The organism is Amycolatopsis sp. NPDC051128 (assembly GCF_040682715.1).
Taxonomy (GTDB): Bacteria; Actinomycetota; Actinomycetes; order Mycobacteriales; family Pseudonocardiaceae; genus Amycolatopsis.
Window position 1 is genome coordinate 57,409 of sequence record NZ_JBFBBN010000018.1, and the last position, 90,410, is coordinate 147,818.

Sequence of the window (90,410 nt, forward strand, 5' to 3'; positions counted from 1 at the left end):
CACTTCGCCGTTGACTCGGCGCACATAGCGAAGCTGGTCTCCAGGCCGCATGGTGCCGGCACTCAACAGCGGCATTAGCCAGTGGCGGGTGACCAGACGCCGGCGAGGCTGCCGCAGCTGATCTTCTGTCCGGTGAGTGCGGCGCGGATGCGGGGTTCGACGTCGGAGTGTCCGGCGGTGCTGATTTCCGGTGGTACGTAGGTGGGCAGCGGCTGGCCTTTCGCGAGGCCTTCGGCGGTGACCGCCTGGAACAGGACGAGGTAGTCGCCTTGGCGGTCGAGCCGGCGGGCGGTGTCGATCATGCGTTGCTTGCCGTCGTCGACCATCTCCATCGGCAGCGGCCAGTCCATCGGAAACGGGTTGTGCAGCTTGAACACCGGATACACGAACGGGCTATCCGGCAGCACCGCCACATTCGACGCCGGGTACCGGGCGAGGCAATCGCGGATTTGCGTCAGATAGAGCCCGACGCTGGGGTTGCTGCGCACCCCTCGCATCGCCGGTGCGGCGGCGCCGAGGTGTGCGGTGAGCTCCCAGTGCGGAAGATCCGCATACGGCGCCCGGTCGTGCGCCCGCTCCAGCTGCAACCCCGCGGCCACCAGCGCGACGACACCGGCCAGCGCACCGAGGACTTGCGGCACGGGAACACGTGGTGCCCGGAGATCGGCGACGGCGCGGACCAGCAGATCGAGTGTGCCCAGGACCATCGTTCCTGCCAGCAGCGACGGGATCGGATATCCCCACGACAAGGTGGACATCCACGCCAGCGTCACGACCAGCAGCTGCTGCCACGGGAACTGGCGACGCACGATCGCGTCGAGGACCGCGGTGACCAGGAAGATCCACAGCACCGCGAACGACCAGTAACTCGCATGCTCGAACCGGCCCGCGACCACCACGCCGATGGTGACTCCGGCCGTGGCCAGCGCGGCGAGGACGCGCAGCCGGCCGCTCGCCCGGCCGAGCCGCTGCCTGAACACCCACGCCCCGGCGAGCAGCATGCCGCCGAGGGCGGCGGCGATGATGTAACCCCGGGGATCCACGCTCCCGTCCGCGAACGTGCTTGTCCAGAGCTGGTAGATGTTCTCGCCCCAGGTGTGCGTGCCGCCGGTCAGCTGGGTGAGCGCCTCGGGCAGCCCACCGCCGATGGTGACCATTCCGAAGTAGAGCAGCGGCGCCGCGCCGAGCCACAGCAGATCCACGACGAACCGGCCCCACCGGAACCCCGCGGCGCGCGCGGCGGGGTGCAGCGTCAGGATGAGGATGCCCAGGGGTACGGTGACGGCGAAACTCTGTTTGACGATGACGGCGAAACCCAAGCAGAACAGGCCAAGCCAGCGTGCCCACCGCGGGTGGTCGCGCAGTCCGTGATCCAGTGCCCACCAGCCGACCGCGGCCAGGAACACCCCGTCGACGGTGTGCCATGCCATCACCGGGTACGTGTTCAGGTTGACCAGCACCGCGGCGGCGACCAGCGCCATCCGCAGCGGGCCCCACCGCAATGGCGACGCTCCCGTGAGCAGCGCCGCCAGCGCGATCGTCGCCACCGACAACTGCGCCATCATCACGAAACTCGACGCCACCATCAATGGCGCCGGTACCACGAAATCGAGAACGTGCAGGTACGCCGACCCGAGTGGGCGCGGCGAGACGACGTCCACGTGCGGGATTTCCCCGTGCAGGATCCGCCAGCTCGCGGCCAGCACGAAACCCTGGTCGCTGGGGTTGAAGCCGAACCGTCCGATCCTGGCCACCACCGCGACCGACAGCACTGTCGCGCCCGCGACCAGCACCAGTAGGCGTTTCCATGAGCGCGCAGGTTGCGGGCGGATCGTATTCGACGTGAGAGGGGCGGTCGGCGTGGCACTCATGAATTGACGAACCTCACGTACAAGAACGGTCCATACCCCATTGCAGCTGGGTGGAGTAACGAGGGAATCGGCTGCGGCAGGCCGAAGGTGGGAGCGGCACGCTGGAGAAAACCAGAGGCTGTGCGACGGTCTGGTACCGACACGCGGGGAGTCACACCATCGTGTGCCACAGCGGGGCCGTAGTGAACGTCGGGCCGGCGGTCGCGTCGGTGGGCGGATCCGCATGGCGGGACGGAACCTGCCTCAGCGCGAGGCGTACACGTAGAAGGGAATCCACGGACGCCGGTCATCGGGACGGTTCAGCACCGTGTAACCGGCGTCGACGAGCAGCGCACGGACACCGCCGTACGTGCGTTGCCAATCGGCTCCGCCGCGATCGGCCTTGAAGTCGTGGCAGGAGACCACGAGGTTGTCCACCCGGGGAAGCAACTCACGCGCACTCTCGAGAACGGCGAGTTCCGCGCCTTCGATGTTCATCTTCAGCAGGTCGATCCGGTCGATGCCGAGCCGGTCGACGAGATCACCGAGCGGTTCGCCGACGACGGAGAGGCTGTTGTCCGTGCTGGTGGTGATGCCGTTGCCGCCGTAGGCCGGTTCGTCCTCGATGAACGCCATGCCTCGCACTCCCGTGATCGCGCGGTGTACCGCGGTCACGTTGTCCAGCTGGTTCAGCTCGATCGTCCGGCGCAAGCAGTCGAACATGCGTGGATGCGCCTCGACGCTGATGACCCTTCCGGACCGGCCGACCAAAGAGGACAGCAACCGCGCCTCGCTGCCCACGCCGGCGCCGAGATCGATGATGGTGTCGCCCGGTTCGGGCCGGTAGGCGTGGAGGAACGCGTCCCTGGTGTCCCGGTCCTGGAGGCTAGCGGAGGCGCCGCCGACGTGTGGCTGGACGACGGTGCCCGTGCGGTACCGATGGACCCACTCCCCGGCGGAATACCGGACTGTGCAACGCTCGCGACGTTTCACGGTCACCACCACCGAGCAGATAGGGGCGAGCCATCGCGGGTCGAGCCGGGACTGCAGTTTCCCGAGGATCCGCCGGCTGAGCTTCATCTTCTCTCCGTTCAGGGCGCGGCACCGGGAAGCCCGGGTTGTTCCCGTCGAGGCCGACGACACCGCGCCGGCCTACGAGTGCGACCACGGTCATGGCCGCGATCCGGACGTCGAGCAGCCAGGTCCGGTGCTCGATGTACCAGAGGTCGAGCTCGATCCGTTCCGGCCAGCTCAACAGGTTGCGTCCGTGGACCTGGGCCCACCCGGTGAGGCCGGGGCGCACCGCGAGCCGGCCCCGCTGGCGCCGGTCGTACGCACGGACCTGCTCGGGCAGCGTCGGGCGCGGGCCGATCAAGGACATGTCGCCGCGCAGGATGTTCAGCAGCTGCGGTAGCTCGTCGAGACTCGTTCGACGCAGCGCCGCGCCCAGCCTCGCCTCGCGCTCGCGGTCGGCCTGGCCGGGGTAGCGCGGCTGGTGCATGGTGCGGAACTTGAGGATCGTGAACTCCCGGCCGTCGCGCCCGGACCGGTGTTGCCGGAACAGCACCGGGGAGCCCAGCCGAAGCCGGACCAGCACGGCCAGCGTCAGCAGCACGGGCGAGAGCAGCACCACGGCGGATCCCGCGACGAGGAGGTCGCACGCCCGCCTCGCGACACTGTCCCATCGTGCACGCCGCGCGCTCATCGGGTTGCCGCTCGCAGCACTTTCACCACGGCATCGGACACATCGATGACGTCCTGAGCGTCGAGATTCGGATGGACCGGCAAGGTCAGTGAGGTCCGGCCATGCTCGGCGGCGGCGGGCAGCCGGGTGGGCACGCCGGGGATGGCGGCGAAGGCGCGCTCGCGGTAGATCTCGGCGCACCCGCCGTGTGCGCACGGGACGCCTTCCGCGCCGATCGCCTCGACCACCCGGTCACGGTTCCAGCCGGCACGCAGTGACTCGGGCCGCACATGGGCATAGAACCGGTAGTAGGCGTGCTCGACGTGCGCCGGTGGGCCTTCGACCCTGATCGCCGGGAGTTCGGCAAGGGCGTCGTACAGCACACCCGCGTTGGCCTGTCGCTGCTTGACCCAGCCGGACAGCCTGCCGAGCTGGACCCGGCCGACCGCGGCCTGAAGTTCCGTCATCCTGGCGTTGGTGCCGAAACTGTCGTGGAGCCACCTGAAGCCCGGCTCGACCCGGTGCCGCGAGGCCCGCATGTTCTTGCCGTGGTCCTTGAACTCCCAGCAACGGCGCCACAAGGAGGGGTTCGATGTGGTGATCGCGCCACCTTCGCCCGCGGTGGTGAGGATCTTGTCCTGGCAGAACGACCACGCGGCGATGTCGCCGAAGCTCCCGACGGGCTGATCGAAATACCTCGCGCCGTGCGCCTGCGCGCAGTCCTCCACCACCCTGATGTCGTGCTGCCCGGCCAGCCGCAGCAGCGGCGCGAGCTCCGCGGGATGCCCGCCGAGGTGGACGACGATGATCGCGCGAGTACGGGGGGAGATCAAGGGCTCGACGGTCTGCCTGGTGAGGCACAGGGTGCGGCGATCGACGTCGGCGATCACCGGTTTCGCGCCGCACCGGACGACCGCGGCGGCCGTCGCGATGAACGTGGTGGCCGGCACGATCACCTCGCCGCCGGGACCGATGCCGAGACTGTGCAAGGCGATTTCCAGCGCCGCGGTCCCGTTCGACACCACGACGGCGTGGCGCGTGCCGACGGCGGCCGCGAACTCGCGTTCGAACGCGTGCCCGTGCCCGCCCGTCCAGTAGTTCACCTGCCCGGAGGTCAGCACCCCCTCGGCCGCGGTGAGCTCCTCCTGGCCGAACACCGGCCACGGGGGAAAGCAGGCGGTCCGGACCGGCGAGCCGCCGTCGACGGCCAGCGTGGTCATGATCCGCCTCCCGATGTCCTGGCACGGTGAACGTCCGTGGCCGGGACCCCCGTCACGGTGCTGCCGGGGGCGACGTCGCGGGTCACCACCGCCCCGGCCCCGACGGTCGCCCCGGAGCCGATCGTGACCCCGCGCAGCACCGTCGCGTGCGCGCCCAGCCAGACGCCGGATCCGATGTGGACGGGCGACGTGACGTGCAGGCCGGTCTGCAGCCCGGCGGTGGTGTCGTGGTCCGCGTCGCGGACCACGGTCATCTCCGCCAGCAGCGCACCCTCGCCGATCTCGATGCGCTCGCGGGCCACGATCACCGAATGCGGGCCGATGGACCCGGCCTCGATGCTCAGGTGCGCGCCCGGGCCGGCGATGATCACGCAGCCTCGGCCGACGACCACGCCGCGCAGGACGATCCGCGCGCCCTGGCCGGCGTAGACCTCGCAGCCGGGGCCGAGCACCGAACCGGTGATCGTGACGCCGGGAAAGGCGAACCGGGCATAGCCGACTCGCACGGAGGACGCCCCGAGCGCTCCGGCTCGTCGCACGCCTCGCAACAGCCTTCGCATGTCAGATCCTCTCTCGCACGGCCGGTCGGACACGGGTCCGCAGCAGCACGCAGGCTGCCGCCGACAAGCCGGTGTAGACGAGCGCCGAACCGATCGCTACCCCAGCCGGTCCCGCCAGCACGGCCATCAGCGCGTAGACGGCGATCGCGACGACGCTGCCGACGATCCCGACGGCCCCCGCCGCACCGGTCCAACCACCGCCGACCAGGCCCCGGCTCGCCACCGAGAAGGGCGCGAAGCAGACCTCGGCGAGTGCCAGCAGCGCCAGCAGGCCACCCGCGGCCGCGAACTCGGGACCGAACACGGGCACGATCAGCGGCCACCCGACGGCGACGACCACGATCCCTCCGGCGGCCGCGGCGCCCACGGACACCCTGATCGCCGGGCCGAGCCGGCGGGCACCGAGTCCGGTCGCGGTGTCCCGGAGAAAGAACTGACCGACGGCCGCGGGCACGAGCCGGGACACCTCCGCGAGCGTCACGGCCAGCGAGTAGACCCCGACCGCGGCGGCGCCGCCCGCGACCCCGAGGCAGTACCGGTCCGCCCGCAGCGCCAACGCCGCGCCGAGCGTCAGGCCCACCACCGGGGTGCCCAGCCGCAGCAGCGACCGGATCGCGTGCGGTACCGGCCGGGCGAGCCCCGCCAGGCCGGCGCGGCGCAGCGCGAGGACCTCGGCCACGCCGACCAGGACCATGCCCAGGCCTTGCGCCGCCAGGACGACCGTGGCGGACCGCGACACGGTCAACGACACGAGCACGCCGGCGAGGCCACCCAAGCACAGCGCCGCCGCGGCCAGACCGCCCCGGCGGAACCGGCCGTCGGCGAACCAACCGTCCGGCACCTGGGTCAGCAGGGCCTGGCCGACCGTGAAGCCCGCCGTCGCCACGAGGAAACCGGGCGTCCGCAGCGCCGGATCGATCCACCAGGCCGACGCCGCGGTGGTCGCCACCGCCGCGGTCACGGCGAGCCCGGCACCGCCGAGCGAGCACCACGAGTAGGTGGACACGAGGCACCGGCGCCCGGCCGAAGACGTGACAGCCGGAAGGCGGGCGCGGAACGCCGTCCCGGAGCCCAGCCCGCCGACCAGCCCGAACACGCTGCCGATGGCCAGGCCGAGCACCATCAGCCCACGCTCTCGCGGGCCGAGCGCCTGCGTGGCGAGCAGGCCCGCGGCCGCGTTGGCCGCCGCCTGCAACGCGCTGGTACCGGAAAGCACGGCCAGCCCCCGCATTCTCACGGCAGTCCCACCTTCGCGGGAACGAGCCCAAGGATCGACATCTCGCGCGATCGCCCGCGCATCCTCGTCATCGGACCGTCCACAGTCGCCTCCAGGTGTCCGCGGACCGGTCGAGGGAGAACGGGGACCGGCCGATGGCGGCGCTGATCTCGCCCCGTTCGGCGGGAGGTGCCGAAGCCAGGTCCAGTGCGGTGGTGGCCCACGCACGCGCCCCCGCGGCGAGCGGGAGCACGGTGAGCCCGCGAACCTGCCCGGCCAGTTCGCGGAGCCCGGGCAGGTCGGTGGCCAGCACCGGGACGCCGACGGCGAGCGCCTCGAGCACAGCGCCGGGCAGTCCCTCCCGGTGCGAGGGCAGCACCAGCACGCTGGCCCCGGCGAGCACCTCGGCAACCCGTTCGGTCTCGCCGAGCAGGCTCACCGACGGATCCGATCCGGCGGCCGGCCCGAGGTCGGCGACACCCCCGGGGCCCGCCAGGACCAGGCGGGTCCCGGGTCGTGAGCGCCGAGCCTCGGCGTGCACACCGAGGAGGAAACCGCGGTTCTTCTCCGGGGCCGCCCGTCCTATGTGGACGAACACCGGCGCGTCGCCGCTCCGGTGCGCGAGCGGGAAGCGACGAGTGTCGACCCCGTTGGGCACGACCCGGTAGCGGCGGTCACCCGGCGGCGGCCCGGCGAACCCCAGCGCGGCCGAGGTGACGCCGAGCACCGCCGTCGCGGCGCGGCGCAGGACCGCACGCAGCAATGCTCGCCGCACCCGCCGCGCGACGGTGTCCGGCCGGCCGTCCCCCTCACTGTGCAGCCGCGCGATCCGCACCCTGACGCCCGCCGCGGCCGCCACCGCCAGGACCACGCCACTGACCAGGCTGACGTGGGAGGTCACGACGTCCGGCCGGCTGGTGCGCAGCCACCACCACAGCCGCGGGACGAACGTCACCGCGGGGTGGATCGGGCACCGGTCCACCGTGGCTCCGGCGGCGCGGAACCGGGGTGCGAGCAGACCTTCGCGGTCCCCGAGGGTGAGGAACCGCTGCCGGACGTCCGTGGCCGGAATGGCGCGGCACAGGTCCAAGGCGACGGTCTCCGCGCCACCGCGGTCGAGGACCCCGAGGACGTGCACGACGGTCACCGCCATCTCGGCCCCCTGGCCGGGGGGACCTGGCCCAACCAGGCGGCCAGGCGCCCATCCCGCACCGACTCCTCGTAGCCGCCGGCCACGTCGAGGTTGCGCCGGGAGTGCCACTCCCACGGCGAGGGTTCGCACAGGAGGCGCCGCATCGCGGCCGCCAGCGCCTCCGGGTCGTCCGGCGGCACCACGCACGACGCGTCGAGCAGCTCGGGGATCCCGCCGACGGCGGAGCCGACCGCGGGCAACGCCCTCGCCATCGCCTCGACGAGTGCCCTCGGCAGGCCTTCGGTGCGCGAGGGCATCACGAACAGCGCCGCCGAGTCGAGCAGGTCCAGCACCTCGGCCCGGCTGATCGAGCCGCGGAACGAGACGGAGTCGGTGAGGCCCGCCGACCGGCACAGCGCCACCAGCTCGTCGTGTCGCCTGCCGTCCCCGGCCACCGTGACGGTCACCGGCAGTCCCGCGTCGAGCAGGTGACGAACCGCGCGCAGCAGTACGTCGTGTCCCTTGTAGCGGGTCTCGTGGCTGCCGACCGCGACGATGCGGAACGGTGGCCCCGGCCACGTCCGGCTCCGCGGCAGCAGCTCGCCAGGACCGAGCCGGACGTCGGAGACCGTCGTGGTCGGGGTGCCCGGCCTCGGTGGGTAGCGGCGCTGCAGCGCGTGCTTGGTGACGAAACGCGACGCGTCGGCCCCGCGCACCACCCAGCGCTGCGCCCGTCCCGCGGGGCGGGCGAGCAGCCGGCCGACGCGTCCGAGCGCGCCGGAGCGCAGCACCTCCTCGGCGTCGCCGACCACCTCGACCGCGTAGTGCCTGCGCAGCGTGCGGCAGGCCAGTGCGGCCAGCGAACTGATGGTGCCCGGCACGCGGAGCAGGACGACATCGGCGCCGCGCACCGCGCGGGCCACCGAACCGCTCAGGTCGGGCAGCACGCGCAGCAGACCACCGGCGCCGACGTAGTAGGGCATCGGGACCAGGCGGCTCCCCGCGTCGAGAGTGGTCCCGTTCTGTTCATGCGATGCTTCGGCCCTGGCCACCACCTGTACCCGGCTGCCCGCGCGGAGGTACATCTCGCGAGCGGCCGGGCCATTGGCCGGATCCGCCGCCGTCCACCGGCCCTCGCGGAGGACGAACCTGGCATCGCTGAAGAGGCTGAGCACCCTGACCGGCTGGGCCGACCGGTCGGCCGCCTGTTCGACCGCGTCGCCGACGGCCCTCGCCGCCCGCAGCTCCGAGAACCGTCGCAGCACCAATTGGCGGGCTGCACGTCCGCGAGCGGCGAGCCTGCCGTTGCCCCGGTCGGCGTGGGCGTACTCCAGCGCGGCGGCGAGTGCGCCGCTGTCGCCACGGGGGACCACCCAGCCCGAGTCCGGCGACACGGTCTCGGGCAGGGCGCCCGCGTCACTGACGATGCTGGGCACACCCATCGCTCCCGCCTCGACCGCCGCGCCGTGGTTCTCCGAAAGGGACGGGGACACCGACAGATCGGCCGCGGCGTAGAACGGACGCACGTCGGCGGCGGACCCGACCCAGGTGACGCCGTCGGCGGTACGCGGGTCGTCGAGCCGGAACCGCCGGATCAGCTCCCGGCGATGGCGTTCGCCCGCGTCGTCGAAGCCGCCACCGACCAGCAACAGCCTCGCGTCGGGGTGCTCGCTGTGGAATCTCGTCCAGGCCGCCAGCAGGACGTCGTGGCCCTTGATCCCCCGGCCCGCGCGCAACGTGCGTTTCGGCGCGTAGACGAACGCCACCATGACGACGAGGAAGGCGCCGGGCTCGAGATCGAGCGCGGCACGGGCCAGCTCGCGCTGCCGCCCGGTGGGCGGCCGGAAATGCCCGGTGTCCACGCCGTAGGGGATGACGGGGGTCCGCGCCGCCGGCCGGCCCAGCTCGCGGTAGCGCCGGGCGGTGAACTCGCTGCCGCCGATCGTCACCGTGTCCAGCCGGGCCAGCAGCCGCTCGGCCATCCGGGTGGGCGCCCACTCCAGGTGCAGCGGCCCGGCCACCATGTACACCCGGGGGATGCGCATCCCGAGGCTGGCCAGACGGACGGCCAGCGCGGAGGCGTGGAGGTGGTAGTGCAGCACGTCCGGCGCCTGCGTGCCGATCAGCCGGCGCAGCCGGACAAGCCCGGCGAAGGTGCCGACCGTCGGCCGGAACCGGAAGTCGAACGGGCTGTCGACGATCGGCACATCGTGCGCGGTCAGTGCGATACGGAGCCGTCCCGGTCGCTTCGGCAGCACGACCGCCACGGTGTGCCCGCGCCTGCGCAGCTCCTCGATGTGCGGCAGCACCCACAGCGCACCCTCGCTGGTCTTCAGCACCACCAGGACGCGCAGCCGGGTGGTCACAGGTGCTCCACCCGCGGTCCGGACAGGCGGTGCCGGGTGTCCAGCACCAGCCGGGCCTCCCGTTCGACCAGCGCGTAGTCGACCTCCGCGTGATCGGTGAGCAGCAGGACCACGTCCGCCGCGCGCAGCTCGTCCGCCGTCAGCTCGACCAGCTTCGCCGACAGGGGACACCGGTGCTCCTCCACGTGGGAGTCCACCACCCGGATCACCGCGCCCCGGGCGCTGAGCAGGTCGATCACGCGCAGCACCGGCGACTCGCGGGTGTCCCCGGTGCCCGCCTTGTAGGCGAGCCCGAGCAGCAGGACGACGCTGTGCTGCACGGACTTGCTCTGCCGGTTCAAGGCGCTGGTCAACCGCTCCACGACGTAGTCGGGCATGTGGTCGTTGATGTCGTTGGCCAGCGCGACGAACCGGAACTCGCGGCGAAGGTCGTGGCGGACCCGCCAGGACAGGAAGCTCGGGTCGATCGGCAGGCAATGCCCACCCACGCCGGGACCGGGCAGGAACCGGGAGAAGCCGAACGGCTTGGTCGACGCGGCTTCGATCGCCTTCCAGACGTCCACCCCGAGCTCGTGCGCGAACACCGCGATCTCGTTGATCAGGGCGATGTTGACGTGCCGGAAGGTGTTCTCCAGCAGTTTCGTGAGTTCGGCCTCCCTGGTGGTGCCGACCGGCACGGTCGTGTCGACCAGCCGGTCGTAGAGGTGCCGCACCGCCGCCAGCGACCGGGCGTCCACGCCGGACACGACCTTCGGGGTGTTGACGAAGTTCCACCGCGGGTTGCCCGGATCGATGCGTTCGGGGCTGTACCCGACCGAGAAGTCCTGGCCGGCGACCAGGCCGCTGCCCGCTTCGAGCAGCGGGACGACCAGCTCCTCGGTGGTGCCGGGATACGTCGTCGACTCCAGCACGACGGTCGCACCCGGACGAAGATGCGGCGCAAGCCCCTTGACCGCGGCCACCACGAAACTGAGATCGGGGACGGATTCGGTCAGCGGTGTCGGCACCGTGATGATCGCCGCGTCGAACCCCTCGGCGTCCTCGTAACTTTCGGTCGGCCGGTATCGCCCGCCGGCCATCGCGCGACACAGCCGCGCCTTGGACACGTCGCCCACATAGGACTGACCGTCCTTCAGCGACCAGATCCGGAGGGTGTCGGTGTCCAGCCCGACCACGGAGAACCCGGCCTCCACCGCCCGGATCGCGACCGGCAGGCCGACGTAGCCCTGGCCGACGACCACCAGGCGCGTCGGCGAAACATCCGGGGCGGTCATGCGGGCACCTCCGTGCCGATGGCGAGAGCGGCGGACCGGTGCCGCATCCAGGTCAACGTCCGGAGCAGGCCCGTTCGCAGTGGCACCGGGGACACGTCCGGGAACAGGGCGCGCAGGGTGGTGGGGCAAGCCTGGGAGTGCCTGATGTCGCCGGCCCGGGCCGGCTGGTGCCGGACCGGCAACGGTCGTCCGATCAGCTCGGAGAGCATCAGCACCACCTCGTTGAGCGTGGTACGGGTGCCGAACGCGAGGTTCGCCGGCACGGTCGTGGTCAGCCGGCGGGTGACCGCCTCGGTCAGCACCCGAACGACCGAGTCGACGAAGGTGAAGTCGCGGGACTGGTCGCCATCCCCGTGGATGGTGAGGGGCACATCGTGCAGCGCGGCGAAGAGGAAAGCGGGAATCACCGCGGCGTAGGCGTGGTCGGGCGCTTGGAGGGGCCCGAAGACGTTGAAGAACCGGAACGTGACGGTGTCCAGCCCGAAGGAGGTCCGGTAGGCCGCCGCGTAGGACTCGGCGGCCAGTTTGGTGACGCCGTACGGGCTCGTCGGCCGGCAGACCATGTCCTCCGACTTGGGCATGGTCTCGTTGGACCCGTACACCGAACTCGACGAGGCCACCACCACGTGCGCACCCGTCTGCCGCGCGGCCTCGAGCACGGTCAGCGTCCCGGTGACGTTCGTGTCGTGACTGCGGCGCGGGTTCACGAGCGACCGCGGGACGGACGGCACGGCCGCGAGGTGCACGATCGCCGACGCGCCACGGCAGGCGGCGTGGACCGCGTCGGCGTCGAGCACCGAACCCACGCGGAGCTCGACGCCGACGTCGGCCAGGTTGGCCGCCGTGCCGGTGCTCAGGTCGTCGAGCACGACCACGTCATGGTGCCGGACGAGCGACCGGCAGAGGTTGGCGCCGATGAATCCGGCGCCTCCGGTGACGACGATCTTCATGCGATGCCGCCCTCTTCCACAGCCTGTGCCACACCGATCCGGATCCGGTTGTCGTTCGCGGCCATGGGCCGGCGGGGCGACGGCGGGGGACAATCGTCGACCAGGACCGCCATCGCGGCGCCGGAGCCCAGCTCCGCGCCGCACAGGCGCACCGCCTCCGGGGCGAGCGGCGGCACCGGCACGTGCGAGATGGCGGGGTGAATGGGGCGGTAGTCCTCCTCATCGTCGCCGAACAGCTCCTCGTGCAGCTTCTCGCCCTGGCCCAGTCCGGTGTAGACGATCCGCGAGCGCCGGCCGGAGATGGTCATCAGCATTTCGGCGAGGTCGGCGATCCGGGCGGGCTGCCCCATGTCGAGGACGAGCACCTCGCCGGCGGACCCGATGGTGGCCGCCTGGATCACCAGCTGCACCGCCTCCGAGATGGTCATGAAGAACCGCGTCACGTCGGGGTGGGTGACGGTCACCGGCTGGCCGGCCGCGAGTTGTTCGGTGAAGGTGCTCAGCACCGAGCCGCGGCTGCCGAGGACATTGCCGAACCGGACCGACAGATAGGCTCCGTCACCGCCCGGCGAGGCGGCGGCGACCAGCCGCTCGCCGATGCGCTTGGACCGGCCGAGCACGCTCGTCGGGTTCGCCGCCTTGTCAGTCGAGATGTTGACGAACCGGCGCACCCCGGCCAGCTGGGCCGCCTCGACGATGTCCAGCGTGCCGAGCACGTTGGTCTTCCACGCCTCGTCCGGGTACCGCTCCAGCACGGGGAGGTGTTTCAGCGCGGCGGCGTGGAACACCACGTCCGGGCGCCGTGCCAGCAGCACCGCGCGCATCATCTCGGTGTCCCGGATGTCGCCGAGGATCACTTCGGGCGCGTCCAGCCGCGCCTCCGCGTGGATCGACAGCTGCACGGCGTGCAACGCCGACTCGTCCCGGTCCAGCATGAGCACCCGGCAGGAACCCAGCCGGTGGAGCTGCCGGCACAGCTCCGATCCGATCGACCCACCCGCTCCGGTCACCAGCACCGTCTTGCCGGCCAGGTAGTCGGCGGCCGGGCCCAGGTCGGTGTCGACGGCGCGCCGGCCGAGCAGGTCGGCGACGTCGAGATCGCGCAGGTCACGGACGCGGACCCGGGCTCGGAGCAACTCGTGCAGCGCGGGCATGATCTTCACGTCCAGCCCGAGGTCGCGCCCGCACGCCAAAGCGGAGCGCGCGTTGGCCTGACCCGGGCCGGCGATGATCAGCAAGTTGGCGCCGGTGGCCTTGGCGACGGCGGCGAGGTGTTGTCCGGTGCCGCGGACCGGCACCCCGCCGATCCGGCTGTGCCGGAGTGCCGGGTCGTCGTCGAGCACGGCCACGGGGAGCGTGTTGCCCGCCGACCCGGACAGCATGGCGCGGACGAGTTGCTCACCGCGGCGGCCCGCCCCGTAGACGATGGCGCGCTGGGCGAGGAGCCGGTTCGGCCGTGCCACCCGGTCCCGGTGGCTTCGCACGGCCAGACGCGCGGCCAGCAAGATGGCCAGCGCCAGTGGCCACGCGATCAGGGGAACCGAGCGCGGCACCGGTGGGGTGGTCGCGAGGGACGCGGCGACGAGGACGGTGAGGGCGACCAGCACGGTCGCCCTGGCGACGTGCAGCACCTCGTCGAGGCTCCCGGTCGGGTACCGGCCGGAGTACAGGTGTGTCGCGGCGCCCGTGCTCCAGAGCACCGCGACCGCCACGCCGACCATCCACAGGAGACCGACGAGATCCACCTGGGCGTAGTCGAACTCGAAGCGGAGCCAGTTCGCGGCGGTCAGGGCGCAAGCCCAAGCGCCGGCGTCGAAGAGCGCGAGCGTGGTACGCCGAAGCCGACGGCGACCGCTTCGTGGCCGGTTCTCGGGGATGGCCGAAATCGCTGCCATGGTGAATGTTCTCTCTGTGAACGCGCACTCGGGAGTTGCCTGCAAGGGGTTGCGTCAAAGCTGGCCGGCGGAATAGTTCGAGGTTCGGGGAACGCCCGGCCGGGACAGCAGTTCCACGAGCCGGAAGGAAGTGGCGTGGATCATGTCCGCCGACGAGTCGTGCGTACCAGGCGCGAGAGCGAACGGATCCGGCACGGCATCGGCGTCCGCGGACACGTAGCCGTCCCATCCGCGCCGTTGCCTGGCCAGGTCCACGGTGGCCCGGGCACGCTCCACCGGGTCGGCGGGAAGAGCGTCGGGGTTGGCTCCGTCGAGCAGCCTGACGATCTCTCGAAAGGCGAAGGTCGTGGCCAGTGCGGAAGGTTCCAGCAGCACGACGCATCGGCGGTGGAACCGCTCCGCGGTCAGCACGAGATCGGCGTCGGCGATCATGGCGTGGTCGAGCCTGCGCGCGCGGAACGCGGCGGCGTCGTGATCGAGGCCGCGGACCGTCAGCGCGGCGCGGCTGTGCGGATCCATCCGAGCGCCGTCGATCGCCGCGGTTCCCGCGCTGGCCACGGAGAACCGGGTGACGCCCGCGCCGAGTCCCTTGTGGAGCAGGTGGCGGGTCAGCACCTCGGCGATCGGCGACCGGCAGATGTTTCCGGTGCAGACGAAGAGGATCGTGAAGGTCGCCCTGGTCATCGCGTCGACTCGCCCAGTGCGGCGCCGGGATACTCTCGCAGGTATGCCGCGATGTCACCGTTGGTGAGGTCGTGCCAGAGCCGGGCGCCGCGGGTGGAATCGAGGTAGACCACCGACTGGTCGCGCTCCCGGCCGAGGCCGGAGACCGGGACGGTCAGGAACGTGATTCCTCCGGTGCGCAGGTTCTGCACCAGCTCCGCGCAGAGCGTGCGTAGATCGTCGTTGGTCAAGCTGTCGTCAACGGTGATCCAGCGGGTCAGTTCGTTCAGGAAGCCCAGTGCCGCCGAAGGGCTGGTCAGCACCCCGCGGGTGGTGATCTTCACGAGCAGCGCCCGCAGGGCGTTCTGGTGCCGTTGGACACGGTCGAGGTCGCCCTTGGGGAGGCCGGTTCGCTGCCGGACGTAGCCAAGGGCTTGGGTACCGTTCAGGTGATTCGTGCCGGCATGCAGGACGAGCGAGCCGAAGGTGCTGGGTGCGGCGAGGCCGACGTCGATACCGCCGACCGAGTCGGTCAACGCCTGGAACCCGGCGAAGTCGATGACCCCGAAGTGGTCGACCCTGACACCGGTGAGTCCTTCGATCGTGCGTACCGCCAGCGACGGCCCACCCCAGGAATAGCCCGCGTTGACTTTCGCCATGCCGTGGCCGGGTACCGGCACCCAGGCGTCCCGGGGGATGGACACGACCGTGGCACGGGTGAAGCCGGGGTCGATGTGCACCAGCATGATCGTGTCGCTGCGTCCGGCCCCGGGGATGACACCGGACGCGACAGCGTCACCGCCGGTGGTCGGTTCATCGGCCAGGGAATCGCTTCCCAGCAGGAGAAAGTTCAGCGCGTCCGTCGGAGGAGGACGCTCGGACTCTGCCATTCCCGCGAATACTCCGGGGTAGCGCCGTACCTGGTCGGCCTGGCGTTCCGTGAGCACGTAGGCCGAGAAGGTCGTGAGGCCGATGGCCGCGACGAGCATGCCGATGAAGATCTTGAAGGCGAGCCTGGTCCGGCCGCGTCGGCGTGGCACCTCCGGGGATGCGCCCGTGTCCGGTTCTGACAAGACAACCTCCATTCCACGATCAGACATGTCCGCCGGTTGCCGCGGCCGGGTCAGCTCGTCGTGCCGTTGCCGTTGCTCCTGCGCGCGCGCTCCGGAGGCGGGAAGCGGCCGAACACCGCCGGGACCCGGCCGGCCGGGGCACTGTGGTCTTCGTCGGTTCCCTTCTCCCCGTAATAGCGGGAGTAGTACGGCTCGTAACGGTTCACCGCGCCTTCCGGCACCATCGTGAAGGCGGTGCCGAGCAGTCGTACGGACGCTGTCTCCAGCGCGGCCATGGCGGTCTTGACCTGGTGTGTGGTGGTCTTCCCGTATCGCACCACGAGAAGGACGCCGTCGGCCGCGGCGCCGAGAACCGCCGCGTCGGTGACCGGCAGCAGTGGTGGGGTGTCGAGCAGCACCGTGTCGTACCGTTCGCGTAGCTCGGCCATCAGATTCAGCATCTGCCGGGAGCCGAGCAGCTCGCTCGGGTTGGGCGGGGTCGGTCCGCTGGCCAGCACGGCGAACAACGACCCGCCCCACGGCTGGAGCGCCTGGTCGAGCGAGACCTGCCCGGCCAGCACGCTGGTCACCCCCACCCCACCCTCGAGCCCCAGGTAGTCCACCGCCCGCGGCCGGCGCAGATCGGTCTCGACGAGCACGACCCGCCGGTCGGCCTGGCTGAGCACGATCGCCAGGTTGCACAGGACCGTCGTCTTGCCTTCCTCGGCAAGGGCGCTGGTGACGACGATCGTCTTGTTCGGACGGTCGACATCGATGAACTGGAGACTGGTCCGGATCTTCCGGAACGCCTCGGCGCGCGGCGCGTGCGGACTTTCGTGCGCGGTCAGCGGATGACCCGGCATGTCCGGATCACGAGTGATCGTGCCGAGATTCGGCGCCCCGGTCAGCTGGGCCAGCTGGTCGGTGGACTTGATCGTGGTGTCCAGCGCGTCCCACAGCAGCGCGAAGGCCGCGCCGGCCACCAAGCCGAGCAGCAGGCCGAGGCTGAGGTTCGTCACGGTCCTCGGCGTGACCGGATCGGTCGGCACCGTGGCCTGTTCGACGACCCGCGCGGTCACCGTCGCGGGGAGATTTTCGGCCGGCTGTTCCAGTTCCGTGACGAGGCCGGTGAAGACCTCGCCTGCCGCGTCGGCGATGTTCCTGGCCTGCACCGGGGAACCATCCGTCACGGTCACGGTGAGCAGAACCGTCTCCGGCTGCGCGGAAGCCTGGACCTTGCTCGCGACCTCCGCGGCCGGGATGTCCAGCCGCAACCGGTCGACGACTCGCTGCGCGACGAGAGTCCCCGCCAGCAGCCGGGTGTACGACTTCACCTTCTGCTCGGAGAGCAGACTGCCCTGGTATGCGTCGGCTGCGCCATTGTCACCCGATTGGGCGGAGACGTAGATGGTGACCTGAGCCGAGTACTCCCGCGGGGTGAGCCAGGTGACGACGATGGCGACGAAAAGACCGCACAGCAAGCCGAGCAAAACGACTCGCCATCTTTTACGTGCGATCTCTAAACCATCGTGCAGGCCCATTTTTGCCCTCCAGCCAGTCCACCTTGTCCTGTCAGACGGCTGGGACTGGGCCGCACAGAGGCGACCGTACTCGCATTCGGACCCGTCAATGGATCGGTTCACCGGAACGTGGACGCCCCGTTGGCTGGACTACTCAAAGTAGTCTTATCGGCTTTCTGCGGGTCGGTGATGTTTGGTCAGCCGAAGACGGTTCTGGAGTTCACTCTTTCTGATGTCGACAGCGTGACAACGATGCGAAGTGTCACCACATTCAGGTCCGAATCCCGGTGCTCACGAACGGACATGGGGGCGCGCCGGCACACCGACCAGTACCCGGTCGGCGGGGTGATGCGTGGTCACCACCGCGCCCGCGCCGACGAGCGTCCGGGCGCCGACCTCGAGCCCTGGTAACACGCATGAGTTGCTGCCGAGGGTGACCCCGGTACGCAGCACGACGTTGCCGGCCACGTTCGCTCCGGGCAGGACGGTGACGAACGCCTCCAGCACGCTGTCATGCCCGACGGTCGCGTTGTAGTGCACCTGAGTGTGCGGGGCGAGCCGGACGTTGGTGGACACGAACGCGTTGGCGAGGACCAGGCAACCGTCGGGCACCGTGACGTCGTGCGCCAGGGTCGCGCGCGGATGGACGACGGAGGTCGGCAGGAGGCCACGGCGCAGCACCCGTCCGGCCACCGCCCGCCGCACCGTGGGATCGCCGATCGCGACCACGAAGTGACCGACGCCGATCACCTCTTCCGGCCTGCGCACCGGCACCCCGTAGAGCTCGGCGGCGGGCGGATGGTCGTCGACCAGCACGAGCTCACTGGCATCCAGGCCCAGCGCGAAGAGCGCGTCCAGGGTCTCCCTGCCCAACCCGCCGGCGCCGACGACGTGCATGGGAGCTGTGGACCCGGTCTTGCGGGGCATGTCATCCACACTTCACCGCCGTCTACTGTGGAAGGATCGGCTTCGGCCACCAGGATGACACACGGTGGCGGGCCTGACCCGTATTGCCGGACAGCGAGGCGATTTGTCTACAATGGACAAGCTCCGTGGTGGGTGGGTCCGGTTCGCTTCAGCAGCCGGGTGGCGAGCACTTCGGTCGCGACGCCGCGGCCGATGGCCAGACCCGCCTGGTCGCTGAATTCGAAATGCTGTCCGCCGAACACCCGCGACCGGCCTGCCTCGGCGGCGGCCGCGGAGAAGCTCGGGTAGGTGCGCGCCTGGCCGCCCGGTGCGGTATCCGTGGTGTGCGTGAAGCGAATGTCGTCCGCGCAGAAGAACCCGGCCAGCACGGCAGCCGCCGCGCCGCTGTAGGAGCTGTGTCCGGACGGGTACTCCGGTGTTCCGCCTGCGCCGCCGGCCCGCGGGGCCCAGTCCGGGTTCGGCCGCGTCGACGGGTTCCCGTCGGTTTCCGCCTCGCGGATCGCCGTGGTGGGACGCCAATGACGGTAGGTGAACTTGGTGCCGACGGTGGGGACCGTGGTGTCGGCCAGCGTCATCGTCAGCAAGGCCATGAGGCGCGCCGAGGCGGGCAACGGCAGGTCATGAGCCACCGTCAACGCGATCTTCACCCACTCGCCGGCGGGCTGGGCGGTGCCGGCCGGCACGGACCAGAACTGGAAGGTGGCGAGCTTGTCGGGGGCGGGTATCCCGGCGTCGCCGAGCAACGCGACTTCGGCGAAAGCGGCGGCATAGTCCAGGCTGTCCAAAGCAGGTGGCGGACCCGGTAGGTACCCAGCGGGGTTGGTGACGGCGAACGGGCGAACGTCGCGGTACTGCGCGCCGGGCCACTCGGCCCGGAACACACCGGGGCCTGCGCCGGCGGGCTGGCTTCGCACCGGAGTCGAGCCGTCGCCGGCGCGGGAGGCCACCACACGTCGGGCGACCTCACGTCCCCAGCGCACCCCGGCGTCACGCTGACGGCCGGGACGCAGGCCGGCCAGGTCGGCCTGCAGTTGCGTGTCGTAACCGGCGGTCCGGTCGGGGTCCAGCCGGACAAGGACGGCGTGCGCCGCGGCGACAGCCGCGGCACGGGGATCGGCGCCGCGCGGGCCGGGGCCGGGTATCAGCGCGTGGGCGCGTGCCGGGCCGGCGAGTCCGTTGACCGCGTCGTACACGGCGACGTTGAGCATCGCGTAGGTGCGGGCGGCGTCGGCGTCAGTGGCGCGGGTGGCGCGTGCCGCGGCCAAGGCGAACTCGTTCCACACTCGCACGCTGTCCAACCGTGGCTCGGCGGCCGCGGGGGCGCTCAACGCGGCTCCAGCCAAACTGAGCACCAGGGCCAGGACAATCTTCTTCACGGCCTCGCCTCCCGAGTCGCCCAAAGAAGCTCGCGGTCTCGACGGTCCTATCGTGTCGTGATTTCCGCGGCCCTGCGACGGCCACTCGAGGGTGACCTGGCCGGCGGTTCCGCCACTCCCTCACGGCAGGTCCGACATGGCCATGGTCATCGCGATGTCCGTCGGCGACGGGCGCGATCCCGCGCTCGAAGATCAGCCGTTGCGCACGATCCGCCATCGGGTGGCGGCCGCGCCGTTGTCGGGGCCCTGCACGGCGAACGCGCCGGCGGTGGTCGAGTTGTTCTCGATGGTCAGCAGCTTGCCGCTGTTGACGTTGCGGATCTTGGCCGTGCCGTCGCCCTGGTCGACGACGGTCCACCGGTGGTCGGCCGTGCCGTTGTCCGACCACTGCAGGACGCGGGCGTTGTCCGCGGTCGACATGTCCTGGACGCCGAGCACCTTGCCGCTGTTGGCGTTGCGGAACCGGACGGCGGTCCCGTCCGTGATGACCTGCCAGTTGTGGTCCGCGGTGCCGTTGTCCGACCACTGCAGCGCGCGGCCGCCGTCGGCGGTGGACATGTTCTCGACGCCCAGCACCAGCCCGCTGCCCACGTTGACCAGCCGGCTCGTCGTCCCGCCGGAGCCCCCGGTGTTCCAGTAGACCGTGTAGTTGAACCCCTGCGCGTCGTAGAACGGCACCAGGTTGACCGAAGAGCCGTTGGCCTTGGCGCTGAAGGCGAGCGCGGTGCTACTGGTCCGCGTGACCGAGTTCGCGTCGAGGGACGGCAGCCCGCCGGGCGAGCTGGTGCCGTAGTTGCCGGCCAGGACCACCGGGCCGTAGGTGACCGCGGCGACGTTCGCGTTGTCGTTGGCCGGCCGCAGGGCGACCTTCATGGGCAGCTGGACGGTGACCGTGTCGCCGGAGGCCCACGCCCGGGTCAGGGTGGCGTAGGTGCCGGGGGTGGCGGTGACGTTCTGCGCGACGCCGTTGACGCTGATGGTCGCTCCGCTCGCCCAGCCCGGGATGCGGAGGCGCATGGCCCAGGTCCCGCTCACACTCCCGGTGACCGTCAGCGTGGTGGTGTCACCGGCGGGATAGGACGTCGTCTGGGTGACGGTGATGCCGCGCTGGGTCCAGGTGAGCACCGAAGGCAGGAACAGGTTCACGATCAGCGTCGTGTCGCTGTAGAAGTAGATCGAGTCCGCCAGTTTCGTCTGGGTTTCCAGCCCGCTGCCCTGGCAGCACCAGAACGAGTTGTAGTCGGTGCTCCAGGTGCCGCCACCCCACGCCGGGCCGAGACCGCGCCGGCCGCCCGGGTTGAGCGAGCTGAAGTAGGTGATGTGCCCGTGGTTGTCGGCCGGGTTCTGCTGGCCGATCATCTGGTTGAGCAGCGCCCGCTCGTAGTAGTCGGCCAGGTCGGCGCGGTCCGGGTAGAGCGTGAACAGTTCCCTGGTCAGCTTGAGCATGTTGTAGGTGTTGCAGCTCTCGCACGTGTCCTGGTTGAGGTACCCGGCGATGGCGTTGGGCGCGCGGAAGTGCTCGGCCTGGCTGTTGCCGCCGATGGCGTAGGTGTGCGCGCCGACAGTGATGTTCCACGCGTTGGTGGCGATGTCGCGGTAGCGCGTGGTGCCGGTCGCCTTGTACTCCCGCGCGGCACCGATCCACTTGGGAATCTGGGTGTTGGCGTGCAGCCCGTTGAGCTGGTCCCGCCCCGCCGCCAGCGGGTCGAACACGGCGGCGTGGTCGAACCGTTGCGCGACGGTCAGCCATCGTGCGTCGCCGGTGTACTGGTAGAGGTCGGTCAGCACCGCGTTCATGCCGCCGAACTCGGTGCCCAGCACGGATTGCTGCTGCGCGTAGCTGAGCCGGGCGGTGCGCCGGTCGACCCACCCGGCCAGGTTCAGCAACACGTCACGGGCCTGCGTGCTGGCGATGTACCGCCAGACGTCGAGCAGGCCGGCCAGCGTCTTGTGGATGCAGTAGTACGGCACGTTGCCGTTCGTCAGGCGCCCGGCCTCGAGGTTGTCGAAGTCCGACTCGGGGAAGCCGGACAGGTACCCGGCGGTGAACCCGGCGGCGCCGTTGTTGGCCTGGCACTTGGCCAGTTCGGCGACCATGGAGGTGGCCTTGTCCCGGCAGGTCGTGTCTCCGGTGACCGCCCACAGCTGCGCCCACGCCGTCAGGAAGTGCCCCTGCACGTGGCTCCGGAACGGGAAGTTCGGCGCGTCCCAGCCGCCGTTGGTGGCGGCGCCGTTGGTGGACAGCCGGTGGTTGGCCCGGAAGTTGTAGAGCAGCCGGCCGACATCGACGAAGCGCAGGTAGTTCTGCGTCCGGTTCTGGTTGTCCAGCCACCGGCTCGCGGTCAGCCGCACTTGGCCGAGCTCGAACGGGAACGCGGAGACCCCGATCTCGGACCGGACCGGTCCGGTGGCGGCGCCGGCGGCGGGCGCCCACCCGAAGGCGGATCCGGCCGCGGAAGCGAGGGCACCGGCGCCGGCGGCTTGCAGCAACCGCCGCCGGGTGAAGGATGAGGTCACCGGGTTCTCCGTTCGTCCAGCATGCAGAACCGAGCGGGACGTTAGCGCTAACATCCAGAGTTGTCACGCACTCCGCGACCGGCCTACACCATACGGACCAACCGGAGGCTGAAAGTTACACCGGCGGCGCATCGAGGGACCAGCCCGAACTTCGCCCCGGGTATCCACAGTGGACGGACGAGCCGGTGCGCGGTCCGGCACCGCTGCCGGACCGCCCCGCTCCCGACGGCTACGGGATGAGCACGATCTTGCCGCGTGCGTGCCGGCGCATCAGATCGCGATACGCGGTGCGAACCTCGGCCAGCGGGTAGCTCGCCGCGATCGGGACGTCGAGGTCGCCCGCCGCGACCAGCTTGGCGAGTTCGGCCAGCACCTCGGCGTTCGCGGAGCCGGCCATGCCCTCGCTCTTGACGCCGGTGCGGGCCGCGCCCGCGAAGTCGATGATCGTGTTGATCCGGTCCTTGGCGACGCCGAGCTCGAGGGCCAGCCCGAGGTAGCCGTCGCCGAAGTTGTCGACGAACGCGTCGACGCCCGCCGGCGCGGCCGCGCGGATCCGGTCGAGCACGCCGTCGCCGTAGGTCACCGGGACCACGCCGTGGTCGCGCAGCCAGGCGTGGTTGGCCGGGCTCGCCAGCCCGATGACGGTGGCGCCCGCGCGGCGAAGCAGTTGCACGGTCAGCGAACCCACCCCGCCCGCCGCCCCGGCGACGACGACCGTGTCACCCGGACCGGCCCCGACGGCCCGCACGTTCGCGTACGCGGTGGTCCCCGCGACGAACAGCGCGCCCCCGGCCTCCCACGGCACGGCCGCGTCGCGCGCCACGAGCTGACCGGCCGGGACGGCGACCAGCTCCGCGTGGCTGGCGCGGGTGTCCACCCAGCCGATCACCTCGTCGCCGACCGACCAGGTCCGCACCGCGGAGCCGATCTCCGTCACGACGCCGGCGAGATCGCTGCCCTGCCCGGACGGGAACGTCGCGGGCCAGCGTTCGTGCAGCGCGCCGGTCCTGATCATGTTCTCACCGGGGTTGATCCCGGCGGCCCGTACGCGCACCAGCACCTCACCGGCCGCGGGCCGCGGCCGGGGCACGTCCCGCACCTCCAGCACGTCGATGTCGCCGTACTCGTCGAACCGCACTGCCTGGGGCATGCCGCCCCTCCTTCCGGACTCCTTGTTCTGAACTCCAGCAAACCCGATCCGGAAGGGCATGATCCATGCTGGATTCACGCGAAAAAATATGCGATCGTCTCATCGCGTGGACGTACTGACCGATCTCCTGCAGCGCTCGCGTGCGCGCGGCGCCGCGTTCTCGCACTCGACGGCGCGAGGCCCGTGGGGAATCCGGTTCCCCACCGGCGGCAAGCTCGCGATCCACGGCATCCTCGGCGGCGAGGCGTTCGCGTGGACCGACGACCCCGGCCGCTCCCGCCACGTGCTCACCGGCGACGTCGTCCTGGTCCGCGGGCCGGTCAAGCAGTTCATGGCCCACACGCCGGGCGCCGACGTGGTGCCGTTCGCCTACCCCCGCTCCGCCCGCCCGGGCCTCGGCGCGCGCCGATTCGAGTTCGGCGCCGAGTCGGGCGATCCCACCACGTTCTTCTGCGGCGCGTACACCTTCGAGGGCGAACTCTGCGCGGGGCTGCTGGCCGGGCTGCCGGACCTGACCGTGGTCCGCCCGTGCGCCGGGTCGAGCCTGCGCGCGGCCCTCGACATGTTCGCCGCCGAGATCCTCCGCGACGCGCCGGGACAGCAGGCCCTCCTGGACAGCCTGCTCGACGTCGTCCTGGTGCAGGTGCTGCGGGAGCAGCTCGCCACCGACCTGGGGGCCGCTCCGGCGTGGTTCCGCGCGATGGACGACCCGGCGGTCGGGGCGGCGCTGCGCGCCGTGCACGCGGCCCCGGCACGCGCCTGGACGGTCGCCGATCTGGCCCGCGAGGCCGCCCTTTCGCGCGCGACGTTCGCGCGCCGGTTCACCGCGCTGCTCGGCGTGGCCCCGCTGACCTACGTCGCCGACTGGCGGATGGCGCTGGCCCGCGAGCAGCTGCGCGACGGCGACGCCGGCCTGGCCGCGGTGGCGCGCTCGCTGGGGTACGCGTCGGAGTTCTCCTTCGCCGCCGCTTTCAAACGCCACCACGGCATGGCGCCCGGCCGGTGGCGGACCTCCGCCGGGACGGCGGCTCCGTCGCCACGGACCGGCGTGCGGTAACCACGCGTTCGCACGTTGTCGCAGAGCTGTGACACGGTGATCGCGTGCCGCGGACATCGGCTGAGCAGGGTGGGCCGCATGCGAAGTCGATCTCTGCTGTCCGGTGTCGTCCTCGGGTTGGCCGCGCTCCTCGTCGCCGCTCCGGCGCAGGCGATCCTGGGTGGAACCGAATCCCGGCGGGCCTACTCGTTCATGGGTTCGTTCCAGCCCTCGTTCCCCCGGCCGCCGCGCCCGGACGGTCACGGGTGCGGGGTGGAAGTCCTGGCGCCGCAATGGGTGCTGACCGCCGGCCACTGCGCCGGCAAGAACCCGACCGGCGCGCGGGTGGGCGTCCCGCGTGGCTGGAAGGTCCGGGTCGGGTCGCTCGACACGACGTCCGGCGGCGAGGTCGCCGAGGTCGATCACTACTACCGGCTGGCGACGAACAGCGACGAGGGCGGGTTCTGGGGCAAGGACGTCGCGCTGCTGCACCTGCGGACCCCGGTGAAGGTGCGGCCGCTGCGGATCGCGTCGGCCACGCCGTCGGACAACGCGCCGGTCCGCATCCTGGGCTGGGGCATGAGCTGCGAGGACGTCAACGATCCGGCGTGCTTCCCGACGCGGCTGCGGGACGCCGACACCGTCGTGCAGCCGATCGCGGTGTGCCCCGTGGCCGCGCCCGGGGAGCTGTGCGTCGGCAGCCGCGACGGCAGCGTCGCCGCGGGCAACATGGACTCCGGCGGCCCGGCCCTCGTCCGCGACGGCGACGGCTGGGCGTTGGCCGGTGTGGTCAGCGGCCCCGCCGGAGACAAGGCGCCGACGCTGTACACCGACGTCACCCGCCACGCTGCCTGGATCAACGGCATCATCAGCGGCGCCCACGTGCCGCCCGATGACGTGATCCCGGATGTCGAGGGCGCGGTGGAGCTGAACGGCTGCGTCGGCTCGGTGGTCCGCGCGCCCGCGTCTCGTCCGCAGGACCCGGCGCTGCTGCTGACGAACGGGCACTGCGTCCAAGACGAGCGGCCGGCGCCGGGAGCCGCGCTGGTGGACCGGCCTGCCGACTTCGCGGCACCGATCGCGGACCACCAGGGCTACCCGCGCATGACGCCCCGCGCGAACCGCCTGCTGTACGCGACGATGACCGGCACCGACATCGCGTTGTACCGCCTGGACAAGACTTACGCGCAACTGCGGTCGGCCAAGGTCTTCCGGCTGACGTCGTCGCCCGTGCGCGCGGGGGACGCGTTGACGATGGCGTACACGAGCACCCGGCTGCACTGCACCGCCGAGGCGGTGGTGCCGCACCTGCGTGAGGGCGGATACCAGCAGGACGACGCGATCCGCTACGCGACCAGCCCGGACTGCGCGCCCTGGCACGGGACGTCCGGGTCGGCGCTGCTGGCCGCGGACGGCGTGACGGTGGTAGGCGTCCACAACACCCACAACGACACGGGCGAGCAGTGCACGGCCGACAACCCGTGCGAAGTGGGCACGGACGGTTCGGTGACTTCGGTCAAGGGGCGAGGCTACGGGCAGCAGGTCGCGGGGATCGCGGCCTGCGTGGTCCAGGGGTCGAAGCTGGACCTGTCCCGCCCAGACTGCGCCCTGACGGCGGCAATCGACGGCGCGGATGCTCCGGCAGCGACGGGCCGCGCGTGAAGATCTGCCGAAAGCCAGACGCGCCGCCGTCGAGCAGCCTGGCGGGTATGAAGAAAGATTCGCGAGGTTGTGGCCGCGGCGATGCTCGCGCTGTAGCCGGCCGCAGACCACGCGGCACAGCTCAGCGTTCCCTGGAGGCCTCGGCTACCGCGGACCTGTCCGTCGGTCGCCGGTATCTGCCCGGTGGGGTTTCGTACTGTCGTTTGAACGCTACGGCGAAAGCGAATTCCGAGTGGTAGCCGACCGCGTCCGCGATGACGTTGAGCGGCGCGTCGGACTCGCGCAGCAGCCGGGCCGCGGTGGTCATCCGCCACCACGTCAGGTAGCGCATCGGCGGTTGGCCGACCAGTTCGGTGAATCGCTTGGCGAACGGCGCCCTGGACAGGCCGGCGTGCCCGGCCAGTGACGCGACGGTCCACGGGTGTGCCGGTTCCTGGTGGACGGCGTGCAAGGCCGCCGCGATGGCCGGGTCGCGCAACGCCGCCGCCCAGCCGGTGCCCGGCCTCGTTTCGTCGAACCACGCGCGCAGGGCGTAGAGCAGCAGCATGTCCAGAAGCGCGGGAATGGCGGCGTCCGTGCCGAGCCTCGGCCGCGTCAGTTCGGCACCGAGCATGTCCACCGCGGCCCTCAGCTCGGTGTGGCCGTCCGTGTGGGCATCGAGGTGGACGATCTCGGGCAGGTCCCGCAGCAGGGGGTGGTGGCCTTCGGGGGCGAGTTCGTAGGCGCCGCACAGCGTCACCGTGGACGCCCCCGCGGGATCGGCGATCACGACGGGACGGCGGTGCCGGAAGTCCGCGGCCGTGGGGTCGCACGCCTGGGCAGCCGGTGGGGTGGCCGGGCTGTCGGCCAGCACGTGCCCGCGTCCGTGCGGCAGGAGCACGACGTCCCCCGCGCCGAGCCGGACCGGTGCGGCGCCGGCCGGGACGAGGACACAGCTGCCCCGCACCACCACCCGGAACCCGACGGCCCCGGGCACGGGCGCGAACTCCTGCGCCCACGCGCCGTGCCACGCCACCAGGGCCGACCTCGGCCGGCCGGCACGCAGGACCGACAGCACGTCGCTCAGCACGTCCACGACGGCGACCCTACGCGCGGAAAGACGATCGCGAATGAATTGAGCGGCTTTCACGCATGGTTCGTCTCGATCGGGAACCCTACGGTCGAGATCATGAAAGCCGCACGGATTCATCAGCACGGCGACGCGAGCGTCATCCGGATCGACGAGATCGCCCGGCCGGTGCCCGGGATGGGCCAGGTCCTCATCGAGGTCGCCGCGACCTCGTTCAACCCGACCGAAGTGGCGTTGCGCAACGGCGCGTTACGCGACCTGGTGCCGACACACCTCCCGCTCACGCTGGGCTGGGACGCCGCGGGCACGATCGTCGAACTCGGCGAGGGCGTGCACACGCACGCGGTCGGCGACCGGGTGATCGGCTGGATCGACGGCGCGGCCGCGGAGTTCGCCGTGGCCGACGCCGCGTCGATGGTCGCCGCGCCCGCCGCCGTTCCCCTCGCCGACGCGGCCGCCCTGCCCCTCGCCGGGTTGACGGCGTGGCAGGCGATCGAGCGCGCCCGGCTCGTCGCGGGCGAGCGAGTCCTGATCAACGGCGCGGGCGGCGGCATCGGCGGCTTCGCCGTCCAGCTCGCCCACCGCGCCCGGGCCCGCGTGATCGCCACCGCCAGTCCGCGCAGCCGGCACGCGGTCCGGCGCCACGGCGCCGACCAGCTGATCGACTACACCGCCACCGCCCTCGGCGACGCGCTCGACGGTCCGGTCGATGTCGTCCTGAACCTCGTCGGCCTCGGCCGGGAACAGGCCGACGCGTTGGCTTCGCTCGTCCGTCCCGGAGGTCGCGTCGTCTCGGTCACCAACGAAATCGAGGCGCCGCCCGGCAGCGGCATGACCACCGCGAAGGTCGTAGCCCGCAACGATCCCGCCCAGCTCGCCGCACTGGTGGCGCTGGCCGACAGCGGCGCGATCACCATCGAGCCCACCGAACACCACCCGCTCGGCGAACTCGCGGTGCTCCACCGCAGAGCCGAGACCGGCGACATCCACGGCAAGATCATCGTTCTCCCGGCGGCGTGAGTCCGCTCGGCCGATCGAGTCCTCACCCCTTCGTGCGGCGGCGGGGCGCCGCCGAGCGAGGCGGTGTCGAGCGCATGTGGTCGCGCACCGGCGCCAGCAGGCCGGCGAGAGTCGCGACGTCCGCGCGTGAGAGCGGTTCGAACAGCAGGCCGCTGACCACCTCGACGTGCCCGGGCAGCACCCGCGCGAGCAGCGCGCGCCCGGCGTCGGTGATGGTGACCGTGATGCTCCGCTCGTCGTCCGGGGAGGGGGCGCGCACCACCAGGCCCGCCTTCTCGAGCAGGCCGGCCTGGTAGGTCAGGCCGCTGCGGCTGTAGACGACGCCGTCGGCCAGGTCGGTCATGCGGTGACTGCCCGTCGGCGAGTCGCCGAGCCGGGCCAGCAGCTGGAACTGCACGTAGCTGAGGTCACCGGCCTCGCGCAGCTGCCGCTCGACCGCGTGCCGGAGCAGGCTGGTCACCTCGATGAGGTCGAAGTAGGCACCGAGCTGCACGGGGTCGAGCGACGGCGGTGAATCAGACATCACCGAAGCTTACTGCTTTGAATTCGAAGGGGTCCGCGAAGCGGACACCCCGCTGCTGCACACTTGCGCCATGCCCCTGTCCGATCTGGGCGCCGCGGTCCGCTGGTTGCGCGAACACACCGAACCCGCGACCGCCGGACTGCCGGCCGGCGGACCACGGAACAACGGGCGGCGGGTCCGCGGACTGCGCCGGGAGGAGCTTGCCGAGCTGGCCGGGGTGTCCGCGGACTACATACGGCGGCTGGAGCAGGGACGGCGACACCCGTCGGCCGGCGTGGTGACCGCCATCGCCCGCGCGTTGCGGATCGGGCGGGCGGACTACGAGCGGCTCTGCGCACTCGCCGGCTACGCCGCGGTCGACGGGCAGGTGCCGCGCGAAGCCGGGGCGGCGGCGATGCGGTTGCTGGAGCGGTTCGACGACACCCCCGCGTTCCTGACCGACGCGGCGTGGAACGTCATCGCCGTCAACGGTGCGTGGATGGCACTGGGCGGCGGGGCGCCGGCCGGGCCCGCCCGGGACTGGAACATCGCGTGGCGCACGTTCTGCGATCCACGCCGGGAGATCGGCCGAACCGAGGAGCACCAGGCCGGTTTCCAGGCCGTGCTCGCCGCCCGGCTGCGTGACACGTGCCTGCGCCACCCGGCCGACGCGTCGCTCGCCGAGCTCGTCGACGAGCTGCGGAGCGCCAGCCGTCCGTTCGACACCCTGTGGCGCACCCCGAAAACGGTCTCCGCCTATGAGAACCGTGCCGTGTTCCGGCATCCGGACGGTGGCGACATCACCCTCGACGGCGCCCTGCTCGAGGTTCCCGGCGACGGCCTGATGGCGGTGGTCCTCACCGCGGCGCCGGGCTCGGCCGACGCGGCCCGGCTCAGCGAGGTCGTCCGCGCCTCCGGCGGGCCGGCCGTGGTCAGGGTGGGCCAAACCGGCCCAGGCTGACCGGACCCGTTGCCGCGATCCTGAGGTCCGTGTGGATCAAGGGAACCTTCGGCGCGCCCTCCGGCCCGCGGTGACCGGCATCACTTGCTTCGAGTTCGAAGCACTAGTAGCGTGGTCCGCAGTTGCTTCGAATTCGAAGCGACCCGAACTCGGCAGAAGTGAGAACTCCGATGAAGGCAGTGCGTTTCCACGAGTACGGCGCCCCCGACGTCCTGCGCTACGAGGACGTGGAGCAGCCGGTTCCCGGAGCCGGGCAGGTCCGGATCCGCGTCGCCGCGACGTCGTTCAACTCCGTCGACGGCAACATCCGCGGCGGCTTCATGCGCGGCCCCATCCCGACCTCGCTGCCCCACACTCCCGGCATCGACGTCGCCGGCACGGTCGACGCGCTGGGCGAGGGCGTGACCGGCATCCAGGTCGGCGACGAGGTCATCGGCTTCCTGCCGATGGACGGCGACGGCGCCGCCGCGGAGTACGTCCTCGCACCGGCCGAGGCCCTCACGCCCGCACCCAAGAGCGTCCCGCTGGCCGACGCGGCCGCGTTGCCGCTGGTGGGGCTGACCGCGCGGCAGGCGCTGTTCGACCACGGCAAGCTGGAAGCCGGGCAGCGGGTGCTGATCAACGGCGCCGGTGGCGCGGTCGGGAGTTACGCCGTGCAGCTGGCCAAGGGAGCCGGCGCCTACGTCATCGCCACGGCGAGCCCGCGCAGCGGCGAAGCGGTCAAGTCGGCCGGTGCCGACGAAGTCATCGACCACTCAACCACCGCGGTGACCGCGGCGGTGACCGAGCAGGTCGACGTCGCGCTCAACCTCGCGCCGGTCGACCCGGCCGAGCTGGCCGCGCTCGTCACGCTGGTCCGTCCGGGCGGGGTCGTGGTGAACACGACGGTGTGGATGCCCGCGCCGACCGACGAGGAACGCGACGTGCGCGGCATCGACCTGTTCGTCCGCAGCGATGCCGGACAGCTGGCGAAGCTGGTGGAGCTGGTCGACCGCGGCGAACTGCGCGTCGACGTCGCCGAGCGGGTGCCGCTGCCCGAACTGCCGGCGCTGCACGCGCGGGCCGCCGAGGGCGCGACGCACGGCAAGGTCGTCGTCGTCCCCGCCTGACCCCCCTCAGAACAGGGTCGCGGGCTCGACCGGCTCCGGCTCGGGCAGTGCGTCGAGGCCGGGCACCAGCGCTCGCACGTCGTCGTGGAACCGGCGGGCGAGCGCCGGCGCGTCGGCGTTGTCGGGGGTGTGCAGGAACACCGTCGGCGACCGGCCCTCGCGTAGCCAGCCGGCGACCACCGCGGTCCACGGCCGCCACCCCTCGACCGTCTCCTCGACCGAGTCACGGCCCAGGTAGCGGACGATCGGCCGGTCGGTCAGCGCCCGCGTCCGCCGCGGCAGCCGCGGTTTCTTGGCCCAGGCGTCCTGCTCGGCTTCGCCGGCCGGCGGGCGCTGGAAGAAGACCGTGGTGTCGAACGGAACCCACTCGGCGTCCGCGTCGGCGAGCGCCCCCTCCAGCAGCGACGTCGAGCCGGCGTCGGTGACGAACCCGGGGTGACGCACCTCCACGGCGCGCCGGCGGCCGGCGGGAAGCCGGCGCAGGAACCGGCGGAGGGCGTCGACGTCCGCGGGGCCGAACGAGCCGGGCAGCTGGGTCCACAGGACCGCCCGTTCGCCGAGGGGTTCGATCGCCGCCAGGAACGCCCGCATCTCGGCCTCCACGCCGACGAACCGGCGCTCGTGCGTGACGACCTTGGGCAGCTTGACCACGAAGCGGAAACCGGGGTCGACCTGCCGCGCCCAAGTCTCGACGGTGTCCCGGGCGGGAGTCGCGTAGAAGGTGGTGTTGCCCTCGACCGCGTTGCACCAGCCGGCGTAGGCCCGCAGGCGCTCCGTGGCCGGCAACGACTGCGGCACGAACCGCCCGGGCCACGCCTTGTGGGTCCACATCGCGCAACCGACATGAAGAAGACGTGCCACTCCACCGGCTCCCATCGATCGTGAGGGAAAACTACTACCCTGGTAACAGTTTCCCCTCACGGCGGCGGCGTGACAGATCGAGGTCAACCCGCGTCCGGTCCCTGAGGGAGGGATTCGCTGCGGGTATCGTGCTACTTCCCCGGCGCGAGGCGAGGAGCGGGATGACGGGCGAGGACGAACTGCCGCCGTACCGGGCGGTCCTGGTCGTGGACACCAAGGAGTTCGGCGGCCACTCCGACCGAGGCCAGGCGGTGCTCGCCGACGCCATCCCCGATGTGCTGGCGCTGGCGTTCGAGCGCGCCGGGCTGGCCCACGTCTGGCGCGCAGCGCTCTTCCCACACGGGACAGGTGACGGCTTCGGCCTCGGCTTCGACACGCGCCACCTGCCCGCGGTCGTGATGCGGTTCTTCGACACGCTCCAGGAGGTCCTGGCCGAGCGGGACACCCGGTTCTCCGGCGCCGCGCGCCGCGTGCGGTTGCGGATGCGAGCGAGCCTGAACGTGGGGCCGGTCCTGGACCCGGGCCCCGGCACCGGCTCGGCGGCCGCGATCGGCGGCGCGGTGATCACCACGCACCGGCTGCTCGACGCGCCCGAAGTGCGCGACCTGCTGACACGCTCCGACCCCGGGCAGACGTTCCTGGCCGTGGTGCTGTCCCAGCGGGTGTTCGAGGACGTCCTCCTGACGGAGTACGCGCGGCTGCCGCCGTCCCTGCTGGTGGCCCGGCGGGTCGCGGTGAAGGAGTACACGGGCACGGTCCACCTCTACGTCCCCCGGCCGAGCGGCGACCTGCTGACGCACGGCTTCGGCACCGACGAGCCGCCGCGACCCCTGGGACTGCCGGAGCCTGAGCGCCCGGCCCGCGCCACCAACATCATCAGCGGCGGCGACTTCGGCACGGCCATCCAAGTCGGCCACCTGCACGGCGGCCTTCGCCACGGGCCGGAGCGGTAAGCGCCCCACCGGTCAGAAAATCGCGCGCCGGATGCGTTCGAGGTGATCGCGTAGGACTTCCCGCGAAACCTTCCCGTTACATCTTGACGCGGTCGGCGTTATCGTTCAAAGTCCACGTGTGCGTTCCGGCGCACCACCGGTCGACTGCCTATCCCCTGCACCCACTCCATATTCCTGCCCGCATCGCCAGCAGAAATGTTAGCGCTAACACGTCGTCACCTGCGCTCTTGTCCCTTGCGCGGGTGTTCGCCGGGGTCCGCCGATGCGGCCCGCCTCATGTCGGCGGTCCCATTGATGAAAGGAAAGATGCTATGTCGGTTGGGTTTGCGCACACCGCGAGGTGGCGTCGCCGGTGGCGGTCGGGATCGGCCGCCGCGGCGGTCGTGGCGGTCGTGGGCGGGCTGCTCGCGTTGGCCCCCACGACGGCGTCGGCCGCCACAGTGGACACCACCGCCTGGTACGTCCTGCTGAACCGCAACAGCGGCAAGGCCCTCGACGTCAACGGCGCGTCCACCGCCGACGGCGCCAACGTCGTCCAGTGGACCCGCACCAACGCCACCAACCAGCAGTTCCAGTTCGTGGACTCCGGCGGCGGCTACTACCGGCTCAAGGCGCGACACTCCGGCAAGGTGATCGACGTGTCCAACTGGTCGACCGCCGACGGTGCCGCCATCCACCAGTGGACCGACGGCAACGCCGCCAACCAGCAGTTCCGCCTGGCCGACTCCGACAGCGGCTACGCGCGGCTGATCAACCGCAACAGCAACAAGGCGGTCGAGGTCCAGGGCGCGGCGACCAACGACGGCGCCAACGTCGTGCAGTACAGCGACTGGGGCGGCGCCAACCAGCAGTGGCAACTCGCCCGGGTCGACGGGGGCAGCAGCACCTGCGCTCTGCCGTCGACGTACCGCTGGTCATCGACCGGCCCGCTGGCCAACCCGAAGTCGGGGTGGGTCGCGCTCAAGGACTTCACCAACGTCGTCTACAACGGCAAGCACGTCGTCTACGGAACGACGGCCGACACCGCGAAGAGCTGGAAGTCGATGAGCTTCAGCCCCTTCACCAACTGGTCCGACATGGCCACCGCCGGCCAGAACACGTTGACCATCGGCGCCGTCGCACCGACGCTGTTCTACTTCGCCCCGAAGAACATCTGGGTACTCGCCTACCAGTGGGGCGGGCCGACCTTCTCCTACCGCACCTCGAGCGACCCCACCAACCCCAACGGCTGGTCGGCCCCGCAGACCCTGTTCACCGGCACCCTCCCGGTCGGGGCACCGCTCGACCAGACCATCATCGGCGACGACACGAACATGTACCTGTTCTTCGCCGACGACCTCGGCAACATCTACCGCGCCACCATGCCGATCGGGAACTTCCCGGGCAGCTTCGGCTCGAGCTTCACGAAGATCATGAGTGACACGGCGGAAAAACTGTTCGAAGCGCCCGAGGTCTACAAGATCCAGGGCCAGAACCAGTACCTCATGATCGTCGAGGCACGGGGCGCGAACGGCCGCTACTTCCGCTCGTTCACCGCCACCAGCCTCAGCGGCACGTGGACCCCGCAAGCCGACACCGAGAGCAACCCCTTCGCGGGCAAGGCCAACAGCGGCGCCACGTGGACCAACGACATCAGCCACGGCGACCTGGTCCGCACCAACCCCGACCAGACCAAGACCGTCGACCCCTGCAACCTGCAGCTGCTCTACCAAGGGCGCGACCCGCGCTCCGACGGCACGGAGTACGTCCTCCTGCCTTACCGGCCGGGCGTGCTGACCCTGCAGCGGTAGCGCATCCTCCGAAGGCCATCATCAGGGCGCTGGATGCCCTGATGATGGCCTTCAGGAGTAGCGCCGTTTGGTTGCGTGGCACCCAAGACAGGCAACTACCCCATCTCGTACTACGTCAGCTAGCAGATAGCTGTGACGTGTCGAGGCGGGTGCACTCCGCCCAGCGGGGTTGAGTACGGTGGACGCGTGGCAACGGTCCGGCTCGGCAAGGCACAGCAGGTCATTCTGCTGTGCGCGCTCGCGCTGTGCATCGTCGCCATGCACCACGCCAGCATGACGAGGCACGCCGAAGGCGCCTCCGTGACGCACGCCATGCCGGCTGTCCAAACCGCATTGACCGCGGACGCCGGCACCGGCGAACACCATCCCGGCATGCCGGATGGCGCCCACCACCTCCTTCACCTCTGCCTGGCCGTCGTCTGTGCGGCAGTGGCCCTTTTCCTCGCGCTCATGGCGCTCAGGCGGTCACGACCGGCGGAAGCCGCCGCACCGGCGAGCCCCCGCGGCTCTCCGTATCCCGGGCGTCCACCCGACAGACGCGGCCGGCTGATCCTCACCTCTCTCTGCGTCCTGCGCACCTGACCGGCCGGGCTCCACGCGGTCCTCACCGGTCTTACAGCAGCAGCAATTCACAGAGAAGGATTTGTCATGCGCAAAACTCTGCTCGCCGGCGGCCTCGCCGTTGTGTCCGCGCTCGTGCTGAGCGCGTGTAGCAGCAGCGACCACCCGTCCATGTCCGGCATGGGCTCGAGTTCGTCCGTGCCGGCCCCGGCTCCGAGCCAGCCGGCGGCGGGCCACAACGCCGACGACATCGCGTTCGCCCAGCAGATGATCCCGCACCACAGCCAGGCCCTCGACATGGCGAAGCTCGTGCCGTCCCGCGGCGCCAACCCGAAGGTCGTCGACCTGGCGGGCCGGATCGAGAAGGCCCAGGACCCCGAGATCCAGCAGATGCGGGGCTGGCTGTCCACCTGGGGAGCCACCTCGACCTCGTCGATGCCGGGCATGACCCACGAGTCCATGCCAGGCATGGGCACGTCGTCGATGCCGGGCATGATGTCCGACGCCGACATGCGGAAGCTCGAACAGGCCAAGGGCGCCGAGTTCGACAAGATGTGGCTCGAAATGATGGTCAAGCACCACGAGGGCGCGGTCGAGATGGCCAAGACCGAGCTCACCAAGGGCAGCAATGCCGATGCCAAGGCACTTGCCCAGAAGATCATCGACGCCCAGCAGGCGGAGATCACCGAGATGCGGGGCCTGCTCTCGCAAGGCTGATTCCCGGATTCCGTGGAGGCCACCCCGGGCGAACTCGGGGTGGCCTTCACGCGGGGCTGACAACTACCTGTCTAGTACTAAGCCGGATAGTGGACAAGATCCGCGCGTCACCTTACGGTGACCGCGGGGCGGTCCACCCGAACGCAGTCCCCACGACAGGAGATTCAGCACCCGTGACACCACACCGGCGATCCCTGCGACATCCGCTCGTCGCCACCGCCGCACTGATGCTCATCGGCTGGGGAACACTTCCCGCGAGCGCGCAGCCGGCTCCGCCCGGCACCAGCCAGGATCCGATGCAGCGCTACCAGGAACTCGGCGCCCAGGCCGCCAAGGCCGACGAGGACCTGTTGACCGCGCAGGATCAGCTGACCGCCCGGCAGGCCGACCGCGACAAGGCGAACGCGGACGTGACCAAGGCCGGCGACGACCTGGGCAAGGCGCAGGCGGCCATCGCGCAGTTCCGTCCGCAGGTCGCCACGATCGCCCTGTCCGCGCTCGACGGCGGGCAGCTCGACAACGCCGCGATGTTGCTGGACAGCGGAAACCGGCAGGAGTTCCTCGATCGCGCTTCGGCGTTGTCGATGCTGGCCGATCGGAAGACCGTCGTGCTCGGTGGCCTGCGCGATGCCGTGAACCGGGCCGAGAATGCGAAAACCGCCGCGGCGAACGCGCAGAAGACGGCCCAGCTGGCCGCCGACGACGCGGCCACGGCACTGGACGACGTCCGCAAGCGCCAAGAGGACCTGAAGGGGCAGATCGCCGAAGTTCGCAAGGCGCTCGGCGAGCTTCCCTCGGCCGACCGCCAGAAGCTCGGCAAGGTCCAGGACAACGGCTCCTACCTCGGTCCGCCCGGAGCCGCGAACGACGCGCTCCAGGCCGCGTTGTCCAAGCGCGGCTCGGAGTACGAGTGGGGCGCCACCGGGCCGAACGAGTTCGACTGCTCCGGCTTGACGTCCTGGGCGTACAAGCAGGCCGGCGTGACCATCCCGCGCACCAGCCGTCAGCAGTTCACCGCGGGCAAAGCCGTGCCGCTCAGCCAGCTCGTCCCGGGTGACCTCCTGTTCTACGACGACGGCACGGGCAACGCGAGCGCGATCCACCACGTCGCCATGTACGTCGGCGACGGCAAGATGGTCGACGCCCCCACGGAAGGCCAGCTGGTCGACGTACGTCCGCAGCGCGGCGACGGCCACTTGATGGGCGCACGACGCATCGTCGGGTGATCCCGGTCAGCCAGTATCCTTTTTCGCGGAGGTGCCATGCTGAAGCTGGGTGAACTCGAAGCGTCCATCATGGACGTGCTCTGGAGCACGCCGGAACCGATGCGGGTCCGCGAGGTGCTCGACGAGCTCAACCAGCACCGGAACCTGGCCTACACCACCGTGATGACGGTGCTGGACAACTTGCACCGCAAGGGCTGGGTGGTCCGCGAGATGGAGAACCGCGCCTACCGGTACACCGCGGTGACCTCCCGCGAGGAGGCCACGGCGCAGACGCTGCGGGAGCTGCTCGACTCCGCCGGCGACCGGGAGTCGGTGCTGCTGCACTTCGTGCGGTCGGTGTCGGAGGAGGAGTCGGACATCCTCCGCAAGGCTCTGCGCCGGAAGCCGCGCAGGCGGTGATCACCGCGGCGGCGCTCCTGCTCGGCGTCCTGGTGGTCGGCTGGTGGTCACCGCGGCCGCTGGGCTGGCTCTCCGCCCGGGTGGGTCCCGGCACCGCGCTGGCGTGGTGGTCGCTGACCGCGGCCGGGCTCATCGCCGGAACCATCGCCGGCGTTCTGCTCCTGGTGCTGCCCGGGCACGGCCCTGCCGCGGCGATCCTGGCTGTGCTGCACGACTGCTGGGCCGCGGTCGGCCACGGCGGCGTCCCCGCCCTCGACCCGATCGCCGGGGGCGTGGCGGCCGTCGTCGTGCTGGCCGCGACCACCCGGCTCGCGTTGGCCGCGGCCGGACGGCGTCGGCGCCGCAACGTCCTGCACCGCCGCCATCTGGTCGCCCTGCAGCTGTCCGGCTCGGCCGACGGGCGGCCGCTGCCGACCCTCTGGCTGCCGCGGGACGAGCCGGTCGCCTACAGCCTCGGCGGCCGCCGGGCGTTGATCGTCGCCAGCACGGGTCTGAAGGACCGGCTGTCGGAGCGCGAGCTGCGCGCGGTCCTGGCGCACGAGCGTGCCCACGTCCGCGGCCGGCACCACCTGCTCACCGCGTGTGCGGACGTCCTGGGCCGCACACTCGGGTTCGTCCCGCTGCTGCGGGAGCTGCCCGGCGCGGTCCGGTTGCTGGTCGAGCTGGCGGCCGACCGGACGGCGGCGGCGCAGTGCGGCGCCGAGCCGCTGCGCTCCGCCCTTCTGTCGATCCGGGCGATCGAAGGTCCCCGGCGGTCGCTGGCCATGGCGGGCGGCGACACCGCGATCCGGCTGCAGCGGCTCACCGCCCACACCGGCCCGCGGCTCGTGTCTCGGGCGGTGACCGTCGCCGGCGGGTTCGCCGCGCTGGTCGCCCCCGCCGCGGTCGCCGTCACCCTGATGGTCGGAACAAGCCTGATCTCATGCCCCTGAGGGCCCACCCACCCACCGCCACTTTCACCATGAAAGTGATCCGGAGAAGCCTCCTCAACATCACTTTCACTATGAAAGTGATCCGGAGGTGCCACCTCCACATCACTTTCATGGTGAAAGTGACGCCTTGGGGGCACCGGGTGGAGGGGGACGGCCCTCACGGGATCGCTCAGCTTGCCGCGCGGAAGCCGCGCAGGCGCAGGCTGTTGCTGACGACGAACACCGAGCTGAACGCCATCGCCGCGCCGGCGATCATCGGGTTCAGCAGGCCGGCCGCGGCCAGCGGCAACGCGGCGACGTTGTAGGCGAACGCCCAGAACAGATTGCCCTTGATCGTCCGCAACGTCCGCCGCGACAACCGGATCGCGTCGACCGCCGCCCGCAGGTCGCCACGCACCAGGGTCAGGTCGGCCGCCTCGATCGCGACGTCGGTGCCGGTGCCCATGGCCAGGCCGAGGTCGGCCTGGGCCAGGGCCGCGGCGTCGTTGACGCCGTCGCCGACCATCGCCACGACCTTGCCTTCGTCCTGCAACCGCCGCACGACGTCGACCTTGTCCTTCGGCAGCACCTCGGCGACCACCTGCTCGATGCCGACCTCGGCGGCCACCGCCTTCGCGACGGCTTCGTTGTCCCCGGTCAACAGCACCGGGGTCAACCCGAGTGCCCGCAGCTTGCCGATCGCCTCGGCCGAGGTCGGCTTCACCGTGTCCGCCACGACCAGCACGGCGCGGGCCTGCCCGTCCCAGCCGACCGCGACCGCGGTCCGGCCGAGCCGCTCGGCCGCGGCCTTGGCCTCGGCCAGCTCCGTGGGCAGGTGCAGGCTCCACTGCTCCAGCAGCGCCGTCCGCCCGACGAGCACCGCCACCCCGTCGACGACACCCTGCACGCCAAGGCCTTCGACGTTCGCGAAGCCCGCCACCTCGGGCAGGTCACCGACCTCGTCCCGCGCGCCGCGGGCGACGGCCTGGGCGATCGGGTGCTCGGAGGCGTTCTCCAGTGCCCCGGCCAGCCGCAGCACCTCGTCCGCCTCGACACCCTCGGCGGTGTGGACGTCGACCAGCGCCATCTGCCCGGTGGTGACGGTGCCGGTCTTGTCCAGCACCACGGTGTCCACCCGCCGGGTCGACTCCAGCACCTCCGGCCCCTTGATCAGGATCCCCAGCTGGGCGCCCCGCCCGGTGCCGACCAGCAACGCGGTCGGCGTCGCGAGCCCGAGGGCGCACGGGCAGGCGATGATCAGCACGGCCACCGCGGCGGTGAACGCCGCCGACGCCGTGCCGCCCGCGCCGAGCCAGAAGGCCAGGGTGCCGACGGCCAGCGCGATCACGATCGGGACGAACACCGCCGACACGCGGTCGGCGAGCCGCTGCACCTGGGCTTTGCCGGTCTGGGCGTCCTCGACGAGCTTCGCCATCTGCGCGAGCTGCGTGTCCGACCCGATCCGGGTCGCCCGCACCACCAGCCGGCCGCCCGCGTTCACCGTCGCGCCGACGACGGTGTCCCCCGGGCCGACCTCGACCGGGACGCTTTCCCCGGTCAGCATGCTGGCGTCCACGGCCGAGCTGCCGTCGGCGATGACGCCGTCGGTGGCGATCTTCTCCCCCGGCCGCACCACGAACCGGTCCCCGACCCGCAGCTGGTCGACCGGAACGCGCTGCTCGCGTCCCTCGCGCAGAACCGCGACGTCCTTCGCACCCAGCTCCAGCAGCGCCCGCAACGCGGCGCCGGCGCGTCGCTTGGAGCGGGCCTCGAAGTACCGGCCGGCCAGGATGAACGTGGTGACGCCGGCCGCGACCTCGAGGTAGATGTTCCCGTCACCGGACATCCGCTCGATGGTCAGCTCGAACGGGTGCGTCATCCCCGCCATGCCCGCGGTGCCCCACAGCAACGCATACAGCGACCACAGGAACGCCGCCAGCGTCCCGAGCGAGATCAGCGTGTCCATCGTCGCGGCACCGTGCCGCAGGTTCGCCCACGCGGCGCGGTGGAACGGCCAGGCGCCCCACACCAGCACCGGCGCCGCCAGCGTCAGCGAAATCCACTGCCAGTACGTGAACTGCAGCGCCGGCACCATCGCCAGCACCACGACCGGCAGCGACAGCGACGCCGACACGACCAGCCGCTGCCGCAGCGCCCGGGTCGGGTCTTCTTCCTCGACCGCCTCCGGCGTCTCGGTCTTCGGAGAGGGCAACGTGGCGCCGTACCCCGCGGCCTCGACCTGCTCCACCAGCCGCTCCGGCTCGACGTCGCCGGAGTAGACAACCTTCGCCTTCTCGGTGGCGTAGTTGACCGTGGCGGTCACGCCGTCCAGCTTGTTCAGCTTCCGCTCGATCCGCATCGCGCACGACGCGCACGTCATCCCGGTGATGGCCAGCTCGACCTCACCGGTCGCGACCTGGGGACGTTCGACTTCGGTACTCATGCGCCGGCTCCCGTCCGCGTGTCGACGGTGAACTCGGCCGTGCGGACCTTCCCGGCGTGCCGGAAGTCCAGGAACAGCCGGTAAGTTCCGGCCGAGGGGACCTCGGCGTAGAAGGTCACCGTGGGGCCCGCGGGGGTCCTGCCGTCGCCGGGTTCGCCGTCCGGGTGGACGTGCAGGTAGGCCAGATCGCCGCCGCGCAGGGCCACGAGGTGACCGTAGGCGCCGAGATAGGGCTGCAGGTCGGTGACGGGCTTGCCGTCCAAGGTGGCGGTCACGGTGACCTTCGACGTACTGCCGGGCACCAGATCGCCGTCCAGCCGGACTTCGTAACCGTCCACAGTGGCCGTCTTGGCCGGCGCGTACTCGACCGGCCGGAACTCGCCCGGCGCGACCAGGTCGACGCCCAGCGTCGTCGCTTCGGCGCCGGTCGGCTTGAAGTCGGCGAACGCGCGGTAGCTGCCCGCGTCCGCGACGGTCAGCGGCACGCTCCAGGTGCCGTCGGCCGCGAGTTCGGGGTGCACGTGCTGGAACCCGGCGGTGTCCCGTCGGACGACGATCAGGTGCAACCGCTTCTCGTGCTCGACGTCGAACGCGGTCACCGGGTGCCCGTCCGGGCCGGTGATGCGGAAGGTGAAGGGGGTGTTCGTTCCGGGAGTGAGCGTCGTGCTGGTGGGCGTGAGGGTGAAGCCGCCCCTGGACGACGCCAGCCCGCCGGGCTGGTCGGTGTTCGCGGCCTCCGCGACGGTGCCGCTGTGGGTGTCCCCGTGCCCGGCGTCCTCGCCACCGTGCACCCCGGCCGTGCCGGAGAAGGGACCGACAGCGGTGCCGGTCGCCCAGGCGCCACCGGCGACCAGGACGAGCGCCGCACCGTAGGCGGAAAGCTTCGCTGCTGTGTTCATGACTGGGTCCTCACCGCGGGCACGGGCCCGCAGGTCGAGAAGCTGCCGCGGCTCAGGCGGTCAGCTCGTAGCCGGCTTCCTTGACGGCGCCGCGCACGTCCGCGACGTCGAGGTCCTTGCTGCTGGTCACGGTCACCCGGCCGGTCGGCAGATCCACCACGACGCCGGTGACGCCGTCGATCTCGCTGACCTCTTCGGTGACCGAGCGCACGCAGTGCTCGCAGGTCATGCCGGTCACGGTGTAGGTCTGCTCGCTCATGTGCTTCTCCTTCTCGGTTTCCCCGGTTTCAGGAACGGACGAGCCGGGCGATCGCGTCGCTCGCCTCGCGGATCTTGTCTTCGGCGGTCGTGCCGCCTTCGGCGACCGCCTGGCTGACGCAGTGCCGCAGGTGTTCGTCCATCAGCCCGAGCGACACCGACTGCAGCGCCTTCGTGGCCGCGGACACCTGGGTGAGGATGTCGATGCAGTACTTGTCGTCCTCGACCATCCGCTGCAGCCCGCGGATCTGTCCCTCGATCCGCCGCAGCCGCTTCAGGTAGTCCTCTTTGCCTGAGCTGTACCCGTGCGGGCCTGCGTCAGCGGTCAACTCGCTCATATCACCAATATACCCTGGGGGGGTAGGGTAGTCAAGGCGTCTTCACCCCTACCCCCCATAGGTACCCGGACGGGAGTTCCCCATGGCGCACTCGCCCGCACTGCTGCAGGGCTACCTGGAGCTGTCCCGCGCGATCAAGCGCGTCAAGCTGCCGCGCGCCCTCAGCGAGAAGATCTCCCTCGCCATCCAGGAATGGCTCGGGTGCGCACTGTGCCTCGCCGCTCACGCCGAGGCCGCCCGCGACGCCGGCTTGAGCGAACTGGACATTTCACTCGCCCGTCAGGCCACGTCGACCGACGCTCGCGAAGCGGCACTGCTGACCTACACCGTTCGCGTACTGGCCGAACCATCGTCGATCACCGGCGAAGACGTCGCGGAACTGAAGGAGTACGGCTGGAGCGACGGATCGTATGTCCCTCAATGAGCCATTCACGGCCTTGGGCGAACACCTGAAACCGGGCCAATCGGGCCAATCGGGCCAATCGGGCAGCTTGACAGCTCGCTGCCGCAGCTAACTGCCCGCCGTGCCAGGAGCAAGCTGACGGTCGGGCCTCTCGTTCTCCGCAAAGCGGTGGCGGACCACGGCGGCCACTGCTACCTTTCCGGAGGCCGTGCGAGAGAACGAGGAGGTGGTACCCGTGAACGTATCGACATGGGTGCTCTCCTCCGGGGTCACGGTCGGGCGATAGGTCGTCCGGGAGCGCCGTTCACGAGCACTCCCGAAAGGCACGACCATGCACTTCACCTCCGAACGGCGCCTCGACGACGGTGTCCTCGAGCGCGAGTTCACCCTCGGCGAGATCCCCGGCATCCTGTGGACGCCCGGATCCGCGTCCGCGCCGGTCCCGCTGATCCTGCTCGGCCACCCGGGCGGGCTGCCCAAGATGTACCCCCGGCTGGCGGCCCGGGCCCGGCACACGGTGGCGCAGGGCTACGCCGCGGCCACCATCGAACTCCCCGGCGGCGGTGACCGGCCCCGGCTCGCCGACGTCGAGGCGGCCCGCGCCGACCTGCGCCGGGCGCTGCAGGCCGGTGAGCCGGTCGATGACGGGATCGTCGACCGCCTCGTCCTCCCGCTGGTCGACAGGGCCGTCCCGGAATGGCAGGCCACCCTGGACGCCCTCCTCGCGCTGCCCGGGATCGACGGCCCGGTCGGGTTCGCGGGCGGGGTGATCGCCATCGGCGTCCGGCTGGCGGTGGTCGAGCCGCGGATCGCGGCCGCCGCGCTGTTCGCCGGGAGTTTCGTGCCCCGCTCCATGTTCGAGGAGGCCCGGCAGGTCACCATTCCGCTGCTGGTCCTGCTGCAGTGGGACGACGAAGGAAACGACCGGCAGCTGGCCCTGGACCTGTTCGACGCTTTCGGCTCCAAGGAGAAGACTTTGCACGCCAACATGGGCGGGCACACCGGCATCCCGGCGTTCGAGGGGGACGACGGGAACCGGTTCTTCGGCCGGCACCTGAAGTGAGGCCGGCCGTTCAGGTCGTCGGACCAGCCGCCGCGGCGAAAAGTTTTTCCGGGGCCGTGTTGATCCGCGGTCCGCTCGTTCGACAAGAGGGTGCGAGGCCGAGAGGCGGCCACGCCGGATGAGGAGAACGCGATGGCGAAGTACATGCTGATCATGCGGGGCACCGACGAGTCGAACGCGGCCATGATGGCCGACATCGACGAGATGATGGCCACGAGCCGCCAGTTCATCGAGGACCTGTTCAAGGCCGGCGTCTACGTCGCGGCCGAAGGGCTGGACGATCCCGCCCAGGGCGTCGTGGTCGACTTCAGCGGCGAGACCCCGGTGGTCACCGACGGGCCCTACGGGGAAACCAAGGAACTTTTCGGGGGTTTCTTCCTCATCGATGTCGCCTCGAAGCAGGAGGCGATCGAGTGGGCCAAGCGGGTCCCGGCGGCCCCCGGGGCCAAGATCGAGGTCCGGCGGGTGCCCGGCAGCGACGAGGTCCCGCAGGCCGGCCGGTGATCGCCGGGGAACGGGCCCGGAACGGCGGGATCTGATGGACACGGCCGATGTCGCGGCCGTCTGGCGGATCGAGTCGGCGCGGATCGTCGCCGCGCTGACCCGGTTCACCGGCGATTTCGGGCTGGCCGAGGACGCGGCCCAGGAGGCGGTGGCCGAGGCGCTGGTGTCGTGGCCGCTCGCCCCGCCGGCCAATCCGGCCGGCTGGCTGAGGGCCACGGCCCGGCGGCGGGCCATCGACGCGATCCGCCGCCGGGCCGCCCTCCACGACCGGTACGCCCTGCTGGCGGCGAACCCGGCGATCGAGGAAGAAATCGACCCCGACCGGATCGACGACGACGTGCTGGCGCTGATGTTCGTCAGCTGCCACCCGGTCCTCTCCCCCGAGGCCCGGGTGGCGCTGACCCTGCGCGTGGTCGGCGGCCTGTCCAGCGAAGAGATCGCCCGCGCGTTCCTCGTCCCCGTGCCGACCGTGCAGGCCCGCATCACCCGGGGCAAGAAGACGATCGCGGCGGCCGGGGTGCCGTTCGAGCTGCCGCCGGCCGACGAGCGCCGGGAACGGCTGGGCGGCGTGCTCAGCGTCATCTACGTGATCTTCGGCGAAGGGTCGACCGCCACGTCGGGCGACCGGCTGCTGCGCCCCGACCTCGCGTACGAGGCGATCCGGCTGACCCGCACCCTGGCCGCGCTGCAGCCGGACGAGCCGGAGGTGCACGGCCTGCTCGCGTTGTGCGAGCTGACGGCCGCGCGCTTCCCGGCCCGGACCGGCCCGGACGGTTCACCGATCCTGCTGGAGGACCAGGACCGGCGCCGGTGGGACTTCTCGGCGATCCGCCGTGGGCTCGCCGCGCTGGCCAAGGCGTCGGCTCGCGGCCTCGGCCCCTACGGCCTGCAGGCCGCGATCGCCGCCGCCCACGCGTCGGCGCCCTCGGTCGAGGCGACCGACTGGAACCGGATCGTGGTGCTCTACGAGGCACTCGGCCGGGTCGCGCCCTCGCCGGTGGTCGAGCTCAACCGGGCCGTCGCCGTGGCCATGGCCTCGGGTCCGGAGCAGGCCCTGGCCATCGTGGACGAGCTGATCGCCACGGACCGGCTTCCCGGTTCGCATCTGGTCCCGACCGTGCGCGGGGAGCTGCTGGCCCGCCTCGGCCGGCGCCCGGAGGCGCGTGCCGAACTGGAACTGGCGGCCCGGCTGTGCGCCAACCAGCGCGAACGCTCGGTACTGCTGCGCAAGGCGGCCGCGCTGGACTGACTTCTCCGGCCCGGCTGGGCTCCACTCCGGCTTCGGTTCAGAGCCGCTTGGTGCGGCGCCACCCCCCAAGCGCTACCGAGCGGCAGGAACGTCTGGGAGGTCCCAATGGGTAGAGCTGTCCGGTTGGTCGAGCCACAGCCGGTGCGTCCCATTTGGGGACACGGTGAGGCCCAGACGTTCCCACTTCGGTTTCCCGGCTGCGGACCACTGATCGTGAGCCCACTCGACGGCTTCCCACACGCCAGTCTCGCCGGCTTCGGTCACTGTGCTGTCCGCGAGGTTCACTCGGGCCCAGGAGCCATCCGGAGCCGAGACCGTCGTGAACGTCGGGTGGAGGGTGTCCGGGTCCAGGTCGTACCCGAATGTCGTTCCAGGCGGCAGTCGCAGCTGGGCCAAGAACCACACGATGGGGACGTCGTTCCACGGCTTACCCGGTGTGGCCGTTGCGCGGACCTGCTCATCTCCTGAGGCTCGCGCTGCCTGACTGGCCTGCGGCGTGGCTTCGGCGTGCCGCATGGCCATGAATGCGGCCCAGCGGGCTGTGAACCGCCCCGCCAAGCGATCGCCAGTGCGCCGGAGGTGGACCAGGTTGCCCGCGCTGATCGCCCGCTTGAGGTCGACGAGGACGGTGCCGCCCTCGGCGAGTTGGTCCGCCCATGCCCACGGCACGGCAGGAACCGAGCAGGTGGCAATGATCCGATCGTATGGAGCGAATTCAGGCAAACCGTCAGCGCCATCCGACGCCCTCAAGGTCGGGAAGAAGCCCGCGGCGCTGAGCCTCGCCTGAGCCAGCTCGATCAGATCAGCGCCGACGTCGACCGAAAACACGTTGTCGTCGCCGAGCCTGTACGCGAGCAACGCGGCGTTGTAGCCCGTGCCGGTGCCGATCTCCAGAACGCGCTGACCGTCGCGCACGTCCAGCGTTTCGAGCATCCTCACCATCAGATCGGGCTTCGTGCTGGACGAGATCGGCGTCCGGTGAGGCCCGCCATCGGAAAGCACCGTGATCAGGGTCTCCGGTGAGTAGACCCGTTCCAGACTGCCGGCCGTGGCGAACTCGGTCCATTCGCCGGTGCCACTCTGCTCGAAGGCGGTGGGAACGAGCAAGTGCCGGGGCACAGCGGACACGGCCCGGTGCCACTCCGGTGATAGCAGGTCACCACGCTGCCGCAACAGGTCCGCGAGCCGTTCGGCATGGCTCGTCCAGCCGGTTTCACCGGTGCTCATGGTGGACCCCTGCTAGTAGGTCAGCGAGTTGATCAGTCAGCGGCGCCCCTCGGCCGTCTTCAAGGGCGTCTTCAAGCCATCCATATTGTCCACCAGCGTTGATCTCCAGGAACGTCCATGTCCCGTCAGGTTGCACAACGAAGTCAAGCGAACCGTAGACCAGGCTCATCGAAGTCATCAGGCTACGCACGCCCTCGACCACGTCCGGCGGGGACTCGATCAAGCGGTAGTTCAAGCTGTCGTAGTCGGTTCGCCAATCGATGTACGCCGTGGCGCTACTCGCATGCACCGTCTTACCGCCCTTGACGAACTGGCGCACCACGTCGGGATCGTTCGTGATCGCCGTTTCCGGAACATTCAAACCGCAACGCGCCGCTGTGGCGAGCTGGACCGGCTTATACGCTGCATCGGCCAGCCGGGCCGGATGGTTGACCCACAACACTTGCGGTAGCCGCGCCGCCCGGGCCCGGCAGCCGCAGCGCGACGTCGAGGGGGCGAGCCGCGGAACCCCGGCCACGGCTGGTCGCGACGACGTCACGGACCTCCAGGTGACCGAAGCCGTCCTCGGTGAGACCCCGCCACCGGCGCTTCGAGACGCGAAGCTCGAGCTCGGCGCCCGGCCACGGGCCGGTGACGAGCAGGACCGCGCCCCGGTTGCGGACGCGTCCGGCGAGCCGGCGGGCCAGCGGCTGCGGGATCCCGCGGGCGACGGCCGCGCCGAGCACGACCAGGTCGAACCCGTCGATCAGCGCCGAGAGCACCGCCGCGACCTCGGCCCCGGGCTCGGGCACGAGCGCCAGCCGGTCCAGGTCGACGCCCAGTTCGGCGGCCGCGACCACCCCCACGTCCGGCATGCCGGCGAGCGCCGCCCACGAGCCTTCCCGCGTCGCTTCGGCGAGCAGCGCGAGCGCCAGCGCGGTCGAGCCCCGGATCGACACCGCGCTCCCTCGCCGCAGCCGGCCCGGCAGCAGCGTGGCGAGGGTCGGCGTCACCGGCAGGAAACCGGGGGACGCCGAGCCTGGCGGACTCGGCTCGCCGAGCCGAGCGGCCGTGCGGACACCGGGCATCGCCGCGAGCCCGGCGACCGCTTCCGGCACCGCCACCACGCACCTCCAGCACCACGAACACGCACCGGAGACACCCGCGCGGGGAAGCCGCGAGCGAACCCGAACACTCATCGAACACTTGTTCGGATAGTGCGAGACCGCGCGTCCGATGTCAAGGGGAGAGCGGGCGGAGTTGCCTCTGCCACAACTGGCGATCCGGCTGAGGTATCCGCAGGTCATCCAGTCGCGCCGGAGCCCAGCTCTCCGTGGTGGACCGCGTGGGCGCCGGGTCGGCGGCCGATGAGGAGCCGCCGGGGACACCGACATCCGGGCGGTCACCTTGGTCATCGTTCGCGCTCCTCTCGTGGTGGCGGCCCCATCAGCCGGAGCCGGCCGCCCGTTCCCGGCACGCGCCGACGAGAAATGAAACTTTCATGGAGCAGCGGGACGTGGTCAGGCGCAACACCCCCGCCCGCCGCCGCCGGTCGCCGGTGACTTGACGGACGCGAGCCGTCACTTCAGCATCCCGTCGGCAACCGAAAGTCCAGGGCACTGAATCGGGTGGAGGCGTCCGTGGTGGGTATCCGGCGATGGCGGAAGCGACGATCGGTCACGGCCGCCGGCCTGGCGGTGTCCCTCGTGGCCGTGCTGTTCACGGACCAGCCGGCCACGGCGGCGGCCACCGGGCCCGCGCTGTCGGTGGACGCGTCCGCCGCCCGGCACGCGATCAGCCCCGACATCTACGGCCTCAACGGCGGCGATCCGGCGTTCAACGCCGAGATCGGCCAGTCGGTGGCGCGCTGGGGCGGCAACGCGACCAGCCGCTACAACTTCAAGAACCACACCTACAACACCGGCAGTGACTGGTTCTTCGAGAACATCGTCGCGGACGAGGCCCACTCCGTCGAGGGGATGGTCAAGTCCAACCTCGACCGCGGCATCAAGCCGGTCGTCGCCGTGCCCCTGAGCGGGTGGGTGGCCAAGGACTCGCCGGCGCAGCACCCGTTCACCTGTGGCTTCCCGGCGACCCGGTTCCCGCAGCAGGACAAGTTCGACGAGTGGGACCCCAACTGCGGCAACGGCCAGCTCAACCAGCAGAACCTCGCCGGCGTGGCCACCGACAGCTCGATCCCGGTGGACACGTCGTTCGACGGCGAGATGGTGTCGTTCCTGGTGAGCAAGTTCGGCACGGCGGCGCAGGGCGGCGTGCCGATCTACGAGCTCGACAACGAGCCGGTGCTGTGGGCCAGCACGCATCGTGACGTGCACCCCGCGCCGGTCACGATGGACGAACTGGGCACCAAGGGCACCGCGGCCGCCGCGGCGATCAAGGCCGCGGACCCCAGCGCGGCGGTCCTCGGCCCGTCCGGCTGGGGGTACTGCGAGTGGGTCGCCTCCGGGCTGGACGGCTGCGGGCCGGGCGCCGATTCGGCCGCGCACGGCGGGCTCAACCTCTCCCAGTGGTACCTGAAGAACATGAAGGACTACAGCGACGCCCACGGTGGAAAGCGCTACCTCGACTACTTCGACCAGCACTTCTACCCGCAGATCAGCGGCGACAAGAACCCCGAGGCCAACGCGTTGCGGCTGCGGTCCATCCGCTCGCTGTGGGACCCGACGTACGTCGAGGAGTCCTGGATCGGCCCCAGCGGCGTCAACGCGCCGCCGCTGCAGTTCATCCGCACGATGAAGTCGTGGATCGACCGGTACAACCCCGGCACCAAGACCGCCATCACCGAGTACAACTGGGGCGCCCTGGACGACATCAACGGCGCGCTGGCGGAGGCCGACATCCTGGGCGTCTTCGGCCGTGAAGGCCTCGACCTCGCCACGATGTGGGGCGAGCCCAAGCCGACCGACCCTGGCGCGTACGCGTTCCGGATGTACCGCAACTACGACGGCGCGGGCAGCCGGTTCGGGGACGTCAGCGTGCAGGCGGCCTCCGCCGACCAGGGCCAGCTGGCGGTGTACGCGGCGGAGCGCTCCTCCGACAAGGCGCTGACCGTCATGGTCGTCAACAAGACCGGCGGCGACCTGACCTCGCCGCTGTCGGTGGCCGGGTTCGACAGCACCGGTGCGGCGCAGCGGTTCACGTACGGCCCCGCCAACCTGGGCGCCATCGTGCACGGCGGCGATCTCCCGGTGACCAACGGGAACGTCGAGGCGACGTACCCGGCGAACTCCATCACGCTGCTGGTCCTGCCGCCGGCCGGGTGCACGGCAAGCCTGCAGGTCAACGGCGACTGGGCCACCGGGCACGTCGCGACGGTGACGGTCACCAACAACCGCCGCGCGGCGATGACCGGGTGGCGGGTCAGCTGGACGTGGCCCGGCGACCAGCAGGTCACCAACTCGTGGAACACCACCCTGAAGCAGAACGCCACCAGCGTCGTCGCCACGGACGCCGGGTGGAACGGCTCGATCGGCGTGGGCGGCAGCACCAGCTTCGGGTTCCAGGCCACCGGGAGGGCGGCGCCACCGGCGCTGACCTGCACTCCCGCCTGAGCGAACGCCCGCGGCGGCGCCGGGCCGGCAGCGGCCGGCCCGGCGCCGTCGTGGTCAGCTCACGCACGCTACGGCCGCCGGCCTATCGCCGGCATATCGAAAACCGGATACGCGCCGGCAACACCACGCTCTCTTGACTGGGGGCATGACCTACCGCGAACCAGCGCGAACCGCGGTCCGCCGCACCCGGTCGCCGGCGTCCGGTTTCCCCTCGGACGGCCCCACGGGCATCACGATCTACGGCTGCGGGCCGGACGAAGCCGCCTTGTTCCGGGAGATGGCGCACCGCTGCGGCGTGGTGCCGACCATCACCGAGGCCGCGGTATCCGAAGCCACTGTCGAGCTGGCCTCCGGAAACCGATGCGTCAGCGTCGGCCACAAGACCCCCGTCACCAACCCCACGCTGCTCGCGCTCAGCCGGGCCGGCGTGCGGTACATCTCCACCAGAAGCATCGGCTACAACCACATCGACGTGGACTACGCGGAGAGCGTGGGCATCGCGGTCGGGAACGTCGACTATTCGCCCGACAGCGTGGCCGACTACACCCTGATGCTGATGCTGATGCTGGTGCGAGACGCCAAATCCGTCATCAGGCGCACGGATGTCCATGACTACCGGTTGAACGACGTACGCGGGAAAGAACTCCGCGACCTGACGATCGGGATCATCGGCACCGGACGCATCGGCGTGGCGGTCATGGACCGGCTGCGCGGCTTCGGCTGCCGCGTGCTGGCCTACGACATCCGGCCCAGGAACTCCGCCGACTACGTCCCTCTCGACGAGTTGCTGCAGCTGAGCGACCTGGTCACGCTCCACACCCCGCTGACGGCGAGCACCCACCACCTCCTCGATCGTCGCCGGATCGCGCAGCTGAAGCACGGCGCGTTCGTCGTCAACACCGGGCGCGGTCCCCTCCTCGACACCGACGCCCTCATTGCGGCCCTGGAAAGCGGCGCGCTGGGCGGCGCGGCGTTGGACGTCCTCGAAGGCGAGGAAGGCATCTTCTACACCGACTGCCGGACCAAGCCCGTCGAAAGCGAGCGGCTGGTGCGGCTGCAGGGAATGCCGAACGTGCTCATCAGCCCGCACACCGCCTACTACACGGACCACGCGTTGAGCGACACCGTGGAAAACAGTCTCATCAACTGCTTGAGCTTCGAAAGCGGGGAACGGCATGGATAAGGTCAAGGTCGGCATCATCTTCGGGGGAACCACCGAAGAACATCCCGTCTCCGTCAAGTCCGCGCAAGAGGTCGCGCGGAACCTCGACACCGGCAAGTACGAGCCGTTCTGGATCGGGATCACGAAGAGCGGCGAGTGGAAGCTCTGCGACGGTCCGGACGCGGGCTGGGAGGACGGCGACTGCCGTCCGGTCGTGCTGTCGCCGGACCGCGGTGTCCACGGGCTGCTCGTCCTGGAGCAGGGACGGTACGAAGCGATCAGGCTGGACGTCGTATTGCCCCTCCTCCACGGAAAGCTCGGCGAGGACGGCGCGATGCAGGGTTTATTGGAACTCGCCGGCGTGCCCTACGCCGGCTGTGACGTTCCCGGTTCCGCTTTGTGCATGGACAAGTCCCTCACCTACCTCGTCATCCGGAACGCGGGGATCGCGACGCCGAAGTTCTGGACCGTCACGGCGGACGACGCCATCGATCCCGGGCGGCTCCCCTATCCCGTCTTCGTCAAGCCGGCTCGTTCGGGTTCGTCCTTCGGCGTCAGCAAGGTCTCCCGGCCGGAAGACCTCCCGGGCGCGGTGGAGACCGCGCGGCAGTACGACGCGAAGGTGCTGATCGAAGAGGCCGTCGACGGCAGCGAGATCGGCTGCGCGATCTTGGGGAACGACCCGGACCTGCTCGTGGGCGAACTGGACCGGGTCGCGCTCTCCCACGGCTTCTTCAAGATCCACCAGGAGAGCAACCCCGAAAGCGGCTCCGAAAATTCGACGTTCATCGTTCCCGCCGACATTCCGGCGGAGTCGCGCACACTGGTCCTGGAGACGGCGAAGGCCGTGTACCGCGCGCTGGGCTGCCGGGGACTGTCGCGAGTGGACATGTTCCTGAAGGCAGACGGGACAGTGGTCCTCAACGAGGTCAACACCCTGCCCGGCCTGACCTCGTACAGTCGTTATCCGAGGATGATGGCGGCCGCGGGGCTGCCGCTCGCCGAAGTGATCGACCGGATGATCCTCCTGGCCTTGACGGGGAAACTCCAGTGAACGAAGATTTCGCCTTCGTGGACGAGTGCGTGCCCGGAATACGCTGGGACGCCAAGTACGCCACCTGGGACAACTTCACCGGCAAGCCGGTGGACGGATATCTGGCCAACCGGGTCGTCGGCACGAAGGCCTTGTGCGCGGCCCTGGAAAGCGCGCAGGAGAAGGCCGAGTCCCTTGGCCTCGGCTTGCTCCTGTGGGACGGTTACCGACCGCAACGCGCCGTGGACTGCTTCGTGCGCTGGTCGCGGCAGCCGGAGGACGGCCGGACGAAGCCGCGGCACTACCCGAACATCGACCGGGCCGAGATGTTCGAGAAGGGTTACGTGGCCGCGAAATCGGGCCACACCCGGGGCAGCACCGTGGACTTGACGCTCTACCACCTGGACACCGGTGAACTCGCGCCCATGGGCGGCGGTCACGACCTGATGGACCCCGTCTCGCATCATGGCGCGAGTGGCATCACGCACGCCGAAGCGCGAAACCGCCGGCACCTTTGCTCCATCATGGAGGCCTGCGGTTTCCGCCGGTACGACTCCGAGTGGTGGCACTACACGCTGAGAGACGAACCCTATCCGGACACCTATTTCGACTTTCCCATCACATGAACGAAATCCGTCCGGCGCGGACCGCCGACGCCCCGTGTCTCACCCGGCTGCTGACCCAGCTCGGGTACCCGAGCGAACTCGACGCGGTCGCCCGCCGGCTGACCGGCATCCTGCCCTCGGTCACCCAGCAGGTCCTGGTCGCGGCCGACGGCTCGCGCATCGACGGCTACGTCAGTGTCGAGCGGCGGTCGGCGCTGCACGACGACGAACGCGCGGAAATCACCGGCCTGGTCGTCGACGCGGCGGCCCGCCGGTCCGGTCTCGGCCGCGCGCTGGTGGCCGCCGCCGAACAGTGGGCCCGGCAGCAAAACCTGCACACCATCGTGGTTCGTTCGAACGTCGTGCGCCCCGAATCCCACCTGTTCTACGCGGGCATCGGGTATGTGCGGACGTCGACTTCGCATACCTACCGCAAAGACTCCACCACGACGACGGGGCGGGCGTGACGGCGCCGCGCGTCGTGGTCGCCGGCGGCCATTCAGCCGGGCACATCGAGCCCGCGATGAACTTCGCCGACGCGCTGCGCCGGCTGGCGCCCGCGGCCGAGATCACCGCGCTGGGCACCGTCCGCGGCCTGGACACCACGCTCATCCCGGCCCGCGGCTACCCGCTCGAACTCGTCCCGCCGGCGCCGCTGCCACGCGAACTGGACCAAGCCCTGCTGCGGACGCCGGGCAGGCTGCGCGACTCGGTGCGGGCGGCCGGTGCGGTGCTCGACCGCGTGCGGGCCGAGGTCGTGGTGGGCTTCGGCGGCTACGTGGCCGGGCCGGCCTACCTCGCCGCCCGCCGGCGGGGTCTGCCGATCGTCGTCCACGAGGCGAACGCCCGGCCCGGGGTGGCCAACCGGCTGGCGGCCCGGATGACGACGCACGTGTTCACGGCCGCGCCGGGGGTGCGGCTGGCGCACGCCACCGCCATCGGGATCCCGCTGCGGCCGTCGATCACCGGGCTCGACCGGCCCGCACTGCGCGACGCCGCCCGGCAGCGGTTCGGCCTGCGCCCCGGCGGGCCGGTGCTGATGGTCACCGGCGGTTCGCAGGGCGCCCGGACGATCAACGCCGCGGTGTCCGGCGCGGCCGCGGCGTTGCGGGCGAACGGCGTGCAGGTGCTGCACGTCACCGGGCCACAGCACGTGGTCGAGGTGCCGGACGGCGACCCGCCCTACGTCGTCCTTCCGTACGTCGACGAGATGCAGTACGCCTACGCCGCCGCCGACTTCGTGGTCTGCCGCTCGGGGGCGATGACGTGCGCCGAACTGGCCGCGGTCGGCCTGCCCGCCGCGTACGTCCCGCTCCCGCTCCGCGGCGGAGAGCAGCGGCTGAACGCCGAGCCGGTCGTCGCGGCCGGCGGGGCGCTGCTCGTCGACGACGCCGTCCTCGGCCCGGCCTGGATCGAGGACACCCTGATCCCGGTGCTCACCGATCCCGGGCGGCTCGCGGCGATGTCGGCCCACGCGTCGGCGGCCGGCGCGCCTGACGCGGACGTCGTCCTGGCCCGGCACGTGCTCACCGCGGTCGCCGCGCGGCGGGCAGGTGCACCGTGACGCGGAGCCCGCCGCCGGTGCGGGGGGTGAGCGTGAGGGTTCCGTCGTGCGCCTGGGTGATGCTTTTGACGATGGCCAGGCCGAGCCCGACACCGGCGTGGTCGGTGCGGACGCGTTCGGTGCCGCGCTGGAACGGCTCGACGAGCGTGGAAACCCGTCGCGAGGTGAGCTTCTCGCCGGTGTTCTCGACCGTGAGCACCACCGTCTTGGGTCGAAGACTGGTCGTGACCCACACGGTGCCGTGGTCGGGCAGGTTGTGGGCGATCGCGTTGTGCACGAGGTTCGTGGTCATCTGCAGCAGGAGCGCGTGCGAGCCGGTGGTGGGGGCGATGTCGCCGGAGGTCTCGATGGTGAGGCCGCGCTTTTCCGCGAGGGGAAGAAGCGTTTCGGTGGCTTCTTCCGCGACGAGGGAGAGGTCGACGTCTTCCGGCGTGAAGGACCGCTGGTTGGCGCGGCTGAGCAGGAGCAACGCTTCGGTGAGGTCGATCGCCCGGCTGTTGACGAAGTGGAGGCGCTCGACGAGTTCGCCGGTGTCGCGGTTCACGTCGTTGCGGGCCACGTCGAGAAGTGTCTGCGTGATCGCCAGCGGGGTGCGCAGCTCGTGGGAAGCGTTGGCCGCGAACCTCTGCTGTTCGGCGTCGTGGGCTTCGAGCCGGGTGAGCATGAAGTCGAAGGCGTCGGCGAGTTCGCGGAACTCGTCTTCGCGGCCCTCCAGCTGGATCCGGTGGGAGAGCGATCCGTTCGCGGCCAGGCGGGTGGCGTTGGTGATGCGCGTCAGGGGCGCGAGCATGCTGCCGGCGAGGATCCACCCTCCCAGGAGACCGGACGCCAGCAGGAACGCCAGCGCCGCGGCGGCCTTCGGGACGAAGGCCTCCTCCAGGTCGTAGCGGGTGGGGACGCGAATCTCGAGGGCCAGCACCTCGGGCACGTAACGCAGCAGGTACACCCAGACGACCGCGAGCAGCAAGGTGCCGGTCAGCATGATGCAGCCGGCGTAGCTGAGGGTGAGTTTGAGGCGGACGCTCATCCCGGGTTCCCTATCCACGGTCGCCTCCCGCAGGTCCCGCGTCGATGCGGTACCCGACGCCGGCCACGGTGGCGATGATCCCGGGTTCGCCGAGGCGTTTGCGCAGCGCCGAGACGGTGATGCGCACGGCGTTGGTGAAGGGGTCGGCGTTCTCGTCCCACGCCCGTTCCAGCAGCTCTTCGGCGCTGACGACACCGCCTTCGGCGGCGACGAGGACTTCCAGCACGGCGAACTGCTTCCGGGTGAGCGCGACGTAGCGGCCGTCCCGGTAGACCTCGCGGCGGAACGGATCCACCCGCAGACCGGCGATCTCCCGCACCGGCGGCCGGTTGTGGGCGCGCCTGCGGTCGAGGGCCCTGAGCCGGAGCACGAGCTCCCGCAGCTCGAAGGGCTTCGTGAGGTAGTCGTCGGTGCCGAGTTCGAACCCGGTGACCTTGTCGTCGAGCCGGTCGGCGGCGGTGAGCATGAGGATCGGCAGGCCGCTGCCGGAGGCCACGATGTGCTTGGCGATCTCGTCACCGGTGGGTCCGGGCACGTCCCGGTCGAGGACGGCGATGTCGTAGGTGTTGATACTCAGCAGCTCCAGAGCGGTGTCGCCGTCACCGGCGATGTCCGCCGCGATCGCCTCCAGGCGCAGGCCATCGCGGATGGCTTCCGCCATATAGGGTTCGTCCTCGACGATCAGCACACGCATGCTCCCCGATACTAGGAGCGGGCGCATATCGCCCGCATATCGAAAACCGGGTACGCGCCGGCAACACCCCGCTGCCTTGACTTGGGGGCATGTCCTCCACCGAACGAGCACGAACAGCGGCCCGGCGCGCCTTCGGCAAGGCCGATGGCGCCGTCCCCGCCCCCGTGACGGTCTTCGACGAGGTCCCGGCGGTGGCCAACCTCGATCCCGGCCTGCTCGGCGCCCTGCGCCGGGCCGCGGCCGACGCCGCGGACGACGGCGTCGAGCTCTTCGTCAACGGTGGCTGGCGTTCCCGGCAGTACCAGGAGCGACTGCTGCGCGAGGCGGTCTCGAAGTACGGCTCGGAGCAGGAAGCCGCCCGCTGGGTGTCCACCCCCGACAGGTCCGCGCACGTGTCGGGGAACGCGGTGGACATCTGGCCGCCCGCCGCCAGGGCGTGGCTGTCCGAGCACGGCGCCGGGTACGGGCTGTGCCAGATCTACCGCAACGAACCCTGGCACTACGAACTGCGCCCCGAAGCCGTCCGTGACGGCTGCCCGCCGATGTACGCCGACCCTTCGCACGATCCGAGGACGCGGCAGTGACCAGCGCGCCACTCGGCTTGATGTCGCGAATGAGCAAGGCCGGGCAGTTTCACCTGCTCGCCAAAGGCCGTGAATGAGTCATTCGCGACCAAGAAGCCCTGAGGGGGTGATCCACGTCACCGGCCGAAGCTGTCAGGAACGCGCCGGCTGTCTCGTTCGGGAAGCACACGAACCAGACAGGAGCGAACCATGACGCACCGCATCGTCGTCCTCGGAGCCGGATACGCCGGCGCCTTCTCCGCCGGATACCTGGCCCGCCGGCTCCACGCCGACGACTTCGAGATCACCGTCGTCAACGCCGAACCCGACTTCGTCGAGCGGCTGCGCCTGCATCAGCTCGCCGCCGGGCAGGATCTGCGCCACCGGCCGCTGGCGGAGGTGTTCGCGGGCACCGCTGTCCGGCTCCGGGTGGCGCGGGTGACCGACGTCGACGCTGGGCGCCGGACTGTCACTGTGGCCGACGGCGAGGGCAGCAACCGGCTCGAGTACGACACTCTCGTCTACGCGCTCGGCAGTACCGCCGCCGGCCACGGCGTTCCGGGCGTCGCCGAGCACGCCTTCCACGTGGCCGCGCGGCCGGCCGCGCTGCGCCTGCGTGCCCGCCTGGACGAGCTGGGCGAGGACGGGAAGGTGCTGGTCGTCGGCGGCGGCCTGACCGCGATCGAGGCCGCCACCGAGATCGCCGAATCGCGTCCGGGGCTTCGGGTCAGCCTCGCCACCAGCGGCGAACTGGGCGAACGGCTGGGCACGAAGGCCCGCCGTCACCTGCTGCACGCCTTCGACCGGTTCGGGATCACGGTCCACGAACACACCACCATCGAGCGCGTCGAGGAGACGGGGGCGGTCGCCGCCGACGGCCGCGCTTTCGCCTCCGACGCGACAGTGTGGGCCGCCGGCTTCGCCGTCCACCCGATCGCCGCCGCCGGCGGGCTCGGTGTGGCAGCCGACGGCCGGATCACCACCGACCGCCGGATGCGGTCGGTCTCGCACCCGGATGTCTACGTCGCCGGTGACAGCGCCTTCGTCATCGGCGACAACGGTCAGCCGATGCCGATGTCCTGCGCTTCGGCGGGATACACCGCCTTGCGGGCGACGGCCGCGATCATCGGGGACCTGACCGGGCGCCGGCTCAAGGCGACCTCGCTGACCTATTTCGGCAACCACCTCAGCCTCGGCCGCCGGGACGGGATCTTCCAGCTGGTCGACGGGGACGCTCGCGCGAAGCCCGGGGCCCTGTGCGGCCGGGCGGCGGCGCGGATCAAGTCGGCGATCGTGGCGACCAGCGGCTGGGCCGTCAGCCGCCCGGCCTTCGGCAAACCGGGTCGCCAATACCGCTTGGCCACCACCGAAGAGCGCTCGCCGGACGTCGTCGCCGCATAGAGTCGTGCTCATGGACGCTGCCACCACAGCGTGTTTCGAGGCCAGCCGGAACCGGCTGGCCTCGCTCGCCTACCGTCTGCTCGGCTCGGCCGCCGACGCGGAGGACACGGTGCAGGACGCGTTCCTCCGGTGGCAGGCCGCCGACCGGGAGTACGTCGAGGTGCCCGAGGCGTGGCTGACCAAGATCGTCACCAACCTGGCGCTCGACCGGCTCCGTTCGGCGAAGGTGCGGCGCGAACGCGCGGTCGGCACCTGGATGCCCGAACCGCTCCTCGACGGCGACCCGATGCTGGGCCCGGCCGACACCGTCGAGCAGCGCGAATCGGTGACCCTGGCGGTGCTCACGCTCATGGAGCGGCTGTCGCCGGTCGAACGGGCCGTTTACGTGCTGCGCGAGGCCTTCGCGTACAGCCACGCCGAGATCGCCGGGATCCTCGGCATCACCGAGTCCGCGAGTCAGCAACACACCCACCGGGCCCGGCGCCGGATCGCCGCCGCGGGGCGCGGCACGGACCTCGACCATGCCTCCGCGCGCCGGATCGTCGAGGCGTTCGTCGACGCCGCCTCCTCGGGCCGGACCGAACGGCTGGTGACGCTGCTGACCGACGATGCGACCGGCATCTCCGACGGCGCCGGGCTGGGGCTGCCCGGGAAGCTGGTCCGGTACCCGACCCCGGAACGGATCGCCGGCGCGCTGCGGGCCGGCTTCAAACCGTCTCCGGCCAAGCGGAGACTCGCCGGCGGTTCGCCGTCGATCCACGCCGCCGTGGTCAACGGCTGCCCGGCCATGCTCGCCACGCTCGACGACCGGGTCGTGGGCGTCGTGATCCTGGAGATCCGGGACGACCGGATCGCCGGCGTGCGGGGCATCGCCGCTCCGGCCCGGCTCGGCCGCCTCACCGAGGAATGGCGGCGGCAGGAGCACGGTGACCCGCTGATCGAATCGTGGTGACCGGGTCTCAGCAGGGTGCGCCCGGATCGGCGACCGAGGTGAACTCCAGCCGCAGCGCATCGGTGCGGGGCAGAACGATCGCGGTACCGGTGCCCTTGGTCCACAGCCGGGGTAGCAGAAGGTAGCGGCCGCCGGACTGCAGGACGAACTTGAGCCCGGTGTAGCGATAACGGTATGCCGCGTCAGGCGTGCCGCAGACGGTCTCGCGGACGCCGGGCGCGTGCAGGCTCAGGTTCTTCGCGCTGTAAAGGACCGTCTCGGGAGGCACGGCGAGGGCGGCCTCGATCTCCATCGCCCGGCCGATGCCCACCGATGCGGAGTAGTCGGCCACCGCCCAGAACAGGCCGACGCTGACGAGCACGAACGAGACCGCCCACTCGGTCACGGCGAGCGCGCCCGGCAGCGGCCGCGCCGTCCGCCGATTCAGGCGCGAGGCGGACAGGAGAGCCGTCACACCGAGGGCAAGGCCGGCGCCGGGAACGGCGTAGGAGCTTTCGAACGTCTCGGGCGCGAGCACGCCGACGGTCGCGACCGTGACCCCGGCGAGCCCGAAGAGAACGGTCATGGGCGTCAGGACTCGCAGCAGCCGTTCCCAGGCCGTTTCGCTGAGGCGAGCGCGCAGGACGCGGTGGCCCCAGAGCGTCGTCAGCGCCGCCGCCATCACGACGGCCATCGGGGTGAAGAGGCCGTCGGCGCTGCGGACGAGGTAGTCCTGCGCGGTGAGGCCCATTTCCGACAGGGGGACCCCGAAGTAGTCGAAGAGCCAGGTCGCGTGCTGCCTGCCGAAGAAGAACAGCAGGGCCGTGAGCACTGTCGTGGGCGCGAGCACCGAACTGATCAACCGCAGCGCCTTGGCCGAGCTGTCCGACGGAGCGGCGGCCGAAGTCACGCGCGCGCCGCGGGCGGGTGCGTAGAGCCTGCGCTTCGACATGGACCCGTCAGTTGCTGGGCGGAGGCTCGGTGAAGTCACCGCACGGGTCGCTGAGCACGAAAGTCACCGTGTCGCCGCGGTAGAGGGGCGAGGGCTGAATGATGTCGTTGACGTTGCAGTCCGAGCTGGGACTGGCCGGCCCGCCGATGCTCTCGCGGATCGTCACGCACAGAGTCCCGCCGCACTCGTCGGCCAGCTGGGCTTCCGTCAGAGGCCCGGTCACGGCGTAGGAACTGCCCTTGATGTCGATCGGGTTGGTCCGGACCGGCGAACCCTTCGCGGGAGGTTTCCCGGCCGGCGGAGGATTGTTCGCCGGAGGGGTCGTCTTCACCGGCGGTTTCGCTGTCGTGGGCCCAGACCGCGTGCGCGCGCTGCCTGGCCGGGAGGCCGGGGCGTTGGCCGCCGTGCCCGGTTCCGCGGCCGGTGCCGTCCCGCCGGGCGATGCCGTGGTCGCGGCCGGGCCGGCGGATTCGGGAGCAGCGGACGTTGGCGGACCGGACGGCTCGCGCGGGCCGGGGGCACCGCAGCCGGCGGCCGCCAGGACGGCGGCAGCCGTTGCCGCGCACCACGTCCGTCGCATGCGTTCACCTCGATTCCTCACCCGGGAATGTCGCGTCGACGGCGAACCTGGTTACAAGATCGCGAACCGGCGGCCTGAGGACGTTTCCGCGACGCCCTGGTGACGGCCGGCTGCGACGCTGTCCGAGGTTGCCGTAGCGGGAGGAGAGCTGTCCCATGCCACCGCCGCCGAGGGCTCGCGCGAAGCTTCCCGCGGTGACGACGACAGCGGTGACGACGACAGCAGCGACCACGGCGGCGGTGAAGGAGCGTCCGCCGCAGCGGAAACCGGCTCAGCTGCCGCCGTCGAACGCCGCCGCGCTGGCGGCGTTGCGGGCGGGCGACAGGACACCGCTCGGCGACCCGTCCCGGAAGGCGTCGCAGGACAAGGTCGGCAACGGCGCGGTGGCGGCGGGCCTGGCCAGAGGGCCGGGCACGGACCCCGAGTTCGCGGTGCTGAAGAAGGACATCGCGCACAAGAAACGCACGGTCGCCAGGTCCCACCCCCCGGCGAGCAACGAAGCGACCTCGGCGCAGGCCGCCTCGGTGCCGCCCAAGGACGACGAGGTGGCGCAGGGCAAGACGGCCAACGCCGAGAAGATGAACGACGCCAAGCCGAAGGAGTTCGACAAGGAAGCGTTCATCCAGGCCGTCGAGAAGGCCATCGCCGAGAAGACGCCGAAGAATCTGGAGCAGGCCGACGAGTTCGCCGGCTCCGGCAAGCCCGCCGAGGTCAAGGCCGAGGTGGCGGGCAAGGTCGGCGAAGGCAAGACGGCCTCGGCCGAGCAGATCGCCGACACCACCGCCGCGCCCCCGGACACCTCCGCCGCCGACGTCAAGCAGGTCGTGCCCATGGCGGCCGACCGCCCGCCGGGCACCCCGGCCACCCCCGACCCGGCGAAGGCGACGCCGGACAAGCTGCCGCCGTCGGCCACCGACCTGTCCGCGGGCCCGGCGAACGTCAACCAGGAGATGGCCGGCAACCAGGTCACCGAGCAGCAGCTGAAGAAGTCGAACGAGCCGGCGTTCGGCTCGGCGCTCAAGGACAAGCAGGCCGCGGAGAAGCATTCCGAGACGACCCCGCCGGAACTGCGCAAGAACGAGTCCCAGCAGCTGCGCCAGACCACGGCGCAGGCGAAACGCCTCGGCGCCGCCGCCATGGGCGCGATCGCGAACCAGCGGGTGCACACCGGTCAGCAGGTCGGCGGCGGGAAGAAGACCACGAAAGCCACCGACGAGGAAAAGCGGGCTCAGGTAACGGCCATTCTGCAGAAGGTCTTCGACACCATGAAGACCGACGTGGAAGGCATCCTCACCGGTTTGGACAAACTCGTCGACGACCAGTTCACCAAGGGGGAGAAGGAGGCCCGCGACGCGTTCACCGCCGAACACCGGCAGAAGATGGACGAGTACAAGGACCGGCGCTACAGCGGTGGCTGGGGCCTGGTCAAGTGGGGCCACGACAAGCTGTTCGGCCTGCCCGAGGAAGCGAACCAGATCTTCGTCGAAGCCCGGGACCACTACGTCAAGCGGATGCGCGAGGTCATCTCGGACGTCGCGGACACGATCGGCCGCGAGCTGGCGAGAGCGAAGCAGCGCATCGCCACGGGCCGTGAGGAACTGCGGAAGACGGTCGAGGGCCTGCCGAAGGACCTCAAGGCGCTGGGCAAGCAGGCGGCCGCCGAGTTCGCCGGCAAGTTCGACGAGCTGACCCAGTCCGTCGACGACAAGAGCACCGAACTGGTCGACACCCTGGCCACGAAGTACACCGACGCCGTCAAGTCGGTCGACGACGAGATCGCCGCGGAGAAGGAGAAGAACAAGGGGCTGGTCGACAAGGCCCTGGACGGCATCAAGGGCGTCATCAAGACGATCCTCGAGCTGAAGGACATGCTGCTCGGGGTGCTCGCGAAGGCCGCGCAGGCCGTGATGGGCATCCTCAAGGACCCGATCGGCTTCCTCGGCAACCTGGTGTCGGCCGTCGGTGGCGGGCTGAAGCTGTTCAAGAACAACGCCGGCCGGCACCTGCAGCAGGGTGTGCTGTCCTGGCTGCTGGGCACCGCCGGCGCGGCCGGCATCCAGCTGCCCACCAGCTTCGACGCGGTCGGCATCCTGGTGCTGATCGCCGGCCTGCTCGGGCTTTCCCCGGCCAACCTCTTCGCCCGGATCGCGAGGAAGGTCCCCAAGGAGGCCGTGGCCGCCATCGAGGGTGGCAAGGCCGCGCTCCCGATCGTCCTCGAGGTACGGAAGCGCGGGGTGCGGGCGTTGTGGGACGACCTCAAGACGCGCGTCGGCGACCTGAAGAAGAACTTGATCGACAACCTGGTGTCGTACCTGCTGCCGACCATCGTCATCGCCGGCGTCACCTGGATCATTTCGCTGTTCAATCCCGCGTCGGCGTTCATCCGCGCCTGCAAGATGATCATCGACATCATCAAGTTCATCGTGACCAACGGCCGGCAGATCATCGAGTTCGTCAACACCGTCCTGGACGCGGTCATCGCGATCGCCAAGGGTGGCGGCGGGGGTGTCCCCGCTCTGGTCGAGAAGGCGCTGGCTCGGTCGATTCCGGTGTTGATCGGGGCTTTGGCGGCTCTTCTCGGGGTCGGCGGGATCGCCGGGAAGGTCAAGGAAATCTTCCAGAAGCTGGCGCGCCCGGTGAACAAGGCCATCGACTGGGTGATCGACAAGATCGTGGGCCTGGTCAAGAAGTTGTGGGCCAAGCTCAAGCCGCGGAAACGGAAACGTCCGGCCGGCCGCCGGCCCACGCCACGACGCCACCCCGCAGATCCGCACGAGGACAAGCGCCCCGGGAAGGACACGGGTGCGCTCGACGCCGCGCTCCGCGACGCGCACGACCTGGTTCGCACCGGCATGCCGGTCGACGAAATCAAAAAGCGCCTCCCTCAGATCCGGCGCCGGCACCGGCTGACCGCCCTGAAGCTGGTCGTCGAACGGCGCGAGGGCGACCACAACGTCATCCACTTCGCCGCGGTCATCAACCCGTCGAAGGAGAGCCGGCCGGAGAACTCACCGCTGAGCCGGAAGAAGGCGCAGGCCGGCTACGGGATCCTCGTCAAGAACGGCCGGAAGTTCCAGCGCTTCGCCGACGAGAACGACCTGATCATCGAAGTCCGGCCCACCAACCCGGACTCGATCCGGCACCTCATGCGCGGCGCCTGGTACAAACCGGTGGACATCAAGGCGAAGACGATCCAGCGGTCCGACACGTTCCTGGGCATCGAACCGGAGAAGAAAGGCCTGGTCGGGTTCTTCCTCAACGCCGTACCGCGACCGAAACGAAGGAACCTGGAACGGGACGACGTCGAGGCGGGCCGGAAGCGCTATCGCATGCGGGTCGAGGAACGCCGGGAGTACGGTCCGAAGATGCAGAAGCTCGCGCGGAAACCCCTGGGCCCCGGGCGGTTCGAGGTGCTCGGCTACGTCGTTCACGGCTACGACAAGAACAAGGCCCGCCACCCCATCGCCGGCGACCACGACCTGTACGACATCCGCCGCCCGGACGGCACCGAGATCCCGCTCGACGAGTACGAACTGCTCATCCGCGACATGCAGGAGGGCAGGTTCGGCGTGATGCACGGCGCGGTCGTGCGGTGGGATCCCCAAGACCCGGCCGAAAAGGAAATGCGCGACAAGCTCGTGCGGCAGCACCAGCGTGGCGGTGGCGAGGGTCTGGTGCGGTTCGCGCCGGGCCAGCCCATGCGGTTCGTCGTGGCGGAAACCGGGCAGTGGACGGACCGGCGGCCGTGGACCCCGCCGGCGGGGAGGCCGGACTAGTGGACGTCCCCGCCGAACGGGCCCGGCTGCTGGCCGAGAGCGCCCGGCTGGCCGGCCGGAAGTCGCCGGACATCACTCGTGTCCGGGAAGTCAACCGCCGGTACCGGGCCCTGCTGCCCGACGTGACGGTCGCGCGGTCACCGGGCACCGGCGAACCGGTGCGCTGGCCGATCGACGTGTTCGGCCTCGACGGCCGGTTCTGGGACTACGAGAACCCGGTCCGCCGCCCGTCGTCGTCGCGGCCACCCGACTGGCTGGCCATGACGGGCGCGATGCGGCTGGCCGATCCGGTGGAGCACCCGCCGTTCGCCGTGGTTCCCGGCCCGGACGTGCCGTTCGTCGTCCCGCGCATCCTGAACGGCCCGGACGTGCGAGCGGTGCTCGCCGAGGTGCCGGTCGGTGCGCACACCGGGTGGGCGATCAGCTACTTCGGGCCGAAGCCGGAAGGCGTCCGGCTGGTGAACCTGTGGGGCACCAACACGTACCTGATCTACCGGGACGGCGGCCGGGGCGGCTGGGACTGGGAGATACCCCGGGTCGCCGAGTACGACTTCGAGCTCGGCCCGTGGCTCCGGTCCGGCAAGCTGCTGTGGCTGGCGCCGGGCGACGAGTCGGCCACGCTGCGGGAGGGGCCGTCCGACTGCCCGTTCGTGGACCTGCCCGGCCGCCGCCGGATAACCGTTGTCAGGAACGGCCTCGTCCAGCACCTGGCTTCGTTCGCCGGCCACGGCGCGGGGTGAAGACGCCACGAGCGCCGAGGCGTGGTCAACAGCCGGGGCAGTTCCCTTTCGTCGGCACCGCCATCGGGACCACCCGCATCGCCGCCCCCGCGATCGCCGCGTTCCCCACCCGGTCCTGCCCCGCGGCCAACGTGGACGCCAAGTGCGAAGGCACCGTCTTCGAACTGCCATCCATAGCTGTCTTCGCGGCCTGAGCGTTCCCGACCACAGCCGGAACCAGCACCAGCTTCTTCTTACCCCGCTCAGCAGCCGCGGCCGTACGGAGTTCCTGAGCGGTGACCGGCACAGCGGGCTTGGTCTGCGGAGGCATCAGTTCAGGCATGCGAACTCCCGTTGTCCGTCAGAAGCCCAGCATACCGGCCCAGCTCCGCCGGCCGGAACAACCGCGCCTCGCGCTGGAACTGGCGCGACACACCCCGCACCACGTGGCGCATCGCGATCACACCACTCCCCGCGTCAGCGGCCGACAACGCCGCCGTGCGGGCCGCCGAGGCGATGCCCGCTCCCGTCATGTCCAAGCGGCACAACACATCCACGTCGACGTCCGACGACAACGGTGCCTCCGGCGGGAACGCCAGCTGCCACAGACGCCGGCGCTCCGCCGGAGAAGGCCGCGGGAAGTGGACCACGAAGTGGAACCGCCGGGTGAACGCCGGGTCGATGTTCTCCTTCAGGTTGCTCGTCAAGATGATCAGGCCGTCGCTGGCTTCCAGGCGTTGCAGCAGGTAGCCCACCTCGAGGTTGGCGTACCGGTCCGTCCCGTGCTTGACCTCGCCGCGCTTGCCGAACAGCGCGTCCGCCTCGTCGAACAGCAGCACCGCGTGACTGTCCTCCGCCTGCCGGAACACCTCCTCCATGTTCTTCTCCGTCTCCCCCACCCACTTCGACACCACCTGCGCCAGGTCCACCTTCAGCAACTCGAGCCCCAGGATGCCGGTGACGACCTCCGCCGACATCGTCTTGCCCGTGCCCGGCTCGCCGGTGAACAGCGCCTTCACCCCGCCGGTCGCCGAGCGGCGGGCGAAACCCCAGGACTCCGCTATGCGGGGCCAGGCGCGGAACGCCGACGCGATCTCGCCGATCTGGCCCATCTGGGCGGCCGGCAGCACCAGGTCGTCCAGCGTGCGGCGGGGGATGATCGACTGCACCGCCCCGCTGGTGCGGCCGCGGGTCACCGTGGCGATGGCCGGCTCCACGTGCTCGGTGACGGGGTGGCCGTCGCCGGACAGCCGCGCGCCGGCGTCGGCGACCGCCGCCACCGCGCGGAGCTCGCCGCCGCTCATGCGGTAGCGGGCCGCCAAGTCCTCCAGCACCTCCGGAGCCAGCACCGGGAACGCCGACGACCACATCGCCCGGCGCTCGGGGAAGCTCGGCGCGGGAACCGTCAGCTCCCCGTACGTGCGCGCGGCCAGCAACCTCGGCGGACGCCACGGGTGCACGCCGGTCAGGCACAGCGGCACGCCCGATCTCACCAGCGCCTCGTCGGCGTGTGCCGCGCGGCCGTCGGTCCGGAGCCACAGGATCGCGTTCAGGGCGGCCGCGGTCCGCAGGTCATCGGCCACCTCGGCGGTCAGGCGGCGCAGTGGCCTGCCGGCCGCGTGCGCCAGCGCCTGCGCGGCGTCGATCTGGCTGTCGGGCGGACATCCCCACAAACCGACCACGTCGACGTCGCCGGCACCCAGCGCCTGGCCGAGCCTCCTCAGCCGCTCCGACTCCAGGTAGGGGGACGCCAGCTGCCGTTCCGGCTGGGTGACCTCGCCCGGATCGTGGCCGAGGATCCCGGCGTCGCCGCCCCAGCCCATCAGGTACTCGAACAAGCCGGGGCCGAGGGCCAGTTCCTGGGCCGGTTCGGTCGGCGCCTCGCCATAGGCCCGCAGCAGGCCGTAGCGGCGCAACCGGCCCGCGGAGCCCAGCGCGCGCCGCAGCGCCAGGCGGTCCGCCGGGGTCTCCGCGACCACGGTGACCAGCAGTTCCACACACGGTGCCCGCCGGTTGAGGTTGTCCACCACGTACGCGTAGACGCGCTCGTAGCCCGGGTCCAGCTCCGGCGCGGCCACCAGCAGCAGCGCGTCCTGCTCGACCCGGGACAGCCCGTAGCGGGTCGCGAGGACGTCCAGCGGCAGCGTCACCCCGCGCGACGCGGCCAGCCGCCTCAGCTGCTGCTCGGACTCCGGGTCCTGGCGGGACGGCGACGGCGGCTCGGTCATCGCCTCGGTGAAGGCGTCCACGCGGTCCAGCAGCGCGTCCACCTGCTCGTCCGTCACGCAGAACGGGGTCAGATCCGGGCGCGTCAGCAACGCCGCCGCCGCGGACTGGCGGGCCACCGCGATCCGCAGCGACCGGTGCAGCTCCGCGAGGCGCACGCGGAGGTGCTCTACCGCCAAACCGCTCACGTCAGCCGCCGGAGAAGGTCAGGGTCCGGCCACCCAGCCAGACCACGTTCGGCACGTCGACGAGGGCGCCGCCCCGCCACAGGTCCGTGTGGCGGCGGCCCAGGGGGAGCTTGACGCGCACCGCGTCGCGGGTGAACCGGACGGTCGCCTCCAGGTCGGCGAACCGGGTCAGCGCCAGCACCGGGTCCGGGGTCTCGCGGTCCCGCCACAGCTGCCAGGCGATCATCCCCAAGGACAGGGCCGCCGCGAGCGCGACGCTGTGGTCCAGGGCGCGGTCCGACGCCGTCGGCAGGGCCCGGTGGGCGCCGAACAGTGTCCGGACCAGTTCGTCCAGCCGCTCGGCGGGGAACTCCGCGGCCAGCCGGGGTTCCACCCCGCCGGTCGTCCACAGTGGAGTGCGCCACCGCAGCCGGGACAGGGGATCGTCACGCAGGGGACGCGCGTCCGTGATGAACCGGACGCCCGCCGCCGCCAGGTCACGCAGGCAGGCCGGCGGGAGCGGGCTGTCCCGGACCAGCACGGGTGGCTCGCCGCACGCCGCCCAGTGCGGCAGCAGACCATCCACTGTGGACGCCCAGGCCAGCGGGAACAAACCTTGGGCGTCGACCAGCAGCAGGCCGTCGTCCACTCCCGTGATCAGCAGCGGCTCGGCGGGATCGTGGCCGCGGCACAGCGACAGCGCCAGCACGCCGTCCAGCACCTGCAGCGCGGGGCGGACCCGCCGGGCGAAGGCGGCCAGGTCCGGCACCGAATCCAGGCCCGCGAACGTCGCGGCCGCGGCGTCGTCCTCGGGTGTCCGCCGCGGCGCGCCCAGGACCTGGTACGCCAGGGCCGCGGCGAACAGCGGCGCGTCACCGAGCAGGTCCACTCCGGACAGTGCCGGGCCGATCGCGTCCAGGTAGCCGGTTCTCGCCAGGGGGCCCGCCAGCAGGAACGGCAGGACCGAGCCGACTCTCGTCTCCCTCGCCGGCCACGAGCCGGCGGCCGGGCCATCGGCGGCGGTCGTCCGTTCGCCGGTTCCGCCGGCCGGCGGACCCACGAGCTCGGCGAGTTCCGCGCGCGTCGTGGGCGGCCGCGGAAGAGCCCGCCGTCGAACCAGTTCCGCCACCAGTTCGGCGGCCGGCCCGCCACCGATTCCGGCGGTGAACGAACCAGTGCGTTCGCCGGCGGGCACGGCGAGCAGCGCCGACAGGTACCGCCGCACCGTCTCTTCGGGCAGCAGGGCGAGCAACGCGGACAGCTCGTCCCGGGCGGCCAGTTCCTCGAACAACGCGGCCACCGCCGGGGCCGGCGCGTCCGCGAACGCGGGCAGCTCCGCGGCGACGTCCGTGGTGGCCGGTCCGGCCGGCCGGACGGGCACCGGCACCGGGATCGGTCCGGGCAGCGGACCGCCGCCGGCGGCGGGTTCGAGGACGAGACCGGCCGGCGTCAGCCCGCTCCCCCCGCGCGCGGACAGCCGGACGGACAGCCGCACCGGCTCGGTGATCTCCAGATCGGGACCGTCGCCGGTGAGGTACTCGTCGAACTCCGCGGCCAGCAGGTCCGGCAGCGCGTCGAGCACCCGCTGGACGAGCCCACGGGGGTCGGGCCCCCAGCTCCACCCACCGCGCCGGACCACGCGCACCGCGCACCGGTGCACGGTGATCTCGCCGCCGGTGGGGGTGCTCACGGCTTCTCGACCTCGTCCAGCCGGCCCGCCCGCCCCGCCACCAGCAGCAGCACGGCGTGCGCGCCCGCGCTCACCGTGACCGGCAGCGAAAGGTGATCTTCGCCTGCCTTGACGACCCCGTGGACCGGCAGCGTCTCCTGGCCCTCGGAGACCAGCGCGAAAACCGTGGTGTCCTGGGATGTCTTCTCCTGGAGGGCGACCAGCAGGCCGGCGTTGTCGAAGGTCGGCGCGGGCAGTTCCGCCAGCTTCGCCAGCGCGGGCTTCGGCGACTGGCCGGCCGGCCGCGTGACACCGTACGCCAGCGGTTCGACGAACACCTCGGGCTGGTCGTCGGCCTCGTGCACGGCCAGTTCCCGGCCCGGCAAGGACAACGTGGCCGGCCCCGTGCCGAGCGAGAGCCGCACCGGCAGCGCGTCGCCGACCAGCGCGTCCGCCGTCGGCACCGGAGTGCCGATCGCCTTGACCGCGCCCACGACGGTGCCCGTGCTCGACTCGTACACCGCGAAAACGCTCATCCTCGGCCACCCCCGCTCGTCGCCGCGACCGTCGCCAGCACCAGGAAGTCGACCGCGCCGGACCGTTCCACGACCGTCGCGCCCGCGGCCGAGGGGTCGTAGCTGCGCAGCCGGCACCGGACGCGCCGCTGATCGTCCACAGTGGCCTCGGCCGGGACGGTGAGCCCCGATTCGGACGGCGGTGTCCGCGGGGTCACGTAGACGTGCAGCGACACCCGGCCGTCGGCGACCTCCTCCGGCGTCACCCCGGACGGCAGGGGCAGCACCATGCCGTCCGTCGCGCTGCCGGACGTCGCCAGCACGCTGCCCGCGGAGATCCGGCCGGAGAAGCTGCCCGCGATGGTCAGGTTCCCGTTGGCCTCCACCGTCATCAGCGGGTCGACGTCGCCGGTTCCCTTGTACAGCCCGTAGACCAGCGTGGGTGTGTCCGATCCGGACAGCACCAGCGCCGGCTCGCCCTCGCCGGCCGCGGGCTGGGTCCGCAGCGACAGCTCGCCCGACCGGGCCGACACGGTGTCCGCGCGCACCCCGGCGTAGCGCGGGCGGACGCCCCGGGCCGCCGGGAAGGTCCGCGTGAAGTGACCGTCGGTCCACTGGACGAAGCCCAGCAGCACCAGCCACTGGACGGGCGGGGCGGCCGGCGCGGCGCTCACCGCGGGCGGCTGCTGGTCGGCCACCAGCCGCTCGTCGCCGAGCCGCCGGAAGAGGATCTGGTAGGACTCCTCGACACGGGCCGGCCCGGCCGAGCCGGCGCACGACGCGGGGCCGGTCGCCGGCTGAGCCCGGTCGGCGGCGGTGAGGAACACCGGGTACGGCTCGGTGGTCGGCCGGTCGGCGCCGTTGACGGCCGCGAAGTCCGCCTCCGACAACACGACCGGCGCCGGCACCACGATCTCCCGGCCCGTCCCGTCGATCGCCAGCCCGGCCTGGACGCTCACCTCGACGAACCGGGCGCCCGTCGTCGCGTCGGTCCGGTTCTCGGTGGTCAGGCCGAGCCCGTCGGCGATGCCCCAGTCGTGCGACAGGCGCGCGTGCCGGACGGCCGCCGCGCGGGCGTAGGAGACGGTCGCCGCCAGGTCCGCGGCGGCGAGCACCTGCCCCTCGCGGAACTCCGGGCGCAGTGGACCGGTCACGACGACTCACCCGGCCGCGGCTTGCGGGCGGAACCACCGGTCCGGCTCGACGACGACCGGGGACGCCGCGCCGGTTTCTCCGGCTCCGGTTCCGGCTCCGGCTCCGGTTTCGGCGCGGGGGCGTTCTCCAGGTCCGAGAGCCGGTCGGACAGCCGTTCCGGCAGTTCTTCCCGCACCCGCGACACCTGCTGCCGCGCGCTGTCCAGCTGTCCCCGCAACGCCTCCACGGTCGCGATCAGGTCGCTCACCTGGCCCCGCAGCGCGTTGAGCTCCTGCAGGCTGTCGGTCACCTCGTCCGGCACCTTGTACACCTGCTCGTGGATGGGTTTCGGCGGCGTCTCGCCCGGCGCGGGCCGTACCAGGAGGCTCCACATCCGTTCCAGGTCGCCGTCGCGGGGCCAGTCGGCCGCCAATCCCGCCACGTACGTCGCCGGCACCAGGCCCTGCGCGGGCGGCGCCGGCGGCCGGTACACCGGCGCCGGCCGGCAGCACATCCGCTCGGCCAGTTCCCGCAGCCGGTACAGCTTCGGCAGCCACTCGCCGTACGCCGACCCGCCGGGCAGCACCTGCTCCCGGGTCGCCGAGCAGACCCGCACCACGTCGCAGCCGTCCAGCTCCAGGTGGGCGAGCAGCACGTCGTTGTCGGAGCAGTCGACGCAGGGTGGGTTCAGCGTCGAGCAGGCGGCGTCGGTGACGAACCGCTCCACGTGCCTGGTGAGCTTGCCGGCGGCGTCCGCGATCCCGTCCAGTTCGGCCGGCGTCAGGTGCCGGCCGGGGTCCGGTTCGGGCACGGGCAGCGGCTGCGGAATGGCGACCCGGCGCACCTCGTCCCGCAGCGAGCAGTCCGCGATCCCCGGCACCCGGTCGAGGCGGTCCAGCAACCACTCCCTGATCCCGGCCAGGTCGGACCGGAACTCGACCTGCAGCACGTTGCCGATCGGCGTGCCCTGTGCCAGCAGACGCAGTTCCAGCGGCGCAGTGTGGTCCTGCTCCACGACCCGGGCCCGCGCCTCGGCCACCACGGCGACGGCGATCGAGCGGTGCGCCGGCTCGGGCCACATCTTCTCCGGGTCGGTGCCGGCCAGCCGCTCACACGCCGTCCCCAGCTCTCGCCGGGCGGCGTCGACATCGCCCAGCTCCAGCCCCCGCTGCCCGTCGGCGTCGTAGGTGTCGTACCGGGCGACGGCGCCGGCCAGCGCGCGGACGTGCTCGGTCATGGTGGCGACCACCGGCGGGGTCAGCGCCACCTCGGCGTTCTCGCGCAGCCACGCGAGGGCCTCTTCGTACCGGGCCCGGTCGGCCGGGGCGAACTCGATGGTCCGGGTCGCGGCGGACCTGGCGACGGACATCGCGTCCAGGTACAGCCCGAGCCGCTGGGCGCGCAGGCGCACCGCCTCGTACCTGTCCAGCGGGCCGATCCGTTCCAGCAGCCGCGTGCCGGGGTTGTACCGGTGGTCGTCGGTGGTGTCGCACTTGACGACGAACCGGAAGCCCTCCTGGACCCGCGACGGCACGCAGCCCGGCGCCGGGCACGGCTCCTCGGTGGCGAACGGCGCGACCGGGTCCGCCATGCTCTCCTCGTACCGCACGAACAGCCCGTAGTGGCGCTGGTCGTCGTCACACGGGTCACCGCAGTCGATCCCCGGCGAGGACACCCGCAGCTCCCGCACGAGCGCCCGCACGTCGACCTTCTCCTGGCAGGACAGCACGATGTCGTTGCCGCAGCAGTCGAGGGCGTGCCCGGGGCGCACGAGCACCGTCCCGCCGGCACACGAGTCACAGGACACTTCGAGCCCGCAGACGACACCCGGGCCGGACACCATCCGGTTGTGCAGCCGGTCCTTCCCGGCCACGTAGTCGGTCAGCAGGGTGAGGTCGTCCTCGGTGAGCAGCTGGCCCGAGAAGAACCGCGGCCGGACGAACGCGGCCGGGAAGGCCGGCGCCCCGCCGCACCCGCACCCGCAGTCGGACGTGCTCATGAACGCTCCTCGGTGATGAAGAACCAGCTTTCGAAGACGTCGCCGCCCGCGCCGGTGCCCGACGTCCACGGCCCGATGCCCGACGGCGGCACCAGGCAGCCGACCGGCTCCGGCTCGGGGTGGTGGCCGGTCTCGGTCTCGGTCTCGGTTTCGGTCTCCGCCTCGGCCTTCACCTGGCCGGTGAAGGGCACCCGGCCGCCGACGTGGGTGCCGTCGACCGGGCGGCAGCAGCGGTCGAGGATGAAGGCCGCGCGGACCGTGACCAGCACGCGGTCGCCGTCCTGCAGCGTCTCGCGGGTCGTCTGCCGGTAGCGGAAGCGCCGGGTGAACTCGCCGTCCTTCTCGGTGGGCTCCTCGAACCGGCCGCCCATGTACCAGGTGTCGGCGTTGCGGCCGGCGCCGCCTTCGATCACCTGGACCTCCACGACGCCCCGCCGCAGGCTGTCCACGCGGACGTCGTCGGAGAACTCGACGACGAGGCCGCCGGAGTTCTTCTGCGTGCCGAGCAGCTCCTTGGCCTCGTTCACCGTGTACGTGTGGCCGTGCCGCCAGTTGATGCCGGTGATCACGGTCGGCACGTGCCTGCCGAAGAAGCGCCGGACGTTCAGGTGGATCCGGTCCGCCCGGACCGGCTTGCCGAAGTCGACGTCGTCGATCCTGGCGAGCCACAGGACCTTGTGCTCGCAGCGGGTGCAGCAGGTGTCGCAGCGCTCGTCCTTCGGCGGTGTCTTGGTGGTGACGCGGACGACGTAGCTTTCCTCGGTGTAGCCGTGGTCGCAGTCCGAGGTGTCCGCGCAGGCGGAGTTGAACACGGTCCTGGTCGGCTCGACCGCGCACTCGCGGTACTCGACGCCGACCCACACCGTCGTCCCGCCGGTGCGCTCGGTCTCGTGCAGCGCGCCCGCCAGGTCGATCGCGCAGCCACCGGACACGAGCACTTCGTTGCCGTCGCAGTCGACGCCGAGCCCGGCGGTGATCCGCACCTTGGCCTGGTGCTCCGTCTTTTCCTTCTCGTCCCCCGGCGGGGCGGGTTCCACGAACAGCCCGCACACCACGCCGTAGCCGAGCAGGCAGCGCATCCGCAACTTCAGCTTCTCGCGGAAGTACTCCTGCTCGCGCTGGAAGTCGCGCGCGGTGATCAGCTGGCCGTGGAAGTACCGCAACCGGCGGAAGGGCTGCTCCTGTGTCGTTGCCTCGGTCATCTCTTCCGTCCTCTCAAGACACTCGCGTGTGGACCCCGACCGCGGACACCACGCCGACGCTCACCCCTTGGCGGGCGCCTCGTGGCCCGGGTCTCAGTACTCCGTCGTGGTTCAGGCGCACGGCGCCCACCACGGGCGGCGGCAGCGGGACGAACGCGGTGTCCACCCCGACCGTCGACCGCGTGCCGACCACGAAACCGGCCCCGCCGGCGCGCACCGACCCCCTCGTGTGCGCGGGCGCCTGCCGGACCACCAGGCGCCGCACCGCGTCCTCGTCCGCCGCTCCGGCGGGCAGCAGGACCCGGAACCGGTGGGCGTGCTCGGTGAGGGGGTCGGTGTCCGGGTCGCCGAACGCCCGCAGCGGCGTCGTGCCCAGCGTCGAGGTGCCGAGCCGGAGCCGCGACGACGAGCGGCCGAACAGCCGCACCGAGCCGAGGCCGCGGGCGGTCGCCGGGGACGCGGTCGCGCGCACCTGCGCCCAGTGGCGGTCGCCGGCCAGCTCGTCGATGACCGGCTCGACGCCGAAGACGATGCCGATCGCCTCGGCGAGCCCGCACCGCGTGCCGCGCCGCCGGTAGAGCCGGGGCGCGGCGGCGATCAGCTTCCGGCGCGTGTCCGCGTCCCAGCCGGCCTCGAACGACAGGCCGAGCAGCCCGGCCAGCCACGGCAGCGCCGCGTCCGGCACGCCGGCCGGGTCGAGCAGCGCGGGGTAGCGCTCGATGATCCGGTCGATCTCGGCCGTGGTGGCGTCGAACAGCGACAGGAAGCGTTCGGTGAAGTCGTCCGCCGCCGGGTCTTGCCGGAACCCCGCGGGCAGCAGGTCCGCGCTGGTGGAGCGCGGGAAGTCGAGCCGGATCCGGTGCAGGACCGGCGTCGCCGAGGAGTCGCCGGACAGCCGCACGCGGGCTGTGAGGTGGCGGCCGGGTGGCTGGTCGACGAGGAAGTCGGTGACGCCGGGGGGCGCGGTCTGCCAGTCGCTCTCGGCGAACCGGTCGTCCTCCGACACCACGACCGACACGGACACCGCCGTGCCCGCCGGCACGTCCGCGTCCACCCGCACCCGGTGCCAGCGGCAGCGCGAGATGCCGCTGTCGATCAGGCCGGTGGTGAACTCGCCCCGGGTCACGAACCGGCCGGACTCCGGCGCCGGTTCCTCGCGCGGCTGTCCCGTCCAGTCGTAGCAGGAGGTCACGTCGCTCTCGGGCCCCTTCTCCCGCAGGCAGAAGCCGTCCTCGTCCGCGGCGACGAGTGAGCTCGGCGGCAGCGCGGCGGCCAGCTCGTCCACTGTGGACTCCTGGAACCGGTGGTGGCCGCGGAAGATCCGGAACCGGCCTGCTTCCTCGGTGAGCAGCCAGATCGTGCGGCCCGGCCCGGTGCGGATCCCGATGATCTCGCCGTCGACGTGGGTCCGGACGACCTCGCACAGCCGCCCGTCGGCGCCGTACCGCCAGAGCCGGTCGCGGCCGGCGCGGGCCACGAGCACCTGCTCGTCCTGCGCGAGCGCGACGACCGTGGCGTGCCGGAGCTCGATCACCGCGGTCAGGTGGTCGCCTTCGTTGCGCCACACGAAGACCCGGCCGGAGTCGGCCACGGCGATCCGGTGCCCGCGCGCGGCCACCGCGGTCGGCGCGTGCAGCAGCCGGGGGTCACAGTGGGGTGGCCAGACCGGCTGCCAGCCGCCCGCGCAGGTGTCACGGCGCAGCAACCGGTCGCCGGCGAGCAGGTACCACGCGCACGGCCGGCAGCCGGGCGCCAGCCGCGGGTCGGGGAACCACGGCAGCAGCTGGGACCGCGTCGGCCCCGCCGGGGACGGGCCGGCGTAGGCCAGCCGGACGCCGGTCTCGTCCTCGAACCCGACGAGATCGGTCACCGTGGATGCGTCCCACCCGACGAGGTCGTCGAGGAGCCGGAACGTGACGGTGGTCGGGGCGCAGGTCATGGGGACTCCTCCACCGGGATCAGCAGGGGGCGGTCCGGCCACACCAGGTCGTCCGGCGGGATCGCTTGGTCGGTGCACGGCGGCAGCCGCAGCCCGTCGGCCGTGAGCGAGAGCCCGGACACCGCCAGGACGCCGTCCACCGCCAGGAGCCGGCGCACGAGCGGGGTGTGCCGCACCGCGCCGCCGAACGGCCAGCCGCCGCCGTTCTCCCCGCCCCGCAACGGGTCCAGGTAGGTGGTCACCGCGTCGGCCGCGCGCGCGAGGACGGCGGCCCGGTCCTGGCCGGCGTCGAGCACGACCCGGGCCTCCACGGCGATCCGCCGGAACGCGACCGGGCCGGTGACCACCGTGACGCCGGCGGGCGCCACCTCGCGGGTGAGGAAGCCCGCCACCGCGCGCAAAGTGGCCGCGGAAGGCACCGGCGGCTCCGTGCTGCCCTCGTCGGCCAGCGGCACCACGAGGACTCCGACGACGCCGGGGATGGGCGCGCCGGGGAAGTCCGGGTGCAGGCCCGGCACGCCGTGCGCACGAGCGATCGAGGCGCCCGGCGCGCGCAGCGCCAGCAGGCCGAAGTCGGCGGGCGCGACGGCCCGGCCGCGGGACCGCAGCTCCCCCACCCCACGCCGCACCACGTCCGCGTCCGGCTCGGCGTCGGCGCCACCGGTGGCGGGGAACGGGTTGTTCACGCCGGTCACGAACGGCCGCGCGGTGACGACGCCGTTGACGGCGCCGGCCGCCACGGCGCCCGCCTTGCCGCCGCCGACCCGGTACCGCACGGCACGCACGTTGCGGAAGCCCGGTGGCACGGGCGCGCCGTTGACGCCGTCGCCGAAGGTGACCACGCCGGTGTCGTAGTCGACGACGAACACCTGGTCGTCCGGGCCGTACGCGGCGAGGCTGGGCACCTCCTGCCACCGCGACGCGCTCGTGCCCGTAATCCCGAACAGGTCGGCGCCAGGGTCGTCGTCGACCTCGATCACCACGCTGCCGGCCAGGATCGGGACCTGGCTCAGCCGCAGCCGCCGCCGCTCGGCCGGCGCCGCGGGGTCCTGGACCGGCTCCAGGGGCTCGTCGAAGATCGTGTGGGCGGCGGTGGCGGCCACCATGTTCAGCCGCAGCCCCGCCACGAGCGGCGGCGCGACGGTGAAGATGCCGTGCGCGACCTGCAGCCGCAGCCACCGCAGGGCCGGGCCGGGGCGCGCGGCCGGTGGCCGGCCGGGCGCCCACGTGCGCGGCAGCCGCAGCTCGACGGTGCCGCCGGCCCGCAGCCCGGCCGTCTCGTCCCGGACGACTTCGGCGGGCAGGAACCGGCCGCCGTCCAGCACGTCCCAGCGCAGCAACGGCTGGGGCGCGAGCGGCGGCGGGGTGAGCCCGCCGGCGGCCACGGGTGCCGGCGGCGCGGCCGCGATCACGAAGCCCAGCGACAGTGACGGGAACGGGCTCGCGGTGCCGTCGAGGCCCAGCCACAGGGCGTTGCCCGGCTGGGGCTCGGCGCCGAACGGCGGGAACGGGCGGCCGGGCCCGTTCGGCCCCAGCGGGACCGGCTCGAGCGCGCCGCCCCGCTGCACCGCGAGCACGCCCAGCGTGGCGGGGGTGGCGTAGAGGTCCTGGTCGGTCTCGTAGACGACATCGCCGCCGGTGCCGGTCGCGGCGGCCTGGAAGCCGGCGGGCACGAGCACCGAAGCGCCGTCCGGCGGCTTCACGGTGAACTCCAGCAACGCGGCGGCCGCGGCGGCCGGCCGCCGGCGCACGCCCGCGGTGTTCAGGTGCTCGGCGAGGATCTTCTCCGGCAGCCGGTTGACCCGCAGGAGCACGGGCTCGGCCTGGGTGCCGAAGAGCCGGACGAGCGCGACGCCGGCGTCCTGCCGGTCGGGGTTGGTCCAGTCCGGGGTGTAGCCGGGAATGCGGTCGCGCACGGCGGCGCGGACCGCCTCCCTCGTCGCGTCGACGAGTTCCGGCTGCTCACCGGCAGGCCCGGGGCCGGGGACGATGCGCGCCTCTTCACCCGAGCCGCGCGCCCACCAGACGTCGCCGGTCACAGCAAGCCCTCCCCCGGTTCGGCCGCGGGCACGATCTTTGTGCGGACCTCGCGGACCGCGGGCAGGTCGGCGGGCCGCAGCGGCACGTCGTCGCAGGTCTCCGCCGGTTCGGCTCCGTCGATGCCGATCGCGACGGCGGCGACGTCCGCCAGGTCGCCGAGTGCCTGCTGGGCGGCCCGCAGCAGGGCCGAGGGCCGCAGTGCCTCGCCGAAGGGCCAGCCCGTGCCGTCGACGCCGCCCACCACGGGGTCGAGGAACCGGCGCAGCGCCTCACCGACCACAGTGGACACTTTCGCCCGGTCGGCGGGGGTGCCGGACAGGTCGGCCCGCAGCCGGACCGCCCGGTACGCCGGGGCGCGGACGAACACCTCGGCCGTGAGCAGGCGGGCCTCGCCGAGGCGCCGCGCGACCGCGTGCAGCAGGCCCGGGTCCGGTCGCGGCGCCGGCACGAAGCCGGGGGCCGCGAAGTCCCCGCGGGGCACGGCCGGGACGAGGTGGACCGACACCGCGCCGGGCACCCGCGCGCACGGGAAGCCCGGGTGCTCACCGACCGCGGCGTACGCCCGGCCGACCGACACGCCGGGGGTCGTCACGGCCAGGGTGACGAAGTCCTCGGCGGTGACCGCCCTGGTCACCTCGCCGAGCGCGCCGGCCGCCCGGTCACGCGCCTGCGCCACGGTCTCCGGGTCCGCGCCGCCGTCGGCCTTGACGAGGTTCGCTCCGCGCACCGGCGACTCGGCCGAGACGGGCAGCCAGTTGCCGGTGCGGCCGCCGTTGCCGTCGCGGCCGCCGCCGATCGTGTACTCGACCAGCACGTCGCCGGCCGGACGCGGGATGCGGCCGGTGAGCCCGTCGCCGAACACGAGCGCGCCGTCGGGCCGGTCCAGCAGGAAGATCCGGTCACGGGAGCCGCCGGAAGTGAAGTCCGCCACCGGATTCCAATCGTCACCGTCGAGGTGAAGGCACGCGGTGAGGAGGCGATCAGCGGCGTCCGGCAGCACGAGCCGCTGACCGGGCAGCTTCAGCCAGCCGTCGAGCTGGTCCGCCAGGTCGGTCACGGTGCGCTTCTCGACGTGCCGGGCGGCCGACACGTTGACCGCCAGCCCCAGCAGCCGCGGCGCCGACGCGTAGGTCGCGGCCGGGGTGGACACCACCAGCCCCCGGTCCACTGTGGACCAGCCGGCCGGTGGCCGCAGGCGCACCACCCCGGACCGCCGCAGCCCGCCGGTGCCGTCCTGGACCTCGTCGAACGCCCCGGAAACCTCGCTGTCCGGCCGGAACCAGGACCAGGTCAGCTCGGCGGGCGGCCGGACGCCCGAAACCGCGAGCCGCGACCAGGACGGCGGCAGCGGCGAGTCGAGCTCGACCAGCAGCGACAGCCAACCTGACACAAAGTGGGCACCGCTGAGCGGCAGGGTGAAGCGGGCCGAGGCGGCCGCGCCGTCGGCGGACAGCAGCGGAATCCCTCGGCGGGCCGGCAGATCCGCGGTGCGGTCGCGGTCGGTGCACACTGTCACCTCGCCCGCGACCGGGAACACCGTCACCTCGTCGTCCAGGGTGAACCGGATCGCCGCGGCCGGGTCGCGGGCCAGGACGGTCCCCGCGGGCACCACCACCGGCTCAGGCGACTCGGTGGTCAGCGCGAGGACGGTGGCCGCCGCTCGTGCGGGCCGCGGCGGCTCGAGGCCCAGCAGCTTCAGGATCGCCACGACCAGCTCGTCCGGGGCCTGGTCCAGCCAGTAGAGCCGCTGCTCCAGCAGATAGGCGAACAGCTCCAGCAGGGTGACGCCGGGGTCGGCGGGCGCGTGCAGCGTCCACGTGCCGCCCGACTCCGCCGGGATCCGGCGGGTGACGGCCGCCATCAGGTCGGCCCAGGTGAGGTCGTCCAGCTTCGGCGCGGGAAGGGTCATGGTGTGGTTCCCGTCAGGCCAGTCAGACCGAGGTAGAACGGGAAGACCAGGTTGGCCTTGGTGTTCGTGCGCCGGATCCGGTACTCGACCGAGACCGTGACGCGCGATTCGTCGCCCGGGTCGGTTTCGGCGAGGACGCCGGAGAGCTCCACCCGCGGCTCGAAGTCGCGCACCGCGTCGGCGACCGACCGCTCCAGCTCGCGCAGGTTCGGCACGCTGCCGGGGGCGAACACCGACTCCCCGACGGTGGTGCCGAGGTCCGGCCGCATCACGCGCTCGCCGGTCGCGGTGAGCAGCAGCGCGCGCAGGCAGTGCTCGATGCTCGTCTCACCGGCGGCGTAGGAGAGCCGGCCGGCCTCGTCGGGCAGGATCGGGAACCGCCAGCCGGTGCCGAGGAAGGGTTCGGTCACGTCGCCTTCACCTTCTTCGCGAGCACGGACGGCGGCAGCGGCGACGCGGGCCCGGTGACGCCGCCCGGCACCGGGTGGGTGTGCTGGACGAAGGCCTGCAGCAGCGCGTTGCCGAGCACGACGGGCTCGGTCGAGCCGCCGCCGAGGTCGATGCCGGCCGCCTTGACCGTCACGGTCTCGGCTTCGAGCGTGATCTCCCCGCTGTCCTTCAGCACCACCTTCGCGCCCGTCGCGGTGCTGATGGTGATCTCCTTCGCCTGGTCGTCGAAGAGGATCTGGTGACCGGCCTTGGTCCGGATGATCTTCTGGTCGCGGCCGTCGTCGTGCGTCGCCGGCGGTTTCTTCTTGCCGTTGTAGAGCCCGCCGAGCACGTACGGCTGCCGCATGTCCCCCTGGAAGAACGCGACCAGCACCTCGTCGCCCACCTCGGGCACGAACACCGAGCCGTAGCCGCCGCCCGCGTGGAGCTGGCTGACCCGGATCCAGGGGCTGACGGAAGCGCCACCGTCGAGCCAGTAGTACTTCACCTTGACCCGGCCCTCGTCGTCCCCGTCGTTCTGCACGACCTCCGCGGGCGCGACGCCGTAGAACCGCTGGTCGGTCGCCATGGCGCGTGGCATCGCCGTCATCGCTTGTCCCCCTGGAAGATCTTCCGGCCGGTGAACGTGGTGAAGAAGCCGCTGGTGTTGAGCGCGTGCTCCACGCGCTTGACGAAGTAGGTGCCGGAGAACCGCCTGCCGAGGCCGAAGATCTCCAGGTTGTCCCCCGGCCGCAGCTCCGGCAGCCCGGCCACCCGGCCGGTCGCGGTGATGAACTCGTAGGCCCGCTCCCGCAGCAGCGCGATGGCCAGCTCCTTGGCCTCCTCCTGGCTGAGCACCGGCGCGTCGACCACCACTTCCTGGCGGCCGCCTGCCGCGCTCTCCGCCGCCTCCGGCCCGCTCTGCCCGGCGGCCGAGTTCTGCCCGCCGGGCAGGTCCTTCGCGGTCGCGACGTACTCGATCGGCTCCGCCTTCACCGGGTCCCAGCCGTGCACGGTGAGCTTGCTGACCTGGTTGGACACGGTCATGGTCGGGGTGAAGTCGAGGAGGTTGGGCACCAGGCCCGCCGGCTGCCCGCCGGGCCCGGTGGCCAGTCCGGGTGCGTAGGCGAGGCGGAACAGGCGGATGGGACGGCCGTCGCGGCCGTCGGTCGGCTTGACGAAGTAGAGCGTCTGCTCGCCGGTCTTCGGATCCGGCAGGATGTGGCAGTCGAAGTCGATCCGCTTCGCCCGCTCCATCAGGAACTGCGCGTCGGACTGGTTCTTCTGCACCACGAGGTCGTGCCTCGGTCCCTCGTGGGTCGTCTTGAAGGCCAGCTTGTTGCGCCGCGCGATCTGTTCGGCGATCTCCCAGTCGGTCTTCCCGACGAAGTTCTTGTCCTCTTCCTTCGTCGGCTTGCGGTCCTTGAGCGCGAGCATCCCGTCCACGCAGGTGACGGAGACGGTCGGCGAGGCGCCGTCCGGGAACTTGGGGGCGAGCGAGCTGATCGTCCCCGTGCCGACCGTCAGCAGCTGGTCGGCGTAGCCGAGCCGGACGGAGACCCGCGTGCCGATCCGCAGCTTCTCCGAGTCGCTGTGCTTGAACTTCAGCGTGACGTCGTCCCAGTTGTTCAGCTCCAGGTCGAAGCCGGACATCTCGTCGAGGTCGCGGTGCACCTTGATGTCGAGGATGTCGTTCTTGGTCGTCGGGTCGGCCTGGAGGCCGTCGACGACCACCTCGAACCCGGGGGCGTAACGGTCCGGGTCGGCGAGCTCGGGCTGGGTGCCCGCGGGCGCGGTCATCGCCCACCTCCTTTCACGACAGCCGGGGCACGGTCAGCACCAGCCCCGGCCGCAGGTCGCGTGGATCGCTGATCCCGTTGGCGCGCGCCAGTTCCCGCCACGCGTCCGGGCGCCGGTAGACGGCGGTGGAGATGCGGTCCCACGTGTCGCCGCGGCGCACCACGTAGCTCTTCTCCACCGTCGGCGAGGACCGCGGCGGGTCCTGCACCTGTTCCTTCGCCGGCCGGTACTCCTTCAGCGTGATGTCGAGCTGGGCCCGCAGCGGCACGCCGTTCTTGGCGAACAGCACGTAGTTCACGTCCAGCTTCTCCAGCACGCCCCGGAACACGGTCCGGTCCCAGACGAACCTGACAACCGGCGGCGCGTGCAGCGTCTCCTGGGGCCGCATCAGCTTGCGGATGCTGTCCACATAGGACTTCCGGACGTCGTCCAGCGTGTCGGAGGTGTCCACCAGAGCCTGCACCGACAGCGTTTCGCTGCCGCCCCTGATGTACTGGATCGGGGGCGTTTCGAGACCGGGGATGGTGATCTCGGCGAAGGTGTTGCTCTTGCTCAGCTTGTACTCGGTCGGGTTGAACTTCAGCGGGATCCGCTTCGGCACGTTCCGCGGGTTCTCCGGTTGCTCGATCTCCAGGTGCGCGTCGGCGCCCTGGCTGACCGAGGAGAACGGCGTGCTGCTCACCGGCGGCCTCCCGGGTCGCCGAGCCGGCGATCGTCGTCGCTGCGCTCGGCCCGGGCGCACTGGTCCTCGTACAGCCGCGCCCACGCCTGGATGTGCTTGTTGAACAGGCGGGTGAACAGGGCTCCGTCGTCGCCTTCCACCTGGAACCGCACCTCGAGGTCGTGGATGATCAGGTTCTTGGGCACGCTGTCTCCTCAACGTCTCCTACAGGACGGCCGTCAGGCCCTCGTGGGCGATTTCCAGTGCCTCGATCGCGACCGCGTTCTGTTCGGCGTGCAGGTCCGGACCGGTCCACTTGGCGGCCAGCCCGCCGTGGAAGATCCACGACTTCGCGGGCCGGCCGGCCTCGTCGAGCATGATCACGGCGCCGTCGCGGCGGGCACCCAGCGAGTCGTGCAGGCCGGTCTCGTACCAGGACCACAGGAGCCGGTCGCGGACCACGCCGCGCTTGAGGGTGATCGGGTTCCACGAGTGCCGCAGCGGCAACCGGTGCACGGTGTCGTTGCGCCCGCCCTCGGCGTAGTTCACCACCTCCAGCTGCGCGCCCAGCCCGGTGACCTCCTGGAAGGCGCCGGACGCCACCGCCCGCAGCAGCAGTGCCTGCGCCGGTGGCAGGTAGACGTCCGCCGCGGAGAGCGTCACGACGAAGCGGAACTTGGGCAGCGGCTCGGTCAGCGTGAGCAGCCGCTCGACCGGGGTGCTCACCGTTCGATCACCTCCAGACCGCGGTCCTGGCCGAGCACGAGCCGCAACGCGATGAACTCCATGGGCACGGCGGGCGCGACGTCGATCTCGCACACGACCTGCCCGGGGTCCTGCTCCGGCGGGTTGTTCGTCTCGTCGCACACCACCCGGAACGCGTCGTCGGTCCGGCTGCCGGCGAGCGCGCCGGTCCGGAACGCCTCCAGCAGCACCGACGTGATCGCGCGGACCAGCGACAGCCGCAGCTCCGGCGAGTTCACCTCGAACACCAGCGGCGCGGCGGCCCGCCGGATGGCCCGCACCAGCAGGTGCAGCAGCCGGCGGTGCGCGACGTACCGGCGGCGGGGGTCACCGGACAGCGTCCGCCCGCCCCACACCACGAGGCCCCGGCCGCGCACGCACCGCACCAGGTCGACACCTCCCTCGAACAGCCGGGCCTGCTGCGCCTGGGGGTACTCGATCTCCAGGTCCACCGCGTCCAGCAGGGTGGCGTTCGCCGGCGTCTCCGCGGCGCCCCGTTCGGCGTCGAGCCGGGCGACCAGCCCGGCGACGTGCCCGGAGGCCGGCACGGTCCGCAGCCCGGTTCCGGCGAGCGACGGCGCCCGCAGCGGCGGGTGGTACACCGCCGCCGCGGCGAGCAACGCCTCGTCGCCGAAGGCCGCCAGGGACGCCACCCACGCCGCGACTTCGTCCACTGTGGACCTATCTGGAGGCACGTCCAGCAGCACCAGCCGGTCCAGCAGTGGCGCCACGACACCCAGCAGGTCCAGCACCAGGGCCGTGTGGTCGGCGCCGGCCAGGTCGGCGCCGAGGTCCGGCAGGGCCACCAGCGCCGGCTCCGGCAGCTCGGCCTGCGCCGCCACCGCGGCCGCGTACTCGGCGCGTCCCGGCGGGCTGTCCGTGCCGCCGGTGAGCGTCAGGTCCCACGACATCGAGATCGGCGCGTCCGGCGGGATCGGGCTCCCCGGCGGCTCCGGGCCGACGGGCACCAGCCGGATCAGCCGGGACGCGGCGACCCGGCCGGTCACCTCGCCGGGCGCCATGCCGGCGAAGGTCTCCGCCGGCTCACCGGGCACGAGCACCCGCACGGTGACCACCGGCGGACCCGCGACGCTGCTGGCCCGGTACCGCACGGTGACGCGGCCGCCGTTCGCCCAAGCGCCGGGACTCGCCGCCACCACACGGAAGCTGTCCGTCCACAGTGCACTCGCGGACTCGGCGGGCCCGGACACCCGCAGCACCCACGCCGCGGCGCCCTCGTTCTCGAAGAACCCGCGCAGCGCGTACGGCGTCGCCGACGTGCCGTCCGGTGGGCCGAACGCGCCGACGACGTCGTTCCAGCTCTCGACGCGGACGGGCCGGCCGACGGGTCCGCGCCGGGTGCGGCCGAGGAACACGGCCACGTCCGTGCGCAGCGGCTCGTCGCCGGTGGCCGCACGCTCGAAGGTCAGGGAGACGCCGGGAAGCGCCAAGCTGGTCATCTCTGTCCGCTCACGCGTCGATCAGGAGGCTCTCGACGGCCAGGACGAGCGTCTCCATGGCGATCTCGTTCTTGGTCGCGTTGAACGACGGTCCGGTGTACTTCGTCGGCCAGGCCCGGTCGAAGTTCCAGCGCATGACCTCCTGGCGGTTCTCGTCGAGCATGACGATCGAGCCGGACGTGCGCCGCACGCGGCCGTCGAGCGCCTCCTTCACCCAGTTCCAGAAGCCGACGTGGCCGGTGACCCCGCGCTTGAACGTCAGCGCGCTCGGGAACTTCTTGAGGCCGGTGAGCTTGCGGACCGAGATGTCCTCGCTGCCGGTGCGGTACTCGATCACCGGCAGCTCCACGTCCAGCCCGCTGGCCTCGGTGAACGACCCGCTCACCGCGACGCCGTCGTCGCTGACGTTGGTCACGATGACCAGGAAGTTGTACGCGGCATACGGGTCGTCCCGCGTCACAGGTGGCATTTCGGTTGCCTTTCGACTAGACGAGCTGGGTCTCGCGGGTCTTCTGCTGGATCCGGAAGATCACGAACTCCGCCGGGAACACGGGCGCCACCCCGATCACGCAGATGAGCCGGCCGTTGGCGATGTCGTCGTCGGTCATCGTGGTGCGGTCGCAGTGGACGAAGAACGCCTCGTCCGCGGTCGTGCCGGCGAGCGCGCCGCTCCGCCAGACGGTGGTGAGGAAGTTCGAGACCGTCTGCCGCACCAGCGCCCACAGCGACTCGTCGTTCGGCTCGAACACGACCCACTGGGTGCCCTCGTCGATCGACTCCTCCAGGAACAGGAAGAGCCGGCGCACGTTGACGTACTTCCACGAGGTGTCCGACGACAGCGTGCGCGCGCCCCACACCCGCTGGCCGAGGCCGGGGAAGAACCGCAGCGCGTTGATCCCCCGGGGGTTCAGCAGGTCCTGGTGCCGCTTGGTGACGTCCTGCGCGATGCCGTCGGTCAGCCGGATGCCGCGGATGACCGCGTTGGCCGGCGCCTTGTGCACGCCCCGTTCGGTGTCGGTGCGGGCGTAGACGCCGATGATGTGCCCGGACGGCGGCGCCTCGACGAACCGGCCGGTCGAAGGGTCGTTGACGACCAGCCACGGGTAGTACAGCGCGGCGTACTTGGTGTCGAACGGCTCCCGGAACGCCTGGATGCCTTCGATGTCGAGGTCGTCCTGCGGGTCGAGGACGGCGAACCGGTCCTTGAGCTGCTCGCAGTGCGTGACGAGCGCCGACTCCACGGTGCCGGCCCACACGCCGGGCACCGCGCAGATCGCGACCTCGTCGATGTCCTCCAGCGCCACGATGCCGGTGCGCCTGCCGCTCCCGCCGTCCGTGCCGACGAAGTCCCCGACGTCGAGGCTCTCGAACGCGTCGTCGCCGTCGTCGGCGAGGGTGATCCAGGAGCCGGTGGCGGGCGTGGGGAACCGGCCGGGATCGGTGTTCAACTCCAGCGCGGTCGCCCGCACCAGCCGCGACCGGCTCGCCAGGGTGCCCGTCACGGTCCCGGGCGCGTCGCCGGCCAGGCGCAGGTCGCGGAAGGTCTCGGTGACCGAGCCGCCGCCGGGGTCGGCGAACCGGGTGTCCACTGTGGATTCGACCAGCCGGAGCCGTGCCGTCTCGAAGACCAGCTCCGGGGTGTCCGTGTCGAACGTGACCACGTCGTCGGGCGCGATCGACGCCACGTTCGCGGCCGTCAGCCTGTCCCCCGTGTCGAGCTGCGTGACCGCGCCCTCGTACAGCCGGCCGGAGCCGCTGATCCGCAGGGCACGGCCGGCGCCGGCGTTGGCGCGGCGCACCCGGCGCACGGTCAGCGCGGTCTTCCACGGCGCGTGCGTGGTGCCGTCCGGGAAGGTGAGCGTCACCCGGCCCTCGTCCGGCTGCGCCACGGTGACCTTGAAGCGCCGGTTGCCGATCAGGATCCAGACGTCGTCGGGCAGGGCGCCGGGGTCGAGCCCGGGGACCGCCCGCACCTGGATCGACGCGGCGTCGCGGTCGGCGTCGGCGGCGAGCGCGGTGACGAACAGCGGGCCTTCGCCGGGATCGGGCAGCACCGGGAGCGAAGCGCTCACCGACGGCTGGATCCGCACCTGGACCGCCCGGCCCCAGGAACCGGGGCTCGACGCGGAGAACCGCAGGCTCGGCGTGGCGTCGCGGGTGTCCTTCTGCACGTAGTCTCCGCGAGCCGTCTTCACCTCCGCGGCCAGCGGAGTGCCGAGCGTGACGCGCCCGGTGCCGGCGTCGTACGCGGTGATCGTCACCGGGCCGATCTCGACGTTGTCGCTGCCGCGGAAGACGGTGACATCGTCGGTGCCGGTGAAGCCGGCCAGGTGGGCGAGCTGCAGCGTGGTGGCGCCGGCCGCGGCGTCCTGGGTGATCTGGCTGACCAGGCCGGCGCCGACCGTGCCGGAGGCGGCCTGCGCGCCGCCCGCGGCCACCCGCTTGACGTAGAGGCGCTGACCGCCGTTGTCGAAGAAGCCCTTGACCGCCAGCGGAAACAACCACCAGCGGCCGCCCTCGGCCGGGTCGCTCGCCCACTTGTCGCGGACCAGGGGATCCGGCTCGGGCAGGAAGCCGCCGAAGGTGGTCTGGAACTCCAGGAAGTTCGTGACCAGCTTCGGCTTTCCGGTGGTCGGGCCGCGCTGGGTGACCCCGACCATGCCCGCCGTGCTGGTGCTCACCCCCGCGATCGGCCGCGGCCCCGCGTCAACCTCCTCGACGTAGACGCCGGGGCTCAGGTACTCGGGCATGGCTTGGCTCCTTCTCTGCTGCCGCTACTGCCGGACGATCTCGATGACGTGCCGCCGGTCCCGGCCGGTGGGCAGCCGGACGTCCAGCGCGCCGGTCCGCCCCGGCCGCTCGGTGGCCGTGAGGTGGAAGAGCTGTTCAGGCGGCCCGGTGACCAGTTCGCCCTCCCAGCGCAGGGCCAGCCGGAACGCGCCGCCCTGGCCGGTCAGGGTCCGCTCCAGCCACGCGATCCCGTCCCTGCTCGTGGTGCCCCGCGCCTCGACCAGCGCGTTCGCCACCGGCGCCCGGGTGACCGCGTCGACGACGACGCCGTACACCGTGCGGATGCCGGGCCCGTACGGGAACGCGACGCCGGGCAGCAACCGGACCAGCCGCGGCTCGCTCCGCACGGCGGGCGGGCTGACGTCGTCGTACGGGTGGGCCACGAACTCGACCCCGGCCACGGCCGCGTCGAAGTCCGCGCCGTCCGCCGGGTACAGCGGGGCGAGCCCGATGGCGGCGAACCGCACCCGGAACCGCTCCGGCTCGGCGCCCGGGCCCCGGCGCCGGCCCAGCTCCGGGTACGCGATCGCGGCGCTCGGGGTGCGGATCGCCGTCGTGTCCTGTGGCACCCAGGCGTTCTCGCCGGGGTCGAAGCGGTCCAGCGCGGTGACCACGTCGGCGGCCCGTGCGCGCTGGGCGAACTCGTCGAACGGCACGAACCACGCCGGGCTGTACAGGACGGACGTCTCGACCGGATGGAAGCGGGTCATGGCCGGGCCGCCCCGTTGATCGTGCGGCTCCGCACGAGCCGCAGCTCGGAAACGTCGAGAGAGTCGAGGTTGACGACCCGGACCTCGTAGTTGAGGGACAGCCGGTAGGGCTTCTGGATCGCGTACCAGATCCACGACTTCTGGTCGAGCGTCAGCGGCGTCAGCGTGAACTGCAGCGCCTCCGTGGTGCCCGCCATGCTGCCCGTCAGCTCCTCGCCGGACCAGATCGCGTCGTCGTAGAAGACCTGGAGGGCGCGGCCGATCATCTGGTGCTGGGTTTCCTGGCTGCCGCCCCACGGCGTCACCAGGTAGCGCAGCAGGAGCGCCATCGGCGGTTTGCGGCTCGTGGGCGGGGCCGGCGGCAGCGACCGGACCGGCGGCCGGTTGCGCGACGTCGGGTCCTCCGCGATCTCGTACAGGAAGACCGTGAGCGTGGCCCGGCTCGGCCGGTCCTCGAGATCGCTCAGCACCGCCCTCGGCGGGTCGTTCGGATCCAGTGGGCGCAGTGCCTCCGTGAGCCGGTCCACGATGATCGTCGAAACGTCGGCGACGACGCCGAAATCGCCCATGCCAGTCCTCCCCTGTGGCACGCCGGGAAGTGGCTCCGACCTGCCGTGGCGCAGCATCGCAGGGGTGGCGTGGCGGGCCCGCGATCCACGCGTCGCCACGGCGTCACGGCGGCGTTCCCGGCGCGCGCGTTGACGCGCCCGCACACGCGGCGTCGACGCCGCGGTGACAGGGCGGCGCGCATCCTGCGGTGGTGGAACCCCCCGAGGAACGTTCCGGCAGCATGGTTCTCCGTGCGTGGCTGGAAGGCGGCGAGCCCGGCGCGCTGCGGGTCCGCATTCTCTCCACGATCGGCACGAACGAGGCCAAGCCGCTCGCGGTGACGTCTCCGGAAGCGGTGCACGCGGCCGTGCAAAGGTGGCTGGAAGAGCTCGGAGCAGGCCCGACAACGCTTTCGTGACGCCCTGTCGACGCCACAAGGTCGATGATTCACCGTAACGTTTCGCACCCGGGTCGCGAATTGTCTCAACGGTGGGGTTCGATCCGATCGGTGCCGGGCGTAGGTTGGGGAACCGATGCGCACTGAAGCAACACAGATCGTGACATTGCGGCTGCTCAAGGGTTTCGCGCTGCTCGTGGGGGACGACCGGGTGATGCTGTCGTCGAGCGCGCAGCGGCTGCTCGCCTTCCTCGCGCTGCAGGACAGACCCCGGACCAGGTCCTACGTGGCGAGAACGCTGTGGCCGGAAGCCACCACGACCCGCGCCAACGCGAACCTCCGCTCGTCGCTGTGGCGCGCGTCGCGCACCGGGTACCAGGTCATCGACGCGTCCGTGCACGAGATGGCGCTGGCGGACAACATCACCGTCGACATCCACGACGCGGTCACCCGCGCGCACTGCCTGCTCGACAAGTCCTGCCTGTGCGACGACATCCTGAACCGGCAGACCCGCGACGACCTGTCCGCCGACCTGCTCCCCGAGTGGTCGGACAACGACTGGGTGCTCATCGAACAGGAGCAGTACCACCAGCTTCGGCTGTATGCCTTGGAAGCCATGGCAAAGCGGCTCACCGTGGCCGGACGGCACGGGGAGGCGGTGGCCGCCGGGCTGGCCGCGGTGCGTGCCGAGCCGCTGCGGGAGAGCGCGCACCGCGTGCTCATCGACGCGCACCTCGCCGCCGGCAACCGGGCGGCGGCACAGCACCAGTACGCGCAGTGCCGCCACACTCTGCTCGAGGAACTGGGGCTCGAACCGTCCGACGCCCTCCGCGACCTGCTGCCGTACATGACCGCGCACTAGGGTCGCGCGTCCCAGGGTCGTTGACAGGGCCCGGGTATGCGCCCAGCACCTCGAAGCTGGGCGCCCAGGCCAGGTGCTCCACGGGCGGCGGGACGCCGAGGGCGGCACGCAGGTCCAGCTCGTGGGTGAAGGCGTCC

General features: G+C 71.6%; 82 protein-coding genes and 1 pseudogene. 29 read left to right on the plus strand and 54 right to left on the minus strand.

Translation table 11 applies throughout. The features are described 5' to 3' along the window. Nucleotides 1-74: 74 nt before the first annotated feature. The 18 genes from AB0M82_RS20070 to AB0M82_RS20155 all read right to left on the minus strand — a co-directional run bounded on the left by AB0M82_RS20070 (nt 75) and on the right by AB0M82_RS20155 (nt 23,352). Nucleotides 75-1,793 carry a hypothetical protein gene (locus AB0M82_RS20070; RefSeq protein ID WP_364723691.1) on the minus strand — a complete coding sequence of 573 codons (1,719 nt, stop codon included), beginning with the start codon at nt 1,791-1,793 and terminating at the stop codon, nt 75-77. A 321-nt stretch (nt 1,794-2,114) separates the two neighbouring features. Beyond that, nucleotides 2,115-2,843 carry an FkbM family methyltransferase gene (locus AB0M82_RS20075; protein WP_364723694.1) on the minus strand — a complete coding sequence of 243 codons (729 nt, stop codon included), beginning with the start codon at nt 2,841-2,843 and terminating at the stop codon, nt 2,115-2,117. Beyond that, nucleotides 2,737-3,555 (minus strand): sugar transferase, encoded by an 819-nt coding sequence (locus tag AB0M82_RS20080; protein WP_364723697.1) that lies wholly within the window; start codon nt 3,553-3,555, stop codon nt 2,737-2,739. Before AB0M82_RS20080 ends, AB0M82_RS20075 begins: the two co-directional genes overlap by 107 nt. Further along, nucleotides 3,552-4,754: a DegT/DnrJ/EryC1/StrS aminotransferase family protein gene (locus AB0M82_RS20085; protein WP_364723700.1), complete on the minus strand. Its 1,203-nt coding sequence runs from the start codon at nt 4,752-4,754 to the stop codon at nt 3,552-3,554. Before AB0M82_RS20085 ends, AB0M82_RS20080 begins: the two co-directional genes overlap by 4 nt. Continuing rightward, nucleotides 4,751-5,314: an acyltransferase gene (locus tag AB0M82_RS20090; protein WP_364723703.1), complete on the minus strand. Its 564-nt coding sequence runs from the start codon at nt 5,312-5,314 to the stop codon at nt 4,751-4,753. Before AB0M82_RS20090 ends, AB0M82_RS20085 begins: the two co-directional genes overlap by 4 nt. A gap of 1 nt (nt 5,315) precedes the next feature. Beyond that, nucleotides 5,316-6,551, minus strand: a complete 1,236-nt coding sequence (locus AB0M82_RS20095) for a hypothetical protein (RefSeq protein WP_364723705.1) — start codon at nt 6,549-6,551, stop codon at nt 5,316-5,318. A 67-nt stretch (nt 6,552-6,618) separates the two neighbouring features. Further along, nucleotides 6,619-7,683 (minus strand): glycosyltransferase family 4 protein, encoded by a 1,065-nt coding sequence (locus AB0M82_RS20100; RefSeq protein ID WP_364723708.1) that lies wholly within the window; start codon nt 7,681-7,683, stop codon nt 6,619-6,621. Next, nucleotides 7,674-10,028 (minus strand): glycosyltransferase, encoded by a 2,355-nt coding sequence (locus AB0M82_RS20105; RefSeq protein ID WP_364723711.1) that lies wholly within the window; start codon nt 10,026-10,028, stop codon nt 7,674-7,676. Before AB0M82_RS20105 ends, AB0M82_RS20100 begins: the two co-directional genes overlap by 10 nt. Further along, nucleotides 10,025-11,302: a nucleotide sugar dehydrogenase gene (locus tag AB0M82_RS20110; RefSeq protein WP_364723714.1), complete on the minus strand. Its 1,278-nt coding sequence runs from the start codon at nt 11,300-11,302 to the stop codon at nt 10,025-10,027. The genes AB0M82_RS20105 and AB0M82_RS20110 overlap by 4 nt, the downstream gene beginning before the upstream one ends. Next, the gene (locus tag AB0M82_RS20115; protein WP_364723716.1) at nt 11,299-12,252 is read right to left on the minus strand and encodes an NAD-dependent epimerase/dehydratase family protein; all 954 of its coding nucleotides are present in this window, start codon (nt 12,250-12,252) and stop codon (nt 11,299-11,301) included. Before AB0M82_RS20115 ends, AB0M82_RS20110 begins: the two co-directional genes overlap by 4 nt. Continuing rightward, a complete protein-coding gene (locus AB0M82_RS20120; protein WP_364723719.1) occupies nt 12,249-14,147 on the minus strand; it encodes a nucleoside-diphosphate sugar epimerase/dehydratase in 1,899 nt (632 codons plus the stop codon). Before AB0M82_RS20120 ends, AB0M82_RS20115 begins: the two co-directional genes overlap by 4 nt. Before the next feature lie 54 nt (nt 14,148-14,201). Then, nucleotides 14,202-14,831: a hypothetical protein gene (locus tag AB0M82_RS20125; protein ID WP_364723721.1), complete on the minus strand. Its 630-nt coding sequence runs from the start codon at nt 14,829-14,831 to the stop codon at nt 14,202-14,204. Beyond that, the gene (locus AB0M82_RS20130; protein WP_364723724.1) at nt 14,828-15,883 is read right to left on the minus strand and encodes an LCP family protein; all 1,056 of its coding nucleotides are present in this window, start codon (nt 15,881-15,883) and stop codon (nt 14,828-14,830) included. Before AB0M82_RS20130 ends, AB0M82_RS20125 begins: the two co-directional genes overlap by 4 nt. Before the next feature lie 50 nt (nt 15,884-15,933). After that, nucleotides 15,934-17,403 carry a polysaccharide biosynthesis tyrosine autokinase gene (locus tag AB0M82_RS20135; protein ID WP_364723726.1) on the minus strand — a complete coding sequence of 490 codons (1,470 nt, stop codon included), beginning with the start codon at nt 17,401-17,403 and terminating at the stop codon, nt 15,934-15,936. A gap of 270 nt (nt 17,404-17,673) precedes the next feature. Beyond that, nucleotides 17,674-18,309, minus strand: a complete 636-nt coding sequence (locus AB0M82_RS20140) for a NeuD/PglB/VioB family sugar acetyltransferase (protein ID WP_364723729.1) — start codon at nt 18,307-18,309, stop codon at nt 17,674-17,676. A gap of 107 nt (nt 18,310-18,416) precedes the next feature. Next, entirely contained in the window at nt 18,417-19,685 is a 1,269-nt protein-coding gene (locus AB0M82_RS20145; RefSeq protein WP_364723732.1) for a vanadium-dependent haloperoxidase, read from the minus strand. 192 nt (nt 19,686-19,877) lie between these two features. Then, a complete protein-coding gene (locus tag AB0M82_RS20150; RefSeq protein WP_364723735.1) occupies nt 19,878-22,202 on the minus strand; it encodes a beta-L-arabinofuranosidase domain-containing protein in 2,325 nt (774 codons plus the stop codon). A 229-nt stretch (nt 22,203-22,431) separates the two neighbouring features. Next, nucleotides 22,432-23,352 (minus strand): NADP-dependent oxidoreductase, encoded by a 921-nt coding sequence (locus AB0M82_RS20155; RefSeq protein ID WP_364723738.1) that lies wholly within the window; start codon nt 23,350-23,352, stop codon nt 22,432-22,434. 106 nt (nt 23,353-23,458) lie between these two features. On the opposite strand from AB0M82_RS20155, the gene AB0M82_RS20160 reads away from it, so the two are divergent. Both AB0M82_RS20160 and AB0M82_RS20165 read left to right on the plus strand, forming a co-directional pair. After that, entirely contained in the window at nt 23,459-24,409 is a 951-nt protein-coding gene (locus tag AB0M82_RS20160; RefSeq protein ID WP_364723741.1) for an AraC family transcriptional regulator, read from the plus strand. A gap of 78 nt (nt 24,410-24,487) precedes the next feature. Further along, on the plus strand, nt 24,488-26,050 hold the full coding sequence (locus AB0M82_RS20165) for a serine protease (RefSeq protein WP_364723743.1): 1,563 nt from the start codon (nt 24,488-24,490) through the stop codon (nt 26,048-26,050). A gap of 121 nt (nt 26,051-26,171) precedes the next feature. Here the strand turns inward: AB0M82_RS20165 and AB0M82_RS20170 are convergent, their stop codons facing one another. Beyond that, complete coding sequence (locus AB0M82_RS20170) at nt 26,172-27,125, minus strand: AraC family transcriptional regulator (RefSeq protein WP_364723746.1); 954 nt, start codon at nt 27,123-27,125, stop codon at nt 26,172-26,174. Nucleotides 27,126-27,218: 93 nt separating this feature from the next. Between AB0M82_RS20170 and AB0M82_RS20175 the strand changes: the two genes are divergently transcribed. Then, complete coding sequence (locus tag AB0M82_RS20175; protein ID WP_364723749.1) at nt 27,219-28,139, plus strand: NADP-dependent oxidoreductase; 921 nt, start codon at nt 27,219-27,221, stop codon at nt 28,137-28,139. Nucleotides 28,140-28,161: 22 nt separating this feature from the next. On the opposite strand, the gene AB0M82_RS20180 is transcribed toward AB0M82_RS20175, so the two are convergent. Beyond that, the gene (locus AB0M82_RS20180) at nt 28,162-28,662 is read right to left on the minus strand and encodes a MarR family transcriptional regulator (protein WP_364723752.1); all 501 of its coding nucleotides are present in this window, start codon (nt 28,660-28,662) and stop codon (nt 28,162-28,164) included. Nucleotides 28,663-28,732: 70 nt separating this feature from the next. Here AB0M82_RS20180 and AB0M82_RS20185 point away from each other — a divergent pair, with 70 nt between their 5' ends. Together AB0M82_RS20185 and AB0M82_RS20190 are read left to right on the plus strand one after the other, a co-directional pair. Next, on the plus strand, nt 28,733-29,602 hold the full coding sequence (locus tag AB0M82_RS20185; RefSeq protein ID WP_364723755.1) for a helix-turn-helix domain-containing protein: 870 nt from the start codon (nt 28,733-28,735) through the stop codon (nt 29,600-29,602). Between the two features lie 170 nt (nt 29,603-29,772). Further along, nucleotides 29,773-30,711, plus strand: a complete 939-nt coding sequence (locus AB0M82_RS20190) for an NADP-dependent oxidoreductase (protein WP_364723758.1) — start codon at nt 29,773-29,775, stop codon at nt 30,709-30,711. A gap of 6 nt (nt 30,712-30,717) precedes the next feature. Here the strand turns inward: AB0M82_RS20190 and AB0M82_RS20195 are convergent, their stop codons facing one another. Beyond that, nucleotides 30,718-31,542: a DUF72 domain-containing protein gene (locus AB0M82_RS20195; RefSeq protein WP_364723761.1), complete on the minus strand. Its 825-nt coding sequence runs from the start codon at nt 31,540-31,542 to the stop codon at nt 30,718-30,720. A 191-nt stretch (nt 31,543-31,733) separates the two neighbouring features. Between AB0M82_RS20195 and AB0M82_RS20200 the strand changes: the two genes are divergently transcribed. The 7 genes from AB0M82_RS20200 (at nt 31,734) to AB0M82_RS20230 (ending at nt 38,150) form a co-directional block, all read left to right on the plus strand. Next, the gene (locus AB0M82_RS20200; RefSeq protein ID WP_364723764.1) at nt 31,734-32,525 is read left to right on the plus strand and encodes a hypothetical protein; all 792 of its coding nucleotides are present in this window, start codon (nt 31,734-31,736) and stop codon (nt 32,523-32,525) included. A gap of 311 nt (nt 32,526-32,836) precedes the next feature. Next, nucleotides 32,837-34,315 (plus strand): non-reducing end alpha-L-arabinofuranosidase family hydrolase, encoded by a 1,479-nt coding sequence (locus tag AB0M82_RS20205; protein WP_364723767.1) that lies wholly within the window; start codon nt 32,837-32,839, stop codon nt 34,313-34,315. A 186-nt stretch (nt 34,316-34,501) separates the two neighbouring features. Then, a complete protein-coding gene (locus AB0M82_RS20210) occupies nt 34,502-34,897 on the plus strand; it encodes a hypothetical protein (RefSeq protein WP_364723769.1) in 396 nt (131 codons plus the stop codon). A gap of 66 nt (nt 34,898-34,963) precedes the next feature. Then, nucleotides 34,964-35,593 (plus strand): DUF305 domain-containing protein, encoded by a 630-nt coding sequence (locus AB0M82_RS20215; RefSeq protein WP_364723772.1) that lies wholly within the window; start codon nt 34,964-34,966, stop codon nt 35,591-35,593. 173 nt (nt 35,594-35,766) lie between these two features. Then, nucleotides 35,767-36,819 carry an NlpC/P60 family protein gene (locus AB0M82_RS20220; RefSeq protein WP_364723775.1) on the plus strand — a complete coding sequence of 351 codons (1,053 nt, stop codon included), beginning with the start codon at nt 35,767-35,769 and terminating at the stop codon, nt 36,817-36,819. 36 nt (nt 36,820-36,855) lie between these two features. Then, nucleotides 36,856-37,218 (plus strand): BlaI/MecI/CopY family transcriptional regulator, encoded by a 363-nt coding sequence (locus AB0M82_RS20225; RefSeq protein WP_364723778.1) that lies wholly within the window; start codon nt 36,856-36,858, stop codon nt 37,216-37,218. After that, nucleotides 37,215-38,150: a M56 family metallopeptidase gene (locus AB0M82_RS20230; protein WP_364723781.1), complete on the plus strand. Its 936-nt coding sequence runs from the start codon at nt 37,215-37,217 to the stop codon at nt 38,148-38,150. The genes AB0M82_RS20225 and AB0M82_RS20230 overlap by 4 nt, the downstream gene beginning before the upstream one ends. Nucleotides 38,151-38,319: 169 nt before the next feature. Here AB0M82_RS20230 and AB0M82_RS20235 read toward each other — a convergent pair whose 3' ends face one another. From AB0M82_RS20235 to AB0M82_RS20250, 4 genes are read right to left on the minus strand one after another with little or no spacing between them, the layout of a single operon-like run. Beyond that, nucleotides 38,320-40,572 carry a heavy metal translocating P-type ATPase gene (locus AB0M82_RS20235; protein ID WP_364723784.1) on the minus strand — a complete coding sequence of 751 codons (2,253 nt, stop codon included), beginning with the start codon at nt 40,570-40,572 and terminating at the stop codon, nt 38,320-38,322. Continuing rightward, complete coding sequence (locus AB0M82_RS20240; protein ID WP_364723787.1) at nt 40,569-41,471, minus strand: hypothetical protein; 903 nt, start codon at nt 41,469-41,471, stop codon at nt 40,569-40,571. Before AB0M82_RS20240 ends, AB0M82_RS20235 begins: the two co-directional genes overlap by 4 nt. A gap of 52 nt (nt 41,472-41,523) precedes the next feature. Continuing rightward, nucleotides 41,524-41,730: a heavy metal-associated domain-containing protein gene (locus AB0M82_RS20245; RefSeq protein WP_364723790.1), complete on the minus strand. Its 207-nt coding sequence runs from the start codon at nt 41,728-41,730 to the stop codon at nt 41,524-41,526. 28 nt (nt 41,731-41,758) lie between these two features. After that, on the minus strand, nt 41,759-42,067 hold the full coding sequence (locus AB0M82_RS20250; protein WP_364723793.1) for a metal-sensitive transcriptional regulator: 309 nt from the start codon (nt 42,065-42,067) through the stop codon (nt 41,759-41,761). Between the two features lie 82 nt (nt 42,068-42,149). Between AB0M82_RS20250 and AB0M82_RS20255 the strand changes: the two genes are divergently transcribed. From AB0M82_RS20255 to AB0M82_RS20270, 4 genes are all read left to right on the plus strand, one after another. Then, nucleotides 42,150-42,491 carry a carboxymuconolactone decarboxylase family protein gene (locus AB0M82_RS20255; protein WP_364723796.1) on the plus strand — a complete coding sequence of 114 codons (342 nt, stop codon included), beginning with the start codon at nt 42,150-42,152 and terminating at the stop codon, nt 42,489-42,491. A gap of 310 nt (nt 42,492-42,801) precedes the next feature. After that, nucleotides 42,802-43,533 (plus strand): alpha/beta hydrolase, encoded by a 732-nt coding sequence (locus AB0M82_RS20260; RefSeq protein WP_364723799.1) that lies wholly within the window; start codon nt 42,802-42,804, stop codon nt 43,531-43,533. A 132-nt stretch (nt 43,534-43,665) separates the two neighbouring features. After that, nucleotides 43,666-44,037, plus strand: coding sequence for a YciI family protein (locus AB0M82_RS20265; protein WP_364723802.1), 372 nt, complete (start codon nt 43,666-43,668; stop codon nt 44,035-44,037). A 34-nt stretch (nt 44,038-44,071) separates the two neighbouring features. Further along, nucleotides 44,072-45,286, plus strand: a complete 1,215-nt coding sequence (locus AB0M82_RS20270; RefSeq protein ID WP_364723805.1) for a sigma-70 family RNA polymerase sigma factor — start codon at nt 44,072-44,074, stop codon at nt 45,284-45,286. Nucleotides 45,287-45,358: 72 nt separating this feature from the next. On the opposite strand, the gene AB0M82_RS20275 is transcribed toward AB0M82_RS20270, so the two are convergent. From AB0M82_RS20275 to AB0M82_RS20285, 3 genes are read right to left on the minus strand one after another with little or no spacing between them, the layout of a single operon-like run. Further along, nucleotides 45,359-46,513, minus strand: a complete 1,155-nt coding sequence (locus AB0M82_RS20275) for a methyltransferase domain-containing protein (protein ID WP_364723808.1) — start codon at nt 46,511-46,513, stop codon at nt 45,359-45,361. Next, nucleotides 46,500-46,955: a hypothetical protein gene (locus AB0M82_RS20280; RefSeq protein ID WP_364723811.1), complete on the minus strand. Its 456-nt coding sequence runs from the start codon at nt 46,953-46,955 to the stop codon at nt 46,500-46,502. The genes AB0M82_RS20275 and AB0M82_RS20280 overlap by 14 nt, the downstream gene beginning before the upstream one ends. Further along, nucleotides 46,909-47,616, minus strand: a complete 708-nt coding sequence (locus tag AB0M82_RS20285; RefSeq protein ID WP_364723813.1) for a hypothetical protein — start codon at nt 47,614-47,616, stop codon at nt 46,909-46,911. Before AB0M82_RS20285 ends, AB0M82_RS20280 begins: the two co-directional genes overlap by 47 nt. Nucleotides 47,617-48,132: 516 nt before the next feature. On the opposite strand from AB0M82_RS20285, the gene AB0M82_RS20290 reads away from it, so the two are divergent. The 6 genes from AB0M82_RS20290 to AB0M82_RS20315 all read left to right on the plus strand — a co-directional run bounded on the left by AB0M82_RS20290 (nt 48,133) and on the right by AB0M82_RS20315 (nt 54,428). Continuing rightward, nucleotides 48,133-50,064 (plus strand): glycoside hydrolase family 44 protein, encoded by a 1,932-nt coding sequence (locus AB0M82_RS20290; RefSeq protein WP_364723815.1) that lies wholly within the window; start codon nt 48,133-48,135, stop codon nt 50,062-50,064. 145 nt (nt 50,065-50,209) lie between these two features. Further along, the gene (vanH, locus tag AB0M82_RS20295; RefSeq protein WP_364723818.1) at nt 50,210-51,247 is read left to right on the plus strand and encodes a D-lactate dehydrogenase VanH; all 1,038 of its coding nucleotides are present in this window, start codon (nt 50,210-50,212) and stop codon (nt 51,245-51,247) included. Beyond that, nucleotides 51,240-52,280, plus strand: coding sequence for a D-alanine--(R)-lactate ligase VanA-Sc (vanA-Sc, locus tag AB0M82_RS20300; RefSeq protein ID WP_364723820.1), 1,041 nt, complete (start codon nt 51,240-51,242; stop codon nt 52,278-52,280). Before vanH ends, vanA-Sc begins: the two co-directional genes overlap by 8 nt. Then, nucleotides 52,277-52,885, plus strand: coding sequence for a D-Ala-D-Ala dipeptidase VanX (gene vanX, locus AB0M82_RS20305; protein WP_364723822.1), 609 nt, complete (start codon nt 52,277-52,279; stop codon nt 52,883-52,885). Before vanA-Sc ends, vanX begins: the two co-directional genes overlap by 4 nt. After that, nucleotides 52,882-53,331 (plus strand): GNAT family N-acetyltransferase, encoded by a 450-nt coding sequence (locus AB0M82_RS20310; RefSeq protein WP_364723825.1) that lies wholly within the window; start codon nt 52,882-52,884, stop codon nt 53,329-53,331. The genes vanX and AB0M82_RS20310 overlap by 4 nt, the downstream gene beginning before the upstream one ends. Then, nucleotides 53,328-54,428 carry a UDP-N-acetylglucosamine--N-acetylmuramyl-(pentapeptide) pyrophosphoryl-undecaprenol N-acetylglucosamine transferase gene (locus AB0M82_RS20315; RefSeq protein ID WP_364723828.1) on the plus strand — a complete coding sequence of 367 codons (1,101 nt, stop codon included), beginning with the start codon at nt 53,328-53,330 and terminating at the stop codon, nt 54,426-54,428. Before AB0M82_RS20310 ends, AB0M82_RS20315 begins: the two co-directional genes overlap by 4 nt. Here the strand turns inward: AB0M82_RS20315 and AB0M82_RS20320 are convergent. Next, the gene (locus tag AB0M82_RS20320) at nt 54,391-55,455 is read right to left on the minus strand and encodes a HAMP domain-containing sensor histidine kinase (protein WP_364723831.1); all 1,065 of its coding nucleotides are present in this window, start codon (nt 55,453-55,455) and stop codon (nt 54,391-54,393) included. The genes AB0M82_RS20315 and AB0M82_RS20320 overlap by 38 nt on opposite strands. Nucleotides 55,456-55,465: 10 nt before the next feature. Beyond that, on the minus strand, nt 55,466-56,149 hold the full coding sequence (locus tag AB0M82_RS20325) for a response regulator transcription factor (protein ID WP_364723834.1): 684 nt from the start codon (nt 56,147-56,149) through the stop codon (nt 55,466-55,468). An 89-nt stretch (nt 56,150-56,238) separates the two neighbouring features. Between AB0M82_RS20325 and AB0M82_RS20330 the strand changes: the two genes are divergently transcribed. The 3 genes from AB0M82_RS20330 (at nt 56,239) to AB0M82_RS20340 (ending at nt 59,065) form a co-directional block, all read left to right on the plus strand. Beyond that, nucleotides 56,239-56,733, plus strand: coding sequence for a M15 family metallopeptidase (locus AB0M82_RS20330; RefSeq protein WP_364723837.1), 495 nt, complete (start codon nt 56,239-56,241; stop codon nt 56,731-56,733). 189 nt (nt 56,734-56,922) lie between these two features. Then, the gene (locus tag AB0M82_RS20335; protein ID WP_364723840.1) at nt 56,923-58,113 is read left to right on the plus strand and encodes an FAD-dependent oxidoreductase; all 1,191 of its coding nucleotides are present in this window, start codon (nt 56,923-56,925) and stop codon (nt 58,111-58,113) included. 10 nt (nt 58,114-58,123) lie between these two features. Beyond that, the gene (locus tag AB0M82_RS20340) at nt 58,124-59,065 is read left to right on the plus strand and encodes a sigma-70 family RNA polymerase sigma factor (RefSeq protein ID WP_364723843.1); all 942 of its coding nucleotides are present in this window, start codon (nt 58,124-58,126) and stop codon (nt 59,063-59,065) included. Nucleotides 59,066-59,072: 7 nt separating this feature from the next. Here AB0M82_RS20340 and AB0M82_RS20345 read toward each other — a convergent pair whose 3' ends face one another. Together AB0M82_RS20345 and AB0M82_RS20350 are read right to left on the minus strand one after the other, a co-directional pair. Then, on the minus strand, nt 59,073-59,996 hold the full coding sequence (locus AB0M82_RS20345; RefSeq protein WP_364723845.1) for a hypothetical protein: 924 nt from the start codon (nt 59,994-59,996) through the stop codon (nt 59,073-59,075). Between the two features lie 7 nt (nt 59,997-60,003). After that, nucleotides 60,004-60,576, minus strand: a complete 573-nt coding sequence (locus AB0M82_RS20350) for a hypothetical protein (RefSeq protein WP_364723847.1) — start codon at nt 60,574-60,576, stop codon at nt 60,004-60,006. A 194-nt stretch (nt 60,577-60,770) separates the two neighbouring features. On the opposite strand from AB0M82_RS20350, the gene AB0M82_RS20355 reads away from it, so the two are divergent. Together AB0M82_RS20355 and AB0M82_RS20360 are read left to right on the plus strand one after the other, a co-directional pair. Then, complete coding sequence (locus AB0M82_RS20355) at nt 60,771-64,352, plus strand: hypothetical protein (RefSeq protein ID WP_364723850.1); 3,582 nt, start codon at nt 60,771-60,773, stop codon at nt 64,350-64,352. Next, entirely contained in the window at nt 64,304-65,092 is a 789-nt protein-coding gene (locus AB0M82_RS20360) for a hypothetical protein (RefSeq protein WP_364723853.1), read from the plus strand. Before AB0M82_RS20355 ends, AB0M82_RS20360 begins: the two co-directional genes overlap by 49 nt. 25 nt (nt 65,093-65,117) lie before the next feature. Here AB0M82_RS20360 and AB0M82_RS20365 read toward each other — a convergent pair whose 3' ends face one another. The 21 genes from AB0M82_RS20365 to AB0M82_RS20465 are packed head-to-tail and all read right to left on the minus strand — an operon-like array spanning nt 65,118 to nt 89,034. After that, complete coding sequence (locus AB0M82_RS20365; protein WP_364723855.1) at nt 65,118-65,414, minus strand: hypothetical protein; 297 nt, start codon at nt 65,412-65,414, stop codon at nt 65,118-65,120. Next, nucleotides 65,407-67,455: an ATP-binding protein gene (locus AB0M82_RS20370; RefSeq protein WP_364723857.1), complete on the minus strand. Its 2,049-nt coding sequence runs from the start codon at nt 67,453-67,455 to the stop codon at nt 65,407-65,409. Before AB0M82_RS20370 ends, AB0M82_RS20365 begins: the two co-directional genes overlap by 8 nt. A gap of 31 nt (nt 67,456-67,486) precedes the next feature. Further along, a complete protein-coding gene (locus tag AB0M82_RS20375) occupies nt 67,487-69,154 on the minus strand; it encodes a hypothetical protein (RefSeq protein WP_364723860.1) in 1,668 nt (555 codons plus the stop codon). Further along, nucleotides 69,151-69,669 (minus strand): hypothetical protein, encoded by a 519-nt coding sequence (locus tag AB0M82_RS20380; protein WP_364723863.1) that lies wholly within the window; start codon nt 69,667-69,669, stop codon nt 69,151-69,153. Before AB0M82_RS20380 ends, AB0M82_RS20375 begins: the two co-directional genes overlap by 4 nt. Further along, on the minus strand, nt 69,666-70,802 hold the full coding sequence (locus tag AB0M82_RS20385) for a hypothetical protein (RefSeq protein ID WP_364723866.1): 1,137 nt from the start codon (nt 70,800-70,802) through the stop codon (nt 69,666-69,668). Before AB0M82_RS20385 ends, AB0M82_RS20380 begins: the two co-directional genes overlap by 4 nt. Then, complete coding sequence (locus tag AB0M82_RS20390) at nt 70,799-72,781, minus strand: hypothetical protein (protein ID WP_364723869.1); 1,983 nt, start codon at nt 72,779-72,781, stop codon at nt 70,799-70,801. The genes AB0M82_RS20385 and AB0M82_RS20390 overlap by 4 nt, the downstream gene beginning before the upstream one ends. Next, nucleotides 72,778-73,983, minus strand: a complete 1,206-nt coding sequence (locus AB0M82_RS20395; RefSeq protein WP_364723872.1) for a hypothetical protein — start codon at nt 73,981-73,983, stop codon at nt 72,778-72,780. The genes AB0M82_RS20390 and AB0M82_RS20395 overlap by 4 nt, the downstream gene beginning before the upstream one ends. Nucleotides 73,984-73,996: 13 nt before the next feature. Beyond that, nucleotides 73,997-75,922 carry a phage tail protein gene (locus tag AB0M82_RS20400; protein ID WP_364723874.1) on the minus strand — a complete coding sequence of 642 codons (1,926 nt, stop codon included), beginning with the start codon at nt 75,920-75,922 and terminating at the stop codon, nt 73,997-73,999. Further along, on the minus strand, nt 75,919-77,961 hold the full coding sequence (locus tag AB0M82_RS20405) for a putative baseplate assembly protein (RefSeq protein WP_364723877.1): 2,043 nt from the start codon (nt 77,959-77,961) through the stop codon (nt 75,919-75,921). The genes AB0M82_RS20400 and AB0M82_RS20405 overlap by 4 nt, the downstream gene beginning before the upstream one ends. Further along, on the minus strand, nt 77,958-79,871 hold the full coding sequence (locus tag AB0M82_RS20410; protein WP_364723879.1) for a hypothetical protein: 1,914 nt from the start codon (nt 79,869-79,871) through the stop codon (nt 77,958-77,960). The genes AB0M82_RS20405 and AB0M82_RS20410 overlap by 4 nt, the downstream gene beginning before the upstream one ends. After that, nucleotides 79,868-80,281, minus strand: a complete 414-nt coding sequence (locus AB0M82_RS20415; protein ID WP_364723882.1) for a GPW/gp25 family protein — start codon at nt 80,279-80,281, stop codon at nt 79,868-79,870. Before AB0M82_RS20415 ends, AB0M82_RS20410 begins: the two co-directional genes overlap by 4 nt. Beyond that, complete coding sequence (locus tag AB0M82_RS20420) at nt 80,278-80,910, minus strand: phage baseplate assembly protein V (RefSeq protein ID WP_364723884.1); 633 nt, start codon at nt 80,908-80,910, stop codon at nt 80,278-80,280. Before AB0M82_RS20420 ends, AB0M82_RS20415 begins: the two co-directional genes overlap by 4 nt. Next, complete coding sequence (locus tag AB0M82_RS20425) at nt 80,907-82,100, minus strand: type IV secretion protein Rhs (RefSeq protein WP_364723886.1); 1,194 nt, start codon at nt 82,098-82,100, stop codon at nt 80,907-80,909. The genes AB0M82_RS20420 and AB0M82_RS20425 overlap by 4 nt, the downstream gene beginning before the upstream one ends. Nucleotides 82,101-82,113: 13 nt before the next feature. After that, a complete protein-coding gene (locus AB0M82_RS20430) occupies nt 82,114-82,782 on the minus strand; it encodes a LysM peptidoglycan-binding domain-containing protein (protein ID WP_364723888.1) in 669 nt (222 codons plus the stop codon). Continuing rightward, a complete protein-coding gene (locus tag AB0M82_RS20435) occupies nt 82,779-82,967 on the minus strand; it encodes a putative phage tail protein (protein WP_364723891.1) in 189 nt (62 codons plus the stop codon). Before AB0M82_RS20435 ends, AB0M82_RS20430 begins: the two co-directional genes overlap by 4 nt. Before the next feature lie 19 nt (nt 82,968-82,986). Then, the gene (locus AB0M82_RS20440) at nt 82,987-83,487 is read right to left on the minus strand and encodes a phage tail protein (RefSeq protein WP_364723893.1); all 501 of its coding nucleotides are present in this window, start codon (nt 83,485-83,487) and stop codon (nt 82,987-82,989) included. Continuing rightward, nucleotides 83,484-84,965 carry a phage tail sheath subtilisin-like domain-containing protein gene (locus tag AB0M82_RS20445; protein ID WP_364723896.1) on the minus strand — a complete coding sequence of 494 codons (1,482 nt, stop codon included), beginning with the start codon at nt 84,963-84,965 and terminating at the stop codon, nt 83,484-83,486. The genes AB0M82_RS20440 and AB0M82_RS20445 overlap by 4 nt, the downstream gene beginning before the upstream one ends. Before the next feature lie 10 nt (nt 84,966-84,975). Further along, entirely contained in the window at nt 84,976-85,434 is a 459-nt protein-coding gene (locus tag AB0M82_RS20450; protein WP_364723898.1) for a phage tail protein, read from the minus strand. 16 nt (nt 85,435-85,450) lie between these two features. Beyond that, on the minus strand, nt 85,451-87,715 hold the full coding sequence (locus tag AB0M82_RS20455) for a phage tail sheath C-terminal domain-containing protein (RefSeq protein ID WP_364723901.1): 2,265 nt from the start codon (nt 87,713-87,715) through the stop codon (nt 85,451-85,453). A gap of 24 nt (nt 87,716-87,739) precedes the next feature. Next, entirely contained in the window at nt 87,740-88,465 is a 726-nt protein-coding gene (locus AB0M82_RS20460) for a carboxypeptidase regulatory-like domain-containing protein (protein WP_364723904.1), read from the minus strand. After that, the gene (locus AB0M82_RS20465) at nt 88,462-89,034 is read right to left on the minus strand and encodes a DUF4255 domain-containing protein (RefSeq protein ID WP_364723906.1); all 573 of its coding nucleotides are present in this window, start codon (nt 89,032-89,034) and stop codon (nt 88,462-88,464) included. Before AB0M82_RS20465 ends, AB0M82_RS20460 begins: the two co-directional genes overlap by 4 nt. A 191-nt stretch (nt 89,035-89,225) precedes the next feature. Here AB0M82_RS20465 and AB0M82_RS20470 point away from each other — a divergent pair, with 191 nt between their 5' ends. Then, nucleotides 89,226-89,432: a hypothetical protein gene (locus tag AB0M82_RS20470; protein ID WP_364723908.1), complete on the plus strand. Its 207-nt coding sequence runs from the start codon at nt 89,226-89,228 to the stop codon at nt 89,430-89,432. 115 nt (nt 89,433-89,547) lie between these two features. Further along, entirely contained in the window at nt 89,548-90,273 is a 726-nt protein-coding gene (locus AB0M82_RS20475) for a BTAD domain-containing putative transcriptional regulator (protein WP_364723911.1), read from the plus strand. A 43-nt stretch (nt 90,274-90,316) separates the two neighbouring features. Here AB0M82_RS20475 and AB0M82_RS20480 read toward each other — a convergent pair. Next, nucleotides 90,317-90,410, minus strand: a pseudogene (locus AB0M82_RS20480) (maleylpyruvate isomerase family mycothiol-dependent enzyme); the annotation flags it as partial.

Excerpts from the sequence above, each read along its gene's own strand:
- AB0M82_RS20085 (WP_364723700.1), bottom strand. The coding sequence starts at position 4,754 with ATGACCACGCTGGCCGTCGACGGCGGCTCGCCGGTCCGGACCGCCTGC.
- AB0M82_RS20450 (WP_364723898.1), bottom strand. The coding sequence starts at position 85,434 with ATGCCACCTGTGACGCGGGACGACCCGTATGCCGCGTACAACTTCCTG.
- AB0M82_RS20235 (WP_364723784.1), bottom strand. The coding sequence starts at position 40,572 with ATGAGTACCGAAGTCGAACGTCCCCAGGTCGCGACCGGTGAGGTCGAG.
- AB0M82_RS20425 (WP_364723886.1), bottom strand. The coding sequence starts at position 82,100 with ATGACCGCGCCCGCGGGCACCCAGCCCGAGCTCGCCGACCCGGACCGT.
- AB0M82_RS20325 (WP_364723834.1), bottom strand. The coding sequence starts at position 56,149 with ATGCGTGTGCTGATCGTCGAGGACGAACCCTATATGGCGGAAGCCATC.
- AB0M82_RS20245 (WP_364723790.1), bottom strand. The coding sequence starts at position 41,730 with ATGAGCGAGCAGACCTACACCGTGACCGGCATGACCTGCGAGCACTGC.
- AB0M82_RS20115 (WP_364723716.1), bottom strand. The coding sequence starts at position 12,252 with ATGAAGATCGTCGTCACCGGAGGCGCCGGATTCATCGGCGCCAACCTC.
- AB0M82_RS20455 (WP_364723901.1), bottom strand. The coding sequence starts at position 87,715 with ATGCCCGAGTACCTGAGCCCCGGCGTCTACGTCGAGGAGGTTGACGCG.
- AB0M82_RS20215 (WP_364723772.1), top strand. The coding sequence starts at position 34,964 with ATGCGCAAAACTCTGCTCGCCGGCGGCCTCGCCGTTGTGTCCGCGCTC.
- AB0M82_RS20180 (WP_364723752.1), bottom strand. The coding sequence starts at position 28,662 with ATGTCTGATTCACCGCCGTCGCTCGACCCCGTGCAGCTCGGTGCCTAC.
- AB0M82_RS20465 (WP_364723906.1), bottom strand. The coding sequence starts at position 89,034 with ATGGGCGATTTCGGCGTCGTCGCCGACGTTTCGACGATCATCGTGGAC.
- AB0M82_RS20255 (WP_364723796.1), top strand. The coding sequence starts at position 42,150 with ATGGCGCACTCGCCCGCACTGCTGCAGGGCTACCTGGAGCTGTCCCGC.
- AB0M82_RS20125 (WP_364723721.1), bottom strand. The coding sequence starts at position 14,831 with ATGACCAGGGCGACCTTCACGATCCTCTTCGTCTGCACCGGAAACATC.
- AB0M82_RS20380 (WP_364723863.1), bottom strand. The coding sequence starts at position 69,669 with ATGAGCGTTTTCGCGGTGTACGAGTCGAGCACGGGCACCGTCGTGGGC.
- AB0M82_RS20250 (WP_364723793.1), bottom strand. The coding sequence starts at position 42,067 with ATGAGCGAGTTGACCGCTGACGCAGGCCCGCACGGGTACAGCTCAGGC.
- AB0M82_RS20420 (WP_364723884.1), bottom strand. The coding sequence starts at position 80,910 with ATGACGGCGATGCCACGCGCCATGGCGACCGACCAGCGGTTCTACGGC.
- vanA-Sc (WP_364723820.1), top strand. The coding sequence starts at position 51,240 with ATGGATAAGGTCAAGGTCGGCATCATCTTCGGGGGAACCACCGAAGAA.
- AB0M82_RS20395 (WP_364723872.1), bottom strand. The coding sequence starts at position 73,983 with ATGACCGAGGCAACGACACAGGAGCAGCCCTTCCGCCGGTTGCGGTAC.
- AB0M82_RS20460 (WP_364723904.1), bottom strand. The coding sequence starts at position 88,465 with ATGACCCGCTTCCATCCGGTCGAGACGTCCGTCCTGTACAGCCCGGCG.
- AB0M82_RS20200 (WP_364723764.1), top strand. The coding sequence starts at position 31,734 with ATGACGGGCGAGGACGAACTGCCGCCGTACCGGGCGGTCCTGGTCGTG.
- vanH (WP_364723818.1), top strand. The coding sequence starts at position 50,210 with ATGACCTACCGCGAACCAGCGCGAACCGCGGTCCGCCGCACCCGGTCG.
- AB0M82_RS20340 (WP_364723843.1), top strand. The coding sequence starts at position 58,124 with ATGGACGCTGCCACCACAGCGTGTTTCGAGGCCAGCCGGAACCGGCTG.
- AB0M82_RS20100 (WP_364723708.1), bottom strand. The coding sequence starts at position 7,683 with ATGGCGGTGACCGTCGTGCACGTCCTCGGGGTCCTCGACCGCGGTGGC.
- AB0M82_RS20165 (WP_364723743.1), top strand. The coding sequence starts at position 24,488 with ATGCGAAGTCGATCTCTGCTGTCCGGTGTCGTCCTCGGGTTGGCCGCG.
- AB0M82_RS20475 (WP_364723911.1), top strand. The coding sequence starts at position 89,548 with ATGCGCACTGAAGCAACACAGATCGTGACATTGCGGCTGCTCAAGGGT.
- AB0M82_RS20265 (WP_364723802.1), top strand. The coding sequence starts at position 43,666 with ATGGCGAAGTACATGCTGATCATGCGGGGCACCGACGAGTCGAACGCG.
- AB0M82_RS20410 (WP_364723879.1), bottom strand. The coding sequence starts at position 79,871 with ATGACCCTTCCCGCGCCGAAGCTGGACGACCTCACCTGGGCCGACCTG.
- AB0M82_RS20090 (WP_364723703.1), bottom strand. The coding sequence starts at position 5,314 with ATGCGAAGGCTGTTGCGAGGCGTGCGACGAGCCGGAGCGCTCGGGGCG.
- AB0M82_RS20270 (WP_364723805.1), top strand. The coding sequence starts at position 44,072 with ATGGACACGGCCGATGTCGCGGCCGTCTGGCGGATCGAGTCGGCGCGG.
- AB0M82_RS20110 (WP_364723714.1), bottom strand. The coding sequence starts at position 11,302 with ATGACCGCCCCGGATGTTTCGCCGACGCGCCTGGTGGTCGTCGGCCAG.
- AB0M82_RS20320 (WP_364723831.1), bottom strand. The coding sequence starts at position 55,455 with ATGAGCGTCCGCCTCAAACTCACCCTCAGCTACGCCGGCTGCATCATG.
- AB0M82_RS20260 (WP_364723799.1), top strand. The coding sequence starts at position 42,802 with ATGCACTTCACCTCCGAACGGCGCCTCGACGACGGTGTCCTCGAGCGC.
- AB0M82_RS20140 (WP_364723729.1), bottom strand. The coding sequence starts at position 18,309 with ATGCCCCGCAAGACCGGGTCCACAGCTCCCATGCACGTCGTCGGCGCC.
- AB0M82_RS20155 (WP_364723738.1), bottom strand. The coding sequence starts at position 23,352 with ATGCCCCAGGCAGTGCGGTTCGACGAGTACGGCGACATCGACGTGCTG.
- AB0M82_RS20225 (WP_364723778.1), top strand. The coding sequence starts at position 36,856 with ATGCTGAAGCTGGGTGAACTCGAAGCGTCCATCATGGACGTGCTCTGG.
- AB0M82_RS20135 (WP_364723726.1), bottom strand. The coding sequence starts at position 17,403 with ATGGGCCTGCACGATGGTTTAGAGATCGCACGTAAAAGATGGCGAGTC.
- AB0M82_RS20240 (WP_364723787.1), bottom strand. The coding sequence starts at position 41,471 with ATGAACACAGCAGCGAAGCTTTCCGCCTACGGTGCGGCGCTCGTCCTG.
- AB0M82_RS20205 (WP_364723767.1), top strand. The coding sequence starts at position 32,837 with ATGTCGGTTGGGTTTGCGCACACCGCGAGGTGGCGTCGCCGGTGGCGG.
- AB0M82_RS20390 (WP_364723869.1), bottom strand. The coding sequence starts at position 72,781 with ATGAGCACGTCCGACTGCGGGTGCGGGTGCGGCGGGGCGCCGGCCTTC.
- AB0M82_RS20310 (WP_364723825.1), top strand. The coding sequence starts at position 52,882 with ATGAACGAAATCCGTCCGGCGCGGACCGCCGACGCCCCGTGTCTCACC.
- AB0M82_RS20400 (WP_364723874.1), bottom strand. The coding sequence starts at position 75,922 with ATGACCTGCGCCCCGACCACCGTCACGTTCCGGCTCCTCGACGACCTC.
- AB0M82_RS20365 (WP_364723855.1), bottom strand. The coding sequence starts at position 65,414 with ATGCCTGAACTGATGCCTCCGCAGACCAAGCCCGCTGTGCCGGTCACC.
- AB0M82_RS20175 (WP_364723749.1), top strand. The coding sequence starts at position 27,219 with ATGAAAGCCGCACGGATTCATCAGCACGGCGACGCGAGCGTCATCCGG.
- AB0M82_RS20445 (WP_364723896.1), bottom strand. The coding sequence starts at position 84,965 with ATGACCAGCTTGGCGCTTCCCGGCGTCTCCCTGACCTTCGAGCGTGCG.
- AB0M82_RS20350 (WP_364723847.1), bottom strand. The coding sequence starts at position 60,576 with ATGCGACGGACGTGGTGCGCGGCAACGGCTGCCGCCGTCCTGGCGGCC.
- AB0M82_RS20080 (WP_364723697.1), bottom strand. The coding sequence starts at position 3,555 with ATGAGCGCGCGGCGTGCACGATGGGACAGTGTCGCGAGGCGGGCGTGC.
- AB0M82_RS20190 (WP_364723758.1), top strand. The coding sequence starts at position 29,773 with ATGAAGGCAGTGCGTTTCCACGAGTACGGCGCCCCCGACGTCCTGCGC.
- AB0M82_RS20185 (WP_364723755.1), top strand. The coding sequence starts at position 28,733 with ATGCCCCTGTCCGATCTGGGCGCCGCGGTCCGCTGGTTGCGCGAACAC.
- AB0M82_RS20195 (WP_364723761.1), bottom strand. The coding sequence starts at position 31,542 with ATGTGGACCCACAAGGCGTGGCCCGGGCGGTTCGTGCCGCAGTCGTTG.
- AB0M82_RS20120 (WP_364723719.1), bottom strand. The coding sequence starts at position 14,147 with ATGGCAGCGATTTCGGCCATCCCCGAGAACCGGCCACGAAGCGGTCGC.
- AB0M82_RS20335 (WP_364723840.1), top strand. The coding sequence starts at position 56,923 with ATGACGCACCGCATCGTCGTCCTCGGAGCCGGATACGCCGGCGCCTTC.
- AB0M82_RS20345 (WP_364723845.1), bottom strand. The coding sequence starts at position 59,996 with ATGTCGAAGCGCAGGCTCTACGCACCCGCCCGCGGCGCGCGCGTGACT.
- AB0M82_RS20275 (WP_364723808.1), bottom strand. The coding sequence starts at position 46,513 with ATGAGCACCGGTGAAACCGGCTGGACGAGCCATGCCGAACGGCTCGCG.
- AB0M82_RS20330 (WP_364723837.1), top strand. The coding sequence starts at position 56,239 with ATGTCCTCCACCGAACGAGCACGAACAGCGGCCCGGCGCGCCTTCGGC.